The sequence below is a fragment of the Pantoea sp. Ep11b genome, from assembly GCF_040783975.1.
Taxonomy (GTDB): domain Bacteria; phylum Pseudomonadota; class Gammaproteobacteria; order Enterobacterales; family Enterobacteriaceae; genus Pantoea.
Window position 1 is genome coordinate 1,485,498 of sequence record NZ_CP160631.1, and the last position, 114,098, is coordinate 1,599,595.

Below are 114,098 nucleotides of genomic sequence, written 5' to 3' on the forward strand. Positions count from 1 at the left end.
TTCATGTTAAGCCGCACGGGATGCTGTACAACCAGGCCGCGGCCGATCCGGTGCTGGCTGACGCCATCGCCCGAGCCATCCGCGCGGTCGACAGCCAGCTGATCCTGGTGGGGCTGGCCAACAGCGAATCGATTCGGGCCGCGGCGCATTACGGTTTATGCACCCGGGAAGAGGTCTTTGCCGACCGGGGCTATCTCCGTTCCGGCGCACTGGTGCCACGCAGTGAACCCGGTGCGCTGATTGAAGATGAGCAGCAGGCGATCGAGCAGACGCTGACGATGGTGCAGCAGGGCAGGGTAAAAAGCATCACAGGAGAATGGGTAGCGGTGAAGGCGCAGACCGTCTGCCTGCACGGTGACGGTGCGCATGCCCTGCAGTTTGCGCAGCGGTTATGTGAGGCGTTTGCCCGTCAGCAGATTCGCGTCACCAGTGACTGAATAACAACCTTTAACCCGGCCCGTGCCGGGTTTTTCACTCTGAGGGAAAATCATGGAGAGTGCCGTAAATCTCTGGCCATTACTGGGCATTGCCGCCATCGTGATCGGCTTCGTTCTGCGTTTTAATCCGGTGCTGGTGGTGATCATCGCCGGGTTCGTGACCGGGCTGGCCGCGCTGATGCCGCTGGCAGATATTCTGGAAAAGCTGGGCGCGGGCTTTCTGAACACCCGCAATCTGCCGCTGATCCTGCTGCTGCCGCTGGCGGTGATTGGCCTGCTGGAGCGTCACGGGCTGAAAGAGCGGGCTCAGGCGTGGATTGCGCAGATTAAAACGGCCACCGCAGGCCGTCTGCTGATCGTCTATCTGTTTGTACGCGAAATCACCGCCGCGCTGGGGCTGACCAGCCTCGGCGGCCATCCGCAGATGGTGCGTCCGCTGCTGGCGCCGATGGCGGAAGGGGCAACAGAGAATCGCTATGGCGAGATCACACCTGAGTTGCGCCACCGTCTGCGCGCGATGTCGGCGGCGACCGACAACGTCGGCCTGTTCTTTGGCGAGGATATCTTCGTCGCCTTTGGTGCGATTATCTTTATGCATAACTTCATGCAGGAGTCCGCCGGGATCCAGACCGAACCGTTGCACATCGCGTTGTGGGGGATCCCGACCGCGGTGGCCGCGTTCCTGATCCACTCGGCTCGTCTGGTGCGACTGGACCGCCAGCTGGCGCGTGAGCTGCAGCGGCTGAACAGCCAGGCGATGAAGACCAAAGGAGGCGCATAATGTTCCAGCAACAGTATCTGATGTGGCTGGCAGGCATCATGCTGCTGGTGGTGGCGATCCTCTCCTGGCGCGATCGCGCGAATCCGCGCCGCCTGACGACCGGCCTGTTCTGGGCGCTGTATGGCCTGATATTCCTGATCGGTGACTGGACGGCAGATCTGCTGGGCCAGGGGCTGGGGTCGGCAGCGGCGGGCACCCGCACGCTGCACATCGCTGTCGGGGTCGTGGTGGTCATCATGGCGCTGATTGCGGGCCTGGGCGGCGTCCGGCTGGGACGCTATCATCAGCGCAGCGAAGAGGAGAGGCAGGCCAGCGCACAGCGTCTGCGCAATAAACTCTTCCTGCCCGCGCTGGCGATCCCGGTGGTCACCGTGGTCGGCGTGCTGGTGTTTAACCATATTCCCGGCCTGCAGGATTCGGTATTCGGACCCGGTAATCATGCAACGCTGGTGACGCTCTTTTCGATGATGGTCGGCTGTGTAGCGGGCTGGCTGGTGGCCCTGAAACTGACCCATGAAAAACCGGTGCAGTCGATGCAGGAGACCCGCCGCCTGCTGGATTCGATAGGCTGGGCCTTTATCCTGCCGCAGATCCTCGCCACCCTGGGGCTGCTGTTTACCAGCGCCGGTGTTGGCAGCGCGATTTCACATCTGACCCAGACCTGGCTGGCGGTGGACAATCGCCTGATTGCGGTCATCGTCTATGCCGTGGGCATGGCGCTGTTAACCATGATCATGGGCAACGCCTTCGCCGCCTTTCCGATTATCACCGCCGGCGTCGGCATCCCGATTCTGGTACTGCAGCACGGCGGCAACCCGGCGGTGATGGCGGCGATCGGCATGTTCTCCGGCTACTGTGGCACGCTGATGACGCCGATGGCGGCCAACTTCAATATTGTCCCGGCGGCGCTGCTGGAACTGCCCAACCGAAACGCGGTGATCAGGGCTCAGATTCCGACCGGTGTGCTACTGTTAATCGTTAACATTTTTCTGCTCTATTTCCTGATGTTTCTGTGAGGCAGCATGAAAACGGTCCTGATAACAGCCTTTGAACCTTTTGGCGGTGAAACGATTAATCCTTCATGGGAAGCGGTGCGGACGCTGGAGGGCAAAGCGATCGGCGGGGCGAAGATCGTCATCCGCCAGTTGCCCGTGATCTTCCGTGAGGTCCTCGGCGTGCTGAACCAGGCGCTGGAGGAGATCAGACCGGATGCGGTGCTGTCGGTAGGGCAGGCGGGCGGTCGCAGCGACATTACCGTCGAGCGTATCGGTATTAATGTCGACGACGCCCGTATCCCGGATAACGCCGGGCATCAGCCCGTCGATGAACCCGTGGTTGCCGGCGGTCCGGCAGCCTATTTTTCGCGGCTGCCGATCAAAGCGATTGTCGCCGCGGTGCGGGAGGCGGGCATTCCGGCGTCGGTGTCGCAGACGGCGGGCACCTTTACCTGTAACCGGGTGATGTATGGCCTGCTGCACTGGCTTCAGCAGCAGGAGAGCCCGGCGCGGGGCGGCTTTATCCATATCCCTTATCTGCCTGAACAGGCGGCGCAGCACCCCGGTGCGCCGAGTATGGCGCTGGCGACCATTGTTCAGGCGCTGGAGATTGCTGTTCGGGTCACGCTGGAGACCGGTGACGATATTAAACAGGCTGGCGGTGCCACCCACTAAGAGGATGAAGGATGCCTGAAGGACCGGAAATCCGCCGCGTGGCGGATAAACTCGAAGCTGCCATTGTGGGGCAGCCGTTAACGGAAGCGTGGTTTGCGTTTCCACAGCTCAAAACCTATGAACCGGCATTAATTGGTGAGCAGGTGCAGGCCATTGAAACGCGGGGCAAGGCGCTGCTGACACATTTCAGCAACGGCCTGACGCTCTACAGCCATAACCAGCTTTATGGCATCTGGCGCATTGTAAAACCCGACACCGAACTCAATACCACCCGTCAGTTACGGGTACGGCTGGCGACAGCAGATAAAGCGATTCTGCTCTACAGCGCCTCCGATATTGAACTGCTTAACGCCGATACCCTGGGGGCGCACCCGTTCCTGAATCGCATCGGGCCGGATGTGCTGAGCAGTGCCCTGACCGTTGAAGAGGTGCGGGAGCGGCTGCTGTCGCCCCGTTTCCGGCGTCGTCAGTTCAGCGGTCTGCTGCTGGACCAGGCGTTTCTGGCCGGGCTGGGTAACTACCTGCGCGCCGAAATTCTCTGGCTGGCGCAGCTGCTGCCGCACCACCGGGCACAGGATCTGAGTGAAGATCAGCTGACTGCATTCAGCGAGGCGCTGCTGTCGGTGCCGCGGCACGCCTACCGGATGCGCGGCACCATGAAGAAATATCATGAGGAAGCGGCATTTCAGTTTGAGGTGTTTCATCGGCAGGGCAAAAAATGCCGGCGCTGTGGCACGGTCGTCGAGAAGGGCACGCTGTCGTCCCGGCCGTTCTACTGGTGTCCGGGGTGTCAGCGATAAGCTGAGGCGTGAAGTTAAACGCGCGAAAGGTGCTGACAGCAGACGGCTAATAAACGTCAGACCGGGTGACGTCAGCCGCTACGAAGCAGTATGACGCGCAGGAAACAGGGGGGAGGAGAGCGTTCCGGTAACGGGCGCATCTCCCGAATGAGGTGCGTAACCGTGCGGATCGTGAATGACGCCTGTTGCCTCTTTGCTCTCTGACCCTGTCCTCTGCGCAGGTGCAGTATCACAGCGAAGCGTCCAGGCGTGATAAGCGATCAGGCGGAGATCGCTCTCCGCCCTGGATCTTACTTCTTCAGCTGTGAGGTAAACTCGCGCTCGGTATAACCGGTGTAGAGCTGGCGCGGACGGGCAATCTTCATGCCTTCGTCGTGCATCTCTTTCCAGTGCGCAATCCAGCCAACGGTACGGGCCATCGCGAAGATCACCGTAAACATGGAGGAAGGAATACCCATCGCTTTCAGGATAATACCGGAGTAGAAGTCCACGTTTGGATAGAGTTTACGCTCGATGAAGTAGGGGTCGTTCAGCGCAATGTGTTCCAGCTCCATCGCCACTTCCAGCAGGTCATCCTTCATCCCCAGCTCATTCAGCACTTCATGGCAGGTATCGCGCATCACGGTCGCACGCGGATCGTAGTTTTTGTAAACGCGGTGACCAAAGCCCATCAGACGGAAGGAGTCATTCTTATCTTTGGCGCGCTTAATAAACTCAGGAATATGCTCAACGTTGCTGATCTCTTCCAGCATACGCAGGGTCGCTTCGTTGGCACCCCCGTGCGCCGGTCCCCACAGGGAGGCGATACCCGCGGCAATACAGGCAAACGGATTCGCGCCGCTGGAACCGGCGGTACGGACGGTTGAGGTGGAGGCGTTCTGCTCATGGTCCGCGTGCAGGATCAGGATACGGTCCATTGCGCGTTCCAGCACCGGGTTCACCTTGTACTCTTCGCACGGCGTGGCGAACATCATATGCAGGAAGTTACCCGCATAAGAGAGGTCGTTGCGCGGATAGACAAAAGGCTGGCCGATAGAATATTTGTAACACATCGCCGCCATGGTCGGCATTTTCGACAGCAGACGGAATGCCGCGATTTCGCGGTGGCGCTCAATGTTTACATCCAGTGAATCGTGATAAAACGCTGCCAGTGCGCCGGTCACACCACACATGACGGCCATCGGGTGAGAGTCACGACGAAAACCGTGGAACAGACGGGTAATCTGCTCATGGATCATGGTGTGACGGGTAACGGTGGTACGGAACTCGTCGAACTGCTTCTGGTTCGGCGCTTCGCCATTCAGCAGGATGTAACAGACTTCCAGATAGTTAGAGTGGGTAGCCAGCTCAGAAATCGGGAAACCACGGTGCAGCAGGATGCCTTCATCACCATCGATGAAAGTGATTTTAGATTCGCAGGACGCTGTAGAAGTGAAACCGGGATCGAAGGTGAACAGGCCACTTGAACCCAGAGCGCGGACATCAACCACATCCTGGCCCAGCGTGCCCTTCAGCACGTCCAGCTCCACCGATGTTCCATCTTGCAGGGTTAGCGTTACTTTTTTATCTGTCATTTTCGTCTCCATAGCGCCTTATGTAGGTAAGGATCTTTAGACACCTGAAACGCGTTCATGTTGCGGTTGGCAAAACTACACAGTATCACTCTGCGGGGGTAAAGCGGGTGCAGGGTACAGAGTGAGCGGCGCGTTCCACGGGAGGAACCGGTGAGCCATGGACATGCTGCATATCGCGGTTGTTAAAGATCCGGTCAGGATATAACTTCTTGGTAACCAATAACCTGATGCTTTTTAATGCTCATTATCGCAATGTTACATAACTTGCGCTTAGGGGAAAGTGTATCCCCATAACTTTTGTGCATCATAGGAATTTACAGGCTTAGTTTGTAACTGAATTGTTGAACTATTGTCAAATCAGATAATTAAAATTGTATCAATTGTGAAAATCGTGAGTCTGATCACTGTTCTACCCAAAATATACCAAAGAGTTTGTAGGGGAATTGTAATCAGAATGTGATCCTCCTATACTTCCGCCAGGTCTCCGGAACACCCTGACACCAGGAGCCACCCAGCGTTTACTACCGCGTCACTTAACACTGGATGTTGCTTTTTTGGTGACGGTTAAAGTCTGCCACGCGTTGTGAATAGACTCCGCCTCAGGTCCGGAGGAAGCAAAATAAAAAAAGGCTGTGTGGGCAAAACCGTGAAAAAACAAAGACCTGTCAACTTGGATCTCTCGACGATCCGGTTTCCCGTTACTGCAATATCGTCCATTCTTCACCGCGTCTCCGGCGTCATCACCCTGGTTGCTATTGGCATCCTGCTGTGGCTGCTCGGTCTCTCTCTCTCCTCTCCTGAAGGTTTCCAGCATGCTGCATCCATTATGGATGGCTTCTTCGCGAAGTTCATCATGTGGGGCATCCTGACTGCGCTGGCCTATCACGCGGTGAGCGGGATTCGTCATATGTTGATGGATTTTGGTTATCTGGCTGAAACGCTGCAGGCTGGTAAGCGCTCAGCGCATATATCTTTTGTGATCACTGTCGTGCTGGCAATTCTGGCGGGAGTCCTCGTATGGTAAGCAATGCATCCGCGTTGGGTCGCAACGGCATTCAGGACTGGCTGCTGCTGCGGGCAACTGCAATTCTCATTACACTCTACATCGTCTACATCCTCGGTTTCGTGGTGATGACAGACACGCTGACCTATGACCTGTGGCGTGGCTTCTTCGCTTCTGCCTTCACCAAAGTGTTCACGCTGCTGACGCTGTTTTCTATCCTGATCCACGGCTGGATTGGAATGTGGCAGGTGTTAACAGACTACGTTAAATCGCTGCCAACCCGTCTGTTGTTGCAGTTTGTGATTGTCGTGGCGCTGTTGTGGTATGCGATTTATGGCTTTGTTGTGGTGTGGGGTGTGTAAATGAGTTTGCCAATCAGAGAGTTTGATGCCGTGGTGATCGGCGCAGGTGGCGCAGGCATGCGTGCCGCACTGCAAATCTCCCAGGGCGGCCAGAGTTGTGCGCTGCTGTCTAAAGTTTTCCCGACCCGTTCCCACACCGTTTCTGCGCAGGGCGGTATCACCGTTGCGCTGGGTAACACCCATGAAGATAACTGGGAATGGCACATGTACGACACCGTCAAAGGTTCCGACTATATCGGTGACCAGGACGCGATCGAATATATGTGTAAAACCGGCCCGGAAGCGATTCTGGAGCTGGAGCACATGGGCCTGCCGTTTTCCCGTCTGGAAGATGGTCGCGTCTATCAGCGTCCGTTTGGTGGCCAGTCGAAGAACTTCGGTGGCGAGCAGGCAGCGCGTACCGCGGCCGCCGCTGACCGTACGGGTCATGCCCTGCTGCACACCCTCTATCAGCAGAACCTGAAGAACAAAACCACTATCTTCTCGGAGTGGTATGCGCTGGATCTGGTGAAAAACGCCGATGGCGCGGTGGTCGGCTGTACGGCTATCTGCATCGAAACCGGCGAAACGGTCTACTTCAAAGCGAAAGCGACCATTCTGGCGACCGGCGGCGCTGGCCGTATCTATCAGTCCACCACCAATGCCCACATCAACACCGGAGACGGCGTGGGTATGGCGCTGCGTGCAGGTGTGCCGGTGCAGGATATGGAGATGTGGCAGTTCCACCCGACCGGCATCGCGGGCGCGGGCGTCCTGGTGACCGAAGGCTGCCGTGGTGAAGGTGGCTATCTGCTGAACAAACATGGCGAACGCTTCATGGAGCGTTATGCGCCAAACGCTAAAGACCTGGCGGGCCGCGACGTGGTTGCGCGCTCGATGATGATCGAAATCCGTGAAGGTCGCGGCTGTGACGGTCCGTGGGGGCCGCACATCAAACTGAAACTCGACCACCTGGGTAAAGAGGTGCTGGAATCCCGTCTGCCGGGCATCCTTGAGCTGTCGCGCACCTTTGCGCACGCCGACCCGATTAAAGAGCCGATTCCGGTGATCCCGACCTGCCACTACATGATGGGCGGTATTCCGACCAAAGTGACCGGCCAGGCGCTGCGCGTCAATGAGCAGGGCGAAGATGTGGTGATCCCGGGCCTGTTCGCCGTCGGCGAAATCGCCTGTGTGTCGGTGCACGGTGCTAACCGTCTGGGTGGTAACTCACTGCTCGACCTGGTGGTCTTTGGCCGTGCGGCCGGCCTGCATCTGCTGGAGAGTATTCAGGAGCAGGGCGAACTGCGCGATGCCACCCAGGATGAGATTGATGTGGCGATGGCACGCTTCAACCGCTGGGAAAACAACACCACCGGTGAAGACCCGGTTGAAATTCGTAAAGCGCTGCAGCGCTGCATGCAGAACAACTTCTCAGTGTTCCGCGAAGGCGAGGCGATGGCCCAGGGACTGGAAGAGCTGAAAGAGATTCGTCAGCGCCTGAAATCCGCCCGTCTGGATGACCGCTCACCGGATTTCAACACCCAGCGTATTGAGTGTCTGGAGCTGGACAACCTGATGGAGACGGCGTATGCCACGGCGGTGGCGGCGAACTACCGCACCGAGAGCCGCGGTGCCCATAGTCGCTTCGACTTCCCGGATCGTGATGATGAAAACTGGCTGTGCCACAGTCTTTATGTCCCGGAAACCGAAAGCATGACGCGCCGTGAGGTGAACATGCAGCCGAAACTGCGCGCGGCCTTCCCGCCGAAAGTGCGTACCTACTAATTTCGGAGACGATCATGAGACTTGAGTTTTCCATTTATCGCTACAATCCGGACGTTGACGACAAGCCACGGATGCAGGATTACACCCTGGAATCGGAAGATGGCCGCGACATGATGCTGCTGGACGCGCTGATTCGCCTGAAAGAGAAAGATCCAACGCTGGCCTTTCGTCGCTCCTGCCGTGAAGGCGTCTGCGGCTCTGATGGCCTCAACATGAACGGCAAAAACGGCCTGGCCTGTATCACGCCGGTTTCGGCCCTGGGCAACGGCAAACAGAAAATTGTTATCCGTCCGTTACCCGGTCTGCCGGTGGTACGCGACCTGGTCGTGGACATGAGCCAGTTTTATGCTCAATATGAGAAAATTAAGCCTTTCCTGTTGAATAATGGGGAAAATCCGCCAGCACGCGAGCATCTGCAGTCACCGGATGAGCGTGAGCACCTGGATGGCCTGTATGAATGTATTCTCTGTGCCTGCTGCTCTACCTCATGCCCGTCATTCTGGTGGAACCCTGAGAAGTTCATCGGTCCGGCCGGTCTGCTGGCCGCGTATCGCTTCCTGATTGACAGCCGCGACACCGAAACTGAGTCGCGTCTCGACAATCTGAACGATGCGTTCAGCGTATTCCGCTGCCATAGCATCATGAACTGTGTGAGCGTCTGTCCGAAAGGGCTGAACCCGACGCGCGCCATCGGCCATATCAAGTCGATGCTGCTGCAGCGCGGCGCATAGTTACTCTCTGCCGGGAACCTCAGGTTCCCGGTGTTTTACGGAAGCCTCTGTAAGCGCGGTGATGACCACGTTTACAAAGGTTCCCTTACGGGCCACGCGCGCTGCGCAGAGTGCTCGTATCGCTGAACTCACTACGGCAAACCGCGAAAGCGGCAACAAATGAAACCTCAAAAAAGCATAGCAATGCTTAAGGGATCACAATGCAGAACAGCGCGATGAAGCCCTGGCTGGACTCTTCCTGGCTGGCCGGCGCGAATCAGTCTTACATAGAGCAGCTCTATGAGGATTTCCTGACCGATCCTGACTCTGTCGATGCAGTGTGGCGCTCGATGTTCCAACAGTTACCGGGCACCGGAATGAAACCTGAGCAGTTTCACTCCACCACACGTGAGTACTTCCGTCGCCTGGCGAAAGACGCATCTCGTTACACCTCATCTCTCTCCGATCCGGAAACCAACTCCAAGCAAGTGAAAGTGCTGCAGCTGATTAACGCGTTTCGTTTCCGCGGCCATCAGCATGCCAATCTTGATCCGCTCGGCCTGTGGAAACAGGATCGGGTCGCCGATCTCGATCCCGCGTTTCACGATCTGACTGAGGCCGATTTTCAGGAAAGCTTTAACGTCGGCTCTTTCGCCATCGGCAAAGAGACCATGAAGCTGGCCGATCTCTTCGAGGCGCTGACTCAGACTTACTGCGGCTCAATCGGTGCGGAGTATATGCACATCAACAACACGGACGAGAAACGCTGGATCCAGCAGCGTCTTGAATCCGTCGCGGGCCGTGCAGCGTTCAGCAACGAAGAGAAGAAAGGTTTCCTGAAAGAGCTGACCGCAGCAGAAGGGCTGGAGAAATACCTGGGCGCGAAATTCCCGGGTGCCAAACGCTTCTCGCTGGAAGGCGGCGATGCGTTAGTGCCAATGCTGCGCGAGATGATCCGTCACGCCGGTAAAAGCGGCACCCGTGAAGTCGTACTGGGGATGGCACACCGTGGCCGTCTCAACGTGCTGATCAACGTGCTGGGCAAAAAACCGCAGGATCTGTTCGACGAGTTCGCCGGTAAGCATAAAGAGCATCTTGGCACCGGTGACGTGAAGTATCACATGGGCTTCTCCTCCGACGTGGAAACCGAAGGCGGCCTGGTTCACCTGGCGCTGGCGTTTAACCCGTCGCACCTGGAGATCGTCAGCCCGGTGGTCATGGGATCTGTCCGCGCCCGTCTGGATCGTCTGGATGAGCCTGCCAGCAATAAAGTCTTACCGATCACCATTCATGGTGATGCGGCCGTGATCGGCCAGGGCGTGGTGCAGGAAACCCTGAACATGTCTCAGGCGCGCGGTTATGAAGTGGGCGGCACCGTTCGCATCGTCATCAACAACCAGGTTGGCTTCACCACCTCCAACCCGAAAGATGCGCGTTCGACCCCTTACTGCACCGACATCGGCAAAATGGTGCTGGCCCCGATCTTCCACGTCAACGCGGACGACCCGGAAGCGGTGGCGTTTGTCACCCGTCTGGCGCTCGACTACCGCAACACCTTCAAGCGTGATGTATTTATCGACCTGGTCTGCTATCGCCGTCATGGTCACAACGAGGCGGATGAGCCAAGTGCGACTCAGCCGCTGATGTACCAGAAAATCAAAAAGCATCCGACGCCGCGCAAAATCTACGCCGACCGTCTGGAAAGCGAAGCCGTTGCCACGCAGGAAGATGCGACCGAGATGGTCAATCTTTATCGCGATGCGCTGGATGCGGGCGAGTGTGTGGTGCCGGAATGGCGTCCGATGAGCCTGCACTCCTTTACCTGGTCGCCTTATCTCAACCATGAGTGGGACGAGCCTTATCCGGCTCAGGTTGAGTTAAAACGTCTGAAGGAGCTGGCGCTGCGTATCAGCCAGGTGCCTGAAGAGGTGGAAGTGCAGTCGCGTGTCGCCAAAATCTATAACGACCGTCGTCTGATGGCTGAAGGTGAGAAAGCCTTTGACTGGGGCGGCGCGGAAAACCTGGCCTACGCCACCCTGGTGGATGAGGGCATTCCGGTACGCCTGTCGGGCGAAGATAGCGGTCGCGGCACCTTCTTCCATCGCCATGCAGTGATCCACAACCAGTCAAACGGTTCGACCTATACCCCTCTGCACCATGTGCACAGCGGCCAGGGTCAGTTCAAAGTCTGGGACTCCGTGCTCTCTGAAGAGGCGGTACTGGCGTTCGAATATGGCTACGCCACCGCAGAGCCGCGCATCCTGACCATCTGGGAAGCGCAGTTTGGTGACTTTGCCAACGGTGCTCAGGTTGTTATCGATCAGTTCATCAGCTCCGGCGAGCAGAAGTGGGGCCGGATGTGTGGCCTGGTTATGCTGCTGCCGCACGGTTATGAAGGTCAGGGCCCGGAGCACTCCTCGGCGCGTCTGGAGCGTTATCTGCAGCTTTGTGCAGAGCAGAACATGCAGGTCTGCGTGCCATCCACGCCAGCGCAGGTTTACCATATGCTGCGTCGTCAGGCGCTGCGCGGTATGCGTCGCCCGCTGATCGTGATGTCACCGAAATCGCTGCTGCGTCACCCGCTGGCAATCTCCACACTGGATGAGCTGGCGAATGGCAGCTTCCAGCCAGCCATTGGTGAGATCGACGATCTGGATCCACAGGGCGTGAAACGTGTCGTGCTCTGTTCCGGTAAAGTCTATTACGATCTGCTGGAGCAGCGTCGTAAAAACGAGCAGACCGATGTGGCTATCGTCCGCATCGAGCAGCTTTATCCGTTCCCGCACCAGGCGGTGCAGGAAGCATTAAAAGCGTATTCTCACGTACAGGACTTTGTCTGGTGCCAGGAAGAGCCGCTGAATCAGGGCGCCTGGTATTGCAGTCAGCATCACTTCCGTGAAGTTGTGCCGTTTGGTGCCACTTTACGTTATGCCGGCCGCCCGGCCTCGGCCTCACCGGCCGTGGGTTACATGTCCGTACACCAACAACAGCAGCAAGACCTGGTTAATGACGCGCTGAACGTTAATTAATTAAAAGGAAAGATAATGAGTAGCGTAGATATTCTCGTTCCCGACCTGCCTGAATCGGTTGCCGATGCCTCAGTGGCAACCTGGCACAAAAAACCAGGCGATGCCGTCACGCGCGATGAAGTGCTGGTTGAAATCGAAACCGATAAAGTGGTGCTGGAAGTGCCAGCCGCTGCTGACGGTATCCTGGAAGCCGTTCTGGAAGAAGAGGGCGCCACCGTCACTTCCCGCCAGATCCTGGGTCGCCTGAAAGAGGGCAACAGTGCCGGTAAAGAGACCAGCGCGAAGTCTGAAAGCAAAGAGTCTACCCCGGCTCAGCGTCAGACCGCGTCTCTGGAAGAAGAGAGCAACGATGCGCTCAGCCCGGCGATTCGCCGCCTGATTGCCGAGCACAACCTGGATGCCTCGCAGATCAAAGGCAGCGGTGTGGGCGGACGTCTGACCCGCGAAGATGTTGAAAAACATCTGGCGAACGCGCCAAAGGCCAGCAGCGCCGCACCGGCAGCGGATAGCGCCGCGGTCCAGCAGCCTGTTGCGAATCGCAGCGAAAAACGCGTGCCGATGACGCGTCTGCGCAAGCGCGTGGCCGAGCGTCTGCTGGAAGCGAAAAACAGCACCGCGATGCTGACGACCTTCAATGAAATCAACATGAAGCCGATCATGGACCTGCGTAAGCAGTATGGCGAGGCGTTTGAGAAGCGCCACGGCGTACGTCTGGGCTTTATGTCTTTCTACCTGAAAGCGGTAGTTGAAGCGCTGAAACGCTATCCGGAAGTGAATGCGTCTATCGATGGCGAAGATGTGGTTTACCATAACTACTTCGATGTCAGCATCGCCGTCTCCACGCCGCGTGGCCTGGTGACACCGGTTCTGCGCGATGTGGATGCGCTGAGCATGGCGGACATTGAGAAGAAAATCAAAGAGCTGGCTGTGAAAGGCCGTGATGGCAAGCTGACCGTTGAAGATCTCACCGGCGGTAACTTCACCATCACCAACGGCGGCGTCTTTGGTTCACTGATGTCCACCCCGATCATCAACCCACCGCAGAGCGCCATCCTGGGTATGCACGCTATCAAAGATCGCCCGATGGCGGTCAATGGTCAGGTTGTCGTGCTGCCAATGATGTACCTGGCACTCTCTTATGACCACCGTCTGATCGATGGCCGCGAATCAGTGGGTTATCTGGTTGCAGTGAAAGAGATGCTGGAAGATCCGGCGCGCCTGCTGCTGGATGTCTGATTTTCACCGGGCGCGCCTCGCGCGCCCAACCTCATTACTCTTTTCAGACCTGAATGGATAGAACATCATGAACTTACACGAATACCAGGCGAAACAGCTGTTTGCACGGTATGGCATGCCGGCACCAACGGGTTACGCCTGTACTACACCACGCGAAGCGGAAGAAGCAGCCTCTAAAATTGGCGCAGGCCCGTGGGTAGTTAAATGTCAGGTTCATGCCGGTGGCCGCGGTAAAGCGGGCGGTGTGAAAGTGGTTAACAGCAAAGAAGAGATCCGTGCTTTTGCTGAGAACTGGCTGGGCAAGCGCCTGGTAACCTATCAGACAGATGCAAACGGTCAGCCGGTTAACCAGATTCTGGTGGAAGCGGCGACAGATATCGATCAGGAGCTCTACCTGGGCGCCGTGGTCGATCGCGCGACGCGTCGCGTCATTTTCATGGCCTCTACTGAAGGTGGCGTGGAAATTGAGAAAGTCGCGGAAGAGACCCCGCACCTGATCCACAAAATGGCGCTGGACCCGCTGACCGGGCCACAGCCATATCAGGGCCGCGAACTGGCCTTCAAACTGGGCCTGACCGGTAAGCTGGTTGGTCAGTTCACCAAGATCTTCATGGGTCTGGCGACGCTGTTCCTGGAGCGCGACCTGGCGATGGTTGAAATCAACCCGCTGGTCATCACTAAACAGGGCGATCTGATCTGTCTGGATGGCAAACTGGGTGCCGATGGCAATGCGCTGTTCCGTCAGCCAGAGCTGCGCGAAATGCGCGATCCAAGCCAGGAAGACCCGCGTGAAGCCCATGCTACGCAGTGGGAACTGAACTATGTTGCGCTGGAAGGCAACATCGGTTGTATGGTTAACGGCGCAGGCCTGGCGATGGGCACCATGGACATCGTTAAGCACCACGGCGGTCAGCCAGCCAACTTCCTGGATGTCGGCGGCGGCGCAACCAAAGAGCGCGTAACCGAAGCCTTCAAAATCATCCTGTCTGACGATGCGGTGAAAGCCGTCTTCGTAAACATCTTCGGCGGCATCGTACGCTGCGACCTGATTGCCGACGGCATCATCGGCGCCGTCGCTGAAGTGGGTGTGAACGTGCCGGTAGTGGTACGTCTGGAAGGTAACAACGCCGAGCTGGGCGCCCAGAAACTGGCGGACAGCGGTCTGAACATCATTGCAGCAACCAGCCTGACAGACGCCGCACAGCGTGTTGTTGCTGCCGCGGAGGGTAAATAATGTCCATTCTGATCGACAAAAACACCAAAGTCATCTGCCAGGGTTTCACTGGCGGCCAGGGGACTTTCCACTCTGAGCAGGCGCTGGCCTATGGTACGCAACTGGTTGGCGGCGTGACCCCAGGTAAAGGCGGCACCACCCATCTCGGCCTGCCGGTGTTCAACACCGTGCGCGAAGCGGTAGAAGCCACCGGCGCCACCGCCACCGTGATCTACGTTCCGGCGCCTTTCTGCAAAGATGGCATCCTGGAAGCGATCGAAGCGGGCATCAAACTGATCATCACCATCACCGAAGGCATCCCGACGCTGGATATGCTGACCGTGAAAATGAAGCTGGATGAAGCGGGCGTGCGGATGATCGGTCCAAACTGCCCGGGCGTCATTACTCCAGGCGAATGCAAAATCGGCATCATGCCGGGCCACATTCACCAGCCGGGCCGCGTCGGCATCGTTTCCCGTTCCGGTACCCTGACGTATGAAGCGGTTAAGCAGACCACCGATATCGGTTACGGTCAGTCCACCTGCGTCGGCATCGGCGGTGACCCGATTCCGGGCTCTAACTTCATCGACATCCTGAAAATGTTCCAGGACGATCCGCAGACGGAAGCGATCGTGATGATCGGTGAGATCGGCGGCAGCGCAGAAGAAGAAGCGGCTGCTTTCATCAAAGAGCATGTGACCAAGCCAGTAGTTGGCTACATCGCAGGTGTGACTGCGCCGAAAGGCAAGCGTATGGGTCACGCCGGTGCGATCATCGCCGGTGGTAAAGGCACCGCAGATGAGAAGTTTGCTGCGCTGGAAGCCGCAGGCGTGAAAACCGTTCGCAGCCTGGCGGACATTGGTGACGCGGTGAAAGCCGTTTTACCTGCTCGCTGAGTCTGATCGACAGAGTGTAAGAAGCCACCTTCGGGTGGCTTTTTTTATGGGCGAAATGAACAGAACGACCGCCGTCAGCGGCGAGGGGAGGGGATGTCAGCTGACCATCACGCCCTCTGTTACGTTAACAGATAGTGACAATAGTAAATTATTATTCCACTTCATAGTTCATTAATGACATTTCATTAACAAGAAACCTACCCGACTCTATCTGGAAACTTATTGCGTTAATCCAGATCAATTAATCGCGATTTATATCCAACTATTCCGCTGGCAAAGCGCAGCGTTAAGGGCGTAAATTGCGCTGCATCAATCCAGCCTTTTACATACATTTTCAAACGTCTGCTCATCCCGGGATGACACCCGCTTTCTCCTGTTTAAGCACGCGTTAATGAAAGCGTGGATTGACAATTCTCAGAGCTGCTTTATTCGCGACTCCCCTTGTCGGGCAGCTCACAGCCCTGTTCTGCGGGTAATAAAAACTGGAATTAATAAACAGCTGTTCCTGACTCTGATTACGTCCGAATGTAACGCGCGCGTAACGGAGGCAAAAGCGAGGAGCAAGGAGTCCTTATGTTAGATATCGTCGAGCTGTCGCGGTTACAGTTTGCCTTAACGGCGATGTACCATTTTCTGTTCGTCCCTTTAACGCTGGGTATGGCGTTTTTGCTGGCGATCATGGAAACGGTCTATGTCCTGAGCGGCAAACAGATTTATAAAGATATGACCAAATTCTGGGGCAAGTTATTTGGCATTAACTTTGCGCTGGGTGTGGCCACCGGACTGACCATGGAATTTCAGTTCGGGACAAACTGGTCCTATTACTCTCACTACGTCGGCGATATCTTTGGCGCGCCGCTCGCTATCGAAGGGCTGATGGCGTTCTTCCTGGAGTCCACCTTCGTCGGCTTGTTCTTCTTTGGCTGGGATCGGCTGGGTAAAGTGCAGCACATGGCGGTCACCTGGCTGGTGGCGCTGGGTTCAAACATGTCTGCCCTGTGGATTCTGGTCGCCAACGGCTGGATGCAGAACCCCATCGCCTCTGAATTCAATTTCGAAACCATGCGCATGGAGATGGTGAGCTTTTCCCAGCTGGTACTTAATCCGGTGGCGCAGGTGAAATTCGTTCACACCGTGGCGGCGGGTTACACCACCGGGGCGATGTTTATTCTCGGCATCAGCGCCTGGTACATGCTGAAAGGCCGCGACCTCGCCTTCGCGAAACGCTCCTTCGCTATCGCGGCCAGCTTTGGCATGGCAGCAGTGCTCTCCGTGATTCTGCTGGGCGACGAATCGGGCTATGAGATGGGCGACGTGCAGAAAACCAAGCTGGCCGCTATCGAAGCGGAGTGGGATACCCAGCCAGCACCCGCCTCCTTCACCCTGTTTGGCCTGCCCGATCAGGCAACGCAGGAGAACCGCTATGCCGTGCAGATCCCCTGGCTGCTGGGTCTGATCGCCACCCGTTCTGTCGATAAGCCGGTGACCGGCCTGAAAGATCTGATGGCGCAGCATGAAGTCCGCATCCGTAACGGTATGAAAGCCTACACCCTGCTGAATGAACTGCGCAGTGGCAGCCAGGATCCGGCGGTGCGTGACGCCTTTAACCAGCACAAACAGGATCTCGGCTACGGCCTGCTGCTGAAACGCTATACCGACAACGTGGCGGATGCGACAGAAGCGCAGATCAAACAGGCGACGCAGGACTCCATCCCGCGCGTTGCGCCGCTCTACTTCGCGTTCCGCATCATGGTGCTGTGTGGCGTGCTGCTGCTGGGCATTATCACCCTCTCATTCTGGAGCGTAATACGTAATCGCGTAGGCAAAAACCGCCTGTTACTCAAGGCGGCGCTGTTCGGGATCCCGCTTCCCTGGATTGCCGTGGAGTCGGGCTGGTTCGTGGCGGAATATGGCCGTCAGCCCTGGGCAATCGGTGAGATCCTGCCGACCGCGGTAGCCAACTCCTCGCTGACCACCGGCGATCTGCTGTTCTCGATGATCCTGATCTGCGGACTCTACACGCTGTTCCTGGTGGCTGAGATGTATCTGATGTTTAAATTCGCCCGTTTGGGGCCGAGCAGCCTGAAAACCGGGCGTTATCACCATGAGCAGATCACGGCAACCCCCCGGCCGGTGCAGGGATAAGGAGAGCGACCATGTTTGATTATGAAGTTCTGCGCTTTGTCTGGTGGCTGTTGATTGGCGTGCTGCTGATCGGTTTCGCGGTCGCCGATGGGTTTGATATGGGCGTCGGGATGCTGACGCGTATCCTGGGACGCACCGACACCGAACGGCGCGTCATGATTAACAGCATCGCCCCTCACTGGGACGGTAACCAGGTCTGGCTGATCACCGCGGGCGGTGCGCTGTTTGCGGCCTGGCCGATGGTCTACGCGGCGGCCTTCTCCGGCTTCTATGTGGCGATGATTCTGGTGCTGGCGTCGCTGTTCTTCCGCCCGGTCGGCTTTGATTATCGTTCGAAGATTGAAGACACCCGCTGGCGCGCGGCCTGGGACTGGGGCATCTTCATTGGCAGTTTTGTGCCGCCGCTGGTGATCGGTGTGGCGTTCGGCAACCTGCTGCAGGGGGTCCCCTTCCATGCCGATGAGTATCTGCGTCTGTTCTACACCGGCAACTTCTTCCAGCTGCTGAATCCGTTCGGGCTGCTGGCGGGTGTGGTGAGCGTCGCGATGATTCTGGCGCAGGGCGCAACGTATCTGCAGATGCGCACCACGGGTGAGCTGCATCTGCGCGCACGCACCGCCGCGCAGCTTGCCGCGCTGGTGATGATGGTCTGCTTTATTCTGGCGGGCGTCTGGGTCAACTATGGCATTCCGGGCTATGTCGTCACCAGCACAATGGATCACTTCGCGGCCTCGAACCCGCTGGGTAAAACCGTGGTGCGCGAAGCGGGGGCCTGGATGGTCAACTTCCGTCAGCATCCTGCGCTGTGGCTGTTCCCGCTGCTGGGCGTGGTGCTTCCGCTGCTGACGATTCTCTGCTCACGGATGGAGAAGGGCGCCTGGGCGTTCCTGTTCTCCTCACTGACGCTGGCCTGCGTCATCATGACCGCGGGCATTGCAATGTTTCCGTTTATCATGCCCTCCAGCACCGTGCCGGGCGTCAGTCTGACGATGTGGGATGCGACCTCCAGCCTGCTGACGCTGCAGACCATGACTGTGGCCGCCGTGATCTTCGTGCCGATCATTCTGGCTTACACCACCTGGTGCTACTGGAAGATGTTTGGCCGTATCACCAAAGAGCATATTGAAAGCAACAGTCACTCACTCTATTAATTAAGGAGATGTCGCATGTGGTATTTTGCCTGGATTCTTGGCACCCTGCTGGCCTGTGCTTTTGGTATTGTGACCGCGCTGGCGATTGAGCAGGCTGATGCACAGGATGAGCCGCGCTGATGCGTAAGCCCATCCGGATGCTCTACGACCTGATGGACAGGGGCCCGCTGCGGGCCCTTTCACTGCTGCTGGCGCTGGTCATGGCGGGGGCGGTGATGTGGGACCCGACGCGCTCTGGCAGCCAGGCGGGACCGTTGCCGGCGCTGCAGGGGCTGGTGCTGATCTGGGCGGTCTGCACCGGCGTGATCCACGGCGTGGGTTTCCGGCCACAGAAAAGCCGATGGCAGGCGCTCTTCACGCCGTTACCCGCCATGCTGGTATTGGGCCTGGCGCTTTACCGTTTTTACCTCTGAATCCCCGTCTCACCGGCGCTGACAGTGAATTTATGTCAGCGTCTGGTCAATAAATCTCCCTGAAATCGTTCCGTTTGTTACGGAGCGATAATTATTTTCGTCTGGCTCTGGCGACCCATTCCCAACCCCAATTCTCTTGCGTATAGTAGCAACGTTTAAAACGAGGCCGGGATGTAGAGTGAGTACAACGCTGTTTCGCTGGCCGGTTCGGGTCTATTACGAAGACACTGATGCCGGTGGTGTGGTTTATCACGCCAGCTATATCGCTTTTTATGAACGAGCACGTACCGAAATGTTGCGCCAGCACCATTTCAGTCAGCAGACGCTGTTAGAGCAGCAGGTCGCTTTTGTGGTGCGGCGTATAACGGTGGACTATCTGGCGGCGGCGCGTCTTGATGACCTTCTGGAGATCCAGAGCGAAGTGACATCAATGACACGGGCTACCATGACGTTCACGCAACGTATCGTGAATACTGAAGGCAAAGTGCTCAATGAGGCAGAAGTCCTGATTGCCTGCATTAACCCACATCTGATGAAGCCGATTGCGCTTCCCAAGTCTATTGTCGCGGAGTTCAAGCAGTGACTGACATGAACATTCTTGATTTGTTCCTGAAGGCGAGCCTTCTGGTCAAACTTATCATGTTGATTTTGATCGGCTTTTCTATTGCCTCCTGGGCCATCATTATTCAGCGCACACGCATTCTGAATGCGGCGGGCAGAGAAGCGGAGGCGTTTGAAGACAAGTTCTGGTCCGGCATCGAGCTTTCCCGTCTTTATCATGAGAGCCAGGAGCGTCGGGATGAGCTGGCAGGCTCTGAACAGATCTTCTACTCCGGCTTTAAAGAGTTTGCCCGACTGCATCGCGCCAACAATCATGCGCCGGAAGCCGTCATCGAAGGGGCCAGCCGTGCGATGCGCATCTCCATGAACCGCGAGCTGGAAGCGCTGGAAAGCCATATCCCGTTCCTCGGCACCGTGGGCTCCATCAGTCCCTATATCGGGCTGTTCGGTACGGTCTGGGGGATCATGCACGCCTTTATCGCGCTGGGCGCGGTAAAACAGGCGACGCTGCAGATGGTGGCACCCGGCATCGCCGAAGCACTGATTGCGACTGCGATCGGCCTGTTTGCCGCGATTCCGGCGGTCATGGCGTACAACCGTCTGAACCAGCGCGTCAACAAACTGGAGCAGGGCTACGACAACTTCATGGAAGAGTTCACTGCCATCCTGCATCGCCAGGCTTTCTCCAGCGATAGCGCTAAGTAAATAGAGGTTAATGATGGCCAGAGTACGTGGTCGCAAAAGCCGCGACCTGAAGTCGGAAATCAACATCGTTCCGCTCCTGGACGTCCTGTTGGTGCTGTTGCTGATCTTCATGGCAACGGCGCCCATTATTACCCAGAGCGTGGAAGTGGATCTGCCCGATGCGACCGACTCGAAAACCGTTTCCAGCGATGATAATCCGCCGGTGATTGTTGAAGTCGCGGGCGTAGGGCAATACAGCCTGGTCGTGGATCATGACCGCATGGATCAACTTCCGCCAGAGCAGGTGATCAGCGAAGCGCAGCGTCGGCTGGAGGCGAATCCTAAGACGGTCTTTTTAATCGGGGGCGCGAAAGAGGTGCCTTACGATGAAATTATTAAAGCGCTGAACCTGCTGCACCAGGCGGGTGTTAAATCTGTCGGTTTGATGACGCAGCCGATTTAAAATCGAACCGTTTTTTGGGAACCGAGTGTGTCGAAGGCAACCGAGCAAAACGAGAAGTTAAAGCGCGCGATAATCATTTCGGTGATTCTGCATATCGTGCTGATCGCGCTGCTGATATGGAGCTCGTTTAATGAGCACATTGACCCCAGCAGTGCGGGGGGCGGCGGCGGTGATATTGATGCGGTCATGGTCGATCCCGGTGCCGTTGTCAGTCAATACAATCGTCAGCAGAACCAGCAGAGCGACAGTCAGCGTGCTGAGCAGCAGCGTAAAAAGCAGGCGCAGCAGCAGGCTGAAGAGCTGCAGCAGAAACAGGCTGCTGAACAGCAGCGTCTGAAAGCGCTGGAGAAAGAGCGCTTAGCGGCGCAGGAAACGGCGAAAGAAGAGGCTAAGCAGCAGGCGGCCCAGCAGAAAGCGGCAGAAGAGGCGGCGAAGCAGGCGCAGGAGCAGCAGAAAACGGCTGAAGCGGCGGCGGCGAAAGCCAAAGCCGAGGCAAAAGCTCAGGCGGATGCCCAGGCCAAAGCCGCTGCCGAAGAGGCGAAGCAGGCGGCAGCCGAAGCAAAAAAGCAGGCTGATCAGCAGGCCAAAGCCGCCGCAGCGGCGGCGGCCAAAGAGAAAGCCGTAGCCGAAGCGAAGGCTAAATCGGAAGCGGCCGCCGAAGCCAAAGCAAAAGCCGCTGCTGACGCGAAAGCCAAAGCGGCGGAAGAGGCCAAAGCGAAGGCCGCCGAAGCCAAAGCTAAAGCGGCGGAAGAGGCGAAGGAGAAAGCTGCCGAAGCCAAAGCGAAGGCGGCGGAAGAGGCGAAAGAAAAAGCTGCCGAGGCAGCCAAAGAGAAAGCCGCCGAAGCGGCCAAAGCGAAAGCCGAAGCGGCGAAAGAGGCCGCGAAAGAGAAGGCCGAAGCCGCAGCGAAAGCCAAAGCGGATGCGGCCGCAAAAGCCAAAGCGGATGCCGCGGCAAAAGCCAAAGCTGACGCGAAAGCGAAAGCGGCCGCCGATGCGGCGAATGACAGCGACGTCGATGATTTACTGGGCGGCCTGACGTCCGGTAAAAATGCACCGAAAAGCGGTGCCTCCGGTGGCGCAGCAGGGCAGGGAAACCAGAAGAAAGCCGGTGCAACAGGCGCGGAAATCAACTCCTACATGGGACAGGTGGTCAGTGCGATTCAGAGCCGGTTCTATGATGCGGATCTCTATCGCGGAAAAACCTGTGATTTGCGGATTAAACTTGCGCCTGATGGATTGTTGATTGATGTTAAGGCAGAGGGGGGCGATCCTGCGCTCTGCCAGGCCGCGATTGCAGCCGCCAGACAGGCACGAATTCCGAAGCCGCCTTCGCAGGCGGTCTACGAAGTGTTTAAAAACGCCCCGATGCGTTTTAAACCGCAATAATGCAGTAACGGGCGGCAAGTTGATCTATGGTTAGCTTGCCGTACTAAGTCTTACTCGTGGTTTCCAGGAACAGTGCCAATTATCGTGGACTGAGGTTCAGATAAGGGAGATAAAATGAAGCAAGCTCTTCGCGTTACGTTAGGCTTTTTTATCCTGCTGTGGGCAGCCGTGCTGCATGCAGAGGTCCGGATTGAGATCACCCAGGGCGTGAACACCGCACGTCCGATTGGTGTGGTGCCGTTTAAATGGGCCGGCGCTGGCGCCGCGCCGGAAGATGTGGGCGGCATCGTGGCCGCTGACCTGCGCAACAGCGGCAAATTCAATCCGCTGGATCGCTCACGTCTGCCACAGCAGCCCACCAGCGCGCAGGAAGTGCAGCCTGCCGCCTGGAGCGCGCTCGGCATCGATGCAGTCGTGGTAGGTCAGGTCGCCGCTAACCCGGATGGCAGCTATCAGGTCTCTTACCAGCTGGTGGATACCGGCGGCGCGCCAGGGACCGTACTGGCTCAGAACTCCTACAAAGTGACGAAGCAGTGGCTGCGTTATGCGGCGCACACTGCCAGTGATGAAACTTTCCAGAAGCTGACCGGCATCAAGGGCGCTTTCCGCACCCGTATCGCCTATGTCGTACAGACTAACGGCGGGCAGTTCCCGTATGAGCTCCGCGTGGCCGATTACGATGGTTACAACCAGTTCGTCGTGCACCGTTCACCCCAGCCGCTGATGTCACCGGCCTGGTCTCCGGACGGCAGCAAAGTTGCCTATGTAACCTTTGAAAGTGGCAAGTCGGCACTGGTGGTTCAGACACTCTCTAACGGTGCGATCCGTCAGGTGGCTTCGTATCCACGCCATAACGGTGCCCCGGCGTTCTCGCCGGACGGTTCTAAGCTGGCGTTCGCGCTCTCTAAAACCGGCAGCCTGAACCTTTATGTGATGGATCTGGCCTCTGGTCAGACGCGTCAGGTGACCGATGGTCGCTATAACAGCACTGAACCGACCTGGTTCCCGGACAGCCAGACACTGGCGTATACCTCCGACCAGGCCGGTGCGCCTCAGATCTACAAAATTGGCGTTAATGGCGGCACGCCACAGCGTATTACCTGGGAAGGCGGTCAGAACCAGGACGCGGATGTCGCTACAGACGGTAAATCAATGGTGATGATCAGCACCAGCGGTGGTGCGCAACACGTCGCCAAACAGGATCTGGAAACGGGAGCCGTTCAAACGTTAACGGACACGTTCCTGGATGAAACGCCGAGCCTGGCACCAAACGGCACAATGGTAATCTACAGCTCTACTCAGGGTATGGGTTCCGTGCTGCATCTGGTTTCAACCGACGGCCGTTTCAAAGCGCGTCTTCCGGCAACCGATGGACAGGTAAAATTTCCTGCCTGGTCGCCGTATCTGTAATGTCTGATCCGTCAGACATCGCAAACAATAAACAATAATGGGATTTTTGAAATGCAACTGAACAAAGTGCTGAAGGGTTTGATGCTGGCTCTGCCGGTTCTGGCAGTAGCGGCTTGTAGCTCACACAAAAACAACAACAATGACCAGACTGGCATGGGCGCTGATGGCGCTTACGGTGCAAACTCTGGCATGAACGGCAACGGCGGCAACATGTCTTCTGACGAGCAGGCTCGTCTGCAGATGCAGCAGCTGCAGCAGAACAACATCGTGTACTTCGGTCTGGACAAATATGATGTCCAGTCTGATTACGCACAGATGCTGGATCAGCACGCAAGCTTCCTGCGCAGCAACCCGTCTTACAAAGTGACCATCGAAGGTCATGCGGATGAGCGCGGTACGCCGGAATACAACATCGCCCTGGGCGAACGTCGTGCTAACGCTGTGAAAATGTACCTGCAGGGTAAAGGCGTGTCGGCTGATCAGATGTCTATCGTTTCTTACGGTAAAGAGAAGCCAGCCGTTCTGGGTCATGACGAAGCAGCGTACTCTAAAAACCGTCGTGCCGTACTGGTCTACTAAGAGAATCACATGGTTAGTAACTTCAGACGTCATCTGTTGAGTCTGTCGTTACTGATTGGCGTAGCGGCCCCCTGGGCCGCTAATGCCCAAGCGTCAATCAGTAGCGTTGGCTCCGGCTCGGTCGAAGACCGTGTCACCACTCTTGAACGAATCTCCAATGCCCAGGCTCAGCTAATGCAACAACTGCAGCAGCAGATGAGCGATAACCAGCGTGATATCGATGCGCTGCGTGGGCAAATCCAGCAAAATACGTATCAGCTGAATCAGGTGGTCGAGCGGCAGAAGCAGCTTTACCAGCAGATCGACAGCCTGAGCAGCGCCAGCAGCAGCGGTGGTCAGCAGGCGGCCGGCGGCGATGCTGCAGCAGATACCGGCGCAGCAGCCACCGCAGGCGCGGCCGCATCGGCGCAGAGTGCTCCGGCGCAGACCGGTGACGCTAACAGCGATTACAATGCGGCTGTGGCGCTGATTCTGGAGAAGAAGCAGTATGACCAGGCGATCAGCGCGCTTCAGGCGTGGGTAAAACGTTACCCGGATTCGACCTATCAGCCGAATGCGAATTACTGGCTGGGTCAGCTGAACTACAACAAAGGTAAAAAGGACGACGCGGCTTACTATTACGCCACGGTAGTGAAGAACTATCCGAAGTCGCCGAAAGCCGCAGAAGCGCTGTTTAAAGTGGGCGTCATCATGCAGGAGAAAAAAGACACGGCGAAAGCCAAAGCGGTCTTCCAGCAGGTGATCAAACTTTATCCGGATAGCGATTCTGCGAAACAGGCTCAGAAACGTCTGGCAAGCCTGTAATCTGACCGGTTTTGACCAGATATCGTGTGATTTCTGGTCTTGCCGTATGAAAGGTAAGCAGTTGACGCCTCTGGCAGAAATAAGAGTTGCGCTACCTCGCTAAATCAGTAATATATGCCGCCGTTGCCGGGACACATTGCAGATGTGTCTGGTAAGCCTGAAGATGGGTCGTTAGCTCAGTTGGTAGAGCAGTTGACTTTTAATCAATTGGTCGCAGGTTCGAATCCTGCACGACCCACCATCTTCTTCAGACCCGCGTTAATCGCGCCGTGTTACGAAGAAGCCTTCAGCATCGCTTCACAGTCATAAGATGGGTCGTTAGCTCAGTTGGTAGAGCAGTTGACTTTTAATCAATTGGTCGCAGGTTCGAATCCTGCACGACCCACCATCTTATCTCAGCCGCCCGGCGTGCTGAACGATTGTAAGCCCCCCAGCGGGTCGTTAGCTCAGTTGGTAGAGCAGTTGACTTTTAATCAATTGGTCGCAGGTTCGAATCCTGCACGACCCACCAATTCAGAAAAAAGCGCCTTTAAGGCGCTTTTTTCGTTTCTGACGCACGGTGATAATCGTGCAGGATGAGAACCTGCCGCAGGTCCGACTGAATCGCCTGCGATTCAGGCTGATGCGTGAGCATCACCCGGAGGGCGAGGCCCGTAAGGGCCGATGGCAATCCTGCACGACCCACCCATTCAGAAGAAAGCGCCTTTAAGGCGCTTTTTTCGTTTCTGACGCACGGTGATAATCGTGCAGGATGAGAACCTGCCGCAGGTCCGACTGAATCGCCTGCCCGCCTCCTCACTGCCACCGTTACAGCTTTTTCTTCGTCTTCGCCACCGCCAGGCTCTCCCAGATATGCATCACCGCATAGCTGCGCCAGGGACGCCAGGCGAGTGAGCGCGCCTCGGCCTGTGAGGCCGTCATGCCGCCCAGATTATTGCGGATGGCGATATCCTCTTTAGGAAAGGCATCCGGCCAGCGCAGGGCGCGCATCGCAATATAGTGTGCGGTCCAGGGACCAATACCCGGCAGGCTGACCAGCTTCTTTATCACCTCGTCTGGTGACTGAGCGGCACTGAGCCGCAGATCGCCGCTGGCACAGGCCGTAGCAAAGGCGATGATGGCTCGGGAGCGCGCGGCGCTGACGATGCCGAGCGGCGCCACATCATCCACCGACGACGCAGCGATGCGTTCAGGCAGCGCCGTGTAGCGGGTCAGATCGGGAAAAGGCGTCTCACAGGGCTCGCCAAACGCGGCGGCAAAACGGCTGCTGACGGTGGTCGCCGCTTTAACCGTGACCTGCTGGCCGATAATGGCACGCACGCCCAGCTCAAAGGCGTCAAACGCGCCAGGCACGCGCAGCCCGGGATGAGCAAGCAGGCTGGGGGCCAGCAGCGGGTCCTGAGACAGGCAGGCCGCGATACGCTGCGGCTGAGCATCCAGATCGAACAGATCGCGCAGGCGACGTAACAGCAGCGGCAGCACCGGTGTCAGCGAGGCAGAGAGCGTCACCTGCAGCGCATTCTTCTGCGGCAGATGCGACACGCTGACCCAGCCCCGACAGCGGCCCAGCGCCACAGTGCGCCGCCAGCTGCCATCCTCCACCGCTTCAACCTCTTTCATCAGGTGCGTCTGCAAAAACCAGAGCATCGCCGCCCAGTCATAGGGCGGGCGATAAGTCAGCCGCAGCGTAATGCGGTCGCCTGGCTGTGTAGCCTGAACTGCGGGCTCATCCCGGCGCAGCGCGCTGGGCGTCATCCGATAGCGCGCCTGAAAGACATCGTTAAAACGCCGCAGGCTGCGGAAACCGCTGGCGTAGGCGACCTCCGTGATCGGCAACCGGGTCTCCGTCAGCAGCTGTTTTGCCAGCAGCATACGCCGCGTCTGTTTCAGCTCCAGCGGCGATACCCCCAGCTCCTGCTGCACGATGCGCCGCAGCTGGCGCAGACTGAGTCCGAACTCCGCCGCAATCGCATCCAGCCCTTCGCGCTCCTCCAGCATCCCCTCCTCAATGCGCTGAACCAGCCGCTCCGCCACGCGATGAGGCTGATCGACCGGTGCGTTACCCGGCGCCAGCTCAGGGCGACAGCGCAGACAGGGGCGAAAGCGGGCTTTCTCCGCCGCCTCGGCGCTGCTGAAGAACAGACAGTTTTTAAGCATCGGGGCTTTCACCGGACAGACCGGACGGCAGTAGATGCCGGTGGAGGTGACGCCCACAAAGAAAACGCCGTCGAAGCGGGTATCGCGGGAGGTCAGTGCCTGGTAGGCAATGTCGGGACTGAGCATGGCATTTCTCCGGTAAAGAGCCGCAGTCTATACCGGCAAACGCCGTCAGACTGGCTGTTTTCGGACAGCACAATAGTTTAGCGCCATGACCGGAAACAGCCAGTCAGTCCACGGAAAAGTGCGATAATGGGCGACAGAATCGCGACGGGAGAATCACCATGTACTACTTCAGAATGATAGCCACCCCGGTGGGTGAGCTTAAACTGGTCGCCAGCGACAGCGGCCTGGCGGGTATCCTGTGGGAAAATGACGATCCGAAACGCACCCGATTTCTGCCGCAGGTGCAGGATGACGACCATCCTGTTCTGCGTGAAACCGGGCGTCAGCTTAAGGCGTATTTTGCCGGAGAGCGGCGCGACTTCGAGCTGCCGCTTGATTTTGTCGGCACCGATTTCCAGAAAAAAGTCTGGCAGGCGCTGATAGCGATCCCGTTTGGCGAAACGCGCAGCTACAGCCAGATTGCGCGGGAGATCGGCCATCCGCTGGCCGTGCGTGCGGTCGGCGCGGCCAACGGGCGTAATCCGCTCTCGATTGTCGCGCCGTGCCATCGGGTTATCGGATCCAACGGCAAGCTCACCGGCTTTGCGGGCGGGCTGGAGATCAAAGCCTTCCTGCTGTCGCTGGAAAGCGCGCAGCCATCGCTGGCGCTGGCCGGGGAAACACCGCCGGCGGGACAGGCCTTATGACCCAACAGGAATAAAAAGCTCACGACAGGGCCGGTTTTTTCCGCTATCGTGTTTAGCATATAAAACAAGATGGCGTTATCAACGTCATAAGTTGCCTGATAAGGCGATTTTCGTTAACTAGATAAAACGAGAGCTGTGTCATGAGTGTGATGTTCGATCCTGAAAGCGCCGTTTACCCCTTTCCGCCGAAACCTGCCCGTTTAGGTGACGATGAGAAGGCGTTCTATCGTGAGAAAATCAAAGCGTTGCTGAAAGCACGCAACGCGGTAATGGTGGCGCATTACTACACGGATCCGGAGATTCAGGCGCTGGCAGAGGAGACGGGCGGCTGCGTTTCCGACTCCCTGGAGATGGCACGCTTTGGCAGCAATCACGCCGCAACCACGCTGCTGGTGGCCGGTGTACGCTTTATGGGGGAAACTGCCAAAATTCTCAGCCCGGAAAAAATCGTGCTGATGCCTACCCTGCAGGCGGAGTGCTCGCTGGATCTCGGCTGCCCGATTGAGGAGTTCAATGCCTTCTGCGATGCGCACCCCGATCGCACCGTCGTGGTCTATGCCAATACCTCTGCCGCCGTGAAAGCGCGTGCCGACTGGGTCGTGACCTCCAGTATTGCGGTCGAGCTGATTGAGCACCTCGACAGTCTGGGCGAAAAGATCATCTGGGCACCGGATCGCCATCTTGGCCGTTACGTTACCCAAAAATCGGGCGCGGATGTGCTGTGCTGGCAGGGCGCCTGTATCGTGCATGACGAATTCAAAACCCAGGCCCTGCAGCGGATGAAGGCGCTCTATCCTGACGCGGCGGTGCTGGTACATCCGGAGTCGCCACAGGCGATTGTCGATCTGGCGGACGCGGTTGGCTCGACCAGTCAGCTGATTCAGGCCGCGAAGTCGCTGCCGCATCCGCAGATGATTGTGGCTACCGATCGTGGCATCTTCTACAAAATGCAGCAGGCTGTGCCGGATAAAGAGCTGCTGGAGGCGCCGACGGCGGGTGAGGGGGCGACCTGCCGCAGCTGTGCACACTGTCCGTGGATGGCGATGAACGGCCTGAAAGCCATCGCAGAGGCGCTGGAGTCGGGTGGGGTGGAACATGAGATTCAGGTAGATGAGACGCTGCGTGAGGCGGCGTTACTGCCGCTTAATCGCATGCTATCCTTTGCAGCAGACCTTAAACTTAACGTGAAGGGCAACGCGTAAGCGTTTCCCGGACAGGTGCTCTGCATGGACTTCTTCAGCACACACAATATTCTGGTTCATATCCCCCTGGGGGCTGGCGGCTACGATCTCTCATGGATTGAGGCTATCGGCACCCTGGCGGGCTTACTCTGCATCTGGTTTGCCAGCCTGGAAAAAATCATCAACTACCCATTCGGCCTGCTTAACGTCACGCTGTTTGCGGTGATTTTCTTTCAGATCCAGCTCTACGCCAGCCTGCTGCTGCAACTCTTCTTCTTTGCCGCCAACCTCTACGGCTGGTACGCCTGGAGTCGTCAGACGGCCGATAACGAGGCGGCGCTGAAAATCCGCTGGCTGCCGCTGCCCAGGGCGCTGGCCTGGGCGGCGGGTTGTGTGATCGCGATTGCGCTGATGACCCGCTATATCGACCCGGTATTCGCGCTGCTGACCCGCGCAGCCGTTGCACTGATGAACGCGCTCGGTCTGGCGGTGGCGATGCCCGAACTGCAGCCGGACGCCTTCCCGTTCTGGGATGCCTGTATGATGGTGCTGTCGATTGCGGCGATGGTGCTGATGACGCGCAAATATGTTGAGAACTGGCTGCTGTGGGTGATCATCAATGTGATCAGCGTGATGATATTCGCCCGTCAGGGCGTGTATGCGATGTCGCTGGAGTATGCGATTCTGACGCTGATTGCGCTGAATGGTTCACGTATCTGGATCCGCAGCGCGCGGCAACAGGGTTCCCGCGCGCTGTCGGCTCAGTGAGTGTGCGCCTTGCCGCTGGCGTGAGCAGCATCATGCCTGTGGTCATGATCGTGCGCATGGTGATGGCCGCTGGCCGCCGCGCTGCTTAAGCCCAGTTCACAGTCGGCTCCGGTGCAGGGCTGATACTCCATCTGCACCGTGGCATGTTCAATCTGATAGTGCTTCCGCAGATAGTCGTGAATACGGTGCAGCAGCGCATCATGATCGTAAGGCGGGATCACCTGTGCGTGCAGCGTCAGCAGCGGCTTTTCCCCCACCTGCCACAAATGCACATGGTGAACATTGCGCACCTCGGCGATGTTCAGTGTAAGATCGCGCATCAGCCGGTTCACATCCAGCGAATGCGGGGCGCCTTCCAGTAACTCCTGCAGACTCTCCCGCAGCAGCGACCAGGCGCTGCGCAGCACCAGCAGCGAAACCAGCAGTGACAGAATCGGGTCGATAGGCATCCAGCCGGTCAGCAGAATGATCACCGCCGCGACAATCGCCCCCACCGACCCCAGCAGATCCCCCATCACATGCAGCGCGGCGGCGCGCACGTTGAGGTTTTTCTCTTCGCTGCCGTGATGCAGCAGCCAGAACGACAGAATATTGGCGACCAGGCCACCAATCGCAATCCCCAGCATCAGGCCGCCGGTCACCGGCTGCGGATCGGCAAAGCGGCGCACCGCCTCCCAGACGATCAGCGCGGTGATGCCCAGCAGCGCGATGGCGTTCACAAAGGCCGCCAGGGTGGTCAGCCGCAGCAGACCAAAGGTGTGGCGTGCGTTGGGTTTGCGCCGTGAAAACTGCACGGCCAGCAGCGCCATCAGCAGCGCGGCGGCATCGGTCAGCATATGCCCGGCATCGGCCAGCAGCGCCAGCGAGCCGGAGATCCAGCCGCCGATGACTTCGGCAACCATAAAGAGAACGGTCACCCCGAAGGCGGCCGCCAGACGCGTGCGATTACTGTCCTGCCCGCTATGAGTGTGGGTGTGTGCCATAAGATTCCAGTTTTTTGAGTAACCTGTCTGTTAATAATATCAGTGATTGCCATGTCTCAGAGGGATCCTGACGCGCGCCTGCCTGTTCCACCAGTTGCTGGCTGAGCTGTGCGCCCTGTTCCAGCCCCGCCAGCAGCCAGCTTCCTTTCATGCGGTGCGCCGCTGCGGCGAACGCGGGCCAGTCTGCCCGGGCATACGCCTCATGCATGGCTGCCAGGTCCTGTGTCAGTGTGCTATGCAGTGTACGGCTCAGGCGAGTGAGAAAGGTCTCATTCTGCTGTGCCAGCTGCCACAGATTGTCATCCAGCGCCGCCAGTGGATCGCGCTGAAACGCCGCCAGCAGTGCGCGGAGATCGGCTGACTGGACCGGTTTGATCAGTACCTGCTCCCGCGCCTCCAGGGTGCGCGTCAGCAGCTGCGCATCGGCCGAGCAGAGCACCCGCATCGCCTGCCGTCCCCGCTGGCGGTCACGCCGTCGCAGCAGGCGCAGCAGCAGCGTGCCGTCGGGCCGTGGCATCATCTGGTCGATAAACAGCAGGTCATACGGCTGCTGTGCATCGGCCCGCAACAGCGCACGTCCCTCTTCAAAAATATCAGCCTGAATCGCGAAGCGCGCCAGTTGCTGCTGCATTACCAGCAGGTTGGTCGGATGATCATCCACAATCGCCACCCGCAGTTCAGGAAAGGCGGGCAGGGCGGTCTCCTCTCTATGACCGGGCGGCGAAGCAGGCTCCAGCGGCAGCGTGACAGTCACCTGCGTTCCCTGTCCGGGTTCAGAGGCGAGCCGGATGTCGCCGCCCATCCGCAATACCATCTCACGACAGATAAACAGCCCCAGCCCGCTGCCCTGCACCGAAACAGATTTGCCGGACGGTGCCTGATACCAGGGATCAAACAGCTTCTGCTGCTCATCCGGCGGGATCCCGCTGCCGCTGTCGCTGACCGTCAGGATCAGCTGCTGCTCTGCGGCCAGGGTCAGGCGGATGGTACCGTGACGGGTAAATTTCAGCGCATTGGTCATCAGATTATTGACTACCTGCTGCAGGCGATCGGCATCGATCATTATCAGGTCAGGCAGCGGCGTCAGGGCCTCAACGATCAGGCGTGGCCCCTCTGCGCGCATTAACGGATGATAGAAGTGCTGCTGCTGATTAAGCCACTGCGCCAGCGCCAGCGGACGCGGCGCCAGGGTAAAACTGTTGCTCTCGATACGCGCGTGATCCTGCAGGTCATTCAGCAGGGTCAGTAACGACTGTGCGCTGCTGTGCAGCAGCGTCAGGTTCTGGCTGCTGCGCTGCTGCTTCTCCAGCTCCAGCAGCCCAAGAATTGCCTGCATCGGCGTACGCAGCTCATGGCTGACGGTTGCCAGAAAATGGCTCTTCATCGCGTTGGCGTGCTCGGCCTGTTCGCGCTGCTGTCGCTCCCGGCGCTGCTGCCAGTAGCGGCGGGCCAGCAGCAGCAGCAGCAGCACAATCGCCGCCCCCGCCACCGCCAGCACCATCATCGGCAGCGAACGCATCACCCTCACGCTGCCGGGCTGCGGCGGGGTAGACCAGCTGTCGCGCATCCGGCTCTGGGTGTCGGCCGGGATCTGCTGTAAGGCGCGATCGAGCAGGGTTCGCAGCACCGGCTCGTCAGGCGTTACGCCCAGCGCGACAGGCCAGGCGATGTCGCTGGCGGCAAAGGCGAGATGAATGCGCGCATCGTCGCGGCTGGCGATGCGCCAGCGGGCGGAGAGCACGTTATCAACCAGCGCATCGATCTCGCCCTTTGCCAGTGCGTCATAAAGGCTGTTGCGGTCGGCAAACGGCTGTGCCTGCAGATCCGCAGGCAGCAGCCTCAGTGCGAGATCCCCCTGCAACACGCCGATCCGCCTGCCGTGCAGATCGCGCCAGTGTGCGGGCGTATCGGTGCGGATGCTGTAGATCCCCCACAGCGCACGCCATACCGGCAGCGAGGTGCTCTGCATCGCATCACCGTCCAGCGGCTGCATCAGTTGCAGCATCGCCTGATGCTGCGCCATCAGCGCGCTGGCCTGGCGGGGATTACTGACCCAGACCGGTTCAAACTGCAAGCCGGTGCTCTGGGCCACTGCCTTCAGCAAATCGACGCTGTAGCCCCGGGCGGTGCCGCTGGCGTCACGATAACTCCAGGGATAGTTGTCCGGTTCGGCGGCGTAGGTGATGCGCGGATGATTGGCTATCCAGGCGCGTTCCGTCGGACTGAGCATCAGGGTCTGCGTATCCTGATAGCGCGGCAGGCTGCTGCTCCAGCGCGCCTGCAGCGTGTTCATCAGTTCCGCAGGGAGCTGACGCAGGCTCTGATTAATCCAGTCGATCAGCTGAGGGTCGCGCGCAATCGCCCGCAGATTGAGTTGTCCGGCGTCGATGTGGGAGGCGATCTGGTAGATCTGCCCCTGCTGCAGCTGGCTCAGCAGGAAACCGGCGCTGGTCTCATCCGCCACCACATAATCATTCTGCTGATTTATCAGGGTATAGATCGCCTGCAGATCGCTGCTGTAGTGACGCCAGCTGTGACGGGCCGCCAGCCCGGGCGGGAGCTGCGCCAGGGTGCTGTCGCTGATCGCCAGCGAGGCGTTGTGGCTGTTGAACATCACGGCACGCTGGTTCTGCTGATTGCGATAGACCCGCAGCGGGCTGCTGTACCAGTTGTCACTGCTCAGGATGGCATCGGGCAGCGGCGAAACCCACATGCCCAGCGCAAAATCGAGCTGGCCGCTGTTCAGCGCCTCCAGCAGATGTGGCTGATCGCGGTAGAGGCTGAGCGTGAACTGTGCGCCGGTCAGCTGTCGCAGCGCAGAGAGGTAGTCGGCGTTGATGCCATAGAGATCGTTGCCGACGCGCATCGTCCAGGGCGCATGGTTCTCTTCCAGCAGGCCGACACGCAGAATTTTACCCTGCATGGTGTCGGCATGCGTTACCGGCAGCATCATCGGCAGGTTCACGCTGCTCACCGGCCGCACCTCCGCCAGCGCCGGACCGCACAGCAGCAACAGGATCAGCAGGAGTGTTCTCACTGCTGCGCCTTCCACAGGTCAGCCAGCTCCACCACCGAGCGGGCACCGGTTTTTTCCAGAATGTTCTTTTTATGCGTGCTGACCGTTTTATTGCTGATATGAAGCTGATCGGCGATCTGCAGATTGGACAGGCCGCTGGCCAGCAGCGCCAGAATCTGCCGCTCTTTCTGCGTCAGCGGCAGTTCAGGTTCATCCTCCTCCATCGGCGGAAAAGCCGTCTGCCCGCCCAGCACTGCCAGGATGGCACTGAGCAGCTGCGCCATGCGCTGGCTTTTCACCACATAACCCGCCGCGCCCAGCGCCTGCGCGCGGCGCACATAGTGCCGCGTCTGTTGCGCAGAGTAGATCAGAACCGGGCAGTCGGGCCGGTGGATCTTCAGGCGGCGCAGGATCTCCAGCCCATCGCCATCCGGCAGGCCGATATCCAGTACGATGATATCCAGCGGCTGCTGAAGCAGAGGACGGGCGGCTTTTTCACTGCTGGCAGAGAGGAGCTGAACCGGAATGGGGGACTGGCTCAGCGCGGCTTCAAGTGCCACTTCGACCAGCGGGTGATCGTCAATCAAAAGCAAAACGGCCATGAAGGATTCCCTGTCAATTTAACAGGATTAGCATAGCGGAAGAGTCGGGCGGAAGGGAGAGAAACCAGGAGAGCGTGCGCTCTCCTGGATAAAACAGGATTACTGAGTGGTACCGTCGGTTTTCTTATTCACGTCACCGCCGCCCACTTTGGTTTCAACCTTGCGGTTGATATTCGGACACTTGCCATCTTTACACTGGCTGTTCTGGTCGATCTCATCAGCCGTCATATTGCCCATGCTGGTGCTGCTGCCAGAGGTGGCCGGGTTCATATCCTGACCGGTGTTATTAATTTTGCTGTTATCAACCTTATTTGGCGGCAGATTTTCTTTTGCTCCGCCGGCTGCTGCGCCTGCACTGGCAGCCTGGTTCGCTGTCCCGTTGTTGCTGCCCTCAGCCAGGACCGCGCCACTGCTCAGTGTCATTGCTGCTGTCAAAAAGAGTAAGGCAAACTTTTTCATCATTATGCTCCCGTTAATCAATGAAGAGGCTTTAAGCCCAGAGGTGCAATTTCGGGTAAGAAAATCCCTGACGAAATAATATCCGCCAGTTTGCTTAAACAGGGTGATTAAATTGTGTAAGCGGGACGTTCCTCAGTGCTTACCATTAAAAAGTCTAGTCGGTAACCTGATTATTGCAAATATCACCCGCACAACTGTTCCGCTGCGGGAATTTACACCCCTGGCGCTTCGGGCTACATTGGGCGGGTTGTGTCCGGCGGGCGCCGGGCCAGAAATAATATGGAATCAGTATGAATTACCAGAACGATGACTTACGCATCAAAGAGATTAAAGAGCTGTTACCTCCGGTTGCGCTGCTCGAAAAATTCCCGGCGACCGATCGTGCTGCACAGACCGTTTCACAGGCCCGTCAGGCGATTCATCAGATTCTGCAGGGTCAGGACGATCGCCTGCTGGTGGTGATTGGACCCTGCTCCATTCACGATCCTGAAGCGGCGAAAGAGTATGCCGGTCGCCTGCTGGCGCTGCGCGAGGAGCTAAAGGGCGACCTGGAAGTGGTGATGCGCGTCTATTTCGAGAAGCCACGCACCACGGTGGGCTGGAAAGGGCTGATCAACGACCCCTATATGGACAACAGCTACCAGCTCAACGACGGCCTGCGTCTGGCGCGCAAACTGCTGCTGGACATCAACGACAGCGGCTTACCGGCGGCGGGTGAGTTCCTGGATATGATTACCCCGCAGTATGTGGCTGACCTGATGAGCTGGGGCGCGATTGGCGCGCGGACCACCGAATCTCAGGTTCACCGCGAGCTGGCTTCCGGGCTCTCCTGCCCGGTCGGTTTCAAGAACGGCACCGATGGCACTATTAAGGTGGCAATCGATGCGATTAACGCGGCGGGTTCACCGCACTGTTTCCTCTCCGTGACGAAATATGGCCACTCGGCGATTGTCGAAACCAGCGGCAACGGCGACTGCCACATTATCCTGCGCGGCGGCAAAGAGCCGAACTACAGTGCGCAGCATGTGGCCGCGGTGAAAGAGGGGCTGGCGAAAGCGGGTCTGCCACAGCAGGTGATGATCGACTTCAGCCATGCCAACAGCAGCAAGCAGTTCCAGCGTCAGCTGGTCGTGGCAGATGATGTCGCGCAGCAGCTGAGCGGCGGAGAGCAGGCGATTGTCGGCGTGATGATCGAGAGCCATCTGGTGGAAGGCAATCAGAGCCTGGAGAGCGGTGAGCCGCTGGTCTATGGCAAAAGCGTCACCGACGCCTGCATCGGCTGGGAAGATACGGACAAAGTGCTGCGTCAGCTGGCGGCAGCGGTGAAACAGCGTCGCGGCTGATCGCAGAGGCTGAGAAGAGCCAATAAAAAAGGCCAGACGGACGTCTGGCCTTTTTGCCTTTCAGCGCGGAATTACTTCGCTTTACCCTGATTCGCAACGGCTGCGGCTTTCGCAGCAATCTCGTCCTGGTCGCCCAGGTAGTAGCGTTTCAGCGGCTTGAAGTTTTCATCGAACTCATACACCAGCGGTACGCCGGTCGGGATGTTCAGTTCGAGGATCTCATCTTCGCTCAGGTTATCCAGATATTTTACCAGCGCGCGCAGGGAGTTACCGTGTGCGGCGATGATCACTTTCTCACCGCTTTTGATGCGCGGCAGAATGGTGTCGTTCCAGTAAGGGATAACGCGGTCGATGGTCAGTGCCAGGCTCTCGGTGGTTGGCAGCTGCTCCGGGGTCAGTTTTGCGTAACGCGGGTCGTGGCCAGGGAAACGCTCATCGGCACGATCCAGCTCTGGTGGGGTGACGGCAAAGCCACGACGCCACTGTTTAACCTGCTCGTCGCCATATTTGGCAGCGGTTTCCGCTTTGTCCAGACCCTGCAGCGCACCGTAGTGACGCTCGTTCAGACGCCAGGTTTTCTCAACCGGCAGCCAGGCCTGATCCAGCTCATCCAGCACGTTCCACAGCGTGTGAATCGCACGCTTCAGTACGGAGGTGTAAGCGAAATCAAAAACAAAGCCCTCTTTCTTCAGCAGCTGTCCCGCTGATTTGGCTTCGCCACGACCTTTCTCAGAAAGGTCAACATCATACCAACCGGTAAAGCGGTTTTCGTTGTTCCACTGGCTTTCGCCGTGTCGCACCAGAACCAGCTTAGTTACAGCCATAGCTTAACTCCTTAATACTGTGATGTTTCTGTGAGATTGAAACCTGCTGCTGCCCGCCTGACACACGAGCTGATAGCGCCATACCATAACGGAAAAGCGGGCAGCGCGTAAGCCTGTGTGTGACGCACTGCGCGTTTTTCAGCCGGAGGCTCAGCGCGGCGTGAAGCGATAACGCGTTACGGCTTCCCAGCGGTCTCCCGGCTGCAGCCAGCAATCGGGCTGAGGCCACTCAGTGTGATTAGGTGAATCCGGTAAAAATTCACTCTCCAGCGCGATGCCCTGAAAGGCAGTATAGCTCCCCTGTTCGCGGGCACGGGTGCCAGCCAGATAGTTACCGGAGTAGAACTGCAGCGCCGGTGCTGAGGTGGTCACGCTGAGCTGAAGTTTGCCATCTGCCGACCAGAGTTCCGCTGCGGGCTGACTGTCATCGCCTGCGCTGTTAAGCAGGAAGGCGTGGTCATAGCCCTTCACCGCCCGCTGATCCTCGTCTGCCAGGAAATCCTGCGCCACGACTTTGGCATGGCGGAAATCGAAGCTGCTGCCCGCCACGGCTTTCAGCGGCGCATTCGGAATGCCTTCGCTGTCGACCGGCAGATAGTGGTCAGCGTGCAGTTGTAAGCGATGCTGGCGGGCATCGCCATGATGCGCATCAAGGTTAAAGTAGGCGTGGTTAGTCAGGTTGACCGGGCAGGGCCGATCGCAGCGCGCCTCAAAATGGATGCTCAGGCAGTTCTGGTCATCCAGCTGATAGCGCAGATCGGCAATCAGATTGCCGGGAAAGCCCTGATCACCATCCGGCGAGTCGATGCGGTAGTGCACCTCGCTGTCGCTCTGGCTGACGATCTGCCAGCGGCGCTTGTCAAAGCCTTCCGGTCCGCCATGCAGCTGATGCGCCCCCTGGTTCGCCACCAGCTGGCGATTCAGTTTATTGAGTTTTGCCCCGGCGATACGGTTGGCGTAACGGCCCACCGTTGCGCCCAGATAGGCATCCTGATGCAGATAGTCAGAGGGCGTGGCGCAGCCGAGCAGCGCCTCACGTACCGTGCCATCCTGCATCGGCACGCGGGCGGAGAGCCAGGTCGCGCCCCAGTCCATAAAGGTCACCAGCATACCGCTGGCATTGCGCAGCACGGTGATACGCCACGGCTGACCGTCGGGCGCGTGAGAGTTGACGTCATTCAGCATGGGCCCGCTCCTTCAGAGGCTTTGCAGACGTAGAAGGTCTCTTTGATGCCGGTCGCGGCTTCATACTGCTCCGCCACGGCCGCCTTCACCTGCTCAACGCGATCCTGCGGCATCAGGGCGACGATACAGCCGCCGAAGCCGCCGCCGGTCATGCGCACGCCACCGTGCCCGCCGATCTGCGCCTTAACGATCTCCACCAGCGTATCGATTGGCGGCACGGTGATTTCAAAATCGTCACGCATTGAGGCGTGCGATTCGGCCATCAGCTCGCCCATGCGCGTCAGGTCGCCCCGGGTCAGCGCATCGGCCGCTTCCAGCGTACGGGCATTTTCGGTCAGAACGTGACGCACACGTTTTGCCACCTGCGGGTCGAGCTGCGATTCTGCCGCTTCGAACTCCGCCAGCTCCACGTCACGCAACGCTTTTTTATTGAAGAAACGCGCGCCCGCTTCGCACTGCTCACGGCGGGTGTTGTATTCGCTGCCGACCAGGGTACGACGGAAGTTGGAGTTGATGATCACCACCGCAACATCGTCGGGCATCGAAACCGGACGGGTACCCAGCGTGCGGCAGTCAAGCAGCATCGCATGATCTTTCTGGCCCAGCGCCGAGATCAGCTGGTCCATGATGCCGCAGTTGCAGCCCACGAACTGGTTCTCCGCTTCCTGGCCATTAACCGCGATGGCCGCGCCATCCAGCGGCAGGTTATAGAGCTGCTGCACCACGGTGCCAACGGCCACTTCCAGCGAGGCGGAGGAGCTGAGACCCGCGCCCTGCGGCACGTTGCCGCTGATCACCATATCGATACCACCAAAATCGGCATGACGCTGCTGCAGATGCTTCACCACGCCGCGCACATAGTTGGCCCACATTGGCTCCTGTACGCTGACGATCGCCTCATCCAGCGAGAACGTGTCCTGCGCATTGTCATAGTCTGCGGCGATGACGCGAATCTGACGGTCGTCACGGCGCGCGCAGGCGATCACGGTCTGATAATCGATGGCGCACGGCAGCACAAAGCCATCATTGTAGTCGGTATGTTCGCCAATCAGGTTAACGCGGCCTGGCGCCTGAATAGTGTGCGTGGCGGCGTAACCGAAGGTGTCAGAGAAAAGCTGCTGCGTGATGGTTTTTAAGCTCATTGTTGTGCCTCACGGAAGTGAACGTCGCTGACAGAACGCAGACGTTCCGCCGCCTGTTCCGCCGTTAAATCGCGTTGGGTTTCGGCCAGCATCTCATAGCCAACCATGAATTTTCGTACCGTTGCTGAGCGCAGCAGGGGCGGATAGAAGTGCGCATGCAGCTGCCAGTGATCGTTGGCTTCGCCGTTGAACGGCGCGCCGTGCCAGCCCATGGAGTAGGGGAAGGAGCACTGGAACAGGTTGTCATAGCGGCTGGTCAGCTTCTTCATCGCCAGAGCCAGGTCCGTGCGCTGCGCCCCATTCAGGTCGGTCAGACGTCTGACGTGCGCTTTGGGCAACAGCAGCGTCTCAAACGGCCAGGCGGCCCACCACGGCACCACGGCCAGCCAGTGATCGGTTTCCACCACCGTCCGGCTGCCATCCTGCTGCTCGCGTGCGAGGTAATCGACCAGCATCGGTACGCCTTTTTTAGCGAAGTAGTCGCGCTGGTGGTCATCTTCGCGCTGCGCTTCGTTCGGCAGGAAGCTGTTGGCCCAGACCTGACCGTGCGGATGCGGGTTAGAGCAGCCCATCGCCGCGCCTTTGTTCTCGAAAACCTGCACCCAGGGGTAGTGCTGGCCCAGATCGGCGGTCTGCGCCTGCCAGGTGCGCACGACCTCTTCCAGCGCGCTCAGTGACATCTCCGGCAGGGTTTTGCTGTGATCGGGTGAGAAGCAGATGACCCGGCTGGTGCCGCGGGCGCTTTCACAACGCATCAGCAGATCATCGCTCTCTGGCGCGTCGGGCGTGTCAGTCATCAGCGCCGCAAAGTCATTGGTAAAGACGTAGGTGCCGGGATAGTTCGGGTTTTTGTCGCCGGTAATGCGGGTGTTGCCGGCACACAGGAAGCAGTCGGGATCGTGGCTCGGCAATGTATTCACCGCCGGAGTTTCCTGTGCGCCCTGCCACGGACGTTTGGCCCGATGAGGTGAAACTAAAATCCATTGATCAATCAGTGGATTGTAACGGCGATGCGGATGATCGACCGGGTTAAATTTGTCCATGTGAGATCCTGGTAAGCGTCAAAAGCCAGAAAGGCATCTGTAAAAAATAACATATCAGCGCGACTGAAAGCGTGATCAAGTCTGGATAAATGGTATCGTTTACACAAGCTGACTAATCTTATTTTATGGCATTGCGTGAGGTAAAAGCAGAGTAAAAGAGAGCCGGTATGGTAACGCTTACATTCGGAGGCGACAGAACGCCGCCGCTGCGGCGTCTGCGCGGCAGGGCGCTAGCGCAGCGTCTCCTGCCGGTAGTGATAGCCCGTTTCGTGCGGGACAAAGCTCAGGCGATGGGTAATGCAGCCGGGCGCATCTTCGGCATGATGGGAAACAAACAGCAGTTGGGTATGTCCCTCACCGATCAGCACATCGACAAAACGTCGCACCAGCTGGCGGTTAATCGGGTCCAGCCCCTGTAGCGGCTCATCCAGAATCAGCAGCGTCGGATGTTTCACCAGGGCGCGCGCAATCAGCACCAGCCGCTGCTGGCCCCATGACAGAGAATGGAAGGGCGCATCGCCCAGCCGGTCATCCATTCCCAGCAGCGTCAGCCACTGCCGCGCCAGTGCCTTCTGCCGGTCAGAGGCGGCCTGATAGAGGCCGATCGAGTCAAAAAAGCCTGACAGAATCACGGTCCGCACGTTGGTGCTGACGCGATAATCAAGATGCAGGCTGCTGCTGACATAGCCAATATGCTGCTTGATCTCCCAGATGGTTTCGCCACTGCCGCGACGGCGGCCAAACAGCGTGAGATCGTTGCTGTAGCCCTGCGAATGATCGCCGGTGATCAGGCTTAACAGGGTCGATTTCCCGGCACCGTTCGGGCCGACAATCTGCCAGTGTTCACCTGCGCTGACCTGCCAGTTCAGCCCCTTAATGACCGGTGTATCGTGATAGGAGACGGTGCCGTCGCGCAGGATCACGCGCGGCGCGTCATCTGCCAGACGGGGAAGCTGGTCCGGCGCGTCCGCCTCCGGCAACGCCATCCCCATCAGCTGTTCACTGTGCGCCAGTTGTGCCACCAGCGCCTCGGTGAGAATGGCCCGGCGCGGCCCGCTGTGGGTCAGCGTACACTCTGCCAGCACGCCCACCTGCTGAATGAAATCGGGAATGTCATCAAAGCGATTGAGCACCAGCACCAGGGTAAAGTCCGGCTGTTGCAGGCTGCGCAGCGTGTCGGCCAGGCTGGTGCGCGACGCCACATCCAGACCGTCGAACGGCTCATCGAGGATCAGCAGATCGGGCTGCTTCATCAGCGCCTGACAGAGCAGGGTCTTGCGGGTTTCGCCGGTTGAGAGGTACTTAAAGCGACGCGATAACAGCGGCACGATGCCAAACTGGCGCGCGAGCTGTTCGCACCGGCCAGGGTCGCTGACCTCCGCCTGGATCACCTCTGCCACCGTCAGCCCGGTATCCTCTTCTCCTTCGCTGAGCATATCGGTGTTATTGCGCTGCCACTCCTGCGCCACCAGCGTCTGCAACTGCTCCAGCGACAGCCGGACCGGCCGGCTGAACGTGCTGCGGACCGAACCGCTCAGCGGCGGAAGTTCACCGGAGAGCGCGCGCGCCAGTGAGGATTTGCCGCTGCCGTTGGCACCAACAAACGCCCAGCTCTCGCCGCGCTGCAGGTTCAGCGTATCCAGACGCAGAACCCGGGTATCACTCAGACGAAACGTGCCTTGCGAAATGTGCAATGAAGCCATGATCTGTTCCATTTTTTGCATCGTATGAGTGAGTTGTAACCATTGCCCGTGGTGAAGTCAAATCAGGCGCTAGAGCAGGCTGGCGACGATGGCCTCCTCCGCATTGAAACTGGCGAACACGGCATCGCCAGGCTGTAGCGCAAGCTGATGAAGCCGATCGTTGCTCAGGGTCGCGCACAGGGTTTCGCCGCTGGCGAGCTGCATCAGCAGTTCACTTCTCAGCTCACCGGGCTCAATGGCCGTCAGGGTGGCCGCCAGATGATTGTCCTGCTCAGTCGTGTCGCGACTGACGCGGATCCACGGCGCCTTGATCAGCACCAGCACCTCTTTACCGGCGGCCAGTTGCAGGCGATCGGCGCTGCGCTGGGTCAGCGCCACGCTGAGCCGGGTGACGCCATCGGCCAGCTGAATAATCAGATGCTGCACCACCTGGCGGGCATCGTTGCTGATCACGGTGCCAAAGAGCTGATTGCGGGCGCTGGTCTGCAGCGAGAAACGGGCGATGGCGGCCAGCAGACTGTCGAGCGGCAGCGTGTCCTGCTGCAGGGCATCAAAGGCTTTCTGCTGAATCTGCTCCATCAGCTGGAAAAGCTGAATCAGACGCTCTCCATAGCGGGTCAGGGTGGCACCGCCGCCGCCTTTACCGCCGGTGGCCCGCTCGACCAGGGTTTCATCCGCCATCTGGTTCATCTCATTGATCGCATCCCAGGCACTTTTGTAGCTGATGCCGGCCAGCTTCGCGCCCTGACTAATCGATCCGGTCTGCTGAATCTGTTTGAGCAGCGCAATACGTCGCGGATCGGCAAAAAGTTTCTGATGTAAACGGATGTGAAGGGACAGTTCGGCTTCCATGACAGCTCCGGCAAAGGGTAAAGGCAGAGGCCGATGATAGCGGCGTTTTGTGACCAAAGTAAAAGCACGAAAAGGGCTGCGCAAAATTTTACTGACCCGTTACAATCACTTCTTTGTTCGCAGAGTGAGACTCTCCATGCTGGAATTACTGAAAAGCCTCGCCGTGGCGATCCTGATGGTCCCTGTGGTGATGGCACTGATGCTGGGTATGATTTATGGCCTGGGTGAAGTGTTCAACATCTTCTCGAAAGTGGGGCACCGCGAAAAATCTTCCGCCCGTTCGCATAATTAATCTCTGCCACGCCCGCCGTCTGTGCGGGCGTGGTCGTTTCTTCCCCTCGCTTCTGCTCAATCTTCTCTCTCTTCTGCCGATAATTTCATGACGCTGCCCGAACCGGCGTTGTATCATCCGCTACACAACGAATAGCCGGAGAGCATCATGTCATTATCTTTTCATCGCTGGGGCCTTGCGGCGCTGGTGACCGTTTCGCTGGCCGGGCAGGCTGTGGCAGCCGATAACATTACCCTGTTTGCGGCGGCTTCCCTGACCAACGCCGTTCGGGACATTGCCAGCCGTTATCAGCAGGAAAAAGGGGTGAAAGTCGTCACCTCTTTCGCCTCCTCGTCAACGCTGGCGCGCCAGATTGAGCAGGGTGCGCCTGCCGATCTCTTTATCTCTGCCGATCAGCAGTGGATGGACGATGCGGTGGCGAAAAAAAGCGTGATTACCCGCAGTCGCTTTACCCTGCTGGGCAACGATCTGGTGCTGGTTGCCCCTCGCCGTGCCGCCGCCCGCGCGGTCACGCTGGACGCACAGACCGACTGGAAAACCCTGCTGCACGGCGAACGTCTGGCGGTCGGCGATCCGGACCACGTTCCGGCGGGGATCTATGCGAAAGAGGCGCTGCAGACGCTGGGGGCCTGGCCGGTGGTGGCACCCCTGTTAGCGCCTGCAAACAATGTGCGGGCGGCGCTGGCGCTGGTTGAGCGTAACGAAACCCCTTACGGCATCGTCTACGGCTCCGACGCGATCGCCAGTGATAAGGTGGCGGTGGTGGGGCGTTTTCCGGCCTCCAGCCACAAGCCCGTGGAATATCCGCTGGCGATTGTGAACGATCGCGACACGGCCAGCGTAAAAGCGTTTTATGATTACCTGAAAGGGCCGCAGGCCGCGGCGATCTTCAAACATTACGGATTTACACCGACGAAATGATACTCAGCGATCCCGAATGGCAGGCGGTAGTGCTTAGCCTTAAAGTCTCTGGCATAGCCGTGCTTGGCAGTCTGCCGTTTGGCATCCTGATGGCGTGGATTCTGGTGCGCTGCCGTTTTCCCGGCAAGGCGCTGCTCGACAGCCTGATCCACCTGCCGCTGGTGCTGCCGCCGGTGGTGGTGGGCTATCTGCTGCTGATTACCCTGGGCCGCCGCGGCATCATCGGAGAAAAGTTCTACGACTGGTTCGGGTTCAGCTTCGCGTTCAGCTGGCGCGGAGCCGCACTGGCGTCGGCCGTGATTGCGTTTCCGTTGATGGTGCGCGCCATCCGTCTGGCGCTGGAGGCGGTGGATAGCCGGCTGGAGCAGGCGGCACGCACGCTGGGCGCCGGCCGCTGGCGGGTCTTCCTGACCATCACGCTGCCGCTGACTCTGCCGGGCGTGATCGTCGGCACGGTGCTGGCTTTTGCCCGATCGCTGGGCGAGTTCGGCGCCACCATCACCTTTGTCTCGAATATTCCCGGCGAGACGCGCACGCTGCCGCTGGCGATGTATACCCTGATCGAAACGCCCGGCGCGGAAGGGGCGGCGGCGCGGCTCTGCGTTATCGCTATCGTGCTGGCGCTCGCCTCGCTGCTGGCGTCGGAATGGCTGGCACGGCAGAGCCGCAAGCGGATGGGGAACTGATGCTATCACTTAACTTTACTCAGCAGCAGGGCGACCACCAGCTGGAGATAGACCTGCAGATCCCGGCCAGGGGGATCACCGCCATCTTTGGTGTCTCCGGCGCCGGGAAAACCTCGCTGATCAACGCCATCAGCGGCCTGACGCAGCCGCAGCACGGACGCATCCAGCTGAAAGATCGTCTGCTGTTCGACGCGGAGCAGCAGATCTCGCTGCCGCCGGAGAAGCGGCGCATCGGCTATGTGTTCCAGGATGCGCGGCTGTTTCCGCACTATCGGGTGCGGGGCAACCTGCAATATGGCATGGCATCGGGGATGAAAGCGCAGTTCGATAATCTGGTGTCGCTGCTGGGCCTGGAGGCGCTGCTGGCTCGCTTTCCCCGGTCGCTGTCGGGCGGGGAAAAACAGCGGGTGGCGATAGGCCGTGCACTGCTGACCGCACCGGATATGCTGCTGCTGGATGAGCCGCTGGCGTCGCTGGATCTGCCGCGTAAACGGGAACTGATGCCCTATCTGCAGAAGCTGGCGAAGCAGGTCGATATCCCCATGCTCTACGTTTCGCACAGCCTGGAGGAGATCCTGCAGCTGGCCGATAATGTGCTGGTGCTGGATGCGGGCAAAGTCAAAGCTTTTGGTCCGCTGGAGCGGGTCTGGAGCAGCAGCGCGATGCGGCCGTGGCTGCCGGTGAGCGAGCTGACCAGCGTGCTGCGGGTGCAGGTGCTGGAACAGCATCCCGACTATCCGATGACAGCACTGTCGCTGGGCGATCAGCACATCTGGGTCAGCCGGGTGAATCAGCCGGTCAAAACGCCGCTGCGTATCCGCATCGCGTCAGCCGACGTTTCGCTGGCGCTGCAACCGCCGCAGCACAGCTCGATCCGCAACATCTTACCGGCGCAGGTGGTGGAGCTGCTGGAGGTCGGAGATCAGGTTGAGGTGAAGCTGCGCATCGGCATCAGCGAACTCTGGGCGCGCATCACGCCCTGGGCGCGTGATGAGCTGGGCATCCGGCCCGATCAGTGGCTGTATGCCCAGATAAAGAGCGTCTCGGTGACGCCCTGATTACAGCACGTACCGATAGAGGGTATCGGCAATACCGGGTTCCAGGTTGGTGCCGATCACCACTTTCGCCCGCGCCCGGATCGCCTCATCGGCATTGCCCATCGCTACGCCGAGCCCGGCCGTTTCCAGCATGCTGAGATCGTTATAGTTATCGCCGAACGCAATCACATCATCCATGGTAAGGCCCAGTGATTCGACCCACTGCGCCAGCCGTCTGCCTTTGCTGTTACCCCCCTTCGCGATATCCACCTGATCGTGCCAGGACCACTCACACGCCAGGCCCAGCTCCGCTTCAACCGTGCGGGCGAACTGCTGCAGTTCGGGGATGTTTTCGTGCGACAGGGCAAACTTCCAGATCGCACCGGCGTCACGCGCAGCCTGCGCCAGGTCGGGCACCTGACGGAACAGCGGGCGCTGGTGGGGCGGCAGAGATTCGGCCCATTTCAGGGTGCGCGTCACATGACCGGTCGGGGTCTGATAGAGCATCGCGTCATCCACATAGAGCAGCCCGTGAATCTGCTGACGATCCAGCATCTCAATCACCTGTAAAGCCCGCGCCGGTTCCAGCGGATCGGCGGCCAGCACCTTTTTCGCCTGGTAATCATACAGGTAGGTGCCATTACAGCAGATTGCGGGTGTATCCAGTTGTAATGCCTGGTAAAAAGGGTGAATGGCGCAGTGATGGCGTCCGGTAACGATAGCGACATGCACGCCTGCCTGGCGTGCCTGGTTCAGGGCTTCAATTGACTGCGGCAGAATCGTTTTAGCTGGGGTCAGCAGCGTGCCGTCGAGGTCGAGGGCAATGACACGGTAGCGCATTAATCCTTCCATTTTTCCGGGTTTACAGGAGGTCAAGTCTACACCTGCCCACCACCCGGAGACAAAAAACCGGACACAAATGATTTCAGCGTCGGGCCGTAAAACGCGCTACAGTGAGTCACAGATCATGAACAGGCAGCAAAAAAGGAGAATGCATGAAACAGGTTGTCTACACCGCCAGTCCCGAGAGCCAGCAGATTCACGTCTGGCAGATGAATGATGAGGGCGGGCTGACGTTGCTTCAGGTGACGGATGTCGCCGGCCAGGTTCAGCCGATGGTGGTGAGTCCAAAACGCGATTTTCTCTATGTCGGTGTGCGTCCCAATTTCCGCGTGCTGGCGTTTCGTATCGCCGCCGATGGCACGCTGACCGAGGCGGGCCAGGCGCCGCTGCCCGGCAGCCCGACTCACATCTCCACCGATCATCAGGGCCGGTTTCTGTTCTGCGGCTCTTACAATGATGCCTGCGTCAGCGTCAGCCCGATCGATGAAGAGGGCATTCCGCAGGCACCGCTGCAGGTTATTAACGGCCTTGACGGCTGTCACTCCGCCAATATCGATAACGACAACACGACGCTCTATGTTCCGGCACTGAAGCAGGATCGCATCTGCCTGTTTGCGCTGAATGAGGCGGGTCAGCTGACGCCGCGCCCGCAGGCGCAGGTGACGACGGTGGAAGGTGCCGGTCCGCGCCATATGCAGTTCCATCCGGGCGGCCACTACGCCTACTGCGTTAACGAACTCGACAGCACGGTTGAGGTCTGGGCATTGAATAATGGTGAAGGCGAAGCCGAAAGCGTGCAGACGCTGGATATGATGCCGCCGGACTTTAGCGGCACGCGCTGGGCCGCCGATATTCATCTGACGCCCGATGGCCGCTTCCTCTATGCCTGCGATCGCACCAGCAGCACGCTGGCGATCTTCAGCGTCAGCGAAGCGGGCGATGAGCTGACCCTGGAAGGGTTCCAGCCGACCGAAACCCAGCCGCGCGGCTTTAATATCGATCACAGCGGACGTTTTCTGGTGGCCGCCGGGCAGAAATCTCATCACATCGAAGTCTATGCGATTAGCGAACCCAAAGGGCTGTTGCAGCCGCTGGGCCGTTATGCGGTAGGGCAGGGGCCGATGTGGGTGGTGATCCACGCACTGCAGGCGTAACCCGTCACGAAAGACGCCTCTCCCGGGCGGGAGAGGCGTACTGCACTACTGATAGTTCACGGTCAGCGAGGCACTTGCCAGCGCGTGGAAATGCACGTTAAAGCCGACCATCGCGCCGCTGGCACCCTCATCTACCTCAATTGTCTCCACATCCAGCGCATGCACGGTGAAGATGTAGCGATGGGTTTCGCCCTGTGGCGGCGCGGCGCCACCGTAGCCCGCCTGACCGAAATCGGTACGGGTCTGGATCGCGCCTGCGGGCAGTGAGGCTTTGCCGGAACCGGCACCCTGCGGCAGTGACGTGGTGCTGGCCGGAATGTTTGCTACCACCCAGTGCCACCAGCCGGAGCCGGTCGGCGCGTCAGGATCGTAGCAGGTCACGACAAAACTTCGGGTGCCTTCGGGGGCCTCTTCCCAGGCCAGATGGGGAGAGATATTCTCGCCCTGATACCCCATGCCGTTGAAAACATGCTTTTCAGGCATCTTCTCGCCGTCATTAAAATCCTGACTCACAATGCGCATCACATCTCCTCGATTGTCGATGAATAGTCTTTCATCATAACCAAAAGCGCCACCCATGCCAGGGGGCCACCCGCCTCAGCCGCTAAAATGTTGCGGATGCGCCAGCGCGCCGCCAATCGCCTGCACCAGCTGACTCAGCGCCTGCGGCGTAATGATATAGGGCGGCATCAGGTAGATGAGCCGGCCAAACGGCCGGATCCAGACACCCTGCTCCACAAAGAACTGCTGCAGCGCCGCCATATTGACCGGCTGATGCGTCTCTACCACGCCAATCGCGCCCAGCACGCGCACATCCGCCACCTGCGGTGAGCTGCGCAGCGGCAGCAGTTCGGCCCGCAGCTGCTGTTCGATACCCGCCACCTGCTGCTGCCAGTGCCCCTCGGCCAGCATCGTCAGGCTCTCTGCCGCCACCGCGCAGGCCAGCGGATTGCCCATAAAGGTCGGGCCATGCATAAAGCACCCGGCTGCGCTGCGGCTGATGGTGTCGGCCACCTCGCGGGTGGTCAGGGTAGCGGAGAGCGTCATCATGCCGCCGGTCAGCGCTTTGCCAACACAGAGGATATCCGGCGTGATGCCCGCATGTTCACAGGCAAACAGTTTGCCGGTGCGGCCAAAACCGGTGGCGATCTCATCGGCAATCAGCAGCACGCCATAGCGGTCACACGCCTCACGCACCTGCTGCAGGTAGCGCGGATGATAGAGACGCATGCCGCCTGCGCCCTGCACGATCGGCTCCAGGATCACCGCCGCCAGCTGCCGGTGATGTGTGTCGATAAGCCGGGCGAAATCGTCGAAATCGGCCGGGTTCCACGCCTCATCAAAGCCGCAGGCCGGTGCCGCCGCAAAGTGATGTTCGGGCAGATAGCCGCGCCACAGACTGTGCATCGAGTTCTCAGGATCGCACACTGACATCGCGGCAAAGGTATCGCCGTGATAGCCGCGTTTCAGCGTCAGAAACTGCTGGCGGGTTTCGCCCCGTCCCAGCCAGTACTGCAGCGCCATCTTCATCGAGACTTCCACCGCCACCGAGCCGGAATCAGCCAGAAAGACGCACTCCAGCGGATCGGCCGTCATCGCCACCAGCTGACGACAGAGCGCCACCGCCGCCGGGTGGGTAATGCCGCCAAACATGACGTGCGACATCTGTGAAGCCTGCTCCGTCAGCGCCCGGTTCAGACGCGGATGGTTGTAGCCGTGGATCGCCGCCCACCACGAGGACATACCGTCCACCAGTTCGCGCCCATCGGCCAGCTGCAGCTGAAAACCGTGTGCAGCGACCACCGGATAGCAGGGCAGCGGATCCTGCATTGAGGTGTAAGGATGCCAGATATGCTGGCGGTCAAAACGGGCATCGTCTGCGGAAAAAACGGCGGTAGTCATCGGAGTTGTAAACCAAAATAAAAAAATATAGTTTACAAGTATAACCCTGCTTTTCGTCGGGATGACACCCTTTTCTGGAGTAAGTAATGGCTCAACGCTGGACAATTGCACAGGCGCAAGCCCTGTTTGATGCACCTTTTCTTGAACTGATGTTTAAAGCGCAGCAGGTGCATCGTGAGCACTTCGATCCGCGCCAGGTGCAGGTCAGTACCCTGTTGTCGATCAAAACCGGCGCCTGTCCGGAAGACTGCAAATATTGCCCGCAGAGCGCGCGCTACAAGACCGGCCTGGAGTCGGAACGTCTGATGGAGGTGGAGGAGGTCCTGGCCTCTGCGCGTCAGGCGAAAGCCGCCGGGTCGACCCGTTTCTGCATGGGGGCGGCGTGGAAAAATCCTCACGAGCGCGACATGCCCTATCTGGAAAAGATGGTGGAAGGCGTTAAAGCGATGGGGATGGAAACCTGTATGACGCTGGGCACGCTCAGCGAGCAGCAGGCGCAGCGCCTGGCGGGCGCGGGCCTGGATTTTTACAACCATAATCTCGACACCTCGCCGGAGTTCTATGGCTCCATCATCACCACCCGCAGCTATCAGGAGCGTCTGGATACGCTGGGCAAAGTGCGCGACGCCGGGATTAAGGTCTGTTCAGGCGGCATTGTCGGCCTGGGCGAAACCGTAAACGACCGCGCCGGGCTGCTGGTGCAGTTAGCCAATCTGCCGACGCCGCCGGAGAGCGTGCCGATCAACATGCTGGTCAAGGTCAAAGGCACGCCGCTGGCCGATAACGAGGATGTGGAGCCGTTCGATTTTATCCGCACTATTGCGGTGGCGCGCATCATGATGCCGACCTCGCACGTCCGTCTGTCGGCGGGCCGTGAGCAGATGAGCGAGCAGACCCAGGCGATGTGCTTTATGGCCGGGGCCAACTCGATTTTCTACGGCTGCAAACTGCTGACCACGCCGAACCCGGAAGAGGATAAAGACCGCGTGCTGTTCCGCAAGCTGGGACTTAACCCGGAACATACGCACACCCATCATGGCGATCAGCAGCAGGCGCAGGCACTCAGCGAGCAGCTTTTCCATGCCGACACTGAACAGTTCTACAACGCGGCGCTGTAATGAGCTGGCAGCAACGACTCCGGCAGGCGCTGGAGCAGCGCCGTGCGGCCGACGGCTGGCGGCAGCGTCGGATCATTGATCAGCAGTCTACCCGCACGCTGCGGAGCGGTGGCCGCGACTATCTCCACTTCTCCAGCAATGACTACCTCGGTTTAACCCGGCATCCGGCGGTGATCGCCGCCTGGCAGCAGGGCGCGGCGCTGGCGGGCGCGGGCGCGGGCGCCTCGGGGCATGTCACCGGTTATCACCGCCAGCACGCCGATCTGGAGGCGGAGCTGGCGGCATGGCTCGGCTATGACCGGGCGCTGCTGTTCATCTCCGGTTTTGCGGCAAATCAGGCGGTAATCCATCTGCTGGGGGAGAAGGACGACCGTATTCTGGCGGACAGGCTCAGCCACGCCTCGCTGCTCGACGCCGCCAGCCACAGCCCGGCTCAGCTGCGACGTTTCACTCATAACGCGCCGGAGAGCCTGGCGGCCCGACTCGCCGCCCCCTGCGCCGGGGAAACGCTGGTGGTGACGGAAGGCATCTTCAGCATGGATGGCGACAGCGCGCCGCTGGCCGCCCTGGCGCAACAGACGCAGCAGGCCAGAGGCTGGCTGCTGGTGGATGATGCGCATGGCATCGGCGTGGTGGGCGAGCAGGGGCGCGGCAGCTGCTGGCAGCAGGGCGTTAAACCGGAACTGCTGGTGATCACCTTTGGCAAAGCGTTTGGCGTCAGCGGGGCCGCGCTGCTCTGCGATGGTGACACCGCCGACTACTTTTTACAGTTCAGCCGCCATCTCATCTACTCAACGGCGATGCCCGCAGCCCAGGCGGTCGCGTTGCAGGCGGCGCTGCGCGAAATTCAGCAGGGCGAGGCGCTGCGCCAGCAGTTACAGCAGAACATTGCACATTTCCGGCGCGGGGCGGCGTCGCTGCCGTGGCAACTGATGGCGTCAGCCAGTGCGATTCAGCCACTGCTGGTAGGGGAAAACAGCGAGGCGCTGGCGCTCTCACAGCGGCTGGCGGAGGCGGGCTGCTGGGTCAATGCGATCCGGCCGCCTACCGTGCCGCCGGGCACCGCGCGGCTTCGCATCACCCTGACGGCGGCGCATCGCCCGGACGATATCGATCGTTTACTGGAGGCACTGCATGACGCTGCGGGTTGATAAACAGGCGGTGGCGCGCGCCTTTGGCCGGGCGGCGGGAGGATACGATGCTCACGCCGCGCTTCAGCGTCTCAGCGGAGATGCGCTGCTGGCGCGTGCGCCCGCGCAGAGCGGCCTGCAGCTGCTGGATGCCGGCTGCGGCACCGGCTGGTATAGCCGGCTGTGGCGTGAACGCGGCAAACAGGTGACGGCGCTGGATCTCTCTGTACAGATGCTGCAACAGGCACGGGATAACGATGCCGCGCAGCACTATCTGGCCGGGGACATCGACGCGCTGCCGCTGGCGGATAACTCGACGGACCTGGTGTGGAGCAATCTGGCGGTGCAGTGGAGTGACGATCTGCCCGGCGCACTGCGCCAGTTCCGGCGGGTACTCCGGCCCGGCGGCACGCTGCTGTTCTCCACCCTGGGCGATGGTTCGCTGCAGGAGGTGCATGAGGCCTGGTCACATCTGGATGCCATGCCGCACGCCAACCGCTTTCTCAGCGAGTCGCAGATTGCCGCGGCCTGTCATGCTCAGCAACTCGGCTGTTCCTCGGAGCGGGTGACGCTGCACTTTCCCGACGCGCTCAGCGCGATGCGCTCCCTGAAGGGGATCGGGGCAACCCATCTGCATCAGGGGCGCGACGGACAGATCCTGACCCGGCAACGGCTCAGCCAGCTGGAGGCGCACTGGCCGCGCGATCGGCACGGCTATCGCCTGAGTTACCATTTAATCTATGGAGTAAGTGCATCATGAAACGCCTGTTTATCACCGGGACTGACACCGAAGTCGGCAAAACGGTCGCCAGCGGCGCGTTGCTGCAGGCCGCCGCCGCCGCAGGCTACCGCTGTGCGGGCTATAAGCCGGTGGCCTCGGGCTGTGAGCTGACGCCGGAAGGGATCCGCAACAGCGATGCGCTGGCGCTGCAGCGCTACAGCAACGTGCCGCTGACCTATCAGCAGGTCAATCCTCTGGCGTTTATGGAGCCGACCTCGCCGCACATCGTCAGCGCCGAAGAGGGCAGGCCGATCACCCATCTGGCTCTCTCGGCGGGGCTGGCGGCGCTGGAGCCGCTGGCGGACTGGATTCTGGTGGAGGGCGCGGGCGGCTGGTACACCCCGCTGTCCGAAACGCACACCTATGCCGACTGGGTGGTCAGCGAACGGCTGCCGGTCATCCTGGTGGTGGGGATTAAGCTGGGCTGCATCAACCACGCCCTGCTGACCGCAGAGGCGATACAGGCGTGCGGCCTGCCGCTGGTGGGCTGGATCGCCAACACCGTCGAGCCACCGGGCAGGCGCTATGAGGAGTATCTCACCAGCCTGAAAAACCGTCTGCCTGCACCCTGCCTGGGCACACTTCCCTGGTTTACCGAGGCGGCGCAGCAGGCCGACTGCGGTCACTATCTGACACTGCCGGAGTAAGCGCCGGGTCAGCCTTTCATCGTTCTCCGGCGTGCGCAGCACACCCTGTCCGCCAGGCTGTGCTGTGCGCTCCTGCGCCGGCCTGTCAGGCCACGGTCAGCCACTTATCGACAGTGTAATCGTCAAGCTGCGCCATGCTGCCCTGCGCCACATTGCGGCCACGGTGCAGCAGCAGAAAATAGTCGGCTACCCGCCGGATCAGCGACAGACGCTGTTCCAGTAGCAGGATGGTCAGCCCGTAATCGAGGTTAAGCCGACGGATCAGGTTACCCATCTCCTCTTCCAGCCACGGCGACATGCCGTCGGTCGGCTCATCCAGAATCAGCAGCTTGGGTTGCAGCACCACCGCGCGCGCCAGGGCCAGCTGCTGCTGCTGATCGATGGGCAGATCGCCGCTGCGCTGCTGACGCAGTGAGTAGAGCGCCGGAAAGAGATCGAAGATCATTTCGGGTATGGCGCGGTGGCGATCCTGCTGGCTGGCACCGGCCAGCAGCGCAATCAGCAGGTTATCTTCCACGCTCATCTGGGTAAAAATATGACGCCCCTGCGGAACATAACCAATGCCCATCTGCGCCCGCTGTTCAGCCGGTTGCAGCAGCAGATCTTCCGGCGGCGAACCATCCTCTTTCCAGGAGATGGAGCCGCTGTTAATCGGCAGTCTGCCCATGATGCAGTTCACCAGCGTGGTTTTACCCATGCCGGGCCGGCCAAGAATGCCGGTGCAGGTGCCAGGCGACAGATCCAGGTCCACATCCCACAGAATATGGTTCTGACCGTAAAATTGATTGACCGAACGTAAACTCAGCATCTGACACTCTCCTTCCCGATCATTAGCCTGATTGCTTCCGCTCTCTGTCGTCTGGCAACCCAGTCATCAGCAACGGTGGTCTCGCCATTGCCACTCAGTGCGCACAACATCCGGTGACGCGATGGAGTGCTGCAATTACCAGGCCAGGTCTGAAAATGGCCCTGTTTTGTGGCTGCGCTGGCCTGCCTGCGGGAGAAAATATGAGAAAAACTTATCAATTCCCCACGGCAATCACGCGCCTGCACTTTTGCAGTGCTGCGAAGCACTGTTTCTGGTGCAGACGGGCGGTAAAGAAGCAGGACATCTGATTAAGAATCTTAGTGGATCGGCGAAATTTTGCGTGACGGGCCGCGCGACAGCGTAAAATTGCAGAATTATCCGTCGCTGCCTGGTGCGAAATTTAACGCAAAAAAAATTATTTTCGGGGTGACGGGAGGAGAGGGAAAAATTATACACAGCTGATGGCGGCGGGGCTGCCATCACTTATCCACCATTCCTGTGGATAACCTTGTGCATTAGGTCATGAAAACCAGTTGGAAGCGAGGAAATACGGGGCCTGGTAACATAATGACGAGAATCTGGCCTTATAAGCTTAATCTAATAAAATCAGTTGCTTATCAAAAAACAAGCCTGCGAATTTTCTGTCAGTTAACCGAACTGTAATTTTGTGACGCTCTATTGACAAATGTTAAATCTGATCCTCGCCTGGGGATAACATTGCGCAACACCCTTTACGCCGGTTCAGGTTGGGTATCGAAGCGGCAGAAATTGTGCCTCTCGCCTCTACACTGCATTATTACTGTTTTTATATCCAGTATTTTTTTCTGGCAAAATCACCATAGCAGAGTAAAATAAGTGCCTGCCCGCCGACTTCTCCAGCAGGAACTGCATTCATGAGTAAAGCCTTTAAATTGAATTCCGCCTTTAAACCTTCGGGCGATCAGCCCGAGGCGATCCGTCGCCTGGAAGAGGGGCTGGAGGATGGACTGGCCCATCAGACCCTGTTGGGGGTGACCGGCTCCGGTAAGACCTTCACCGTCGCCAACGTGATTGCCGATCTTAACCGGCCGACGATGGTGCTGGCGCCTAACAAGACACTGGCGGCCCAGCTCTATGGCGAGATGAAAGAGTTTTTCCCGGAAAATGCCGTGGAGTTTTTCGTTTCCTACTACGACTACTATCAGCCGGAAGCCTACGTGCCCAGCTCCGACACCTTCATCGAAAAAGATGCGTCGGTGAACGAGCACATCGAACAGATGCGTCTCTCGGCGACCAAGGCGCTGCTGGAGCGGCGCGATGTCATCGTAGTAGCCTCGGTTTCAGCGATTTATGGTCTGGGCGATCCCGATCTCTATCTGAAAATGATGCTGCACCTGACCCGCGGCATGATCATCGACCAGCGCAGCATCCTGCGTCGCCTCTCCGAGTTGCAGTACACCCGCAACGACCAGGCGTTCCAGCGCGGCACCTTCCGGGTGCGGGGCGAAGTGATCGACATCTTCCCGGCGGAATCGGACGATATCGCCCTGCGGGTTGAGCTGTTCGACGAGGAGGTGGAGCGGCTGTCGCTGTTTGATCCGCTGACCGGCCAGGTCGATTCGGTGGTTCCCCGCTTCACGATCTACCCCAAGACGCACTACGTGACGCCGCGCGAACGTATCCTGCAGGCGATGGAGGAGATCAAAGTGGAACTGGCGGATCGTCGCCGGGTGCTGCTGGAGAATAACAAACTGCTGGAAGAGCAGCGGATTACGCAGCGAACCCAGTTTGACCTGGAGATGATGAGCGAGCTGGGTTACTGCTCAGGCATCGAAAACTATTCGCGCTACCTGTCCGCGCGCGGGCCGGGCGAAGCGCCCCCGACGCTGTTTGACTACCTGCCTGCCGATGGCCTGCTGGTGGTGGATGAGTCCCACGTCACCATCCCGCAGATTGGCGGCATGTACAAAGGCGACCGGGCGCGTAAAGAGACACTGGTGGAGTATGGTTTCCGCCTGCCGTCGGCGCTGGATAACCGTCCGATGAAGTTTGAAGAGTTTGAGGCGCTGGCCCCGCAGACCATCTATGTTTCGGCGACGCCCGGCAAATATGAGCTGGAGAAGTCGGGTAACGAGGTGGTGGATCAGGTAGTGCGTCCGACCGGCCTGTTGGATCCGATCATCGAAGTGCGCCCGGTAGGCACGCAGGTTGACGATCTGCTGTCGGAGATCCGCCAGCGTGTGGCGATCAACGAGCGTATTCTGGTGACGGTGCTGACCAAGCGCATGGCGGAAGATCTCACCGAGTATCTGACCGAGCACGGCGAGAAAGTGCGCTATCTGCACTCCGATATCGACACCGTCGAGCGTATGGAGATTATCCGCGACCTTCGCCTGGGAGAGTTTGATGTGCTGGTGGGCATCAACTTACTGCGTGAGGGGCTGGATATGCCGGAAGTGTCGCTGGTGGCGATTCTGGACGCGGACAAAGAGGGCTTCCTGCGCTCTGAGCGCTCGCTGATCCAGACCATTGGTCGTGCGGCGCGTAACATCAACGGTAAGGCGATTCTCTACGGTGATAAAATTACGCCGTCGATGGCGCGTGCGATTGAAGAAACCGAACGCCGCCGTGAGAAACAGCAGCTGCACAATGAGAAGCATGGTATCGTTCCGCAGGGCCTGAACAAGAAGATCACCGATATTCTGGAACTCGGCAACAACGTAGTGAAAACCCGGGGTAAAGCGAAGCCGGCCCGTCCTGGCGAAGCACAGGCCCAGGCCGATCTGCTGACGTTAACGCCGCAGGCGTTGCAGAAGAAGATCCACGAACTGGAAGGGCAGATGCAGCAGCATGCGCAGAACCTGGAGTTCGAGCAGGCGGCCAGCGTGCGCGATCAGCTGCATGAGCTGCGCACGCTGTTTATTGCGGCCTCGTAGTGCTGTCAAAACCCCTGAATGGCGTGTTCCAGCGCCACCCGTAACAGCTGGCGGTCGTGACGATAGCGGATGTCGGCGGCCTCCAGCGGTTCACGGACAATCAGGCGGTTTTCAATGCCCTGAGTTGCCACCGAGGGACCGACCACCACGGCATCAATCACCCGCTTGCCGATATAACGCTCCATCATCTGCAGCTTGTCGGCGACCGTCAGGCTGGCGGCGGCCGGGCTGAGTTCGCGGCCCAGATTGCCGATGAACACCATGGTCGCGGGCGTGCGACGCAGCGCCTGCGCCATCTCCTCCATCAGCAGGATCGGCATCAGGCTGGTATAAAAGCTCCCTGGCCCGATCAGGATCAGATCCGCTTCACCGATGGCCTGCAGCGCCTCCCGTGTGGGCTGCACAGTGGGATGCAGCATCAGCTCCTGCGGCGGCTGCTTCATCTCGTCAATCGCCGTCTCGCCGTAAACCATATTGCCTTCGGCATCCATCGCCACCAGGTCTACCGGCTGCTCCGACATCGGGATTAAAAAAGCATCCACCTTCAGCAGATTACGGATGATGTTAATCGCCTCCAGCGGACGCACGCTCAGCTGATCCAGCGCCCGCAGCATCAGGTTGCCGAGGTTGTGTCCGGCCAGCTCGCCATTCCCGGAAAAGCGATACTCGAACATCGCCGACGCGACGCTGGGTTCGGCGATTAGCTGATTGAGACAGTTGCGCATGTCGCCCCAGGCGATGCCGCCCTCGGAGCGTCGGATACGGCCGGTTGAACCGCCGTTGTCGGTAGTGGTAACGATACCGGTCAGACGCGAGCCCAGCGGGGAAAGGGCAGACATCACGCGGCCTAAACCGTGTCCGCCACCCAGCGCCACAACGCGATCAAGATCGGCCAGTGTGCGATTCATACTTCTCCTTAAAATCTGTTCGCGTGGCGAGGCTCTAAACGCTAAGCCCGCGCGCATGACTTGCGTCAAAATCTGGCGGGTATTTTAACGTATCCTGTCGCGAAAATGCGGTGAAAATTCGATATGTATAAGATTATATAGCGAAAACAGCACATGGAAGAGTGGCGTAAATCACGCTACCATCATGATTACCGCGCTGATCAAGGGGTCAGCGTACACTCAAGCCTGAATGCCTACGTCTGCGGATAGGGGATTCAGGCCGTAGCCTTAGAGCTGCCAGGGTGCAGGAAGAAATGACTGCATCTCCCAATCTGGAAAGGTGTTCTGGTGTCACAATTTACTGATGCATACGCGCGTAAGTTCTATTACCTGCGCCTGTCGGTCACGGATGTCTGTAATTTCCGCTGTACCTACTGTCTCCCTGACGGCTATAAACCGCAGGGAATTCGTAACAAAAGCTTTCTCTCACTGGATGAAATCCGTCGTGTCACGCGCGCCTTTGCCGCCGCCGGCACGGAAAAAGTGCGGCTGACCGGCGGTGAGCCGTCGCTGCGTCGCGACTTCACCGACATCATTGCGGCCGTACGTGAAAACGCCGCGATTCGTCAGATTGCGGTCACTACCAACGGTTACCGGCTGGCGCGTGATGTGAAGCAGTGGCGCGAGGCGGGGCTGACCGCGCTCAACGTCAGCGTTGACAGTCTGGACGCCCGTCAGTTTCACGCCATCACCGGTCAGGATAAGTTCCATCAGGTAATGAGCGGTATTGATGCGGCGCTGGACGCTGGCTTCCGCCAGGTCAAAGTCAACAGCGTGCTGATGCGTGATCTCAACAGCCGTAATCTCGCCACTTTCCTTGACTGGATCCGCACCCGGCCGATCCAGCTGCGCTTTATCGAGCTGATGGAGACCGGCGACGGCGGCACGCTGTTCCGCGATCAGCACGTTTCCGGCACCGTGATCCGCGATCAGCTGATCGCGCAGGGCTGGCAGCGTCGCGAAAGCGGCCGCAGTGACGGCCCGGCGCAGGTCTTTTATCACCCCGACTATGTCGGCGAAATCGGCCTGATCATGCCTTACGCCAAAGATTTCTGTGCCAGCTGCAATCGCCTGCGCGTGTCGGCGCAGGGCAATCTCCACCTTTGCCTGTTTGGCGATGGCGGCGTGCCGCTGCGCGATCTGCTGGCATCTGACGATCAGCAGGCCGAACTGCAGGCGCGGATCGCCAGCAGCCTGGGGCAGAAAAAGCAGACGCACTTCCTGCATCAGGGCAACACCGGCATCACACAGAATCTCTCTTATATTGGTGGCTAATTTCAGGAGGAAGTATGGGTAAATCCGCCAGCGAATTTCAGACCGTACAGATTGCGGTGATGACGGTGTCCGATCGACGTGACGCCAGTAACGACACCTCCGGCGACTATCTGCGCGCCGCCGCCGCAGAAGCGGGCCATGAGGTGGTCGACCACGCCATCGTGCCGGAAAATCTCTATCGCATTCGCGCCACGGTGTCGCGCTGGATCGCCAGTGAAGATGTGCAGGTGGTGATCATCAATGGCGGAACCGGCTTTAACCTGAAAAACAGCACGCCGGAAGCGCTGCAGCCGCTGTTTGATCGCGAAATTGACGGGTTCGGCGAACTCTTTCGGATGATCTCCTATGAGGAGATTGGCGGTTCGACGCTGCAGTCACGCGCCGTTGCCGGTCTGGCTAACGGGACGCTGATCCTGGCCGTGCCGGGCTCCACCAGCGCCTGCCGCACAGCCTGGGAGCGGATTATCGCGGATCAGCTCGATGCGCGCACTGCGCCCTGCAACTTTGTCTCCCATCTGAAGAAACGGTAAGAACGGTAAGCATGTCTCAACTCACACACATTAACGCGGCGGGCGAAGCGCACATGGTGGATGTCTCCGCCAAAGCCGAAACCGTCCGCGAAGCGCGGGCCGAAGTGCTGGTGCTGATGCAGCCGGACACGCTGCAGATGATTATCGAAGGCAGTCATCACAAAGGGGATGTCTTTGCCACCGCGCGCATCGCCGGTATCCAGGCCGCGAAGCGCACCTGGGAGCTGATCCCGCTCTGCCATCCGCTGATGCTGAGCAAGGTGGAGGTCAATCTGGAAGCGGAACCGGTTCACAACCGGGTGCGCATCACCTCCCTCTGCCGTTTGACCGGCAAGACCGGCGTGGAGATGGAGGCCCTGACGGCCGCCTCGGTGGCCGCACTGACCATCTACGACATGTGCAAAGCGGTGCAGAAGGACATCGTTATCGACCAGCTGCGTTTAATCAGCAAAAGCGGCGGCAAAAGCGGCGATTTTCAGGCGGTGACGCATGATTAACGTACTGTTTTTTGCCCAGGTGCGTGAGCTGACCGGCACCGCGTCGCTTGAGGTGGCTGCGGACTATCCGGATGTGGCCACGCTGCGCGCGGCACTGGCCGATCGGGACGACCGCTGGGCGCTGGCACTGGAGCCGGGCAAACTGCTGGCTGCCGTGAATCAGACGCTGGTGCCGATGACCCATCCGCTGCATGACGGGGATGAAGTCGCCTTTTTCCCGCCCGTGACCGGAGGCTGAGATGGAGACGCAGATTCGGGTTGGCCCCGCGCCTTTCGAGATGGCAGAAGCCTATCGCTGGCTGGCGGCCTGTGATGAGGATGGGGCGGTCGTAACCTTCACCGGTAAAGTCCGCAATCATAATCTGGGCGATAACGTCGCCGCGCTGACCCTGGAGCACTATCCCGGCATGACCGAGAAAGCGCTGCAGGAGATCGTCGACGCGGCGCGTGAACGCTGGCCGTTGCAGCGCGTGACGGTGATCCATCGCGTTGGCGAGCTGTTTCCCGGCGATGAAATCGTGCTGGTGGGCGTCACCAGCGCCCATCGCGGCAGCGCCTTTTCTGCCGCAGAGTTCATCATGGATTACCTGAAGACCCGCGCGCCGTTCTGGAAGCGCGAAGCCACAGAGCAGGGCGACCGCTGGGTGGACGCCCGCGACAGCGATCACCAGGCCGCACGGCGCTGGGAGTAGGCTGTCAGGCTCAGCGGGACGCGCGTGCGGCCCGCTGACGATCCCGCCAGCCTGTTTATGGCTGTTTCAGCTGCTCCGCCGGGCCAAATCCGGTCTGGCCGTGGCTGTGCTCACCGCCGCCCTCTGTGCGCTTAAGCTGAATCACCTGACCCTGCTGCCAGGCGTTGGCGCCCGCTGCCGCCGGATGCGCGACGATATCCGCCCGTCCGGCCCGGATCTGTTTAGTATCAACGTCAAACCGGCGATCGCGATCGGCCAGCAGTCGCGAGTCCATCTGCCCATCCGCGGTAAAGCCCATCATCAGCGCCGGAATGCCGATTGGCAGCGTTTTGTCGCGATCGGTGTGCCAGGTGTGCCAGGTTTTGCCGTAAGTGTTCACGATGCGCGTCATCAGGGCGTGGTCGGCGGCCTGCGGTAAGCCGGGTGCAATCAGCGTGCCCGATTTCACCTCATACTGGTGGCTGTGCCACAGCTTCTTCTCGTCGGGCGGCAGCGTGTTAAACAGCCGTTCGCTGATGATGTATTCGACCCCCATCAGCCGCGCGTCGCGCGTGTTGCCGTCATAGATCACCGCCTGCATCACGTCGTCGTTCAGGACGGTAACATAGTGGTGCGCCTCCATCTGACCGTTCTTATCGCCGTTGTAAAAATGGAAGCCGTCGAGGTAGGTATTGATAGCGTCAATCGGCGGGCGCGACTGCAGCACGCTGGCACCGCTTTCCAGCACCTTCAGCGAGGAGGAGGTGGGCGCACCCGGTGAGTGCACCTGCGCGGGCGTATTATTGGCGCCACAGCCGGTTAATATCAGGCTGAACGCCGCAACTGGCCAGAGTTTAAACATCGTAAGTTCCTTTACCGTTAAAAAAGCTAACCTTAGTTCAGTTCTCTCCTGCCTGCGCAGTGCGGGCGATGATAGAGTAGGGCTTTCGTCAATTCTGAGGACAGGTATGTCATTCACTCCGATACTGCAACGTCTGACGCTGGTCGCCGCACTGGTGCTGGCAGGCTGTAGCAGCAAAAAAACGCCTGAGGCCCCGGTCCGGCAGCCCGACGATGTCAAAGCGCAGATCCAGCGGCTGCTGCCACCGCACGTCAGCAATAAAGCGGCGTGGCGCGACGACATCTACACCACCTTCCGCACGCAGCAGATCGATCCCAGCGTCAGCAATCTCTGTGCGGTGATCGCCGTCGCGGATCAGGAGAGCAACTTCAGCGCCGAAGCCGCCGTGCCGGGCCTGTCAAAGATCGCCTGGGGTGAGATCGACCGCCGGGCGGCAAAAGTACACGTCCCCGCCTTCCTGGTGCGCACCGCGCTGCAGATTAAATCGCCGACCGGCGAGAGCTATGCCACCCGGCTGGATAACGTGCGCAGTGAAAAAGAGCTGAGCGCGATTTTTGACGACCTGATCGATATGGTGCCGATGGGCCAGACGCTGTTTGGTCATCTCAACCCGATCCACACTGGCGGGCCGATGCAGGTCAGCATTGCCTTTGCCGAAGCACATGCCAGAGGCTATCCGTGGCCCGTCGATGGCACCATCCGGCGGGAAGTCTTTACCCGCCACGGCGGGATCTACTTCGGCACGATGCATCTGCTTGGCTACCCGGCGGACTATACTCAGCCGCTCTATCGCTTCGCTGATTTCAACGCGGGCTGGTATGCAAGCCGCAACGCGGCGTTTCAGGCAGCGGTGGCGCGCGCGACCGGGATGAAGCTGGCGCTGGATGGCGATCTGATCCTCTATGGATCGGACGCGGCGGGCAGCACGGAGCTGGCGGTGCGGACGCTGTCGAAGCAGATTGATATGAGCAACAGCGCGATCCGACGCGATCTGGAAAAAGGGGATAAGGAAAGTTTCAGCGACAGCACGCTGTGGAAACAGGTCTTTACCCTGGCGGATAAGATGGCCGGCCGCCGGTTACCGCGCGAAATGCTGCCGGGCATTAAGCTCGAAAGCCCGAAAATCACCCGTAACCTCACCACGGCGTGGTTTGCGCAGCGCGTCGACAGTCGTTATCAGCAGTGTCTGTCGCGGCGCTAAGCGGCAGGTTGTGGCGCAGTTGAGCTGAGCTGTGCCACACTTAGAGATGGTGCCGGCAGGCGCGGCAGATGGCCGCCGTTCTGTTCCGCGCTCAGCCGCTTCCGGTCGTACAGACCGTGGAGGCTGACCCTGGCGGCCCCGCATTAAACCGGCTTCCTGCGGGAAGCGCGTTCCCATTTTAACAAGAGGTGCATCATGGACCGATATCCACGAAATGATTCTATCGTTCAACCCGCCTCGCGCGGGCTGCAGGCCTATATGGCTCAGGTCTATGGCTGGATGACATGCGGCCTGTTACTGACGGCATTTGTCTCATGGTTTGCGGCCCGTACGCCAGCGGTGATGGAGCTGGTGTTCGCTAACCGCATCACCTTTTTCGGGCTGATTATCGCGCAGCTGGCGCTGGTGTTTGTCCTTTCCGGCATGGTGCATCGTCTGAGCGGGGCAGTGGCCACCGGACTGTTTATGCTCTATTCGGCGCTGACCGGCCTGACGATGGCGAGCATCTTCCTGGTTTACACCTACTCCTCTATCGCCAGCACCTTCTTCGTCACGGCGGGGATGTTTGGTGCGATGACCTTCTACGGCTACACCACTAAACGCGACCTGACCCGTCTGGGCAGCCTGCTGTTTATGGCGCTGATTGGTATCCTGCTGGCGTCGCTGGTGAACTTCTGGCTGAAAAGCCCGGCGCTGATGTGGGCGATTACCTATATCGGAGTGGTGGTGTTTGTGGGCCTGACCGCCTATGACACGCAGAAGCTGAAAAATATCGGTGAGCAGATCGATGCCCGCGACACGGAAAACCTGCGTCGCTACTCGATTATGGGCGCGCTGACGCTCTATCTCGACTTCATCAACCTGTTCCTGATGCTGCTGCGGATCTTCGGCAACCGCCGCTAAGCGGATAATGCACAAAAGGAGGCGCAGCGGCTGCGCCTCCTTTTTTTATTACGACTTCTGCAGCTTCTGCTCGTTCTTCTGACGCAGATGTTTTGCCCGACTCTCCAGCCCCAGATAGAGCACCAGCGCCAGCAGCAGCGGCAGAATAAAGTAGAGCACGCGATAGGCCAGCAGCGCCGCAATAATGGTGCCGTGCGAGGCGTGCTGACCGCTGAGCAGGGCGAGGAAGACCGCTTCCAGTACGCCGATGCCGGCCGGAATATGAATGATCACCCCCGCAATACTGCTGATCAGCAGCACGCCCAGCACCATCGGATACCCGACGTCACGCCCCAGCAGCAGCCAGATAATCGCGCCCATCACCATCCAGTTGGCACAGGAGACGGCGAACTGCAGCAGCGCCATGCGCAGCGAGGGCAGCTGCAGCGTCTGGCCTTTTATCGTCCAGCGGCGCTGCTTCGAGAAGGCGCAGGCCCAGAGATAGACCGCCACCAGCACCAGCAGGATGACGCCGATAAGACGCAGCGTGGTTTCGCCGATGAACCAGCCGCCGGGGATCGACACCATACCCGCGCTGAACACCACGCCCGCCAGCAGAATATAGCCGAGCCAGTTTGTGGCGATACTCAGAGAGAAGATGCGGGTGATGGTGCCGCTGTCGAGCCCCAGCCGGGAGTAGAGCCGGTAGCGCATGGCGACGCCGCCCACCCAGGTACTCAGCGTCAGGTTAAAGGCGTAACAGATAAACGACACCAGCATCACCTGTCGCTTCGCCAGTTTGTGACCGCAGTAGGCGCGGCCGATCAGGTCATAGCAGCCATAAACCAGGTAACTCAGCACTACCAGTCCGGCGGCTGTCAGTACCACAAAGCGGTTGTAGTTGACGATGACGTCATAAACATCTTCCCAGTTCACTTTGCGGGCGTAGACCACCAGCAGTACCACGACCGCGATGAAGAACAGCACGGTGAGGATTTTTTTGGCGAGTTGCCAGCGTGGATGTTTTTTTGCCATCAGGATTTCGCTCCAGGGTTGTCAGCTTCAATGCGATCCTGAGTTTCTATTTCAGGCTGAACCGGCGCGGCGACCTGCGCCAGACGCGGGGTATGCGCAGGCAGCCAGCCCGCGATGGCCGGGAAATGACGCAGAAAGTGGAACACCACCACGCTTTTACTCAGTTGCCACCAGTTACGTGGCGGCAGGCGATCTTCCTGCACACGCTGACAGTCGTGGGTTATCAGCGCATCCAGATTGTCACGCAGCGTCTGGTTAAAGGGGCGATCGTGGATGATCAGGTTAGCCTCCAGGTTCAGCGACAGGCTGAGCGGATCGAGGTTGCTGGAGCCAACGGTGGCCCAGTGATCGTCGCAGACCGCCACTTTGCCGTGCAGCGGACGACGGATATATTCATAGACCTCCACGCCGCCATCCACCAGATAGTTGTAGAGCAGTTCTGCGCCCACCTTTACAATCGGCATATCCGGCTCGCCCTGAACGATCAGCTTCACGCGGACGCCGCGCTGCGCGGCATTGCGCATCTCACGCAGCAGCCGGTAGCCGGGGAAAAAGTAGGCGTTGGCGATAATCACCTCCCGTTTCGCCTTGCGCAGCATCTCCATGTAATGCTTTTCGATGTCATCGCGATGCTCGTCGTTGTCGCGATAGACGTAGAGCACCTGCGCATCGCCGGGTGTGGCGTTCACCGCCGGACGATGAGAGCGCCCGCCCCACCAGCGGCGGGTAGGCTGTTCGCTGCCGATCGCCTGCTGCAGATAGCGGGCGATATCGCCCACCACCGGTCCTTTGACCTGCACCGCGTAATCCTGCTTCGCCTCCGGGCCATAATCGGTGTTGTGCTCGGCGGAGAAGTTGATGCCGCCGACAAAGGCCACCACGTCATCCACCACCACGGTTTTGCGGTGCAGACGGCGAAACACGTTGGTGCGCATCCCCATCACCAGCGGACGTGGATCGTAATAGATAAAGCGCACGCCCGCGCTGGTCAGGCTGTTCACGAACTGATCGGAGAGCTCGGCGGAGCCGTAACCGTCGACCATTACCTCGACCCGGACACCCCGCTGGGCCGCCGCCAGCAGTTCACGGTGCAGGGCGTTGCCCACCTCATCCTCGAACAGGATAAAGGTTTCGATGAGCACCGTACGCTCCGCCCGCTGGATCGCGCCAAAGACCCGTGGGAAAAACGCTTCGCCATTCTCCAGCAACAGCAGCCGGTTGCCGTCCTGCCAGTTAAAATTCATAGGTGAATCTCCACCGCCAGCGGCGCGTGATCGGAAAGGTGTGACCAGGGTTTACGCGGCAGCGCCCACGGATGACTGACGGTGGCGTTGCGGACATAGATGCGGTCGAGCCGCAGGATAGGGAAGCGTGCCGGGAAGGTGCGCGCCGGGCGTCCGGTCTTCATGCTGAATACCTCTTTCAGGCCTGCGCCCTGTTTTAAAATGGCGTTGGCGCGTCGCTGCCAGTCGTTGAAATCGCCCGCCACGACGACCGGGGCATCGGGCGGCAGAGAGGTCACCATTTCACAGATTTTTTTCATCTGCGCGTGACGATGGGCCTCCTTCAGACCCAGATGCACGCAGATAACGTGCAGCGTGCCGTGCGGCTCGGGCAGGGCGATCTGACAGTGCAGCATGCCGCGATTCTCGCTGCCCGCGACCGAAATATCGCGGTTCTCATACTCAGTAATCGGGAAGCGCGACAGCACCGCATTGCCGTGATGGCCCTCGGGATAAACGGCATTGCGCCCGTAGGCATAGTCGTTCCACATGGTGTCAGCCAGAAACTCGTAATGGGAGGAGGCGGGCCACGCTTCATGATTAAGCGAATGAATAGCGTGGGTGCCCATCACCTCCTGCAGAAAGACCACATCCGCCGCCGTGGCGCGAACGGCTTCGCGTAATTCCGGCAGGATGAAGCGGCGATTAAAAGGGGCGAAACCCTTGTGTGTATTGATCGTCAGGACTTTTATTGAAAATCCTTGCTGGTTTTGTGGCATACTCGCGACGCGCTCCTTTTCATCATCAACAGAATCAAAGTGTAGTCTTTGTCACAAATGGAGGGGGAAGGCGCGCGATATTTAGGGCGTTATCCGAAAATTGTTTTACATTGAGGAAACCGTTTCCGGCTTGTGCCGGTAGCACTTGGGCGACCTGTTGGGTCTGCCAGGAGAAATGAATGAAATGGTCTAATCGTATTCAAATCATTACGGGTCAGACGTTGATGCATATCGTGATGCATCTGCTGGTCGTCGCGGCACTCATCTGGGGCTGGCAGCATAAAGCGCTGGTGGATGTCTGCAGTGTGCTGGTGGCGATGTATGCAGTGGTGTTTGTTGCCATGCTGGTAACACAGCGCATCGCACGTTTACGGACGCTGGGTGATTATTTTGAAGAAGCGACCACCACTTACTACTTTGGCGCCGCCATGATGACACTGTTTCTGGTGTCGCGGATTTACCACAACAACCTGCTGCTGGCGTCTCTCGGCGTGGTGATGTTGCTGGGCCCGGCGCTGGTCTCGCTGCTGGCGAAAGAGCCGGCGCGGCGAATCGAAAACAAACGTAGCTAAGCTGAAGGCCACCGCGAGGTGGCCTTCCTGTTTTCAGCGCCTTAAGTTGTCAGTAAATGTGAGCTATCTCGCACACTTCATTTAAAGCTGCTACACTCGGCCGCTTACGCATCGTAGTTTGTGCCCTTTTCACGCGTCAGCCCCAGCTGCCGTCACTATCCCTCTGAAAACTACACCGTGAATCACGGTCAGAGCGGACCGGAGTAAACCACGTAATGTCTTTTGACTCTCTCGGCCTGAGTGCCGATATTTTGCGCGCGGTTGCCGAACAAGGCTACAGCGAACCGACACCTATCCAGCGCCAGGCGATTCCTGTGGTGCTGGCTGGCCGCGATCTGCTGGCGAGTGCCCAGACCGGCACCGGTAAAACAGCCGGTTTTACCTTACCCCTTTTACAGAAACTCTCTGCCAGCGCGAAACCCGTGCGCGGCCGTCGTCCGGTGCGTGCCCTGATCCTGACCCCGACCCGTGAGCTGGCCGCGCAGGTTGGCGAAAACGTCAGCGACTACAGCAAATACCTGACCCTGCGCTCGATGGTGGTGTTTGGTGGCGTCAGCATCAACCCGCAGATGGTAAAACTGCGCGGCGGCGTTGATGTGCTGGTCGCGACCCCTGGCCGTCTGCTGGATCTGGCCCACCAGAATGCGGTTGACCTGTCGCAGGTCGAAGTGCTGGTGCTGGATGAAGCGGACCGGATGCTCGATATGGGCTTCATCCACGACATCCGTCGCGTGCTGGCGCGCCTGCCGGCCAAACGTCAGAACCTGCTGTTCTCCGCCACCTTCTCTGACGAGATCAAAGGCCTGGCGGAAAAACTGCTGACTAACCCGGAGATGGTGGAAGTGGCTCGTCGCAACACCGCCTCTGAGCAGGTGGCCCAGCAGGTGCACTTCGTGGATAAGAAGCGTAAGCGGGAACTGCTGTCGCAGCTGATCGGCGAAGGCAACTGGCAGCAGGTGCTGGTCTTTACCCGTACCAAACATGGCGCGAACCACCTTGCCGAGCAGCTGGGCAAAGATGGTATTACCGCCGCCGCTATCCACGGCAACAAGAGCCAGGGTGCCCGTACCCGCGCGCTGGCCGACTTTAAGTCAGGCGCCATTCGCGTCCTGGTCGCCACCGATATCGCCGCGCGCGGCCTGGATATCGAAGAGCTGCCGCACGTCGTGAACTACGAGCTGCCGAACGTGGCCGAAGATTACGTTCACCGTATTGGCCGTACCGGCCGTGCGGCGGCCACCGGTTCAGCACTGTCGCTGGTCTGCGTGGATGAGCACAAACTGCTGCGTGATATCGAGCGTCTGCTGAAGCGCGAGATCCCACGCCTGGCGATTGCCGGTTTTGAGCCGGATCCGAGCATTAAAGCGGAACCGATCATCAACGGCCGTCAGCAGCAGTCACGCGGTGGTGCAGGCGGCGGCCGGGGTCGCGGCCAGGGCGGGCAGGGGGCAGGCGCACCACGCTCATCCGGCGAACGCCGCCCACAGGCGCGTCGTCAGGGTCAGCCTGCTCCGCAGGGCGATAAGCCCGCGTCCCGTCCGCGTCGTCCCGCTCCGAAGCGCACCGGGAACGTCTGATAATGCGGGTTTTACTGGCTCCGATGGAGGGCGTACTGGATTCACTGGTACGCCAGCTGTTGTCGGAAGTGAATGACTACGATCTCTGTATCACAGAGTTTCTGCGCGTGGTCGATCAGCTGCTGCCGGTAAAATCCTTTTATCGCCTCTGCCCCGAACTGCATCACGCCAGCCGCACGCCCTCCGGCACGCGGGTGCGTATGCAGTTACTGGGGCAGCATCCCGAATGGCTGGCCGAGAACGCCGCACGCGCGGTGGCGCTGGGCTCCTGGGGTGTCGACCTCAACTGCGGCTGTCCCTCTAAGCTGGTCAACGGCAGCGGAGGCGGCGCAACGCTGCTGAAAGATCCCGATCTGATTTATCGCGGCGCGAAAGCGATGCGCGAAGCGGTGCCTGCGGATTTGCCGGTGACGGTAAAAGTGCGGCTCGGCTGGGACTCCAGCGCCCGCAGTCTGGAGATTGCCGATGCGGTTCAGCAGGCCGGTGCCAGCGAACTGACGGTACACGGACGAACCAAAGAAGAGGGCTATCGCGCAGAGGCGATCAACTGGCAGGCGATTGGCGAAATTCGTCAGCGGCTGCGGATTCCGGTGATTGCCAACGGCGAGATATGGGACTGGCAAAGCGCGCAAAACTGTATGGCGGTGACCGGCTGCGATGCGGTGATGATTGGCCGTGGCGCACTGAACATCCCGAACCTGAGCCGGGTGGTGAAATATAACGAACCGCCGATGGCCTGGCCTGAGGTGGTGCGTCTGTTGCAGAAATACAGCCGCCTGGAGAAGCAGGGCGACACCGGCCTCTATCATGTGGCACGCATCAAGCAGTGGCTTGGCTATCTGCGCAAAGCTTATGGCGAAGCAGACGGCTTATTCAGTGAAATCCGGGCGTTAAAGAACTCGGGCGACATCGCGCAGGCGATCGATCGTCACGCGAACGTTCACGGTTTGTGAAAAAAAATCTGGCGACCCACCGATCGCCTGACGGTATAGTGGGCCAAACTTCCTGACCCTCCAGGGCTGCTATGTCTGACACTGCCGGGTTGAGCAACAGCCAGCTCAACAAACGTATCCTTTCTGTCATCATCTTCACCTTCTTCTGTTATCTCTCTGTAGGGCTGCCGCTGGCGGTGCTGCCGGGCTTCGTTAAAAATCACCTGGGCTTCAGCTCTTTCATCGCCGGGCTGATTATCAGCATTCAGTATTTTGCCACGCTGCTCAGTCGTCCTCAGTCGGGTCGCCTGGCCGATCGCCTGGGGCCGAAGCGGGTGGTGATGCTGGGGCTGCTCTGCTGCGGTATGAGCGGGGTGCTGACCATTCTGGCCGCGCTGATGAGCAGCTGGCCGTGGCTGAGTCTGGCGCTGCTGGCCATTGGCCGGCTGTTTCTCGGGGTGGGGGAGAGCTTCAGCAGCACCGGCTCCACGCTGTGGGGGATGAATATTGTCGGGCCGCTGCAGACGGCGCGCGTCATCTCCTGGAATGGTGTCGCAACCTATCTGGCGATGGCCGTGGGCGCGCCGCTGGGCGTGCTGCTGAACAGCGCCGCAGGCATGAGCGGGTTTGCCGGGCTGATTGCGCTGATGGGCCTGGGCGGCTATCTGATGGCCAGCCGCAAACCGGCGGTCACGGTCAGCGTCGGTGAGCGCATCCCGTTTCATCGCGTCTTCTCCCGCGTCTGGCTTTATGGCCTGGCGCTGGGGTTTGGCACGATTGGCTTTGGCGTGATCGCGACCTTTATTACGCTCTATTTCGCCAGTCGCGGCTGGCAGGGGGCCGCCTATGCGCTGACGCTCTTCAGTCTGGGCTTTGTGCTGGTGCGACTGGGGTTTGGTCGCTTTATCATCCGCTTTGGTGGCCTGCGCGTTTCGCTCTGCTCTTTCCTGCTGGAGGCGCTGGGGCTGATGCTGATCTGGCAGGCGGACAGCGCCTGGCTGGTGGGCGCAGGCGCGTTTCTCACCGGTAGCGGGTTTTCGCTGGTCTTTCCTGCGCTGGGCGTGGAGGCGGTTAAGCGGGTCGAACGGCAGGACCAGGGCTCGGCGCTGGGCACCTATTCCGCCTTTCTCGATCTGGGTCTGGGATTAACCGGCCCGGTGGCGGGCGTGCTGATCGGGCACTGGGGGATGCAGTCGGTCTATCTGGCCGCCGCCATGATGGTGCTGGGCGCGCTGCTGATCACGCTGCGGCTCTGGCAGCAGCAGCGGCTCGCCGCCGGCTGAGCGGCGAGCCAGCGGCCGGTCAGAAATGGGTAAAGAGCCAGTAGAGCAGGGCGGAGAGCAGCACAGATACCGGCAGCGTTAAGACCCAGGCGACGGCCAGGTTACGCAGCGTCGAAAACTGCAGGCCGGAGCGGTTCGCCGCCATCGTTCCCGCCACGCCGGATGAGAGCACATGGGTGGTGGAGACTGGCAGGCCAAAGCCATCGGCTGCACCAATGGTAGCCATCGCCACCAGCTCGGCGCTGGCACCCTGGGCATAGCTCAGATGCGTTTTCCCGATCCGTTCTCCCACCGTCACTACAATCCGGCGCCAGCCCACCATTGTTCCCAGCCCCAGCGCAATCGCCACCACCACTTTCACCCACATCGGGATAAAGCGGGTGGCGCTGTCGAGTTCCGTTTTCACCGCTTTGAGGTTCCGCGCCGTCTCCGGCGGCAGAGCCACCTTCGCCGTCTGCAGATGTTTGATCGACTCTGAGGCGAGATACATCTGGTTGCGGGTGTTGGTCACCGCCTGCGCCGGAATATTGTCCATAGAGCCGTAGCGACGGATCTGATCGCCCACCTCGCTGAGCGTCTCCGCCAGCGCCGGTAGCACGCTGGCATTCATCCGGTTACTGCCGACAAAACCGGTCAGCACGTCACGGGCCACCGGCGACGGCGTGGCAGCCGGTTGCAGCTGCAGCAGCTGGTGGGCCGTTACTTCCGTAAGCGCGGCCACGCGCGGGATCTGATCGGCGGGCAGCGATCGGTTCAGGGCGTAGGCGATCGGCATGGTGCCGACCAGGATCAGCATAATCAGCCCCATCCCTTTCTGCCCGTCGTTGGAGCCGTGCGCAAATGAGACCCCGGTACAGGTCAGGATCAGCAGCCCGCGGATCCAGACCGGCGGTGGCTGATCGCTTTCCGGTGCCTGATAGAGCTGGCGATTGCGGATAAAGAGCTTCATGACCCAGAGCAGCAGTCCGGCGCAGACAAAACCGACCACCGGCGACAGCAGCAGGGCATAGCCGACCTTGAGGGCCTGATCCCAGTCCACACCGCTCACTCCGCTGCGCCCGTGCAGCATCGCGTTGGCGACGCCGACGCCGATAATTGAGCCAATCAGCGTATGGGAGGAGGAGGAGGGCAGGCCGAAATACCAGGTGCCGAGGTTCCAGATAATGGCGGAAAAGAGCAATGCATAGACCATCGCGAAGCCATTGCCGCTGCTGGCCTGCAGGATCAGCTCAACCGGCAGCAGCGAGATGATGCCGAACGCCACCACGCCGCTGGAGAGCAGTACCCCCATAAAGTTACAGAAACCGGACCAGATTACCGCCGCGCCCGGCGTCAGCGAATGGGTATAGATCACCGTGGCGACCGCGTTAGCGGTGTCGTGAAAACCGTTGACGAACTCGAAGCCGAGCGCAATCAGCAGCGCCAGCCCCAGCAGAAAAAAGGGCAGGTAGCTGGTCACCGGCATATTGGTCTCTTCCACGTCACTGACCAGGTTCAGTCCGGCAAAGGTCAGTCCGGCGATCAGCAGAAGAAAAAACAGCGGTTTGCTGAAGCGGCTGTTTTTGCCGCTGAAGTCGGGGCGGCCGCGGGCGGATGAGGAGGAGAGACTGTTTTCGCTCATGGTGTACCTCAGGTCACTGATGCCGGATGCCGATTGCACCCGATCAAAGCAGTGTGATACGCGCTTTATATGACAGAAAAATGATGGGCGGGCTGGCGGAAAAGTTCATTATCTGATGGCGATATTAAAAGCTAACACCATTAGCAGCGATGCCACATTCAGGCACTTTGACCGCAAGCAGTAGCCTGGCATTTGGGTCAAGTGATGATTAAGGTATGATGCGCTTACTTAATAGCCATGCAGTTAATGAGGGATTATGACTGAAGGTTTTTTTTTATATCACCTGGATAAAACCACCTGCGGTGGACGGATCCTTAGCGGTGCGTCTGATGATACGTATACCATCGGCGGCATTGAGCGCCAGCAGGTACGGGAAGGCGATCCGGTGACCTGCGGAAAACATGAAGGACGGTTTCGCGTCTGCGGGGGAATGGGGGACACTTATGAGGTAAATGGTGTCCTGAAAGAGTGGGCGGGCTCTCTTCACAGTTACAGCTCCTGCCCCTGTCGTGCCCGTTTTATTCCCTCTGTCAGCACGCACACTTACGAGATCGACAGCAATGCCGGCCGTGCGGCTGAACGGGCTGAAGCAGCAGAGAGAAAAATACAGCAATCTGAGCCTGAACAGCGTGCACAGGCAGCGAAGAAGAAACGGGAAATCACGCTCACCATCGGGGTGTTCTTTGATGGAACGGGCAACAATGCGAATAACAGCGGCGCTCGGCAGGCCGCTTGTTCCGGCGAACATTTTGGGATGAATGATGCGGAGGCTACATCTGGATTAGAGCAGTGCCTGAGACTGAATCAAGGAGTCAGCGGCACCGCTGCCGGAAGCTATCTTGGCTATTACAGTAACGTATACTGGCTCAATACGCTTTATAGCCCGGATGTGATGCCCGATACGGGAACAGGCCAGTATGCCATTTATATTGAAGGTATCGGTACAGAGGACGGCACGGGCGACAGCACTTACGGTATGGGTACCGGCCGGGGTGATAACGGCGTAGTGAGAAAAACAGATAAAGCTGTTGCCATACTGGCTGCGGCTATTAAGGGGTATTTCAACAGACATGCCGCTGCGCGTACCTGCGTCATTAAAGAGCTACAGTTTGATATTTTTGGCTTCAGCCGGGGAGCTGCAGCGGCACGGCATTTTGCCAACCGGATATTCAGTCAGGACAGAACCATTATCTCGGCAATTAAGATCGGGCTGGGGGACGTTGAGTTCTCCGGTACACCGGGGGGCAAAACCCGATTTCTGGGAATTTTCGATACCGTGGCAGCTATCGGAACGCCGGTTAATGGCCTGAACCCACACAGCGCAGATACCGGTGAGGTGAATCTTATGCTGCGTCCGGGCGTGGCGGAAAAGGTATTCCATATCACCGCACAGCACGAATGCCGGTTTAACTTTGCACTGAACAGCGTCAAACCAGCCTGGCCGGAGCTGGCCCTGCCTGGTGCGCACTCCGACATTGGCGGAGGTTACAATCCGGAGGAACGCGAAGCCTGTTTCCTTACCCGGCCGGAGTTTGAAACTGTACCGATCACGACTCCTGATACAGAAACGCGGATTTTTCGGCAGACCTGCGCACAGCTTAAAACGATGGACGGCTATCCGGCGATAGCGCCGCTGCTGAATGCCGTGAAGGTAAATGCAGATGTCTGGCATGACGACAGAATGCCAGCCGATCGCTACGGCACACTACAAAAACGCAGTGGTGCGGCACTGGTTATTGACAGACTAACCCGCAATGACTGGTCGAAGGTGGTGCTACGGGTAATGCTTGATGCGGCGCAGGATGCCGGTGTGGTGTTTGAACCTGTCGATGAAACCAATCCTGATTTTGCGCTGGGTGCAGAAATGAGTGGACTGAGTGAAAAAGCGATTGTCATGGGGCGTGCGGTTCGAAATAGTCAATCTGCATCCGGCTTTACAACTCCCGAAATCCTGATGCTGGCCGAAAAATACATTCACTGTTCAGCCAACTGGAACGGTGTGGTGAGGGATGACCAGGGAATGATCAGTGGTGCGGTCAGACCGGCACAGCTCGTGACATTTACTAACAGACCGGACGAACGCTGGCAGCGTACGGTTTACGATATGGACGGGAATAAAATATGGAAATAAAACGCGTTGCAGGACTTCTTTCAGTGCTGGCGTTGACAGCCTGTCAGCGAGAAACAGACTACAGTAACGCTCCTCAGAACGGTACACCGGTAGAATGGACGTTTGATTTCTTCACGCCTAAAGCATTACCCGCATTGGTGACGTATGCAGTAGTTCAGGACGCAGATGATAAAGTTTATGAGTTTAACACTCTGAACCGTACATCTGCTCTGCCTGGCGTTATCGGGCAGTGGAATGACAAAGATCGTGCTTCTGGTGGCTACTGGAATCATGTTGAGCGCCCGCCAAGGCATATTATTTTCTGCTGGGACTCGATTATCGATAAAAAAGTGTATCAGACCACTCTGACTATTCCTAAAGCCGATCTGGAGAAAATGGTCAGACCGGCCGTGCAGAAAGACCATTGGGGGAAAATAGCATATTACGACAGAGTACAAATAGGTCTGGCTCCGGGGGGAAAGGTAGCTGTCTGGTTGCAGGGGATCCGATCTGAGCCTAATTATCGTATCACACCGTCAATTCTGAAAACCGTCTCAGGAGATAACCTGGATATCTGTAAAGGAATAACTAAACATCCAAATGGATATAAATATTATGGAGATACACCTGATTTTATCAAAGGGAAGAAATATCCTTACGGCCGATGGTAACGATCCCGATATATTTAATAATTGGTGGAAAGGATATTCATTTCAGCCCTTTTAAAAGGGTGGTGAGTGAAACTGTTAAAGAAGAATCAGCAGTGCAGTCAAACCGGCACAGCTTGTGACATCTACTAACCGGTCGGACGAACGCTGGCAGCGTACGGTTTAGGATATGGACGGGAATAGAATATGGAAATAGAACGCGTGGCAGGGCTTGTTGCCATTCTGATACTGACTGACTGTCACAGTGCAGGCCAGACGACTCCGGTAGGGGCCAACATGGATACTCCCTCAGAATGGAAATTCAATTTCTTCACTCCAAAAGCGCTACCTGCTCTGGTGACATTTGCCGTCATTCAGGGTGCCGACGGTACGATTTATCGCTTTAATACACTGAACAGCACTTCTGCGTTGCCTGACGTTATCGGTAAGTGGAATGATAAAGATCGGGCTTCGGGTGGCTACTGGAACCATGTTGATCGCCCTCCTAAACATTTTATCTTTTGCTGGGATTCCATAATTGATAAGAAAGTGTATGAGACGCATCTGACTGTCCCTGATGTTATCGTAAAAAAGATGAACAGTGGCAGTGGGAAAACGGATCCCTATAATAATACCTATGACACCATTCAGATTGGCCTGGCTCCGGAGGGGAAGGTAGCGGTATGGCTAAAAGGTATCGGGTTTGAGCCTAATTATCGTATCACGCCGTCTGTCCTGGAAACTTTCTCAGGAGACAAACTGGATGTCTGTAAAGAGATCACCAGACATCCAAATGGATATAAATATTACGGAAAAACCCCTGATTTTATCAAAGAAAAAAATACCCTTACGGTGAATGGTAACGTTCCGGATACTTTTAGGCGGAGTGAAGATATAAACACTTCGGGCAACCGGAATAGCGTATACCCGAACAATCAGGGAGTAGCCAGTGGTGCAGTCAGCCCGGCGAAATGGATGATTTCCTCTGATTGGCCAGTTGAGCGCCAGGACACCTTAATTCAGGCAAAAAAAAGCCAGCGACGGGCGCTGGCTTCCGGAGGCAGAGAGGCGATTACGAGTTGCTGTTCGCCGGGGTTGCCGGTGCGGCCTGGGTGACCGGGGCCGCCGGTGCCGCGGTGTCGGCTGGCTGCTGCGGCTGGGCCGCATCGCTGTTCGCACCCTGTGGTGTCACCGGGGTCATCGGCTCTTCCTGTGGCTGCGCCTGTGAGTTTTCCGGTACCTGAACCGGCGCGGTCTGGATGTTGTTTTCCACACCGTTCACTTTCACTGGCATACCGGTACGGCTCTGAATCGCGCCATTGACCTGATCCTGGTTGACGCTGGCATCAACCAGCACTTTGCTCACGGCCTGGGTCAGCGTAATCGGCACCAGCTCACGGGAGTTAAACTGCTCTTCGGTGGTCGACAGCGGGTTGTGCACTTCGAGATAACGCGAACCGTCTGGCTCTACGGTCGCTTTCACCGGCTGGTCGACGAACTGAACGCGCGTGCCAACCGGCACGTTCTGGAACAGCCATTTGATGTCGTCGGCGCGCAGACGCACACAGCCGTGGCTGACGCGCAGGCCGATACCGAAGTTGGCGTTGGTGCCGTGAATCGCATAGAGGCGGCCGATGTAGAGCGCGTAGAGGCCCATCGGGTTATCCGGGCCGGCCGGGAAGACCGCTGGCAGCGTTTCACCGCGTGCCGCGTAGTCCGCATGCATGCCTTTGGTTGGTGTCCAGGTCGGGCCATCTTTCTTGCGTTCTACGGTAGTGGTCCAGTTGATCGGGGTATCTTTACCCAGCTCACCGATACCAATCGGCAGGACCACAACGGTTTTGCTGCCTTTCGGATAGTAATAAAGACGCATCTCCGCGCTGTTAATCACGATGCCTTCACGCGGAGCGTCAGGCAGGATCAGCTGCTGTGGGATGATCATTTTACTGCCAGCCTTAGGCAGATAAACGTCAACGCCCGGATTGGCTTCCAGCATGTTGCTGAGGCCCATCTGGTATTGCGCCGCAAAAGCTTCCAGCGGCAGCTTGCTGTCTTCAGGGACAGTAATTTCAATATTTTCCCCGATCAGACGGCTGTTAGCCGGCGGTAACGGGTAAACCACAGCAAAGGCGGACTGGCTGAACGCCGCCAGAGCCAGTGCGATTGAAGCGAAAGCGCGAATGATTTTCATATTTTACAATTCTTTATCGCCATATTTCAGGCTGTTCAGTGTGTCGAATCTATGCCGGCCAATGTGACCTGCTGCGCATTATATGTTCATTAATCTGACGTTGTGAATCGGGATTTTAACCTGCCTGCAATACTTTACGTAAATTCACGGCGGATGTTAGCCCATTTCCGGAAAACCGGACGCATAAAATGGGGCTTTCCGGCGTGGCCGGGGGGGCTAAGGTTGCCACTGCGTCTGTTCACCGCTGAGTTTCCGGTTCAGGAAAAAGGCGGCACTGATCAGCGCCAGATGGGTCAGCGCCTGCGGGGTATTTCCCAGCGCATGACCGTGACTGTCGAACTCCTCTGCGTAAAGGCCCAGCGGATTGGCGTAACTCAGCAGTTTCTCAAATTCGAAATGCGCCTCCTGCACCCGGCCCGCGCGCGCCAGGCACTCGACATACCAGAAGGAGCAGGCACCAAAGGAGCCTTCGGTGCCATTCAGGCCATCGGCGGGCGTCTCATGGATATTGTAGCGTCGCACCATGCCGTCGCTGACCAGCTGGGTTTTGATCGCATCCAGGGTAGCAATCCAGTCCGGATCGGTGGCGCCGACGAAGCGCACCAGCGGCATCAGCAGCATCGAGGCGTCGAGGTAGTCCCCGTGCCGGGTCGAAACGAAGTGGCCGCGTTCGGCGTTCCAGAAGTTCGCCCAGATATCTTCCCGGATCGCCCGGCGGGCCCGATCCCAGCGCTCATAAGGCATCGGCAGCGATCGCTTCATGCCCAGGCGCAGCGCGCGGTCCATCGCCACCCAGCACATCAGGCGTGAATGAAGGAAATGCTGCGGCTCGCCGCGCATCTCCCAGATCCCGGCATCGGGCTGATCCCAGTTTTCGCTCAGCCAGTCGATCATGCTGACGACATACTCCCAGCCGCGCTGGGAGATCGCCTCGCCATATTTGTTCGCCAGATAGACCGCATCCATCAGCTCGCCATAGATATCAAGCTGGGTCTGCTGCCAGGCGTCATTGCCGATGCGCACCGGCCGTGAGTCGGCATAGCCAGAGAGATTGAGCAGCTCCATCTCATGCAGCTCCGTGCCGCTGTCCAGCCGGTACATCACCTGCAGACGCATCTCGTCGTGATGGCTGTTAGCGACGCAGCGGCCGACCCATTGAGTAAAATGTTTGGCTTCATCGACGTAGCCCAGCCGCATCAGGGCATACATGCTGAAGGAGGCGTCCCGGATCCAGGAGGCGCGATAGTCCCAGTTCCGTTCACCGCCCAGCTCCTCCGGCAGGCCAAAGGTAGCGGCGGCCGCGATAGAGCCATGCTGATGTGAGGTCAGGAGTTTCAGCACCAGCGCCGAACGCTGGACCATCTCACGCCAGCGGCCCTGATAGGTGCTTTGTCCGCTCCAGTGTCGCCAGTAGCTGAGCGTCTCTTCAAAGCAGTGTTCGGTGGCCAGCGCCTCGATATGCGCATCGTCCACGCTGCCAAATTCAAACTGCGCATGTTCACCCGCCTGCAGCGTGAACAGGGCTGACGCGCCATCCTCCTCCAGCGTCATCACCACGCTGGCCGCCAGCCGCAGCGACGGCTGCCCCTCGGCGTGAAAATCGATACAGCCTTTGTGCGCTTCCGCCCGTGTCTCTGCGCGGGCGTAGTCGTGGCGGGGAGAACAGCGCAGGCGAAAGGTTGCACTGCCGCGAACCATCTTCACCCGGCGGATGAGGCGCGGCAGCTTACTCCTGTCATCGCAAATCGGCATGTAATCGGTGATCTCAGCCACGCCTTTTTCATCAAGCCAGCGGGTCTGCAGAATATTGGTATCGGGCAGGTAGAGCTGCTGGCGCCGCGCATTGGGCCAGTCGGGTGCCAGGGAGAAAAGTCCGGCATCCTCGCCGTCGAGCAGCGCAGCGAAGACCGAGGGGCTGTCCAGTTCCGGCCAGCAGAGGTAATCAATGGTGCCATCACTGGCAACCAGCGCACAGGTGCGCAGATCGCCGATTACACCGTGCTCTTCAATCTTACGTTTTACCTTACTCATCCTAATCTCCCTGTCAGTGTCCCTTTAACTATAGCCGAGGCCGTCGATGCGGCTTCGTTTGCGCACAGAGGGTTAACGCCGGGGGCTGCAAAGGAAGAGGGGAAAGCAGGCCGGACGCCTGAAACGTCCGGCCCTGTGGCGGATTCTGCAGGAATGAGGAGGGAAGGCCGCAGCCGCGGTTACTGGTCGGCGCGACGGGTATGCCAGCGGCGGATCACCCAGCGCAAGACAAAGGCAAACACCACCGCCGCAATCAGCCAGAGCAGATGCTTGAGATGCTGGTCGAGCTTGTGCAGCCACGGCGCGATAATCCCGCCCGCGAAATAGCCCAGCGTCACAAAGATCAGCGCCCAGATGGCGGCACCGATGACGTTAAGAATAAAAAACTTCATCGGGTTGAGGCGGCTGGCGCCGATGATGACCGGTCCAATCAGCCGGAAGCCATACATAAAGCGCACGCCAATCACAAACAGGCTGGGGCGGCGTTTAATCAGGCGGTTAGCTTTCACCACTTTATCCTGATGCTTTTTAAACCGGCGCAGGATCCGGGTGCCCCAGCGACGGCCGATCCAGTAGAGCAGCTGATCGCCGATGATTCCGCCGCCCATCGCCGCCAGCACGACGCCCGTGTAGTGCAGTAATCCCTCGTGCGCGGCAACGCCGCCCAGCAGGGTGAATGTCTCCCCCTCGGCGATACAGCCAATCAAAAGTGCCAGATAACCGTACTGCGTAATTAATGCGTTGATGTCCAGATGCAAAATGACACTCCCTGTTCAGTGGCTGTTTGTTCAAGTCTATACGCGATTTCGTTTCGCTTCCGCCCGCACCCACGGCTGCGTTTATTTATGCTGTTTTTTTGTCCGGTCGCCACGAAAATTTTGCTGCCGATTATACTTGAGAAGACGCTGCCCTTAAGACGCATGCTTCATCGGGCGGCCCACTGCATCAGAGGAGTGACTGTATGAACCATGTCTGGGGACTTCTGGCGCATCCGAACCTGGAAATGCGTCATATCAAGCAAGAGAACGAAAGCGTTTCGCATCACTACACCCACCATGTCCTGCTGATGGCGGCGATCCCGGTGATCTGCGCCTTTATCGGAACCACGCAGCTGGGCTGGAATCTGGGCGATGGACAATATGTGCAACTGAATCTGGCCACCGGGATCGGGCTGGGCATCCTGTTCTATCTGATTATTCTGGGCGGCGTGGCTGTGATGGGACGCGTGATCCACTGGATGGCACGCGACTATCCGCAGCGGCCTGGAGTGCCGCGCTGTACGGTATTTGCGGGCTATGTGGCCACACCGCTGTTTCTCAGCGGGCTGGTGGCGCTTTATCCGCTGGTCTGGCTCTGTGTGCTGGCGGGTGCACTGGCACTGCTCTACACCGGCTATCTGCTCTATATCGGCATCCCGCTGTTCCTCAATATCGACCGTGAAGAGAGCCTGCGTTTCTCCGGCTCGACGCTGGCGATCGGCGTGCTGGTATTTGAGGTGTTGCTGGCACTGACCGTCGTGCTGTGGGGCTATGGACCGCATCTGTTCTGACCGACCGCTGCCGCCCTGTGGCGGCAGCGTGCTTTTTACGCCCGGAAACAATCTCGCCAGGAAATTTCTTAACCTTAAGCGTATGATACCGCAGCCAGCCCGCGCACTGACGTGACGGGAGCGGGCGGCCTGTGTCGGACTGACACAGTACATAATCATAACCGGGTTTTTTTCTACGATGCCTGCAAAAATTCGTTCCACCCTGCTTTCGCTGGCGCTGCTCGCTTCAGGGCAGATTGTGTCACTTCCGGCGCAGGCGACCACGTCGCTGTCGCAACTTGCGCCTATTGCTCAGCCGCAGATCGCTTCTGGCAGTGCGATGATTGTCGACCTCACCACCAATAAAGTGCTCTTTTCCAGCCACCCGGACCGGGTCAGGCCCATTGCGTCGATCACCAAACTGATGACGGCGATGGTGGTGCTGGATGCGCATCTGCCGATGAATGAGATGTTAACCGTCGATATCAGCCAGACGCCGGAAATGCGGGGCATCTTTTCACGCGTGAAGCTCAACAGCCAGATCAGCCGCCGCAATATGCTGCTGCTGGCGCTGATGTCCTCTGAAAACCGCGCCGCCGCCAGTCTGGCGCACGCCTATCCGGGCGGCTACAACGCCTTTATCCGGGCGATGAACGCTAAGGCACGCGCACTGGGCATGAAGCAGACCCACTATGTCGAACCGACCGGCCTGTCGACGCAGAACGTCTCCAGTGCCCAGGATCTGGTTAAACTGCTCAAGGCGACGCGGGAGTATCCGCTGCTCGGCGCGCTCAGCACCACCAAAGAGGAGACGGCGGTGTTTGCCCATCCGAACTATGCGCTGCCGTTCCGCAACACCAACCATCTGGTCTATAAAAATGACTGGCACATTCAGCTGACCAAGACCGGCTACACCGATCAGGCGGGCCACTGTCTGGTGATGCGCACGATGATCAACAATCGTCCGGTGGCGCTGGTGGTGCTGGACGCGTTTGGCAAATATACCCACTTCGCTGACGCCAGCCGTCTGCGCAGCTGGCTGGAAACCGGCAAAGCGGCACCGGTGCCTGCCGCCGCGCTGGCGTATAAAAAACAGAAGTCGGGCCAGGTGGCCAGCAACGGTGGCGGCACGACTGACGTAGAATAACAGCCGGATTGCGGCGCCACGCGCGCCGCTTTGACTGGCGGCGCTGACCAGCCGCCAGACCCGGCCGGGCCGCAGCCGATGTTCCGCTTCAGGCCGCTGTCCGCCCGGAATGCGCCTGAAAAATACCCGTTATTCCTATATTGCCATCCCTTGTAAAGCCCTACACTACGCGCGAATGGCGAGGGACGATCGCCTGATTTAAGCTGCCGGAATCTTACTCATATGTTTATACGATCCCTTTTTGCATTGTTGATGCTGGTGCTGGTGGCGTTCACCCCGGCGCTGACGCTGGCCGCGGATGATACGGCCACTGCTGCTCAGGAACAGGATGCTGCGCCGAAGCTGAATGCCGCCGTAGAACTGCCGAAAATGCAGAAAATCCTTGATAAAATCAAAAGCCAGGTGTCGGGTGATGCCGGTGAAAACAAGCTGACTCAGCTGAATGAAATGGCGCTGGAGCTGTCGGGTAATGCTGATACGCTGGGTCAGGCGCTGGTGCCGGATCGGCAGCAGGTGGAGGCGCAGTTGCAGGTGCTGGGCCCCGCGCCTAAAGCCGACAGCGGCGTCAAAGAGACGCCGGAAGTGACGCGTAAGCGTAATGCGCTGGAGAGTCAGAAAAGTAAGCTCGACGACCAGATTAAGCAGGCCGAAGGCATCAAAAATGGGGCGCTGACGCTCTCTTCGCAGATTGTCAACCTGCGTCGTGATCAGCTGAAAAGCCAGCTGGCGCTGAACTCCGGTACGATCCTGGGCGCGCGCTTCTGGTCACCGCTGCTCAACAGTCAGGATCTCGACGGCGAAAAAATCGCTGAATTCCTGCAGGAGCTGCAGGACACCGCCGCGCTCTCCTGGGAGCCAGGCTGGCGCGTGGGCAGCGTCATGTGGCTGCTGGCGGCGCTGCTGGTGATGACGGTGGGCCGCCGCTACGGGGAGGAGTTTCTCGCCTGGGTCAGCATTCACAAACTGCCGGAGGGCAAACTGCGCCGCAGCTTCCTGGCGGCCGCGATAGCCCTGACCACGCTGGCGGCGGTGGTGCTGACCTTTAACTTTATCGCGCTGGCCTTTACGCGCCGCGATGAGGTTTCTGAAAACGTGCAGGATTTTGTCGATCGGCTGGTGCAGCTCAGCGTCTTCTGCGGCCTGATCGCCGGACTGGGCCGCGCTTTTCTCTCTACGCGTCGCCCCAGCTGGCGGCTGCCGACCATCTCCAATGAGGTGGCGATGGCGTTAAAGCCCTTTCCACCGATTACCGCCGTGCTGGTCTTTATCTTCCAGACGGTGGAAGCCTTTAACTACAGTGTCGGCACCAGCCTGAACACCACGATTTTTGCCAACGGCCTGACCGCGCTGCTAATCGGCACTACTGCGCTGGCGATCAGTGTGCGGGTTAACCGCGTGCGCCGTCGTATGACGCTGGCGGGCACCCCGCCAGAGGCGCGCTCTACGCTGGTCGGGCTGATTCAGATGGGCCTGACGCTGACGGCAATCGCTATTCTGGTGTCGCTGCTGATCGGCTACGTGACCCTGGCGCGCTTCCTGAGTTACGAGGTGATCTGGTGCGGCCTGCTGTTTGGCTCGTTCTACTTCCTCAGCCACCTGCTGAATGATGGCTGTGAGAGTTTCTTCTCGACCAGTAATGCGACCGGTCGTCGCATTCAGAATTCGCTGAACATCAATGAACGTCACCTTCAGCAGGCGGCGACGCTGCTGACAGCCATCGGGAAAACGTTCCTGGTGCTGGTCGTGGCGCTGGCGCTGGTTAACGGGACCTTTGCCTCCTCCACGCCGATTGAGCTGCTGCAGAAAGTGATTGAATTCTGGGGCGGTAAAGGCCTGGAGTCGATGAATATCGTGCCGGCGCACATGGTCAATGCGCTGATCTGCCTGATCGTCGGCATCTATGTGCTGCGTTCGGTGCGCCGCTGGCTCGATACTGATTTTCTGCCGAAAACCACGATGGATGTGGGTATGCGGGTGTCGCTGGTAACGCTATTCAGCAACATCGGCTATGTACTGATCATCCTGCTGACCCTGTCGATTATGGGACTGCAGTGGAACAAGCTGGCCTGGATCGTCAGTGCATTGTCAGTCGGTATCGGTTTTGGTTTACAGGAGATTGTGAAGAACTTTATCTCGGGGCTGATCCTGTTAACCGAGCGGCCGGTAAAGGTGGGCGATCTGGTCAGCATCAGCGGTATCGAAGGGGATATTCGCCGGATTAACGTGCGCGCCACGGAAATTCAGCTGGGCGATAAATCCACGGTGATCGTGCCGAACTCACAGTTTATCTCGCAGAACGTGCGCAATGCGACGATGGGGAACGCACAGGGGGTGGTAACGATTACGCTGACCTTCCCGCTTAACACCGATCCGGGCAAGGTGCGCGATATTCTGCTGGAAGTGTATAACGAAAACGAACGTATTCTGGAGACGCCGGAACCCTCTGTGTCGTTTAAAGATCTGACACAGCAAGGGATTGTACTGAGCGTCACCGGCAACGTGGCGGGTCAGCGGCAGATCTCCGGTGCCAAAAGCGACCTGCTGTTCGACATTCTGACGCGGTTGCGCAAGGAGGGCATCCTGCTCTCGACTCCGCAGACGATGATTATTGAGCGTCGTCAGATGCCGGGTGCGGAACCCGAAGAGAAGCTGGTTTAGCAGTAACATGGCCGACGTCTGTCGGCCATGTTATTTTTCAGGCAGAGGCTTCTTAGCCGCCTGCCTCCTGGCTCTCTAGAGCGTTTCGACGCGGCTGCTACGCTGGCCGTCGCGGCTTACCGAACGAACGGATACGCTTCCGCTGACCTGGGGGGGCTGGCGGGCATCGTAACGCTGCCAGTTAACGCCGTTGTCCAGGCTGTACTCCAGCGTCACGCCAGGTAAGGCCACGTTCATCGACAGAATGCCATCGACGATTTTTGCACCCGGCAACGGCAGGCGATAATCGATGCCCGCTTTGTCCAGTTTCATCAGTTCGCGCTGCCCCAGCAGATTGGCAAATCGCTGCCAGTCACGCAGACGTGCCTGCTGATCGACGAGATGCGTACTGCCGCCCGTGTACTCCTGACCCACCTGATAATCCCGCTCCCAGCTGGCCCGATGCCAGCTACGTTCTGCGACCGCAAAAAGGCGAGGGTAGAGCATATATTCCATCTGGGCATCCGTACGCACGGTTTCGCTCCACAGCTGCGCCGAGACCCCATAGGCCCCGCTCCAGGGCTTCACCGATTTGGCGCTGAACGCGTTGCCGTCACGGTCGACAGAAGTTTCCGCATTCTGCGGCAGGTTGTCGGGCGCGAAGCCAAAGATTTTGCGTTCATCGTTGAAGCGGGTGCCCCAGTAGTAGCCGCGCTCAAGCGGATTCACCTCATACGGAAAATCCAGATAGAGGTAATCAGGGCTGGAGATCACCACGTCATAGCCTTTCTGAGACCAGTCACTGGCACTGTCATAACCGCCCCAGTAGAGCGTATCCCAGAAATTGACCGCCACACGCGGCGTTGCAAAGGCGGCGGCATGGCTGACCTCTTTTAAGCCATCCTGCCAGGCCTGCATTTTGCCAATGCCGTGCCGGTTCACGATATCGCTGACGGCCAGGGCAAAATAGCCCGGCAGATGGGCCAGATTTTCCACTTTGCCGCTTTTCACAAGGGCCTGGCAGACCTGTGATTTCTGCCACGGCAGATCTTCGTGACGCTGGTCGCGCAGGCCGGTGCCCGGTTTCGGATCGTTTTTGTCCGAGTAGCCCGCACCCAGCCGGATATTCTTCGCCTCATCCCCGCCAAAATGCCAGACGGTGAGCGGTTGTCCCGCCTCCTGGTGCATGGCCTGGATTTCACCGATCACTTTATCGACGAAACGCTGTGAACTCTCAAGACAGGGATTCAGGTAGCTGGTGCGGTCATAGAACTGAACAGAGGTGGTCTGCGAATCATCGGTCGGGTCCATCAGACGATAGCGTGTGGCCTCTTCAGGTTTGCCCTCTGCCGTCAGCCGCTGGTAGCGGGCTTCCATGGCGATCACGGCGGCGCGGGCATGGGCGGGCATATCAATTTCCGGGATCACCTCAATATGCCGGGCCTGCGCATACTTCACTATCGCGATGTAGTCGTCACGACTGAAATAGCCGCTGCCACTGTTATCGCTGAACGGACCGGAACCGAGCTGCGGCAGCAGACAGCGCTGTTCGGTCAGGTCATGACAGCGTTTTGCACCCACCCCGGTCAGTTCGGGTAAGCCAGGAATGTCAATCCGCCAGCCCTCATCATCACTCAGGTGAAAATGAAAGCGGTTCATCTTCCATGCCGCCATCTGATCCAGCAGCCGCATGACCGCCTGTTTACTGTGAAAATGCCGGGCAACATCCAGCAGTGCGCCGCGATAAGCAAAGCGCGGCGCATCGTGCGCTTCCAGGCTGGCAATACGGGGTGCATCTTCACCGGGTATCAGCGAAAACAGTGACATCAGGCCGTAGAAAGTACCGGCCGCATCGTAGCCCGTTATGCTGGCACGACGGGGGGTAATATCCAGATCGTAGGCGCCCGATTTCGCCAGCACGCCGCTGAAATGCCTTGGCTTAACCTGCGTTGTGATGGCGAACCCCTCTGGCGACGTTTTCAGCCCGAGCAGCGTCAGGCGCTGTTTTACCGCCTCCACAGTTTCGCTGCTTAGTCCGCTCAGCGACAGCCTGACGCCCCGGCTGAGATCGGCATTCTGCGGGCGCAGTTTCACATCGAGCGGGGTGGGGGTTATTTGACCGCGCAGCGCGGAAGCGGGAAGGGTTACGACATCGTTGTTGCGATCAAAACGGCTGGCAGGCTGCATCAGGATATTGTGATCATCGGCGCTGCGCCGCCAGTGATCGCCCAGCGGCAAGACAAAACGACTGAGATCCTCATGATCGGTGCTGGCAATAATTTTTGGCGTGGCCTCGCCAGCCGTGACATACCAGCGCGGCATGACATCGGTTATGAAAAGCTGCCAGTACTCGTTAACGATGGGGATCTGCACCGATTCGCCCGCGCCGATGCCGGTGAACTTCTCTGTCGGCTCCAGCCGGGTTAAGTCGCCGACCAGATGGGTCATTTTAAACTGCTCGTTGTCGACCCGCAGCGTCTGATGAACGTTGCTCATGTAGATCGCCCAGTGCCGGCTGTTCAGCGCGGGGCCATGATTGGTGAGGGTGATCGTGGCGCGGTTACAGGCGGCGTAGTCGGCGCCCAGGGCGGCACAGTCGGTGCCATGCAGGGCGGCCTGGTTGTCAGTGACCTGATAGGTCACGCCAAATTTGCTGATCTGATCCACCATTTGCTGATCGGACGGGCTGGCGTGGCCTGTCGTGGCCACGCCGAGCAGGGTAAACGCGATAAGGCTTAACTTAAACATAGTGATTCATCCTTGCTGCTGAAAAAGGTCCGTGTGTGCAGGGCGTCAGAACACCGTAAACGGCGCAATAACCATAAACTTGATGTCCTTTTCGTCCTGGAACATATTGCCGTAACCGCCACTGTAACTGGGCAGGTCGCTGTGATTGTCGTAGCGGGTGTAGTGGAGTCTGAACTGTGTATCCTTCGCGCGGCCCTGCTGAATTTGATAGATCAGATCGAGGTTCCAGGCGGACTCCTTCAGCCGCTGGCTCTGATCAACGGTGGGCAGCGTAGAGGGTCTGGCATCCCAGCCCCAGACATAAGATGTTCCCACTTTCCAGCCAGCCAGCTGCCAGGGAGTGAGATCGAGCATCGCCCCGGCAAAGATCGCTTTCTCGCCATTGGCGTTCCAGTCTGAGCGGGCATCCCACCAGATATCCAGTCGTCCATTCGAGCTGGCATAGGCAGGCGTCATGCGCTGCAGAAAGAAACCCTGATTGCCTTCGGCTTTGACCCAGGTGCCTTCGAGGCGCAGATCAACCGGGCCGACGTTATAACCGAACGTAAGCGCCTGCAGCCAGGCCAGACCATCATAGACATCGCGGACATTCGCTGCCCCACCGGTAACGTGGTCATGTGCACCATAAAACTGATAGCTGGTATTAAGGGCATGGCCGCCCGGTGTGGCTGACCAGGACGCTTTAGCGAAATATTGATCCATATAATCTGCAGCCTGACCAAATGCCCCTTCCAGAACAAGACTATTTTTGAAGTCATATTTCATGCCGAACGAATGCAGGTAGCGAATACCCGTTTTACCATCTGCCTCGCGGAAATCATATAAATCCCGATACCAGGGGGCTTTATATTTGTCGCTCCATATCCAGGAGAGCGATAATTCTCCCGCCGCCTGAAAATCATACCGCGCACCTGTTTCGACGCCCCGATAAGTGCCGGGTAAAAAACTCCAGTGCGACGCAATCAGTGACTGACCGGTTGGCTGAATATAACCGGCACGTAACCAGTAGTCGTGATAGTTTAATTTGAGCGCCGCTTTATAAATGGCGGCGCCGCTGCTGTCGCCATTCCATTTCTCTTCCCAGCGCGTTCGTGCCTTGCTGAAGCCAATTTCGTTGGGTGCTGCGGGGCCGCTGCTGGAGAGCTCTGCGGCACCAAACAGGGCAAAGTCCAGTCCGATCCAGCCGCCGGCATAGCCGGACGTATAGTCGAGATTACTGTTGAGCGAGGCGTGATGCAGATTGGCCCGATATTCCCCGTGTGCATCGCTGGCGGGGTCGGTCTCTTTGCGATCCCGCTGTCGCTGCCAGTAAAAAACATTGCCTTTCAGCGACGCATCTTCAATAAATCCGGAAGCATAAGCCGGTAAAGCATTTATTGCGGTCAGCGCAAGCGTTGCCGCCGTTATTTCCATTAACGCGAGCGCGTAATTAATTTTACGCATCTTTATCCCTCCCTGGAAAAATTCATAATTAACATGCTGTGGCTATTTTCTGTCGGTAATTTATTTTTCGCGGCGCGAATTATCAATTGCGGGGGTGATGTTTTGTGAGGGGTTGCGCAGAACACGATCAGAGAAAATAAAGCAGGTGCAATCTGGGAAGGAAAATTAATTTTTTGATGAAAATTATGGCCATTAACGACGACAATAATAACATCGGAGGAACCCGATGCCCGGACGATCAGCCTGCTCAGAAAAGCAGGCTGACCGGAAACGCAGTTAACCCTGTTTCACCGCCCAGCCTTTCTGTTTGCTGGTTTTGCCGATGCCAGGATTGAAACTGTTGGTCGGATCGAGCTGGCGATAGAAGGCGGCCAGTTGCGGTTTAGCCTGATAGAGATGACCGACGTTGTGTTCAGCGGGATACTCCGCGCCGCGCGCCTGCAGAATCGCCAGCATCTGCGCTTTCAGCGCAGGCACATCGACCCCTTTTCTGACGATATAATCCTGATGGAATACGTGACAGAAGAAGTGACCATAGTAGAGGCGATGGCTGAGCGAGGCGCGGATCGCGTCAGGCAGATTTTCAAACCAGTCAGGGTCATTTCGACGCAGGGCGATATCCAGCGCCAGAATATCCTCCACCTCATCGGCATGCACGGCGTGGTAGCGTACTGCCGCGCCCGCCGCCGCAAATCGATGCAGAAAGGCGTGCGCGCCCTCTTTGCCTTCACACTCAAAGAACTCGCCACCGCCCTCACGGAAGTAGTCACGCAGATAGTTACGCGCTTCCGCCACACCCTCGCCAGACATCTTCAGCATCAGATGGTGTTCATATTTGTCGCGATACTGCTTCATGCGTCTGGGCAGATGAGCCGGGAACATCCTGCTCAGCCGCTGCAGCAGCCGGTCGCTGAAGTGGGGCTTAATGAAGGCGAATTTACTCAGCCAGGCATCGACCCGTCCCTTCAGCGTGAAAAACAGCGGCATTTTGTCGGTGCCCAGCTTGTCGATCATCAGGAAGGTATCTTTTCCGTAAACCTCCGCAATATCGTAGATGTCACGATGCATATATTCGCCAGCCACGGGCAGATGGGTAAAATGGGCCAGTATGTGACGGCGAAGCTCGGTAAGAACGCCGGGATCATTGGTGCCGATGTAGAAGACCTGCTGTTGGGGTTCGCTGGCGAAGGTATCAAGTCGCACGGCAAAGACCGCCAGCTTTCCGGCACAGCCGGACGCCTCGAACAGACGCCGCGCATCCGCGTTGTAGCGGGCGGGCGTGTCGGCATCGACCTCACGCACCCGATCGGCGTAGTCGTGATCGGAGGCGTGACGGCCATCATGCTGAACGTCGCCAGGCTGCCAGCGATCGTCATCCAGCCGCCCCAGAATCTCCTCCGGCGAGCTGCCCAGATCGATGCCGAGATGGTTCACCAGCTTCAGTTTTCCACTGGCGTCAATCTGCGCAAACAGCGCCATTTCGCTGTAGGCCGGACCGCGCTTAATCAGCGAGCCACCGGAGTTGTTGCAGATGCCACCCAGCACCGAGGCGCCGATGCAGGAGGAGCCAATGACCGAATGCGGTTCGCGTCCCAGCGGCTTGAGCGTTTTTTCCAGCTGATAGAGGGTACTGCCGGGGAACGCCAGCACCTGCTGGCCATTGTCGATCAGCTGCAGTTTGTCGAGCCGCAGGGTGCTGATAATCACCAGCGGGCGATCGTAGTCGTTGCCGTGCGGTGTGGAACCTTCGGTGAGGCCGGTGTTCGCCGCCTGCATCAGAATGATAACATCGGCTTTCACCAGCGTTTGCAGCACCCGCCAGAGCTCCAGCAGGGTACCAGGAAACACCACGGCCAGCGCCTCGCCGTCGCCAGAGCGAAAGCCTTTGCGATAACGGGCGGTCTGTTCAGGTTCAGTCAGGAGATGGGCCGGGCCGACGAGGCGGCGCAGATCAGAAAGCAGGGCAGAGGTTGGTATCATGAGCAATTCCCTTGTCTTATCAGTGCGACTTAACTGTAGCACGGCTGCTCACCTGAACGCAGTGTGACAGCAGCAGCTACCTGCTATTCTCATCTTGTGGCACACTGCCGCCTGTTTATTCGATATTGCGCAGTTACTTAAGAGAACCCAACCTGATGAAATGGATTTACTCTGTTAGTCTCGCTGTCTCCCTCGCGATGCAACCCGCACTGGCTGAGACAGTGCCAGGTAACCACCCGATGACCGAACAGGCGCGGGATGCCTTTGTCACTCAACTGCTTAAAAAAATGACGCTGGACGAGAAGATCGGCCAGCTGCGTTTAATCAGTGTCGGACCTGATAATCCGAAAGAAGCCATTCGCGACATGATTCAGAAGAGTCAGGTTGGCGCGATCTTTAATACCGTAACCCGTCAGGATATCCGGGCCATGCAGGATCAGGCGATGCAGCTCAGCCGCCTGAAGATCCCACTCTTTTTCGCTTTCGATGTCATTCACGGTCAGCGCACCATTTTTCCGATCCCGTTAGCCCTGGCCTCCAGCTGGGATCTGGATGCCGTAAAAGAGGTGGGGCGCGTGTCTGCCTATGAGGCGGCCGATGATGGCCTGAACATGACCTGGGCACCGATGGTGGATGTCAGCCGTGAACCGCGCTGGGGCCGTGGCTCCGAAGGCTTCGGTGAGGATACCTGGCTCACCAGCGAAATGGGGCGCAGCATGGTGCAGGCGATGCAGGGTAAGAGCGCCGCCGATCGCTACAGCGTGATGACCAGCGTAAAACACTTCGCCCTCTATGGTGCGGTGGAAGGTGGCCGCGACTACAACACGGTGGATATGAGTCCGCAGCGCATGTTTCAGGACTATCTGCCGCCTTATAAAGCCTCGCTGGATGCGGGCAGCGGCGGGGTAATGGTGGCGCTCAACTCCATCAACGGGGTGCCAGCCACCGCAGATAGCTGGTTACTGAAAGATCTGCTGCGCGATAAGTGGAAGTTCAAAGGCATTACCATCAGCGATCATGGCGCGATTAAAGAGCTGATCAAGCATGGCGTCGCCAGCGATCCGCAGGAAGCGGTGCGGATCGCCCTGAAGTCGGGCGTCGATATGAGCATGAGCGACGAATATTACAGTAAATATCTGCCGGATCTGGTGAAGCGCGGCGACGTCAGCATGGCGGAAATCGATGACGCGGCGCGCCATGTGCTTAACGTCAAATATGACATGGGCCTGTTCAACGATCCTTACAGCCACTTAGGCCCGAAAGAGAGCGATCCGCAGGATACTAACGCGGAAAGCCGTCTGCACAGGGCTGAAGCGCGCGACGTGGCGCGTAAGAGCATCGTGTTGCTGAAAAACCGGCTGGAGACGCTGCCGCTGAAAAAATCGGGCACCATTGCACTGATTGGTCCACTGGCAGACAGCCAGCGCGACATCATGGGCAGCTGGTCGGCCGCTGGCGTGGCGAAGCAGTCTGTTTCGCTGCTGCAGGGGATGCGCAACGCCACCGAAGGCAAAGCGACACTGCTCTATGAGAAAGGGGCCAACGTCTCCGACAATAAAGGGATTCAGGATTTCCTGAACCTGTATGAACCGGCGGTTTCGATTGATACCCGTTCGCCGCAGCAGATGATCGATGAGGCGGTTGCCAAAGCGAAGCAGGCCGATGTGATCGTGGCTGCCGTGGGCGAAGCGCAGGGCATGGCGCATGAGGCCTCCAGCCGCAGCGATCTGATCATTCCGCCGAATCAGCAGAAGCTGTTAGCCGCGCTGAAAGCCACCGGTAAACCGCTGGTGATTGTGCTGATGAACGGACGCCCACTGTCGATAGTGAATGAGGACCGGATGGCCGATGCCGTGCTGGAAACCTGGTTCAGCGGCACCGAGGGCGGTAACGCCATCGCCGATGTGCTGTTCGGCGACTACAACCCATCGGGCAAGCTGCCGGTCTCCTTCCCGCGTTCGGTGGGTCAGATTCCGATCTATTACAACCATCTGCCAACCGGCCGCCCTTATAACTTTGCGAAGCCGAACAAATATACGTCGCACTACTATGACGCGGTCAATGGCCCGCTCTATCCATTTGGTTACGGCCTGAGCTACACCCGCTTCACCGTGTCACCGGTTAAAATGTCCTCCCCGACGATGGCGCATGACGGCAGCATTGAGGCCAGCGTGACGGTGACCAACAGCGGTCAGCGCGACGGGGCGACGGTGGTGCAGATGTACCTCAACGATCCGGTTGCTTCAATGAGCCGCCCGGTGCAGGAGCTGCGTGGCTTTAAACGCATCATGCTGAAAGCCGGTGAATCACAGACGGTGACCTTTAAGATCGATGTCGATGCGCTGAAGTTCTGGAATCAGCAGATGCAGCACGTTGCAGAACCCGGCCGGTTTAACGTGATGATTGGGCTCGACTCCGTTCGTACCCAGAATGGGCAGTTCAACTATCTCTAACCGTCAGCCCTCTCCCTGAATCCGGGGAGAGGGGGATGCGGCGTGTTGTCAGCGTCCTGCTGCCGCGCGCCGCATCCTATCCACTATCAGAGCCACCATTATGAATCTGCGTGACCGCATTCAGCAGCAGGTCTTCCGCCTTAATGGCCTGTCGATGAATGAATTTGACCTTTCTCAGCCGCCTGGCGATCCCGGCCTGTTTGGCCCGGACAGCGTGATCTGGCGCGTCCACGGCGATTTCACCGCCATGATGTGCGGGGGGATCAGCGCGCTGCTGCTGCAGATGCTGCATCCGGCGGCGCTGGCGGGCGTCTGGGATCACTCCAACTTCCGCGAAGATATGATGGGCCGTCTGCGCCGCACCAGTCAGTTTATTGCGGTGACGACCTACGGTAACCAACAGGATGCGCAGACGCTGATCGCGCGGGTAAAACGCATCCACCTTAAAGTCAGCGGCGTGGACAGTATGGGGAAGCCCTATGCGGCCAGCGATCCCCATCTGCTGACCTGGGTTCATGTCGCGGAGACCAGCCGTTTTCTGGCGGCCCATCTGCGCTATAAAAATCCGCACCTCACCCGTGCTGAGCAGGATCGCTATTATCAGGAAGCGGCGCTGATTGCCGAAGCCCTGGGAGCGGAGCGGGTGCCCAAAAGCGTCGTCGATGTGGCGGACTATCTGCAACAGATGCGGCCTGAGCTGCGCTTTGACGAGCGCACCGCAGAAGTCACGCGGCTGCTGATGAACGCTCCTGCGCCGAGCTGGCAGGCGAAACCGGTGATGAAAATCATGCTGAAGTCAGGTTTCGGGCTGATGCCCGCCTGGGCGCAGGCGATGTCCGGGCGTGAGATCGGCCGCTTACAGCAGACGATCATCGATCAGAAGATTAATGCGATAGCGGTGGGATTACGCTGGTCAATTCAGCGCGGAGCCTGGTATCGGGCGATGGTGAGAATGGGGCGCAACCCTGCATAGCCGAGCCGGGCATCCGGCGTGTCAGATGACGGCCTCTCTCCGGCGCGCGATGCGTGACCGCATCACCCTGCGCCGATGCGGATCGGCGCCTGAGCGGCGACATGGCGGGGACGTATCGCCCTGCCAGTGCTGCGCAGGGCGATCAGGCCATAGTGTAATCCCGTCAGGGCTTTAGCGGCGTGTTTCCATGGCCGTTTCTTCCCCGTTCTGCCCGGCGCTTAGCCGACAGAGCATTTCGCTGAGCGGCAGGGCGAGCGCATAAAAACCGATCAGGCTCTTACAGCCGGACTTCATCAGAATATTGTAGAGATGCGCATAGACCGTCTTCACATGTATTCGGAGCGTCAGGGCGATTTTCCGGGTGCTCATCCCGGACAGCCGCAGGGTCAGGATTTCACTCTCCCGTAAGGTCAGCGGTTTACAGGCACAGGGTGGCTGAGGCAGCGAATCTGCGGCAAATAATCGGCTGATCTCGCCCGGCGTGCTTTTCCTCTCCAGTTTAAAACAGCCCTCGCAGATTAAATCCATGATGTTTTTCTGTCCCGGACAGGAGATGATAAATCCGGCATCGGGAGGATAGTTACCGGGCCAGGCCAGCGAGGATGATTCAACACGGCCGGACCTGCACCATGAAACAAGGTCGATTAGCACGGTGCCTGTAAAAACCAGGCCCGCGGCATACTGTTCAGTGGTCACCTGCTGACACGCTATCCCTTCCCGTTCTGCGAGTGCAGTAAAACCCGAAGTAAAATAGATGTCATCGCAAATCAGCATGATTTTTTTTTAACGGATTGACGTTCTTCATAGGTTTCTCCTTATCGCGCCGGCATTGACGCTGTTTTCAACGCTAAAACGGAGAATCTCTGAAATCGAGCAGGTTATTATTAAGTTAAATTAAATTTTATCGCAGATAAAATGCACGGATTCTGTTTGTTCTGGTGAGGAATGATTAATTAACTTAAATTTTATTGAACGGATTTTTTTGCTGAGGAAATTCAACGGCTATCAGCAGGATCAATAAATACACGCTTTTTAAACAGTTATTTTTTCCAGGCTGGCATACGTGTCAGCTTATTCGGCCGCACGTCAGAGGCCGCAGATTTCAGGTTTACCGCCGGGAGGATGCGCGACTGGCCGACAAAAAAGATGCCGGAGATTTAAGAAACCTTGAGCTGGAGAGTCGTGCCGACGCGCGCTGAACAGCCGCGGAATCTTTTCAGAAAGTTATCCGGCAGGCCGGGGAATTACCAGACACACTCAGAGCGCGCCCTGAACTTTTCTTAACGCATAATCTCTGTATATCCTCGAGCGGTATCTCGCGTGACGTATGATCGACAGATAACCGGGATCGCAGGTGATCACAATCAGCTTCCTGAGTTCAGCCTCCATCTTTGTCCAGATATAAAGGCTGAGAGGGGAGGAGATATTTATCGTTTTCCGGAGTTTTTTCAGCAGCAGATCGATCTCTTTCTTTCTGGCACCGACATCAGCACCCTGCTGATGGGCCAGGGCAATCTTTTTAACAGAGAGGATATAATCGCAGGCTAACGCTTTCGCACTGCCGGGATAGAGTTCATTCATTTATTCAGTCTTCCGCCTCTCAGATAAAAAGCGCGTTGATTCTTTTCAATCCCATTTTTTGCAGGGCACTTGAACGGTGGTAATAAAACACCTTTTTTCGCGTTCTTTCCGTCTGTCTGCACAGGCTTTTTTCGCTCAGCGTCAGCGTCAGCGCGCGATATTCGCCCGGTGTAATGGAGGTGACCTCTTTCAGATGAGTGATAGAGGTTGTAAAGCCGGCCGAAGCGCGCTCCTCTGACTGGTTCTCATCCCGGCTTAAAATCGAAACCTTGCCGGGATGGGCATTCAGATAATAGAGCGCCAGCGGCATAAATTTTTCGCAGGTCAGGATAAACACTCTGTAGTAAGGGGTGTTTTCAATCACTCTGTTGACGATGATTTCACTGATGCTGTTTTTATTCAGCAATAAAAAAAGAGACTCCTCTAACCGGTTTTTCCGGACGGGAAGGCTATTCAGGTAAGAGCGGATGCCCTCTTCGAGAAAACTGTTTTCAGGCGGGTAAGCGTGAATTGTCATGTAAGGCTCCATGCCAGCGGGAGAGTGATTAAATTAAACAGGCCTTCCTGTCAGTATCCACCATAGGTTCATCGATTCTGGTTGTAAATAAAATCGCCATTACTTTTTATTTAATTTTCTTAAATAAAATTTTCCGATAAATTTATCTTTCTCATCGTGGGGCTGAGCGTCTGTGATGGTTGAAAATAAAACCTGGTTGGTTTTTAACTCTCTGATTTTGTTGTTTTTATAATGATGTGGCTCCGCTGGGGGCCGTGGCCTTTGCCATCACGGTTATCGTTTATCTCTCCGGGGTAGCGATCTGTTTTTCTTAAAGGCTGCGTGCTTTTTTAACGAAAATAAAATCACGACGATCAATATCAGAATGAATAATAAAAGCATTGCGGTTCCTTTTTATTTAATGGGTGGGGCCATTATAGGAACCTGCTTTCCGAAGTCTCCTGGTAATTGTCTGTGTTTGGACGCAGGCGATAAAAAAACGCACGCCTGAATTTTTGTGAATATTTCCGTTTTAAAAAGCAGCTCGCGTGATCCCGATAAATAAAGGCCCGAGGTCAGGGACAGCCAGACCCGTCTCTTGATCCTCATTCTTTTTCTGATGATGTCAGCATTCGTTTCCTGCGTCATTACACCTGCGGCGATCAATAAATGCTGCTCTGCTTTTGATCATCGTCTGAATAGGGGTGAGGATGTACTGATGATTTTCAATCACAGAGGGTTGCCGTTTCGTCGCGCAGGGGCAGAACATCGGAGAACGCGGCTTTGGCCGGGCCGATCCCCGTGGGTTACCCCTAACCGCCCACACTTTGAGATTTTTACCCTTGTCTCAGATAGCGCCAGCCAGGATCCTGCTCTAATCTCGGGGAAAATGGATTCCTCCAGGCTTTGTCGAGGCACTATGACGTACAAATCCCTGATTGCTGAAGTCCACAATCAGCAGCGCACCCTGACCGCTATCGTTGAGCAGGATGCGCGCACCGCCTATTTCTATATCTGGCCAACCGACCTGTTCCGCAGTCAGTATGCGGTGCGGGGCTGCTGGCTGCGCAATCTGCTGCCGGCGCCGGCGCAGGAAGATCGTGAGGCGATGGAGCAGGGCATTGCGCCGCTGCTCAGCGCCGAATATTGCCGTAATCTGGAAGCGGAACCCGAGCTGGACCCGGCCGGTCTGCAGGTGCTGTGGGAGCCCAGCGATGATGGTGCGGCGCTGTGGTATTACGGCCAGCTACTGGCGGTGATCCCAGGCTGGAGCCTCTACCAGGAGAAGCAGGTGAGCTTCTCCGCAGGCTGCATTAAAAAGAATCGCCTCACGGCGCCGCTGGGTTCGGCCTCCACCAATGACTACTACGCCCGTGCGGAACATCAGCGCCAGTTCTGGCGCGAGTGGCACGACGGCAGCGAGTGGGACAGGGTCCAGCAGGATCTGATGGCCTGCTATCAGGCCCGATTCGGCGAGTCGGTGAAGTATTACGCGATCGACCAGGGGAGCTGGCCACCGATGGCGATCTCCCAGCACTGGCATCAGGGCGTCTGGTATTTCCTGACGATCGGCATGAGCATCCGCCCCATGCCGCAGGTCGACTTTCTGTTTGATGAGCTGGCCCCGCAGTATCGTCGCATCGAGCTGGGCATGGCGGTGGACGGCGAGGTTATGACCGAAAGCAACGCGGTGCAGATGGCGAGTGCGCTGGCGGAGTTTGTGCATCTGCCGTGGGCACGGCTGACATGGCTTGGCGAGGGTCACACGCTGGCATCGGAAGTGGCGCCCGTTGGCTTTGAAAGCTTCCTGCTGGCGAATGAACTGGCCAGCGAACAGGCGCAGTTTGCCCTGCCCAAGCGCGAGGGTGATCGACCCACCTTACTCTGGACCACGCCGATTACGGAAGCGGAACGGCAGTTTGCGCAGGCCGACGAGCATGGTGGTCAGAAGTTACGGGAACGGTTAACCGCCGAGGGCAGTAATCATATTTTCCGCCCGCGCCATCAGGTCGTCAATCCGGAAGAGTAGGCCGGTTATTGCGCGACGTTTCACCTTACCCCTGCGCCTGCCAGGTGGTGATAGTCGCGCAATGAAATTAAATCCTCATGCAGATCAATTGTTTCTCAAATATGTGATCCCGCTCATCTCAAGTTCCTCTTTAACAAGCCGTTAACCCGGATCAGGCAATCGCGCCACACCAGGTTCAGGGGAACATAGATGTTTAAAACAACACAATCCCGCTTTACCGCAACAATGATCGCATTCTTTGTTGCGCTTTTACTCGTTACAGTTTGGGTCATCAATCAGTTCGTCGCGCCGCAGCTGGTCGACAGCGAAAGCCGTCTGGTTCGCTATCAGGTTGATTCGCTCGCCTCCGGCATCGTCGAACAGATGAACCGCGTTCAGGCGCAGCAAAGGGCCATCACCGAAGCTGCATCGGTGATGGACAGCGCCACTATCGATACCCTGTTACCGACGCTGGTAAACCAGTATCAGGACAGCAACGTGTTTGGTGGCGGTATCTGGCCACTGCCGAATCGTCGCGATCCGGCTAAAGAGAAAGACAGCAGCTTCTTTGCCCGTAATGCCAGCAACGAACTGCAGGTTAACACCTACTGGAACTCCGATGCCGCCGACAAATACTGGGAACAACCCTGGTATAAAGATGGTCTGGCAGCGGCCAAAGGGCAGTGCGCCTGGGCTAAAGCCTATCAGGATGCCGCCAGCCCGCAGCCCCGCACCAACTGCGCTATGGCCATTTACCGCAATGGCTCAGCATGGGGCGTGGCAACCATCGACGTGACCCTGGGTTTCTTTAACCAGCTGGCGAAACAGATGGGCGAAACGATTCATGGCAACGTGCTGATCGTTGAGGCGGATGGCAAAGTCGTGGGTAACGGCGCGCTGGTGAATGCTGCACCGAAGCTGGAAAATCTGGCTGACGTGCAGATGCCTATGGCGGCCCCACTGAAAGCCCTGCTGAATGGCGTTGGCAGCCAGCCGCTGGAAACCACCTTTGACAGCAGCGAAGGCGAGCAGACGCTGTTTGTACAGGCTATCCCTGGCAGCCCCTGGTATCTCGCCAGTAGTCTGCCGACCAGCCTGCTGAAAGCGCAGTCGCACAACATGCTGACCCGCCTGGGACTGGTGCAGATCCCGCTGGCGGTGATCCTGCTGCTGGTATCACTGGGCTTTGTCCGGGCGATGATGAAACGTCTTGGCGTGCTGAATCGCAATATTGAAGCACTCTCGACCGGCGGGGCCGATCTGACCCAGCGTCTGCCCGCCAGCAACAGCCCGGAATTTAACGCCGTGGCGCAGAGTTTTAACCAGTTCATCAGCTACCTGCAGGGGCTGATGCAGCAGGTGGGTGACAGCGCACTGGCGATCACTGCGGCTTCGCGTGAGATAGCCAGCGGCAACGCTAATCTCTCCTCCCGTACGGAAGATCAGGCCAGTTCGATTGTAGAAACGGCCGCCTCAATGGAGCAGCTGACCGGCACCGTGCGTCAGAACGCCGACAACGCGACTCACGCTAACCAGCTGGCAGGCGATGCCTCACAGGTGGCGGCGCGTGGCACCGAAGTGGTTCGTCAGGTCGTCAGCACGATGGGTGAAATTCATCACTCGTCACGCAAAGTGGTCGATATCATCAGCGTCATCGACAGCATCGCGTTCCAGACCAACATCCTGGCCCTGAACGCTGCGGTTGAAGCCGCCCGGGCCGGTGAACAGGGGCGCGGTTTTGCCGTCGTGGCATCGGAAGTGCGCAACTTGGCGCAGCGCTCAGCCAATTCGGCGCGTGAGATTAAAAAGTTAATCGAGGAGTCGGTGGCCAACATCGACACCGGCAGCGCGCTGGTTGAGCAGGCGGGGCAGACCATGGATGAGCTGATGCAGGGCGTGAGCAGCGTCACGACGCTGATGAGCGAAATCATGTCCGCCAGCCGTGAGCAGAGCATGGGTATCGAACAGGTTAACGTGGCGATTACGCAGCTTGATGGCACCACCCAGCAGAACGCCGTGCTGGTGGAGCAGGTTTCCGCCGCGGCGCAGGCGATGGAAGCGCAGAGCACTCAGCTGGAGCGGGTCGTTCAGAGTTTCCGGTTGTAATCCCTCTTCAGGCCAGCCTCGCTGGCCTGATTTTCTCTCTGCTTCATCTGCTTACCGTCGTCCGACCCAGGCAAAAAATCCTCTGCAGAGCGCCCAAACCGCTAATCTTGTGCCAGAATAGATGGGATTAATCTCAAGGAAACGCCATGTCTGCTATTGAAGTTATCCTCGTTGACCACCTCGATCGTCCCACCGGCAAAATGGAAAAGCTGGAAGTGCATGAAAAAGGATTACTGCACCGTGCGGTGACGGTCTACGTCTTCAATTCCCGGCAGGAGCTCCTGCTGCAGCGGCGCGCCAGTGATAAATATCACTGTGGCGGGCTATGGAGTAATACCTGCTGCGGCCATCCCTATCCGCATGAGTCGACCCGTGACGCCGCCGAGCGCCGTCTGCGGGAGGAGATGGGGATGGTGCTGACGCTGACGCCGGTATTTGAACTGAGCTACAACCTGAAGCTGAGCAATGGCCTGACCGAACATGAATATGGTCACGTCTTTTTTGCCGTCTGCGACAGCCTGCCTGAGCTGAATCCGCAGGAGGCGGATGCCTGGGACTATCGCCCGATGGCGCTGATTGAGCAGCAGATGAAGCAGCAGCCACAGCAGTTTACGCCGTGGTTTATCCATACGTTTCCGCGCATCCCGGACTATCTGGCGCAGTTTCCTTTTCCGGCCGTGACGGCATAAAAAAACCGCACTGCGGTGCGGTTTCTCTGTCTGCGCGGGATCCTGCTTTCTCCGCGACGTTGCCATCCCTGGCCCGCGACGCTTAACAACGTACCGGGATGCCCCTCACGTTAAAGCCGCTAAGTGTCCTGACTGCCTTTCCGCCCTGACCATCACAACGGCCTGAAATCTTCCGCATCCACATCGTAGCCCGAGGGTTCCCAGCGGATCGCCAGCAGGGCCAGCAGACCGGCCAGCGGTGCCAGGAAGATCACCCAGAAGACGCCGGTGCCGAGCGCCGCAACCAGCACGGGAAACAGAAACAGTGAAACGGTCGAACTGCCGCGCATCAGCGTCTGATTGAAGCCGACACCCACGCCGCGCAGCGAGGTCGGGTAGCTCAGCGAAGCAAAGGTCATGGTGTGTGACCCCGGTCCGAATCCCTGACCAAACAGGAACAGCGCCAGCATCGCGATAGCCAGCGCCGCCTCCTGTCCCCCTTCCGGGCGGCCAATCAGCGCCAGCCCGAGCAGCGCCACACACTGACAGCCATAACCTGCCACCGACATTTTCCACGCCCCCAGGCGCGGCACCAGCCGCACGGCCAGAATGCCGCCGACAAAGGCAAACAGCAGGTTCAGCGCCAGCGAGACCAGAATTGTGGTCAGCATCGACTGCGCAAGGAAACTGGAGATGATCACCGGCAGGCCAAAAGCGACGGCGTTATAGGCAAACGAGGAGGCGACAGAGGTGATGGTCGCCAGCAGTGTCCGGCGGCGATAAACCCCCTTCAGGAGCGCGCCATAGTTGCGCCAGCCTGCCTTGCGCACCGGCGTAGCAGGCGTCAGCCCGGCGTCGGTGGCCACCTGCGCGTTGATGTTCCAGGCACTGCGCAGAATCGCCGCCGCGCCGTTCAGGTCGCCCTGGTTCGCGGCCCAGACCGGCGATTCGCTCATGTAACGGCTGCGGATGGCGATGATGATAATCGCCGGGACGGCACCAAACCCCAGGATCAGCCGCCAGAGCCAGTCGGTGTGGCTTTCCGGCAGCACGGCATAGAGCAGCAGCACCAGCAGGTAGGAGATGCTGATCGCCGCATACCAGGTGGGACACCACATCGCCACGCTGGCCGCTTTGTTCCCCTTGCCGCGCAGTCTTGAAAACTCCGCCAGAAAGGCCATCGCCACCGGCAGATCGATGCCGACGCCCAGCCCCATGACAAAACGCGCAGCCGCCAGCACATACTCGTTGGGCGCGAACGCACAGGCGAAAGCCGCCACGACAAAAAAGAACATATCGGCCATAAACACCCGATAACGGCCAATTTTATCCGTGAGATAGCCGCCGATCAGGGCGCCGATGATGGCGCCGAAGGTAATGGCCGAGGCGACCATGCCGGTGCCGGAGGGCGTCAGGTTAAATTCGCGCGTAATGTCTTTCATGCCAAAGGCCAGCGCACCCAGGTCGTAGGCATCGAGAAACACGCCCCCCAGCGCAATCGCGATAACGATACGGGCGTTATTACAGGCGCTGTCGCCGCTGTTCACCAAACGGGAGACATCTGCTGCATTGCGGATCCACTGCGTTTCACCCGCAGGCGCACGGCCTGCCGTCGCCACATGGGCGGAAGAGATCAGGTCTGACATGATGTTCTGCATCTTTGATTATTTATACCAGGTCTGGAAGGATAGCCATTCAGACGTCCAGAAGTAAATTCATTTCAGCTATATGAAATAAGATTCTCATCTCAGAATGCTGTTCTGCTTCGAGAAAGTCCGCCGCATCACCCACAGGCCAGGCTACGCTTTTAAGGCAGAAACTCTCCGCTGCCGGGTCTGTCAGCCTGCGGCTGCGCGGCAGAAGAGCAGCCTGAACGCATAACGCCCTGCGCGGCGCAAAAACGACACACGAAAACGCGATAAGGAAAAGATCATGATCAGAACCCGGGGCTGGATCGGCGTCAGCGCTTTGCTGCTCAGTATGGGAATGGCACAGGCGGCAGATCCTGTGCGGGTCGGCTCAAAAATTGATACCGAAGGGTCGCTGCTGGGCAATGTGATCCTGCAGGTGCTGGAAAAGCATGGGGTCAAAACCGTCAATAAAATCCAGCTCGGTTCGACACAGGTGGTACGCGGTGCCATAACGGCAGGCGAACTTGATATCTATCCGGAATATACCGGCAACGGCGCCTTCTTCTTCAACGACGAGAAAGACAGCGCCTGGAAGAGTGCTACCGCCGGCTACGAGAAAGTGAAGAAGCTCGATGCAGAGAAGAATCACCTGGTGTGGCTGACCCCGGCACCGGCCAATAACACCTGGACCATCGCCGTGCGCAAAGAACTGGCGGAAAAAAATCAGCTCTCCTCGCTGGCCGATCTCAGTGCCTGGCTGAAAAAAGGGGGCACCTTTAAGCTGGCGGCGTCGGCAGAATTTATTGAGCGCAGTGATGCTCTACCCGCCTTTGAAAAAGCGTACGGCTTTAACCTGAAACAGGATCAGCTGCTGTCGCTGGCGGGCGGTGACACCGCAGTCACCATCAGCGCGGCGGCGCAGCAGACATCCGGGGTCAATGCGGCGATGGCCTATGGGACAGACGGGCCGGTGGCGGCGCTGGGCCTGCAGACGCTCAGCGATCCCAAAGGCGTTCAGCCGATCTATGCGCCGACGCCGGTTATCCGTGAATCGGTGCTGAAAGCCTATCCCGGCATTGAGGGGTGGCTGAAGCCGGTGTTCAGCGCGCTGGATGAGAAGACGCTGCAACAGCTCAACGCGAAAATCGCGGTCGACGGCCAGGATGCCAGCAGCGTTGCGACTGAGTGGCTGCAGCAGCAGAAGATCCTGTAACCGATGCCGATAGCGCGGGAAGCGATACGCCGTCCGGTGCAGCAGCCGGTGGCCTGGCTGCTGCTGACCCTGCTGAGTCTGGCGCTGATCGTGCTGCCGTTTCTCAACGTTGCCCCGAACCGGCTGGTGGCGGGCGAACCGCTGAGGCTCTGGCAGATCAGCCGCTTCGGGCTACTGCTGTTGCCGCTGGCGGCGCTCTGGCTGCTGCTGTGGCGTCGGCCCGGTCGCAGTACGCTGATGCTGGCGCTGCTGGCGGCGGAGCTGATGCTGGCACTCCTCATCTGGCTGGGCGGTCATCAGGCCACGCTGCTCAGTCAGCAGGGCAGTCGCCTGGCGCGCACCAGCTTCGCCAGCGGCCTGTGGTGCAGCGCCGCCACGCTATTGCTGCTGATCACCGACCTGGTGCGGCAACTGACCCGTCACCGGCTGGCTCAGCTGCTGCTTAATCTGCAGGTCTGGCTGCTGCCGCTGCTGTTGCTGTTCAGCGGTCAGCTGGCCGATCTCTCTTTGCTCAGGGAGTACACCAATCGCCAGGCCGTGTTTGATGCGGCACTCAGCCGCCATCTCACTCTGCTGGCGGGTACGGTGCTGCCTGCACTGCTGATCGCGCTGCCGCTGGGTGTGGCGCTGTTCCGGCGTCCGGGCTGGCAGGGCAGCATTTTCGGCGTGCTGAATGTGATTCAGACGGTGCCCTCCGTCGCGCTGTTTGGCCTGCTGATTGCGCCACTGGCCGGACTGGCTCAGCACTTTCCCTGGCTGGGCGCGTGGGGCATCAGTGGCATCGGCATGGCTCCGGCGCTGATCGCGCTGGTGCTCTACGCGCTGTTGCCGCTGGTACGGAGCGTGGTGGTAGGGCTGCAGCAGGTACCCCGCGAGGTGCGCGAGAGTGCCCGTGGCATGGGAATGAGCGGCTGGCAGCAGTTCCGTGCGGTGGATGTACCGCTGGCGCTGCCGGTCTGGCTGGCGGGGCTGCGGGTAGTGGTAGTGCAGACGCTGGGGATGGCCGTGGTGGCGGCGCTGATTGGCGCAGGCGGCTTCGGTGCGATTATTTTTCAGGGGCTGCTAAGCAGTGCGCTGGATCTGGTGCTGCTGGGCGTAATCCCTGTGATTGCGCTGGCGGTGACAGTCGATGCGCTGTTCCGCCTGCTGATCTCACTGCTGGAGAGAAGAGATGATTGAATTCAGGGGCGTATCACGCGCGTTTAACGGCAAAGCGGCGGTGAAAGATCTGACATTGCAGGTGGCCGCCGGTGAGTTCTGCGTACTGCTCGGCACCTCCGGCTCCGGCAAATCGACCACCCTGAAGATGATTAACCGGCTGGTGGAGTTTGACAGCGGAGATATCCGCTTTGCTGGTGAGTCGATTCGCCAGCTGGATGCCCGCGCGCTGCGTCGCCGCATGGGCTACGCCATCCAGTCGACCGGCCTGTTTCCGCACTGGACGGTGCGGAAGAATATCGCCACGGTGCCGGTTCTGCTGGGCTGGCCGGCTGCGCAGATCAATGCGCGCATCGCGACGCTGCTGGGCCTGCTGAACCTGGACACACAACTGCTCGACCGCTATCCGCATCAGCTCTCCGGCGGACAGCAGCAGCGGGTTGGGGTAGCGCGTGCGCTGGCGGCGGACCCGGAAGTCCTGCTGATGGATGAGCCGTTCGGGGCGCTCGACCCGGTCACCCGCGGCATGCTGCAACAGGAGATGCTGCGCATTCACCGGCTTTCGGGCCGCACGATTGTGCTGGTGACCCATGATATCGACGAAGCGCTGACGCTGGCTGATCGCCTGGTGCTGATGGATAACGGCGAGATCGTTCAGCAGGGCAGGCCGGTGGAGCTGCTGACGCAGCCCGTAAATGCGTTTGTGCGTGACTTCTTTGGCCGCAGCGAAATCGGGGTGCGGCTGCTGTCGCTGGAGCAGGTTAGCCAGGCCGTGCGTCACGGGGAGTGGCTGGCGGGCGAACCGATTGCGGCCGGGCTGACGCTGCGGGAGGCCCTTTCACAGTTTATCGCCCGGCGAACCGACCAGCTGCCGGTGGTCGACGCGCAGCAGCAACCGCTGGGCGTTCTCCACTTCAGCGATCTGCTGCAACGGCACGGGGCAGCCCCATGCGCAGGTTAAGGGATCCGCTGCTGTGGCTGGTGCTGCTCTATGTCGCGCTGCTGAGCCTGATGCCCTGGAGCGGGCCGCTGTTTCACCGCTGGTTTCCCGATCTGGCGCGGCCGCTCTATCAGCAGGAGAGCTTCTGGCAGCTCACCCTGGCGCATCTGTTTCTGGTGATCGCCGCCAGCCTGCTGGCGATCGTGACTGGCGTCGGCAGCGGCGTACTGGTGACGCGACGGGCAGGGCGCGCCTTCCGGCCGCTGACAGAGACGATTGTGGCCGCCGGACAGACGATTCCGCCGGTGGCGGTGCTGGCGATTGCGGTACCGGTGATGGGCTTTGGCGCGTGGCCTGCGGTGGTGGCACTGCTGCTCTATGGCCTGCTGCCGATTTTACAGGGCACGCTGGCGGGCATTGACAGTGTACCGGAGAGCAGCCGGGAGATCGCAACCGGGGTCGGGATGAGTGCCTGGCAGCGGTTGTGGCAGGTTGAACTGGCGCTGGCTGCGCCGGTGATCATCGCCGGTATACGCACGTCGGTGATCATTAACATCGGAACCGCGGCCATCGCCTCGACGGTGGGGGCCAAAAGTCTCGGCTCACCGGTGATTATCGGGTTAAGCGGGTTTAACACGGCCTACGTGATTCAGGGGGCGCTGCTGGTGGCGCTGCTGGCTATCGTCAGCGATCGTCTGTTTGAACGCCTGCAACGCTGGCTTAGCGTGAATGAACGATAAGGGAGTATCCCACCAGCATCAGACCGCTGGTGCCGCCGACGGCCATGATAAAAAAGAGCGTGGCGAAAAAGGCTTTTTTGACATTCATGGTTAAAACCTGAGCTTGTGAACAGTGAGGCGGGGATAATAGCGCGCGCAAGGCAGCAGGCAAAGCGCCCGGCGTGCGTTTTTGTTATCAGGCAGGTTCGTGCAGACGTACAGCGTAACCCTGTTCCTGCCAGTGTGTCAGCTGTTCCTGCTGGCGTCGGGTCAGTTTTTTACCGGTAAAGACAAACATATTCATGCCAGGAAAGAGTTCAGGACGCGGCACATCCAGCGGTTCAGCCAGCACATCAATCCGCCAGCCGTGCTGGGAGAGACGCCACCCTTCCAGCCAGATACGGGTCCGATCTTCGATACCCCAGCCGATTATCAGCGCATCTTTGCCTGACTTTTTGCGGCTGCCGGTCAGGCAGAAGGCCACATAGTCAATCAGTAACCCATCCAGCAGACTGCACATGGTGCGGGCGGTGTTCTGGTCCAGACTCAGCTTCTGGCGCACCGGCATAAAAACGTGGTCGATCAGCGCATCAATCGGATGTTCGCGGCCAATCGCGGCAATTTTGTTACGAAGTTTAGCGGGCCTGACGTGACGCAGGACGCTGATGAGCTCATCCTGTAATGTCGTCCAGCCATCATGCGCATCCACATCGCCACCTTCCAGCAGTGCCTTGACCTTGCCGACGGGCACGCCGCTTTCAATCCAGCGCATAATCTCTTCAATGCGCTGAACATCTTCTTCATCAAACTGACGATGTCCGCCTTCGGTGCGCTGCGGCTTCAGTAAGCCATAACGACGCTGCCAGGCGCGTAAGGTGACTGGGTTTATGCCACAGCGCTCGGCGACGTCACCGATACTGTATAAGGTCATAAAATCCTCTTTCGATTGGTCTGAGTGCAATTACCATAACGAAGCAATTTAAGTTGTACAATACATTTCGCTATGTACAACTTGACTGATACGGCATTTCCAGGCTACATCTCAAATATGAGAATGTTTCCCACATATGAGAATAACCCATGTCGGAGCTGAATACTGAGCAGCGACTGGCGGTGAGGCTGTCAGAATTACGACTGCAACGCGGCTGGTCATTAGATGAACTTTCTGTCGCCACGGGCATCAGCCGCGCGTCATTATCGCGCATTGAGCGAAGCGAGACCAGCCCCACGGCGGCACTGCTTAACCGGCTGTGTGCGGCTTATGGACTCACGATGTCGCGTCTGCTGAGTGAAGTCGAGGAGGAGTCCACTCTGCTGGTCAGAGCGGAACAGCAGCCGGTGTGGCAGGATGCCGCCAGCGGATTTGTCCGCCGCAATGTTTCACCGCCTGCCCTCTATTTTAGATGCGAACTGGTAGAGGGCAAGTTACGGCCCGGCGCGCGGATCGATTATGACACGCCGCCCGTTCAGGGACTGGAGCAGCATATCTGGCTGCGCGAGGGCGGCCTGACCATCTCGATGGGGCTGCAGCAGTGGACGCTGCAGCCCGGTGACTGCCTGCGGTTTCACCTGACGGGAAAATCCGCCTTTGAGGCGCACCTCACCGACGGGGCTCGTTATCTGCTGGTGGTGGCCAGACCATGATCGATTACACCCGCTTCAGCGCCACGCAGGCGCAGCAGCAGCTCAGTGACCTCAGTGCGCTCCTGCAGGCGTGCGTGGCGGAGGGTGCCAGCGTCGGTTTCACGGATGCCGCTGACCAGCAGGCGATCCGGCACTTCTGGCAGCAGCGCATTCCCGCCCTGGCCGCCGGAGAGAGTCAGCTATTCGTCGCCCGTCAGCAGGAGACCCTCCTGGGGACGGTGATGATAAACCACAGTGCCATGCCGAATGGCTGCCACCGGGCGGAGGTCAGCAAACTGCTGGTGCATCCGCAGGCGCGCCGTCAGGGCATTGCCCGGGCGCTGATGCAGCGTGCCGAACAGCAGGCGCGCGCAGAGGGCAAAACGCTGCTGGTGCTCGACACCCGCAGCGGCGATGTGGCCAGCGATCTCTATCGCTCGCTGGGCTGGCAGGTGGCGGGATCGATTCCGTTTTATGCGGAATCCACCGCGGGCGTGCTGGACGCTACTACCCTGATGTATAAAGTACTGACATAGCACGGCGGGAGCGCGCTGCGGCTCCCTGACTTCCGCTGAAATTTCCGACGGCGCACGAAAAATCCGGCCCGAAAGCTGACGCCGCCAGGATACTGTGTAAAAATACAGGCCATTTTTTCCGGTGTGGTAACGCTAATCATGGCCCTGACAGCCGCAATAAAAAGCCAGATAGCGGAGTGGTATAAAGCGCTTCAGCAGCAGGTGCCTGACTTCATTCCGCGTGCGCCGCAGCGGCAGATGATCGCCGAAGTGGCGAAATGCCTGTCAGGTGACGACGCGCGCCATCTGGCGATTGAAGCGCCGACTGGCGTGGGAAAAACCCTCTCTTACCTGATCCCGGGCATTGCGGCCAGCCGCGCCCAAGAGAAGCGGCTGGTCATCAGCACCGCTAACGTGGCGCTGCAGGATCAGATCTTCACCAAAGATCTGCCGCTGCTGAAAAAAATTATCCCTGACCTGACTTTTACCGCCGCCTTTGGTCGCCGGCGCTACGTCTGTCCGCGCAATCTGGCCGCGCTGGCAGCAGATGATGACCAGCAGGGCGATCTGCTGCTCTGGCTGGACGATGACGCCGTCAGCAGCACCAAAGAGGAGCAGACCCAGTGTGGCCGGCTGCAGAAATCGCTGGATCGCTATCAGTGGGATGGCCTGCGCGACCACAGCGACGAAAACGTCAGCGACAGCCTGTGGCAGCGGCTCTCGACCGACAAAGCGAGCTGCCTCGGTGCCCACTGCCGCTGGTATCGCGAATGCCCGTTTTTCGTGGCGCGGCGCGAGATCGAGCAGGTGGATGTGGTGGTGGCGAACCATGCGCTGGTGATGGCGGCAATGGAAAATGAGTCGGTGCTGCCGCCCGCTAAAAATCTGATGCTGGTGCTGGATGAAGGACATCATCTGCCCGAGGTGGCCCGCGATGCGCTGGAGATAAGCGCCGATATCACCCCCGGCTGGAGCAGCCTGCAGCTCGACCTCTTCGTGAAGCTGGTGGAGAGCATTATGACGCAGATGCGGCCCAAATCCCCGCCGCCGCTGGCCAACCCGGAGCGGCTGAAAGCCCACTGCGACGAGCTGCGCGAACTGATGACGCTTACCGCCCAGGCGCTGAACCCCTTGCTGCCGCCGCATAACCAGCCGGGGGAGTTCCGCTTCGTGCTGGGCGCGCTGCCGCAGGAGCTGCTCGATCTCTGCGCCCGGCTGTTCAAACTCAGCGACGCGCTGCGTGGCCTGAGCGAAGGGCTGATCAATGCGCTGAGCGAGCAGACGGGTAAGGTGGATATGGTGCGGCTGCATCGTAATCTGCTGCAGCTCAACCGTCAGTATGGCTGGTTCGAATCCGTCAGTAAGCTGTGGCGGCTGGCGTCGATGGAGAAAGCCTCCGGTGCGCCGGTGTCGAAATGGATCACCCGCGAACTGCGCGAAGGCCAGGCGCATCTGCTGTTTCACTGCGCCGGTATCCGCGTCAGCGACCAGCTGGAGAAGATGCTGTGGCGCAAAATCGCCCATGTCGTGGTCACATCCGCCACGCTGCGTTCGCTCAACAGTTTTAACCGGTTGCAGGAGATGTCGGGCCTCAGCGAAAAGGCGGGCGACCGTTTTGTGGCGCTGGACTCCCCGTTTAATCACGTAGAGCAGGGCAGGCTGGTGATCCCGCAGATGCGCTATGAGCCGCTGATGAGCCATGAAGCCGAACATATCGCCGAGATGGCCGCCTTCTTCCGCCAGCAGATGGCAGAGAAAAAGCATAAAGGGGTGCTGGTGCTGTTTGCCAGCAACCGGGCGATGCAGCAGTTTGTCGCCTGCCTGACCGATCTGCGGCTCTCGATGCTGGTGCAGGGCGATCAGCCGCGCAGCCGCCTGGTCGAGCTGCACCGTCAGCGCGTCGCCGGGGGAGAAACCAGCATTCTGATTGGCCTGCAGTCCTTTGCGGAAGGGCTGGATCTGAAAGGCGATCTGCTGAGTCAGGTACATATCCATAAAATCGCTTTTCCCCCGGTGGACAGTCCGGTAATTTTGACCGAAGGCGAGTGGCTGAAGAGCCTGAAGCGCTATCCGTTTGAGGTGCAGAGCTTACCCAGCGCCTCATTTACCCTGATCCAGCAGGTCGGACGCCTGATCCGCAGCCATCAATGCTACGGCGAGATCGTGATTTATGATCGCCGGTTGCTGAGCAAACCCTACGGCAGCCGGTTGTTAGCCGCGCTGCCGGTCTTTCCGATTGAGCAGCCGGCAACGCCGGAGCCGGCCGCGATACCGGCCAGTGTGGTGCCAAAAAATACCGTGCGTAAACGACGCCCCACGCGGCGCTGAGCGCACTTAACCGGAAGCGAGAGATGGAACTGAATAAAATTATTAAAGAGGTGGGCCGCGGTAAAAATCATGCCCGCGACATCGACTTTGATACTGCTGTGGCGCTCTATAGCGCGATGCTGGCGGGCGACGTGCCGGACCTGGAGCTGGGCGCTATTTTGATTGCGCTGCGCATTAAAGGCGAAGGCGAAGCGGAGATGCGCGGCTTTTACCAGGCGATGCAGGCGCAGATGATGTCGCTGCGGGCGCCGGAAAACCGGCCGATGCCGATTGTCATTCCCAGCTACAACGGCGCGCGCCGACAGGGCAACCTGACGCCGCTGCTGGCGCTGCTGCTGGCGAAACTCGGGTTTCCGGTGCTGGTGCACGGCGTCAGCGACGATGCAACGCGAATCACCAGCGAAGCGGTCTTTGCGGCGCTGGGGATCGCCCCGGTGACGACGGCGGCGGCAGCGCAGGCGAAACTGGAGCAGGGGCTGGCCTTTATCACCATCGATCACCTCTGCCCGCCGATGGCGAAACAGCTCTCGCTGCGCTGGCGGATGGGGGTGCGCAACAGTGCGCATACGCTGGCAAAACTGGCGACCCCGTTTGCGGAGCGTGCGGCGCTGCGTCTGTCGAGCGTCTCGCATCCGGAATATGTGCCGCGCGTGGCGAAATTCTTCAGCGACATTGATGCCCCCGCGCTGTTACTTAACGGCACCGAAGGGGAAGTCTATGCTAATCCGCTGCGCTGCCCGGCCATCAGCATGATCCAGGGCGCAGGTGCGGAAGCGGAAGTGTGGGTGGAGCGTCAGCCGGAGGTGGCCGTGGAGCTGCCGGCCGATAAATCGGCGGCGGTGACCGCGCGCTGGATCGAAGAGGTGCTGAACCAGCAGCGTCCGGTGCCTGCGTCGCTGAGACTGCAGCTTGCCTGCTGTCTGCGCGCCAGCGGTGAGTGTGACTCGCTGGACGCAGCAGAGCAGCGGATTCGCGCCGCCGGTTACTGAATCAGGCGACGGGCAGCGCCTGCTCGACCAGCTTCTGCCAGAAACGGATGCCGATCGGCAGCAGCGCATCGTTGAAGTCATAACGGGCGTTGTGCAGCGGTGGGGAGGGTGTGTTGCCATCCGCACCCAGCCAGAAGTAGGCACCGGGACAGGCTTCCATCATGCAGGCAAAATCTTCAGACGCCATCGACGGATTTACCTGCCAGTGAACCTGCTCCGCGCCCAGCGTCGCCAGCGCCACATCGCGCACCTGTTCCGCCGGGGCAACATGGTTGGCGGTGACCGGATAACCCGGCAGCCAGTGAATGTCACCCCTGACGCCAAACGGGCACGGCAGGGTCCCCACAAACTCATCAATCAGCCCGCGCACCTTTTCCCGCACGCTGGTCTGCAGACAGCGCACCGTGCCGCGCAGCACAATCTGTTCCGGGATCACGTTAATCGCTTCGCCACCGTGGATCTGCGTCACGCTGACCACCGCCGAGGCGAGCGGCGACAGACGGCGGGACGGGATGGTCTGCAGCGCCAGAATCAGCTCGGCTGCCACCACCATCGGGTCGGCTCCACTCTCCGGCATCGCCGCGTGGCAGCTTTTGCCGTGCAGGGTGATTTCAAACGAATCCAGCGACGCCATCATCGCGCCAGGATTGACCGCCAGCGATCCCAGCGGCAGCCCCGGCCAGTTGTGCATTGCATAGATGGCATCCATCGGGAAGCGCTGAAACAGGCCCTCTTCCACCATTTTGCGTGCGCCGCCCAGATTCTCTTCGGCGGGCTGAAAGATGAAATGCACCGTGCCGCTGAAGCGGCGCGTGGCGGCCAGCTGCCGGGCGGCAGCCAGCAGAATCGCGCTGTGGCCGTCGTGTCCGCAGGCGTGCATCACGCCCGGCGTCGCGGAGCGCCATTCGGCGTCCCCTTTTTCCGTAATCGGCAGCGCATCCATATCCGCACGCAGCCCGATCACCGGGCC

103 protein-coding genes, 3 tRNA genes, 1 other RNA gene and 1 riboswitch (2 of these 108 cut by a window edge) are annotated in these 114,098 nt (G+C 58.8%); of the genes, 72 read left to right on the forward strand and 35 right to left on the reverse strand.

Going from position 1 to position 114,098, the window contains the following annotated elements; translation table 11 throughout:
• The 5 genes in view from pxpA to nei are tightly spaced (at most 52 nt apart) and all read left to right on the forward strand, a layout consistent with a single transcriptional unit that may run on beyond the window.
• A protein-coding gene (pxpA, locus tag AB1748_RS06985; RefSeq protein ID WP_367396165.1) for a 5-oxoprolinase subunit PxpA crosses the window boundary here: on the forward strand, positions 1–437 show its 3' portion. 301 nt of this gene lie to the left of the window's left edge; 437 of the gene's 738 nt are visible here — the last part of the coding sequence; its start codon lies beyond the left edge, outside the window; its stop codon occupies positions 435–437.
• A 52-nt stretch (positions 438–489) separates the two neighbouring features.
• On the forward strand, positions 490–1,218 hold the full coding sequence (locus AB1748_RS06990) for a DUF969 domain-containing protein (protein ID WP_111141009.1): 729 nt from the start codon (positions 490–492) through the stop codon (positions 1,216–1,218).
• Complete coding sequence (locus AB1748_RS06995; RefSeq protein WP_367396166.1) at positions 1,218–2,234, forward strand: DUF979 domain-containing protein; 1,017 nt, start codon at positions 1,218–1,220, stop codon at positions 2,232–2,234. The genes AB1748_RS06990 and AB1748_RS06995 overlap by 1 nt, the downstream gene beginning before the upstream one ends.
• Before the next feature lie 6 nt (positions 2,235–2,240).
• Entirely contained in the window at positions 2,241–2,888 is a 648-nt protein-coding gene (gene pcp, locus AB1748_RS07000; RefSeq protein ID WP_111141005.1) for a pyroglutamyl-peptidase I, read from the forward strand.
• 11 nt (positions 2,889–2,899) lie between these two features.
• Complete coding sequence (nei, locus tag AB1748_RS07005; protein ID WP_293773695.1) at positions 2,900–3,688, forward strand: endonuclease VIII; 789 nt, start codon at positions 2,900–2,902, stop codon at positions 3,686–3,688.
• A gap of 290 nt (positions 3,689–3,978) precedes the next feature.
• On the opposite strand, the gene AB1748_RS07010 is transcribed toward nei, so the two are convergent.
• A complete protein-coding gene (locus AB1748_RS07010; RefSeq protein WP_111141768.1) occupies positions 3,979–5,262 on the reverse strand; it encodes a citrate synthase in 1,284 nt (427 codons plus the stop codon).
• Between the two features lie 634 nt (positions 5,263–5,896).
• Here AB1748_RS07010 and sdhC point away from each other — a divergent pair.
• The 23 genes from sdhC to AB1748_RS07125 all read left to right on the forward strand — a co-directional run bounded on the left by sdhC (position 5,897) and on the right by AB1748_RS07125 (position 25,761).
• Positions 5,897–6,286, forward strand: coding sequence for a succinate dehydrogenase cytochrome b556 subunit (gene sdhC, locus AB1748_RS07015; RefSeq protein WP_111141770.1), 390 nt, complete (start codon positions 5,897–5,899; stop codon positions 6,284–6,286).
• Entirely contained in the window at positions 6,280–6,627 is a 348-nt protein-coding gene (gene sdhD, locus AB1748_RS07020) for a succinate dehydrogenase membrane anchor subunit (protein WP_009091417.1), read from the forward strand. The genes sdhC and sdhD overlap by 7 nt, the downstream gene beginning before the upstream one ends.
• Positions 6,628–8,394, forward strand: coding sequence for a succinate dehydrogenase flavoprotein subunit (sdhA, locus tag AB1748_RS07025; RefSeq protein WP_111141772.1), 1,767 nt, complete (start codon positions 6,628–6,630; stop codon positions 8,392–8,394).
• A 14-nt stretch (positions 8,395–8,408) separates the two neighbouring features.
• Complete coding sequence (locus AB1748_RS07030) at positions 8,409–9,125, forward strand: succinate dehydrogenase iron-sulfur subunit (protein WP_009091413.1); 717 nt, start codon at positions 8,409–8,411, stop codon at positions 9,123–9,125.
• Between the two features lie 200 nt (positions 9,126–9,325).
• A complete protein-coding gene (sucA, locus tag AB1748_RS07035) occupies positions 9,326–12,133 on the forward strand; it encodes a 2-oxoglutarate dehydrogenase E1 component (RefSeq protein ID WP_111141774.1) in 2,808 nt (935 codons plus the stop codon).
• Between the two features lie 15 nt (positions 12,134–12,148).
• The gene (odhB, locus tag AB1748_RS07040; RefSeq protein WP_111141776.1) at positions 12,149–13,369 is read left to right on the forward strand and encodes a 2-oxoglutarate dehydrogenase complex dihydrolipoyllysine-residue succinyltransferase; all 1,221 of its coding nucleotides are present in this window, start codon (positions 12,149–12,151) and stop codon (positions 13,367–13,369) included.
• Positions 13,370–13,436: 67 nt separating this feature from the next.
• Positions 13,437–14,603, forward strand: a complete 1,167-nt coding sequence (gene sucC / locus AB1748_RS07045; protein WP_003853151.1) for an ADP-forming succinate--CoA ligase subunit beta — start codon at positions 13,437–13,439, stop codon at positions 14,601–14,603.
• The gene (sucD, locus tag AB1748_RS07050; protein ID WP_111141778.1) at positions 14,603–15,478 is read left to right on the forward strand and encodes a succinate--CoA ligase subunit alpha; all 876 of its coding nucleotides are present in this window, start codon (positions 14,603–14,605) and stop codon (positions 15,476–15,478) included. The genes sucC and sucD overlap by 1 nt, the downstream gene beginning before the upstream one ends.
• A 573-nt stretch (positions 15,479–16,051) precedes the next feature.
• A complete protein-coding gene (gene cydA, locus AB1748_RS07055) occupies positions 16,052–17,623 on the forward strand; it encodes a cytochrome ubiquinol oxidase subunit I (RefSeq protein ID WP_293773711.1) in 1,572 nt (523 codons plus the stop codon).
• Positions 17,624–17,634: 11 nt separating this feature from the next.
• Positions 17,635–18,774 carry a cytochrome d ubiquinol oxidase subunit II gene (gene cydB / locus AB1748_RS07060; RefSeq protein ID WP_293773714.1) on the forward strand — a complete coding sequence of 380 codons (1,140 nt, stop codon included), beginning with the start codon at positions 17,635–17,637 and terminating at the stop codon, positions 18,772–18,774.
• Between the two features lie 15 nt (positions 18,775–18,789).
• Positions 18,790–18,894 carry a cytochrome bd-I oxidase subunit CydX gene (cydX, locus tag AB1748_RS07065; RefSeq protein ID WP_111141599.1) on the forward strand — a complete coding sequence of 35 codons (105 nt, stop codon included), beginning with the start codon at positions 18,790–18,792 and terminating at the stop codon, positions 18,892–18,894.
• Positions 18,894–19,187 (forward strand): cyd operon protein YbgE, encoded by a 294-nt coding sequence (ybgE, locus tag AB1748_RS07070; RefSeq protein ID WP_293773717.1) that lies wholly within the window; start codon positions 18,894–18,896, stop codon positions 19,185–19,187. The genes cydX and ybgE overlap by 1 nt, the downstream gene beginning before the upstream one ends.
• Positions 19,188–19,365: 178 nt before the next feature.
• On the forward strand, positions 19,366–19,770 hold the full coding sequence (gene ybgC / locus AB1748_RS07075; protein WP_111141603.1) for a tol-pal system-associated acyl-CoA thioesterase: 405 nt from the start codon (positions 19,366–19,368) through the stop codon (positions 19,768–19,770).
• Positions 19,767–20,453 carry a Tol-Pal system protein TolQ gene (gene tolQ, locus AB1748_RS07080; protein WP_111141605.1) on the forward strand — a complete coding sequence of 229 codons (687 nt, stop codon included), beginning with the start codon at positions 19,767–19,769 and terminating at the stop codon, positions 20,451–20,453. Before ybgC ends, tolQ begins: the two co-directional genes overlap by 4 nt.
• 13 nt (positions 20,454–20,466) lie before the next feature.
• Positions 20,467–20,895, forward strand: coding sequence for a colicin uptake protein TolR (tolR, locus tag AB1748_RS07085; protein ID WP_013357153.1), 429 nt, complete (start codon positions 20,467–20,469; stop codon positions 20,893–20,895).
• Positions 20,896–20,922: 27 nt separating this feature from the next.
• Positions 20,923–22,281 carry a cell envelope integrity protein TolA gene (gene tolA / locus AB1748_RS07090; protein ID WP_367396167.1) on the forward strand — a complete coding sequence of 453 codons (1,359 nt, stop codon included), beginning with the start codon at positions 20,923–20,925 and terminating at the stop codon, positions 22,279–22,281.
• A 114-nt stretch (positions 22,282–22,395) separates the two neighbouring features.
• Entirely contained in the window at positions 22,396–23,691 is a 1,296-nt protein-coding gene (gene tolB, locus AB1748_RS07095) for a Tol-Pal system beta propeller repeat protein TolB (protein WP_111141609.1), read from the forward strand.
• A gap of 51 nt (positions 23,692–23,742) precedes the next feature.
• Positions 23,743–24,270 (forward strand): peptidoglycan-associated lipoprotein Pal, encoded by a 528-nt coding sequence (gene pal / locus AB1748_RS07100; RefSeq protein WP_111141611.1) that lies wholly within the window; start codon positions 23,743–23,745, stop codon positions 24,268–24,270.
• A gap of 9 nt (positions 24,271–24,279) precedes the next feature.
• Positions 24,280–25,074: a cell division protein CpoB gene (gene cpoB / locus AB1748_RS07105; RefSeq protein WP_111141613.1), complete on the forward strand. Its 795-nt coding sequence runs from the start codon at positions 24,280–24,282 to the stop codon at positions 25,072–25,074.
• Between the two features lie 165 nt (positions 25,075–25,239).
• Positions 25,240–25,315, forward strand: a tRNA-Lys gene (locus AB1748_RS07110).
• Between the two features lie 71 nt (positions 25,316–25,386).
• Positions 25,387–25,462: transfer RNA gene (locus AB1748_RS07115), tRNA-Lys, on the forward strand.
• Between the two features lie 47 nt (positions 25,463–25,509).
• Positions 25,510–25,585, forward strand: a tRNA-Lys gene (locus AB1748_RS07120).
• 43 nt (positions 25,586–25,628) lie between these two features.
• Positions 25,629–25,761: non-coding RNA, RtT sRNA (locus tag AB1748_RS07125), on the forward strand.
• A gap of 120 nt (positions 25,762–25,881) precedes the next feature.
• On the opposite strand, the gene AB1748_RS07130 is transcribed toward AB1748_RS07125, so the two are convergent.
• Positions 25,882–27,357: an AlkA N-terminal domain-containing protein gene (locus AB1748_RS07130; RefSeq protein ID WP_293773728.1), complete on the reverse strand. Its 1,476-nt coding sequence runs from the start codon at positions 27,355–27,357 to the stop codon at positions 25,882–25,884.
• A 158-nt stretch (positions 27,358–27,515) separates the two neighbouring features.
• Here AB1748_RS07130 and AB1748_RS07135 point away from each other — a divergent pair, with 158 nt between their 5' ends.
• The 3 genes from AB1748_RS07135 to pnuC all read left to right on the forward strand — a co-directional run bounded on the left by AB1748_RS07135 (position 27,516) and on the right by pnuC (position 29,992).
• Complete coding sequence (locus tag AB1748_RS07135; RefSeq protein ID WP_367396168.1) at positions 27,516–28,043, forward strand: methylated-DNA--[protein]-cysteine S-methyltransferase; 528 nt, start codon at positions 27,516–27,518, stop codon at positions 28,041–28,043.
• Between the two features lie 140 nt (positions 28,044–28,183).
• Complete coding sequence (gene nadA, locus AB1748_RS07140; RefSeq protein WP_367396169.1) at positions 28,184–29,245, forward strand: quinolinate synthase NadA; 1,062 nt, start codon at positions 28,184–28,186, stop codon at positions 29,243–29,245.
• Positions 29,246–29,269: 24 nt separating this feature from the next.
• Positions 29,270–29,992 carry a nicotinamide riboside transporter PnuC gene (pnuC, locus tag AB1748_RS07145; protein ID WP_367396170.1) on the forward strand — a complete coding sequence of 241 codons (723 nt, stop codon included), beginning with the start codon at positions 29,270–29,272 and terminating at the stop codon, positions 29,990–29,992.
• Here pnuC and zitB read toward each other — a convergent pair.
• From zitB to AB1748_RS07165, 4 genes are all read right to left on the reverse strand, one after another.
• A complete protein-coding gene (zitB, locus tag AB1748_RS07150) occupies positions 29,986–30,975 on the reverse strand; it encodes a CDF family zinc transporter ZitB (RefSeq protein WP_367396171.1) in 990 nt (329 codons plus the stop codon). The genes pnuC and zitB overlap by 7 nt on opposite strands.
• Positions 30,953–34,027, reverse strand: a complete 3,075-nt coding sequence (locus AB1748_RS07155) for a transporter substrate-binding domain-containing protein (protein ID WP_367396172.1) — start codon at positions 34,025–34,027, stop codon at positions 30,953–30,955. The genes zitB and AB1748_RS07155 overlap by 23 nt, the downstream gene beginning before the upstream one ends.
• Positions 34,009–34,593 (reverse strand): response regulator, encoded by a 585-nt coding sequence (locus tag AB1748_RS07160; protein WP_367396173.1) that lies wholly within the window; start codon positions 34,591–34,593, stop codon positions 34,009–34,011. Before AB1748_RS07160 ends, AB1748_RS07155 begins: the two co-directional genes overlap by 19 nt.
• A gap of 99 nt (positions 34,594–34,692) precedes the next feature.
• The gene (locus AB1748_RS07165; RefSeq protein ID WP_199560045.1) at positions 34,693–35,055 is read right to left on the reverse strand and encodes a YbgS-like family protein; all 363 of its coding nucleotides are present in this window, start codon (positions 35,053–35,055) and stop codon (positions 34,693–34,695) included.
• A gap of 287 nt (positions 35,056–35,342) precedes the next feature.
• Between AB1748_RS07165 and aroG the strand changes: the two genes are divergently transcribed.
• Entirely contained in the window at positions 35,343–36,395 is a 1,053-nt protein-coding gene (gene aroG / locus AB1748_RS07170; protein ID WP_367396174.1) for a 3-deoxy-7-phosphoheptulonate synthase AroG, read from the forward strand.
• 71 nt (positions 36,396–36,466) lie between these two features.
• Here the strand turns inward: aroG and gpmA are convergent, their stop codons facing one another.
• The 6 genes from gpmA to modE form a co-directional block, all read right to left on the reverse strand.
• Positions 36,467–37,219, reverse strand: a complete 753-nt coding sequence (gene gpmA, locus AB1748_RS07175) for a 2,3-diphosphoglycerate-dependent phosphoglycerate mutase (protein ID WP_009091367.1) — start codon at positions 37,217–37,219, stop codon at positions 36,467–36,469.
• Between the two features lie 150 nt (positions 37,220–37,369).
• Positions 37,370–38,404 carry a galactose-1-epimerase gene (galM, locus tag AB1748_RS07180; RefSeq protein ID WP_111141955.1) on the reverse strand — a complete coding sequence of 345 codons (1,035 nt, stop codon included), beginning with the start codon at positions 38,402–38,404 and terminating at the stop codon, positions 37,370–37,372.
• Positions 38,398–39,546, reverse strand: coding sequence for a galactokinase (gene galK, locus AB1748_RS07185; RefSeq protein ID WP_367396175.1), 1,149 nt, complete (start codon positions 39,544–39,546; stop codon positions 38,398–38,400). The genes galM and galK overlap by 7 nt, the downstream gene beginning before the upstream one ends.
• On the reverse strand, positions 39,543–40,589 hold the full coding sequence (galT, locus tag AB1748_RS07190; RefSeq protein WP_367396176.1) for a galactose-1-phosphate uridylyltransferase: 1,047 nt from the start codon (positions 40,587–40,589) through the stop codon (positions 39,543–39,545). Before galT ends, galK begins: the two co-directional genes overlap by 4 nt.
• Positions 40,590–40,819: 230 nt before the next feature.
• Positions 40,820–42,292 (reverse strand): molybdate ABC transporter ATP-binding protein ModF, encoded by a 1,473-nt coding sequence (gene modF, locus AB1748_RS07195; RefSeq protein WP_367396177.1) that lies wholly within the window; start codon positions 42,290–42,292, stop codon positions 40,820–40,822.
• A 69-nt stretch (positions 42,293–42,361) separates the two neighbouring features.
• Positions 42,362–43,144: a molybdenum-dependent transcriptional regulator gene (gene modE, locus AB1748_RS07200; protein WP_293773746.1), complete on the reverse strand. Its 783-nt coding sequence runs from the start codon at positions 43,142–43,144 to the stop codon at positions 42,362–42,364.
• Between the two features lie 136 nt (positions 43,145–43,280).
• Here modE and AB1748_RS07205 point away from each other — a divergent pair, with 136 nt between their 5' ends.
• From AB1748_RS07205 to modC, 4 genes are all read left to right on the forward strand, one after another.
• The gene (locus tag AB1748_RS07205) at positions 43,281–43,436 is read left to right on the forward strand and encodes an AcrZ family multidrug efflux pump-associated protein (protein ID WP_098051177.1); all 156 of its coding nucleotides are present in this window, start codon (positions 43,281–43,283) and stop codon (positions 43,434–43,436) included.
• 147 nt (positions 43,437–43,583) lie between these two features.
• On the forward strand, positions 43,584–44,357 hold the full coding sequence (gene modA, locus AB1748_RS07210) for a molybdate ABC transporter substrate-binding protein (protein ID WP_293773748.1): 774 nt from the start codon (positions 43,584–43,586) through the stop codon (positions 44,355–44,357).
• Positions 44,354–45,043, forward strand: coding sequence for a molybdate ABC transporter permease subunit (modB, locus tag AB1748_RS07215; protein WP_367396178.1), 690 nt, complete (start codon positions 44,354–44,356; stop codon positions 45,041–45,043). Before modA ends, modB begins: the two co-directional genes overlap by 4 nt.
• On the forward strand, positions 45,043–46,101 hold the full coding sequence (modC, locus tag AB1748_RS07220) for a molybdenum ABC transporter ATP-binding protein ModC (protein WP_293773752.1): 1,059 nt from the start codon (positions 45,043–45,045) through the stop codon (positions 46,099–46,101). Before modB ends, modC begins: the two co-directional genes overlap by 1 nt.
• Here modC and AB1748_RS07225 read toward each other — a convergent pair whose 3' ends face one another.
• Positions 46,102–46,920 carry a pyridoxal phosphatase gene (locus AB1748_RS07225; RefSeq protein WP_367396179.1) on the reverse strand — a complete coding sequence of 273 codons (819 nt, stop codon included), beginning with the start codon at positions 46,918–46,920 and terminating at the stop codon, positions 46,102–46,104.
• Between the two features lie 155 nt (positions 46,921–47,075).
• Between AB1748_RS07225 and pgl the strand changes: the two genes are divergently transcribed.
• Complete coding sequence (pgl, locus tag AB1748_RS07230) at positions 47,076–48,077, forward strand: 6-phosphogluconolactonase (protein ID WP_111139814.1); 1,002 nt, start codon at positions 47,076–47,078, stop codon at positions 48,075–48,077.
• 45 nt (positions 48,078–48,122) lie between these two features.
• Here the strand turns inward: pgl and AB1748_RS07235 are convergent, their stop codons facing one another.
• Positions 48,123–48,599, reverse strand: a complete 477-nt coding sequence (locus tag AB1748_RS07235) for a kinase inhibitor (protein ID WP_111139815.1) — start codon at positions 48,597–48,599, stop codon at positions 48,123–48,125.
• 75 nt (positions 48,600–48,674) lie between these two features.
• Positions 48,675–49,979, reverse strand: coding sequence for an adenosylmethionine--8-amino-7-oxononanoate transaminase (gene bioA, locus AB1748_RS07240; protein ID WP_111139816.1), 1,305 nt, complete (start codon positions 49,977–49,979; stop codon positions 48,675–48,677).
• Positions 49,980–50,065: 86 nt separating this feature from the next.
• Here bioA and bioB point away from each other — a divergent pair, with 86 nt between their 5' ends.
• Genes bioB through bioD form a run of 4 tightly spaced genes read left to right on the forward strand, consistent with a single transcriptional unit; the run spans position 50,066 to position 53,655 of the window.
• Positions 50,066–51,097: a biotin synthase BioB gene (gene bioB, locus AB1748_RS07245; protein ID WP_111139817.1), complete on the forward strand. Its 1,032-nt coding sequence runs from the start codon at positions 50,066–50,068 to the stop codon at positions 51,095–51,097.
• On the forward strand, positions 51,097–52,248 hold the full coding sequence (gene bioF, locus AB1748_RS07250) for an 8-amino-7-oxononanoate synthase (RefSeq protein ID WP_367396180.1): 1,152 nt from the start codon (positions 51,097–51,099) through the stop codon (positions 52,246–52,248). The genes bioB and bioF overlap by 1 nt, the downstream gene beginning before the upstream one ends.
• On the forward strand, positions 52,232–52,987 hold the full coding sequence (gene bioC / locus AB1748_RS07255; RefSeq protein ID WP_367396181.1) for a malonyl-ACP O-methyltransferase BioC: 756 nt from the start codon (positions 52,232–52,234) through the stop codon (positions 52,985–52,987). Before bioF ends, bioC begins: the two co-directional genes overlap by 17 nt.
• Positions 52,984–53,655 carry a dethiobiotin synthase gene (gene bioD, locus AB1748_RS07260; RefSeq protein WP_111139820.1) on the forward strand — a complete coding sequence of 224 codons (672 nt, stop codon included), beginning with the start codon at positions 52,984–52,986 and terminating at the stop codon, positions 53,653–53,655. Before bioC ends, bioD begins: the two co-directional genes overlap by 4 nt.
• An 85-nt stretch (positions 53,656–53,740) precedes the next feature.
• Here the strand turns inward: bioD and AB1748_RS07265 are convergent, their stop codons facing one another.
• Positions 53,741–54,463, reverse strand: a complete 723-nt coding sequence (locus AB1748_RS07265) for an ABC transporter ATP-binding protein (protein ID WP_367396182.1) — start codon at positions 54,461–54,463, stop codon at positions 53,741–53,743.
• An 893-nt stretch (positions 54,464–55,356) separates the two neighbouring features.
• On the opposite strand from AB1748_RS07265, the gene uvrB reads away from it, so the two are divergent.
• Positions 55,357–57,378, forward strand: coding sequence for an excinuclease ABC subunit UvrB (gene uvrB / locus AB1748_RS07270; RefSeq protein ID WP_111139822.1), 2,022 nt, complete (start codon positions 55,357–55,359; stop codon positions 57,376–57,378).
• 5 nt (positions 57,379–57,383) lie between these two features.
• Here the strand turns inward: uvrB and yvcK are convergent, their stop codons facing one another.
• Complete coding sequence (gene yvcK, locus AB1748_RS07275) at positions 57,384–58,286, reverse strand: uridine diphosphate-N-acetylglucosamine-binding protein YvcK (protein ID WP_111139823.1); 903 nt, start codon at positions 58,284–58,286, stop codon at positions 57,384–57,386.
• 204 nt (positions 58,287–58,490) lie between these two features.
• A riboswitch (molybdenum cofactor riboswitch) is annotated at positions 58,491–58,624 on the forward strand.
• Here yvcK and moaA point away from each other — a divergent pair.
• From moaA to moaE, 5 genes are all read left to right on the forward strand, one after another.
• Positions 58,614–59,600, forward strand: coding sequence for a GTP 3',8-cyclase MoaA (gene moaA / locus AB1748_RS07280; protein WP_111139824.1), 987 nt, complete (start codon positions 58,614–58,616; stop codon positions 59,598–59,600). (Overlaps the previous riboswitch by 11 nt.)
• A 14-nt stretch (positions 59,601–59,614) precedes the next feature.
• A complete protein-coding gene (gene moaB, locus AB1748_RS07285; RefSeq protein WP_111139825.1) occupies positions 59,615–60,130 on the forward strand; it encodes a molybdenum cofactor biosynthesis protein B in 516 nt (171 codons plus the stop codon).
• Positions 60,131–60,141: 11 nt separating this feature from the next.
• Positions 60,142–60,627 carry a cyclic pyranopterin monophosphate synthase MoaC gene (gene moaC, locus AB1748_RS07290; protein ID WP_111139826.1) on the forward strand — a complete coding sequence of 162 codons (486 nt, stop codon included), beginning with the start codon at positions 60,142–60,144 and terminating at the stop codon, positions 60,625–60,627.
• The gene (moaD, locus tag AB1748_RS07295) at positions 60,620–60,865 is read left to right on the forward strand and encodes a molybdopterin synthase sulfur carrier subunit (protein WP_111139827.1); all 246 of its coding nucleotides are present in this window, start codon (positions 60,620–60,622) and stop codon (positions 60,863–60,865) included. The genes moaC and moaD overlap by 8 nt, the downstream gene beginning before the upstream one ends.
• A gap of 1 nt (position 60,866) precedes the next feature.
• Positions 60,867–61,319 (forward strand): molybdopterin synthase catalytic subunit MoaE, encoded by a 453-nt coding sequence (gene moaE / locus AB1748_RS07300; RefSeq protein ID WP_111139828.1) that lies wholly within the window; start codon positions 60,867–60,869, stop codon positions 61,317–61,319.
• Between the two features lie 55 nt (positions 61,320–61,374).
• Here moaE and AB1748_RS07305 read toward each other — a convergent pair whose 3' ends face one another.
• Entirely contained in the window at positions 61,375–62,160 is a 786-nt protein-coding gene (locus tag AB1748_RS07305; RefSeq protein WP_111139829.1) for an OBAP family protein, read from the reverse strand.
• 106 nt (positions 62,161–62,266) lie between these two features.
• Here AB1748_RS07305 and AB1748_RS07310 point away from each other — a divergent pair, with 106 nt between their 5' ends.
• Both AB1748_RS07310 and AB1748_RS07315 read left to right on the forward strand, forming a co-directional pair.
• The gene (locus AB1748_RS07310) at positions 62,267–63,361 is read left to right on the forward strand and encodes a DUF1615 domain-containing protein (protein ID WP_111139830.1); all 1,095 of its coding nucleotides are present in this window, start codon (positions 62,267–62,269) and stop codon (positions 63,359–63,361) included.
• A 195-nt stretch (positions 63,362–63,556) separates the two neighbouring features.
• A complete protein-coding gene (locus AB1748_RS07315) occupies positions 63,557–64,264 on the forward strand; it encodes a Bax inhibitor-1/YccA family protein (protein WP_111139831.1) in 708 nt (235 codons plus the stop codon).
• Positions 64,265–64,312: 48 nt separating this feature from the next.
• Here the strand turns inward: AB1748_RS07315 and AB1748_RS07320 are convergent, their stop codons facing one another.
• Genes AB1748_RS07320 through AB1748_RS07330 form a run of 3 tightly spaced genes read right to left on the reverse strand, consistent with a single transcriptional unit; the run spans position 64,313 to position 67,280 of the window.
• A complete protein-coding gene (locus tag AB1748_RS07320) occupies positions 64,313–65,278 on the reverse strand; it encodes a lysylphosphatidylglycerol synthase domain-containing protein (protein ID WP_111139832.1) in 966 nt (321 codons plus the stop codon).
• Positions 65,278–66,522: a cardiolipin synthase ClsB gene (gene clsB / locus AB1748_RS07325; protein WP_288477823.1), complete on the reverse strand. Its 1,245-nt coding sequence runs from the start codon at positions 66,520–66,522 to the stop codon at positions 65,278–65,280. The genes AB1748_RS07320 and clsB overlap by 1 nt, the downstream gene beginning before the upstream one ends.
• Positions 66,519–67,280: an endonuclease/exonuclease/phosphatase family protein gene (locus AB1748_RS07330; RefSeq protein WP_111139834.1), complete on the reverse strand. Its 762-nt coding sequence runs from the start codon at positions 67,278–67,280 to the stop codon at positions 66,519–66,521. The genes clsB and AB1748_RS07330 overlap by 4 nt, the downstream gene beginning before the upstream one ends.
• 179 nt (positions 67,281–67,459) lie before the next feature.
• Between AB1748_RS07330 and AB1748_RS07335 the strand changes: the two genes are divergently transcribed.
• The 4 genes from AB1748_RS07335 to AB1748_RS07350 all read left to right on the forward strand — a co-directional run bounded on the left by AB1748_RS07335 (position 67,460) and on the right by AB1748_RS07350 (position 71,644).
• Positions 67,460–67,852: a YbhQ family protein gene (locus tag AB1748_RS07335; RefSeq protein ID WP_111139835.1), complete on the forward strand. Its 393-nt coding sequence runs from the start codon at positions 67,460–67,462 to the stop codon at positions 67,850–67,852.
• Positions 67,853–68,067: 215 nt separating this feature from the next.
• Positions 68,068–69,429, forward strand: coding sequence for an ATP-dependent RNA helicase RhlE (rhlE, locus tag AB1748_RS07340; protein WP_111139836.1), 1,362 nt, complete (start codon positions 68,068–68,070; stop codon positions 69,427–69,429).
• 2 nt (positions 69,430–69,431) lie between these two features.
• Positions 69,432–70,382 (forward strand): tRNA dihydrouridine(16) synthase DusC, encoded by a 951-nt coding sequence (gene dusC, locus AB1748_RS07345; protein ID WP_111139837.1) that lies wholly within the window; start codon positions 69,432–69,434, stop codon positions 70,380–70,382.
• A gap of 71 nt (positions 70,383–70,453) precedes the next feature.
• Positions 70,454–71,644, forward strand: a complete 1,191-nt coding sequence (locus tag AB1748_RS07350) for an MFS transporter (protein WP_111139838.1) — start codon at positions 70,454–70,456, stop codon at positions 71,642–71,644.
• A gap of 19 nt (positions 71,645–71,663) precedes the next feature.
• On the opposite strand, the gene AB1748_RS07355 is transcribed toward AB1748_RS07350, so the two are convergent.
• Complete coding sequence (locus AB1748_RS07355) at positions 71,664–73,265, reverse strand: inorganic phosphate transporter (RefSeq protein ID WP_367396183.1); 1,602 nt, start codon at positions 73,263–73,265, stop codon at positions 71,664–71,666.
• A gap of 256 nt (positions 73,266–73,521) precedes the next feature.
• Here AB1748_RS07355 and AB1748_RS07360 point away from each other — a divergent pair, with 256 nt between their 5' ends.
• The 3 genes from AB1748_RS07360 to AB1748_RS07370 all read left to right on the forward strand — a co-directional run bounded on the left by AB1748_RS07360 (position 73,522) and on the right by AB1748_RS07370 (position 77,138).
• On the forward strand, positions 73,522–75,396 hold the full coding sequence (locus AB1748_RS07360; RefSeq protein ID WP_367396184.1) for a DUF2235 domain-containing protein: 1,875 nt from the start codon (positions 73,522–73,524) through the stop codon (positions 75,394–75,396).
• On the forward strand, positions 75,387–76,046 hold the full coding sequence (locus tag AB1748_RS07365) for a DUF2931 family protein (RefSeq protein WP_367396185.1): 660 nt from the start codon (positions 75,387–75,389) through the stop codon (positions 76,044–76,046). Before AB1748_RS07360 ends, AB1748_RS07365 begins: the two co-directional genes overlap by 10 nt.
• A gap of 183 nt (positions 76,047–76,229) precedes the next feature.
• Positions 76,230–77,138 (forward strand): DUF2931 family protein, encoded by a 909-nt coding sequence (locus tag AB1748_RS07370; RefSeq protein WP_367396186.1) that lies wholly within the window; start codon positions 76,230–76,232, stop codon positions 77,136–77,138.
• Here the strand turns inward: AB1748_RS07370 and AB1748_RS07375 are convergent.
• From AB1748_RS07375 to AB1748_RS07385, 3 genes are all read right to left on the reverse strand, one after another.
• Positions 77,095–78,213, reverse strand: a complete 1,119-nt coding sequence (locus AB1748_RS07375; RefSeq protein ID WP_111139842.1) for a L,D-transpeptidase family protein — start codon at positions 78,211–78,213, stop codon at positions 77,095–77,097. The two genes, AB1748_RS07370 and AB1748_RS07375, sit on opposite strands and share 44 nt — an antisense overlap.
• Positions 78,214–78,429: 216 nt before the next feature.
• A complete protein-coding gene (locus AB1748_RS07380; RefSeq protein ID WP_367396187.1) occupies positions 78,430–80,244 on the reverse strand; it encodes a glycoside hydrolase family 15 protein in 1,815 nt (604 codons plus the stop codon).
• A 179-nt stretch (positions 80,245–80,423) separates the two neighbouring features.
• Positions 80,424–81,002, reverse strand: a complete 579-nt coding sequence (locus AB1748_RS07385) for a DedA family protein (protein WP_367396188.1) — start codon at positions 81,000–81,002, stop codon at positions 80,424–80,426.
• A gap of 203 nt (positions 81,003–81,205) precedes the next feature.
• Here AB1748_RS07385 and AB1748_RS07390 point away from each other — a divergent pair, with 203 nt between their 5' ends.
• From AB1748_RS07390 to AB1748_RS07400, 3 genes are all read left to right on the forward strand, one after another.
• Positions 81,206–81,793, forward strand: coding sequence for a Yip1 family protein (locus tag AB1748_RS07390; RefSeq protein WP_111139845.1), 588 nt, complete (start codon positions 81,206–81,208; stop codon positions 81,791–81,793).
• A gap of 178 nt (positions 81,794–81,971) precedes the next feature.
• Positions 81,972–82,919, forward strand: coding sequence for a D-alanyl-D-alanine endopeptidase (gene pbpG / locus AB1748_RS07395; protein ID WP_111139846.1), 948 nt, complete (start codon positions 81,972–81,974; stop codon positions 82,917–82,919).
• A 222-nt stretch (positions 82,920–83,141) separates the two neighbouring features.
• A complete protein-coding gene (locus AB1748_RS07400; protein ID WP_111139847.1) occupies positions 83,142–85,577 on the forward strand; it encodes a DUF3772 domain-containing protein in 2,436 nt (811 codons plus the stop codon).
• A 75-nt stretch (positions 85,578–85,652) separates the two neighbouring features.
• Here the strand turns inward: AB1748_RS07400 and AB1748_RS07405 are convergent, their stop codons facing one another.
• From AB1748_RS07405 to dld, 3 genes are all read right to left on the reverse strand, one after another.
• Positions 85,653–88,304 (reverse strand): beta-N-acetylhexosaminidase, encoded by a 2,652-nt coding sequence (locus tag AB1748_RS07405; protein ID WP_367396189.1) that lies wholly within the window; start codon positions 88,302–88,304, stop codon positions 85,653–85,655.
• A 45-nt stretch (positions 88,305–88,349) separates the two neighbouring features.
• On the reverse strand, positions 88,350–89,717 hold the full coding sequence (locus AB1748_RS07410; RefSeq protein ID WP_233498981.1) for an OprD family outer membrane porin: 1,368 nt from the start codon (positions 89,715–89,717) through the stop codon (positions 88,350–88,352).
• Between the two features lie 306 nt (positions 89,718–90,023).
• On the reverse strand, positions 90,024–91,727 hold the full coding sequence (gene dld / locus AB1748_RS07415; protein WP_111139850.1) for a D-lactate dehydrogenase: 1,704 nt from the start codon (positions 91,725–91,727) through the stop codon (positions 90,024–90,026).
• A gap of 155 nt (positions 91,728–91,882) precedes the next feature.
• Here dld and bglX point away from each other — a divergent pair, with 155 nt between their 5' ends.
• Complete coding sequence (bglX, locus tag AB1748_RS07420; protein WP_111139851.1) at positions 91,883–94,180, forward strand: beta-glucosidase BglX; 2,298 nt, start codon at positions 91,883–91,885, stop codon at positions 94,178–94,180.
• Positions 94,181–94,277: 97 nt separating this feature from the next.
• Complete coding sequence (locus AB1748_RS07425; protein ID WP_111139852.1) at positions 94,278–95,153, forward strand: oxygenase MpaB family protein; 876 nt, start codon at positions 94,278–94,280, stop codon at positions 95,151–95,153.
• A gap of 171 nt (positions 95,154–95,324) precedes the next feature.
• Here AB1748_RS07425 and AB1748_RS07430 read toward each other — a convergent pair whose 3' ends face one another.
• The 3 genes from AB1748_RS07430 to AB1748_RS07440 all read right to left on the reverse strand — a co-directional run bounded on the left by AB1748_RS07430 (position 95,325) and on the right by AB1748_RS07440 (position 97,251).
• On the reverse strand, positions 95,325–95,681 hold the full coding sequence (locus tag AB1748_RS07430) for a helix-turn-helix transcriptional regulator (protein ID WP_158527488.1): 357 nt from the start codon (positions 95,679–95,681) through the stop codon (positions 95,325–95,327).
• Between the two features lie 729 nt (positions 95,682–96,410).
• On the reverse strand, positions 96,411–96,734 hold the full coding sequence (locus AB1748_RS07435; RefSeq protein ID WP_367396190.1) for a hypothetical protein: 324 nt from the start codon (positions 96,732–96,734) through the stop codon (positions 96,411–96,413).
• A 19-nt stretch (positions 96,735–96,753) separates the two neighbouring features.
• A complete protein-coding gene (locus AB1748_RS07440) occupies positions 96,754–97,251 on the reverse strand; it encodes a hypothetical protein (protein WP_367396191.1) in 498 nt (165 codons plus the stop codon).
• Between the two features lie 898 nt (positions 97,252–98,149).
• On the opposite strand from AB1748_RS07440, the gene AB1748_RS07445 reads away from it, so the two are divergent.
• From AB1748_RS07445 to idi, 3 genes are all read left to right on the forward strand, one after another.
• On the forward strand, positions 98,150–99,259 hold the full coding sequence (locus AB1748_RS07445) for a suppressor of fused domain protein (protein WP_293773797.1): 1,110 nt from the start codon (positions 98,150–98,152) through the stop codon (positions 99,257–99,259).
• Positions 99,260–99,448: 189 nt separating this feature from the next.
• On the forward strand, positions 99,449–101,344 hold the full coding sequence (locus AB1748_RS07450; protein WP_111139857.1) for a methyl-accepting chemotaxis protein: 1,896 nt from the start codon (positions 99,449–99,451) through the stop codon (positions 101,342–101,344).
• Positions 101,345–101,490: 146 nt separating this feature from the next.
• Positions 101,491–102,033, forward strand: a complete 543-nt coding sequence (gene idi / locus AB1748_RS07455; RefSeq protein ID WP_367396192.1) for an isopentenyl-diphosphate Delta-isomerase — start codon at positions 101,491–101,493, stop codon at positions 102,031–102,033.
• A 152-nt stretch (positions 102,034–102,185) separates the two neighbouring features.
• On the opposite strand, the gene AB1748_RS07460 is transcribed toward idi, so the two are convergent.
• Positions 102,186–103,658, reverse strand: coding sequence for an MFS transporter (locus AB1748_RS07460; RefSeq protein WP_367396193.1), 1,473 nt, complete (start codon positions 103,656–103,658; stop codon positions 102,186–102,188).
• 286 nt (positions 103,659–103,944) lie between these two features.
• Here AB1748_RS07460 and AB1748_RS07465 point away from each other — a divergent pair, with 286 nt between their 5' ends.
• Genes AB1748_RS07465 through AB1748_RS07480 form a run of 4 tightly spaced genes read left to right on the forward strand, consistent with a single transcriptional unit; the run spans position 103,945 to position 107,694 of the window.
• The gene (locus AB1748_RS07465) at positions 103,945–104,856 is read left to right on the forward strand and encodes an ABC transporter substrate-binding protein (RefSeq protein ID WP_111139859.1); all 912 of its coding nucleotides are present in this window, start codon (positions 103,945–103,947) and stop codon (positions 104,854–104,856) included.
• Positions 104,857–104,859: 3 nt separating this feature from the next.
• Positions 104,860–106,035, forward strand: a complete 1,176-nt coding sequence (locus tag AB1748_RS07470; RefSeq protein WP_367396194.1) for an ABC transporter permease — start codon at positions 104,860–104,862, stop codon at positions 106,033–106,035.
• The gene (locus AB1748_RS07475) at positions 106,028–106,975 is read left to right on the forward strand and encodes an ABC transporter ATP-binding protein (RefSeq protein WP_293773807.1); all 948 of its coding nucleotides are present in this window, start codon (positions 106,028–106,030) and stop codon (positions 106,973–106,975) included. The genes AB1748_RS07470 and AB1748_RS07475 overlap by 8 nt, the downstream gene beginning before the upstream one ends.
• On the forward strand, positions 106,963–107,694 hold the full coding sequence (locus AB1748_RS07480) for an ABC transporter permease (RefSeq protein ID WP_128086669.1): 732 nt from the start codon (positions 106,963–106,965) through the stop codon (positions 107,692–107,694). The genes AB1748_RS07475 and AB1748_RS07480 overlap by 13 nt, the downstream gene beginning before the upstream one ends.
• On the opposite strand, the gene AB1748_RS07485 is transcribed toward AB1748_RS07480, so the two are convergent.
• Complete coding sequence (locus AB1748_RS07485; protein ID WP_008925078.1) at positions 107,675–107,782, reverse strand: hypothetical protein; 108 nt, start codon at positions 107,780–107,782, stop codon at positions 107,675–107,677. The two genes, AB1748_RS07480 and AB1748_RS07485, sit on opposite strands and share 20 nt — an antisense overlap.
• An 87-nt stretch (positions 107,783–107,869) precedes the next feature.
• The gene (locus AB1748_RS07490; RefSeq protein WP_111139863.1) at positions 107,870–108,604 is read right to left on the reverse strand and encodes a MerR family transcriptional regulator; all 735 of its coding nucleotides are present in this window, start codon (positions 108,602–108,604) and stop codon (positions 107,870–107,872) included.
• A 149-nt stretch (positions 108,605–108,753) separates the two neighbouring features.
• Here AB1748_RS07490 and AB1748_RS07495 point away from each other — a divergent pair, with 149 nt between their 5' ends.
• The 4 genes from AB1748_RS07495 (at position 108,754) to ybiB (ending at position 113,128) form a co-directional block, all read left to right on the forward strand.
• Complete coding sequence (locus AB1748_RS07495) at positions 108,754–109,317, forward strand: XRE family transcriptional regulator (RefSeq protein WP_293773811.1); 564 nt, start codon at positions 108,754–108,756, stop codon at positions 109,315–109,317.
• Positions 109,314–109,832: an N-acetyltransferase family protein gene (locus tag AB1748_RS07500; protein ID WP_367396195.1), complete on the forward strand. Its 519-nt coding sequence runs from the start codon at positions 109,314–109,316 to the stop codon at positions 109,830–109,832. The genes AB1748_RS07495 and AB1748_RS07500 overlap by 4 nt, the downstream gene beginning before the upstream one ends.
• Before the next feature lie 138 nt (positions 109,833–109,970).
• Entirely contained in the window at positions 109,971–112,139 is a 2,169-nt protein-coding gene (dinG, locus tag AB1748_RS07505; RefSeq protein WP_293773813.1) for an ATP-dependent DNA helicase DinG, read from the forward strand.
• 23 nt (positions 112,140–112,162) lie between these two features.
• The gene (gene ybiB / locus AB1748_RS07510) at positions 112,163–113,128 is read left to right on the forward strand and encodes a DNA-binding protein YbiB (protein WP_293773814.1); all 966 of its coding nucleotides are present in this window, start codon (positions 112,163–112,165) and stop codon (positions 113,126–113,128) included.
• Between the two features lies 1 nt (position 113,129).
• On the opposite strand, the gene AB1748_RS07515 is transcribed toward ybiB, so the two are convergent.
• Positions 113,130–114,098, reverse strand: the 3' portion of a protein-coding gene (locus AB1748_RS07515; RefSeq protein ID WP_367396196.1) for a M20 aminoacylase family protein. Its footprint extends 189 nt past the window's final position; 969 of the gene's 1,158 nt are visible here — the last part of the coding sequence; the start codon falls outside the window, past its right edge; the stop codon is at positions 113,130–113,132.

Bases quoted from the DNA above. Each gene is read 5' to 3' on its own strand.
- bioD (WP_111139820.1), top strand. From the start codon at position 52,984: ATGAAACGCCTGTTTATCACCGGGACTGACACCGAAGTCGGCAAAACG.
- AB1748_RS07350 (WP_111139838.1), top strand. From the start codon at position 70,454: ATGTCTGACACTGCCGGGTTGAGCAACAGCCAGCTCAACAAACGTATC.
- pcp (WP_111141005.1), top strand. From the start codon at position 2,241: ATGAAAACGGTCCTGATAACAGCCTTTGAACCTTTTGGCGGTGAAACG.
- AB1748_RS07265 (WP_367396182.1), bottom strand. From the start codon at position 54,463: ATGCTGAGTTTACGTTCGGTCAATCAATTTTACGGTCAGAACCATATT.
- AB1748_RS07435 (WP_367396190.1), bottom strand. From the start codon at position 96,734: ATGAATGAACTCTATCCCGGCAGTGCGAAAGCGTTAGCCTGCGATTAT.
- pnuC (WP_367396170.1), top strand. From the start codon at position 29,270: ATGGACTTCTTCAGCACACACAATATTCTGGTTCATATCCCCCTGGGG.
- AB1748_RS07320 (WP_111139832.1), bottom strand. From the start codon at position 65,278: ATGGCAAAAAAACATCCACGCTGGCAACTCGCCAAAAAAATCCTCACC.
- AB1748_RS07495 (WP_293773811.1), top strand. From the start codon at position 108,754: ATGTCGGAGCTGAATACTGAGCAGCGACTGGCGGTGAGGCTGTCAGAA.
- sucC (WP_003853151.1), top strand. From the start codon at position 13,437: ATGAACTTACACGAATACCAGGCGAAACAGCTGTTTGCACGGTATGGC.
- AB1748_RS07030 (WP_009091413.1), top strand. From the start codon at position 8,409: ATGAGACTTGAGTTTTCCATTTATCGCTACAATCCGGACGTTGACGAC.
- AB1748_RS07390 (WP_111139845.1), top strand. From the start codon at position 81,206: ATGAACCATGTCTGGGGACTTCTGGCGCATCCGAACCTGGAAATGCGT.
- AB1748_RS07330 (WP_111139834.1), bottom strand. From the start codon at position 67,280: ATGCCACAAAACCAGCAAGGATTTTCAATAAAAGTCCTGACGATCAAT.
- AB1748_RS07205 (WP_098051177.1), top strand. From the start codon at position 43,281: ATGCTGGAATTACTGAAAAGCCTCGCCGTGGCGATCCTGATGGTCCCT.
- modC (WP_293773752.1), top strand. From the start codon at position 45,043: ATGCTATCACTTAACTTTACTCAGCAGCAGGGCGACCACCAGCTGGAG.
- rhlE (WP_111139836.1), top strand. From the start codon at position 68,068: ATGTCTTTTGACTCTCTCGGCCTGAGTGCCGATATTTTGCGCGCGGTT.
- tolR (WP_013357153.1), top strand. From the start codon at position 20,467: ATGGCCAGAGTACGTGGTCGCAAAAGCCGCGACCTGAAGTCGGAAATC.
- AB1748_RS07405 (WP_367396189.1), bottom strand. From the start codon at position 88,304: ATGTTTAAGTTAAGCCTTATCGCGTTTACCCTGCTCGGCGTGGCCACG.
- sucD (WP_111141778.1), top strand. From the start codon at position 14,603: ATGTCCATTCTGATCGACAAAAACACCAAAGTCATCTGCCAGGGTTTC.
- sucA (WP_111141774.1), top strand. From the start codon at position 9,326: ATGCAGAACAGCGCGATGAAGCCCTGGCTGGACTCTTCCTGGCTGGCC.
- pgl (WP_111139814.1), top strand. From the start codon at position 47,076: ATGAAACAGGTTGTCTACACCGCCAGTCCCGAGAGCCAGCAGATTCAC.
- tolB (WP_111141609.1), top strand. From the start codon at position 22,396: ATGAAGCAAGCTCTTCGCGTTACGTTAGGCTTTTTTATCCTGCTGTGG.
- dld (WP_111139850.1), bottom strand. From the start codon at position 91,727: ATGATACCAACCTCTGCCCTGCTTTCTGATCTGCGCCGCCTCGTCGGC.
- clsB (WP_288477823.1), bottom strand. From the start codon at position 66,522: ATGAATTTTAACTGGCAGGACGGCAACCGGCTGCTGTTGCTGGAGAAT.
- bglX (WP_111139851.1), top strand. From the start codon at position 91,883: ATGAAATGGATTTACTCTGTTAGTCTCGCTGTCTCCCTCGCGATGCAA.
- moaB (WP_111139825.1), top strand. From the start codon at position 59,615: ATGGGTAAATCCGCCAGCGAATTTCAGACCGTACAGATTGCGGTGATG.
- aroG (WP_367396174.1), top strand. From the start codon at position 35,343: ATGAATTACCAGAACGATGACTTACGCATCAAAGAGATTAAAGAGCTG.
- AB1748_RS07485 (WP_008925078.1), bottom strand. From the start codon at position 107,782: ATGAATGTCAAAAAAGCCTTTTTCGCCACGCTCTTTTTTATCATGGCC.
- bioC (WP_367396181.1), top strand. From the start codon at position 52,232: ATGACGCTGCGGGTTGATAAACAGGCGGTGGCGCGCGCCTTTGGCCGG.
- AB1748_RS07450 (WP_111139857.1), top strand. From the start codon at position 99,449: ATGTTTAAAACAACACAATCCCGCTTTACCGCAACAATGATCGCATTC.
- moaD (WP_111139827.1), top strand. From the start codon at position 60,620: ATGATTAACGTACTGTTTTTTGCCCAGGTGCGTGAGCTGACCGGCACC.
- modB (WP_367396178.1), top strand. From the start codon at position 44,354: ATGATACTCAGCGATCCCGAATGGCAGGCGGTAGTGCTTAGCCTTAAA.
- AB1748_RS07375 (WP_111139842.1), bottom strand. From the start codon at position 78,213: ATGAAAATCATTCGCGCTTTCGCTTCAATCGCACTGGCTCTGGCGGCG.
- AB1748_RS07370 (WP_367396186.1), top strand. From the start codon at position 76,230: ATGGAAATAGAACGCGTGGCAGGGCTTGTTGCCATTCTGATACTGACT.
- ybiB (WP_293773814.1), top strand. From the start codon at position 112,163: ATGGAACTGAATAAAATTATTAAAGAGGTGGGCCGCGGTAAAAATCAT.
- AB1748_RS07410 (WP_233498981.1), bottom strand. From the start codon at position 89,717: ATGGAAATAACGGCGGCAACGCTTGCGCTGACCGCAATAAATGCTTTA.
- bioB (WP_111139817.1), top strand. From the start codon at position 50,066: ATGGCTCAACGCTGGACAATTGCACAGGCGCAAGCCCTGTTTGATGCA.
- AB1748_RS07430 (WP_158527488.1), bottom strand. From the start codon at position 95,681: ATGGATTTAATCTGCGAGGGCTGTTTTAAACTGGAGAGGAAAAGCACG.
- AB1748_RS07165 (WP_199560045.1), bottom strand. From the start codon at position 35,055: ATGATGAAAAAGTTTGCCTTACTCTTTTTGACAGCAGCAATGACACTG.
- bioF (WP_367396180.1), top strand. From the start codon at position 51,097: ATGAGCTGGCAGCAACGACTCCGGCAGGCGCTGGAGCAGCGCCGTGCG.
- AB1748_RS07500 (WP_367396195.1), top strand. From the start codon at position 109,314: ATGATCGATTACACCCGCTTCAGCGCCACGCAGGCGCAGCAGCAGCTC.
- odhB (WP_111141776.1), top strand. From the start codon at position 12,149: ATGAGTAGCGTAGATATTCTCGTTCCCGACCTGCCTGAATCGGTTGCC.
- idi (WP_367396192.1), top strand. From the start codon at position 101,491: ATGTCTGCTATTGAAGTTATCCTCGTTGACCACCTCGATCGTCCCACC.
- AB1748_RS07355 (WP_367396183.1), bottom strand. From the start codon at position 73,265: ATGAGCGAAAACAGTCTCTCCTCCTCATCCGCCCGCGGCCGCCCCGAC.
- AB1748_RS06995 (WP_367396166.1), top strand. From the start codon at position 1,218: ATGTTCCAGCAACAGTATCTGATGTGGCTGGCAGGCATCATGCTGCTG.
- AB1748_RS07310 (WP_111139830.1), top strand. From the start codon at position 62,267: ATGTCATTCACTCCGATACTGCAACGTCTGACGCTGGTCGCCGCACTG.
- sdhA (WP_111141772.1), top strand. From the start codon at position 6,628: ATGAGTTTGCCAATCAGAGAGTTTGATGCCGTGGTGATCGGCGCAGGT.
- cydX (WP_111141599.1), top strand. From the start codon at position 18,790: ATGTGGTATTTTGCCTGGATTCTTGGCACCCTGCTGGCCTGTGCTTTT.
- cydB (WP_293773714.1), top strand. From the start codon at position 17,635: ATGTTTGATTATGAAGTTCTGCGCTTTGTCTGGTGGCTGTTGATTGGC.
- AB1748_RS07365 (WP_367396185.1), top strand. From the start codon at position 75,387: ATGGAAATAAAACGCGTTGCAGGACTTCTTTCAGTGCTGGCGTTGACA.
- AB1748_RS07440 (WP_367396191.1), bottom strand. From the start codon at position 97,251: ATGACAATTCACGCTTACCCGCCTGAAAACAGTTTTCTCGAAGAGGGC.
- AB1748_RS07380 (WP_367396187.1), bottom strand. From the start codon at position 80,244: ATGAGTAAGGTAAAACGTAAGATTGAAGAGCACGGTGTAATCGGCGAT.
- AB1748_RS07480 (WP_128086669.1), top strand. From the start codon at position 106,963: ATGCGCAGGTTAAGGGATCCGCTGCTGTGGCTGGTGCTGCTCTATGTC.
- AB1748_RS07465 (WP_111139859.1), top strand. From the start codon at position 103,945: ATGATCAGAACCCGGGGCTGGATCGGCGTCAGCGCTTTGCTGCTCAGT.
- sdhD (WP_009091417.1), top strand. From the start codon at position 6,280: ATGGTAAGCAATGCATCCGCGTTGGGTCGCAACGGCATTCAGGACTGG.
- zitB (WP_367396171.1), bottom strand. From the start codon at position 30,975: ATGGCACACACCCACACTCATAGCGGGCAGGACAGTAATCGCACGCGT.
- AB1748_RS07475 (WP_293773807.1), top strand. From the start codon at position 106,028: ATGATTGAATTCAGGGGCGTATCACGCGCGTTTAACGGCAAAGCGGCG.
- AB1748_RS07225 (WP_367396179.1), bottom strand. From the start codon at position 46,920: ATGCGCTACCGTGTCATTGCCCTCGACCTCGACGGCACGCTGCTGACC.
- AB1748_RS07360 (WP_367396184.1), top strand. From the start codon at position 73,522: ATGACTGAAGGTTTTTTTTTATATCACCTGGATAAAACCACCTGCGGT.
- galM (WP_111141955.1), bottom strand. From the start codon at position 38,404: ATGCTGAATGACGTCAACTCTCACGCGCCCGACGGTCAGCCGTGGCGT.
- AB1748_RS07135 (WP_367396168.1), top strand. From the start codon at position 27,516: ATGTACTACTTCAGAATGATAGCCACCCCGGTGGGTGAGCTTAAACTG.
- AB1748_RS07470 (WP_367396194.1), top strand. From the start codon at position 104,860: ATGCCGATAGCGCGGGAAGCGATACGCCGTCCGGTGCAGCAGCCGGTG.
- galK (WP_367396175.1), bottom strand. From the start codon at position 39,546: ATGAGCTTAAAAACCATCACGCAGCAGCTTTTCTCTGACACCTTCGGT.
- pbpG (WP_111139846.1), top strand. From the start codon at position 81,972: ATGCCTGCAAAAATTCGTTCCACCCTGCTTTCGCTGGCGCTGCTCGCT.
- AB1748_RS07315 (WP_111139831.1), top strand. From the start codon at position 63,557: ATGGACCGATATCCACGAAATGATTCTATCGTTCAACCCGCCTCGCGC.
- AB1748_RS07400 (WP_111139847.1), top strand. From the start codon at position 83,142: ATGTTTATACGATCCCTTTTTGCATTGTTGATGCTGGTGCTGGTGGCG.
- AB1748_RS06990 (WP_111141009.1), top strand. From the start codon at position 490: ATGGAGAGTGCCGTAAATCTCTGGCCATTACTGGGCATTGCCGCCATC.
- yvcK (WP_111139823.1), bottom strand. From the start codon at position 58,286: ATGAATCGCACACTGGCCGATCTTGATCGCGTTGTGGCGCTGGGTGGC.
- cpoB (WP_111141613.1), top strand. From the start codon at position 24,280: ATGGTTAGTAACTTCAGACGTCATCTGTTGAGTCTGTCGTTACTGATT.
- modF (WP_367396177.1), bottom strand. From the start codon at position 42,292: ATGGCTTCATTGCACATTTCGCAAGGCACGTTTCGTCTGAGTGATACC.
- AB1748_RS07160 (WP_367396173.1), bottom strand. From the start codon at position 34,593: ATGGCCGTTTTGCTTTTGATTGACGATCACCCGCTGGTCGAAGTGGCA.
- dusC (WP_111139837.1), top strand. From the start codon at position 69,432: ATGCGGGTTTTACTGGCTCCGATGGAGGGCGTACTGGATTCACTGGTA.
- moaC (WP_111139826.1), top strand. From the start codon at position 60,142: ATGTCTCAACTCACACACATTAACGCGGCGGGCGAAGCGCACATGGTG.
- dinG (WP_293773813.1), top strand. From the start codon at position 109,971: ATGGCCCTGACAGCCGCAATAAAAAGCCAGATAGCGGAGTGGTATAAA.
- moaE (WP_111139828.1), top strand. From the start codon at position 60,867: ATGGAGACGCAGATTCGGGTTGGCCCCGCGCCTTTCGAGATGGCAGAA.
- AB1748_RS07445 (WP_293773797.1), top strand. From the start codon at position 98,150: ATGACGTACAAATCCCTGATTGCTGAAGTCCACAATCAGCAGCGCACC.
- AB1748_RS07490 (WP_111139863.1), bottom strand. From the start codon at position 108,604: ATGACCTTATACAGTATCGGTGACGTCGCCGAGCGCTGTGGCATAAAC.
- gpmA (WP_009091367.1), bottom strand. From the start codon at position 37,219: ATGGCTGTAACTAAGCTGGTTCTGGTGCGACACGGCGAAAGCCAGTGG.
- nei (WP_293773695.1), top strand. From the start codon at position 2,900: ATGCCTGAAGGACCGGAAATCCGCCGCGTGGCGGATAAACTCGAAGCT.
- ybgE (WP_293773717.1), top strand. From the start codon at position 18,894: ATGCGTAAGCCCATCCGGATGCTCTACGACCTGATGGACAGGGGCCCG.
- AB1748_RS07130 (WP_293773728.1), bottom strand. From the start codon at position 27,357: ATGCTCAGTCCCGACATTGCCTACCAGGCACTGACCTCCCGCGATACC.
- bioA (WP_111139816.1), bottom strand. From the start codon at position 49,979: ATGACTACCGCCGTTTTTTCCGCAGACGATGCCCGTTTTGACCGCCAG.
- nadA (WP_367396169.1), top strand. From the start codon at position 28,184: ATGAGTGTGATGTTCGATCCTGAAAGCGCCGTTTACCCCTTTCCGCCG.
- uvrB (WP_111139822.1), top strand. From the start codon at position 55,357: ATGAGTAAAGCCTTTAAATTGAATTCCGCCTTTAAACCTTCGGGCGAT.
- AB1748_RS07010 (WP_111141768.1), bottom strand. From the start codon at position 5,262: ATGACAGATAAAAAAGTAACGCTAACCCTGCAAGATGGAACATCGGTG.
- AB1748_RS07235 (WP_111139815.1), bottom strand. From the start codon at position 48,599: ATGCGCATTGTGAGTCAGGATTTTAATGACGGCGAGAAGATGCCTGAA.
- AB1748_RS07305 (WP_111139829.1), bottom strand. From the start codon at position 62,160: ATGTTTAAACTCTGGCCAGTTGCGGCGTTCAGCCTGATATTAACCGGC.
- pal (WP_111141611.1), top strand. From the start codon at position 23,743: ATGCAACTGAACAAAGTGCTGAAGGGTTTGATGCTGGCTCTGCCGGTT.
- AB1748_RS07460 (WP_367396193.1), bottom strand. From the start codon at position 103,658: ATGTCAGACCTGATCTCTTCCGCCCATGTGGCGACGGCAGGCCGTGCG.
- modE (WP_293773746.1), bottom strand. From the start codon at position 43,144: ATGGAAGCCGAACTGTCCCTTCACATCCGTTTACATCAGAAACTTTTT.
- cydA (WP_293773711.1), top strand. From the start codon at position 16,052: ATGTTAGATATCGTCGAGCTGTCGCGGTTACAGTTTGCCTTAACGGCG.
- modA (WP_293773748.1), top strand. From the start codon at position 43,584: ATGTCATTATCTTTTCATCGCTGGGGCCTTGCGGCGCTGGTGACCGTT.
- galT (WP_367396176.1), bottom strand. From the start codon at position 40,589: ATGGACAAATTTAACCCGGTCGATCATCCGCATCGCCGTTACAATCCA.
- AB1748_RS07335 (WP_111139835.1), top strand. From the start codon at position 67,460: ATGAAATGGTCTAATCGTATTCAAATCATTACGGGTCAGACGTTGATG.